We start from the raw sequence: 107,504 nt of genomic DNA, 5'->3' as shown, positions 1-107,504 counted from the left end.
AATTCAGTGGCGATAGCGGCGGGGATCCACCTGTTCCCATGCCGAACACAGTAGTTAAGCCCGCAAACGCCGAAAGTACTTGGATGGAAGCGTCCTGGGAGGATAGGAAGCCGCTGATTTTCATAGGGGTATAGCTCAACTGGTAGAGTAGTGGTCTCCAAAACCATTGGTTGAGGGTTCGATTCCTTCTGCCCCTGCCACATGGAAAGGGAAGCCATGAGCTATTCCCTTTTCGCATGACTCGGTAGCTCAGCTGGATAGAGTGACTGACTACGAATCAGTAGGTCTAGGGTTCGAATCCCTACCGGGTCACCACTTGAAAAACCTGCAGCATTTTGTTGCAGGTTTTTTGTTATACACAAAAGACTTTTTGTCAGACTGGTGACAGGATAAGGCTGGCCGTCATTTACTTTTATAGGGATTTTGATTAAAATAATATAGTTAAGTGGTCTAACTGTATATTTCTATAGGAGACGCGTATGAAAATTTCAGAGATAGGTGAATTCGGTTTCATTGATGAAATAAAAGATAATACATTATTTAATCCGGATCCCGTCGTCATTGGGATCGGCGATGACGGAGCTCTATATAAGACGACACAGGGAATGGAACAGATTGCCGTCATCGACACGATGGTAGAAAACAGTCATTTCATTATTGGCCGGACCGGTGAGTGGTATGACGTAGGCTATAAGGCCGTAGCCTCTAACTTAAGTGATATTGCCGCCATGGGCGGTATACCGACACATATCGTCTTGTCTACGGCGTTCCGCCCTGACATGGATGTAGACGACGTCATTGCTTTATATAAAGGAATTAAAGATATTTGCCGTACCTATAAGGTTAATATTTTAGGCGGCGATACGGTTACGTCCCAAGAAGGGGCCGTCATCACGGTGGCTGCCTTTGGCGAAATCGAAGCAGGAAAAGCGTTGCTCCGTAGTGGTGCCCAGGCGGGAGACGTGGTGGCTGTATCACATACGATTGGCAACTCCGGTGCCGGTCTGGATGTTATGCTGCATGGTGCTGACGGCTACGACGAACTCAAAAAAGCGCATCGCTTTCCGGAACCGCAAATTGCCCTAGGGCGGCTTTTGGTAAAACACCATTGCCACAGTTTGAATGATATTAGTGACGGATTGGCCAGTGAAGCAAACGAAATAGCTAAAGCCAGTGGCGTCCGTTTAGTCCTGCAATACGAGGACCTCCCGATTAGTGAAGAATTACAGCGCTGGGCTGCTGCTTCAGGAACGCAGGCCGGCAAGTTTGTCTTTACCGGCGGCGAAGATTATGAATTGGTATTTACCATGTCGTCTGCCGATTTCGCACAGCTCCAGGCAGAGTTCCCGGCTGTGACCACTATTGGTACGGTAGAAGCCGGCCCTGCTGAGGTTGTTCTTTGTCAGGGCGGGAAACGGGAACTGTTACCGGCAGCAGGCTGGACACATTTTTAAGGAGGATGATTATGGACGTAACCACACATGGGGAAGCAGAAACAATTGCACTGGGTGAAGCCTTGGGCCCTGTTTTAAAGGCCGGTGATGTTTTTGCCCTGCAAGGCGATTTAGGTGCCGGAAAAACACATTTTGTCCAAGGCATTGCCAAGGGCATGGGAATTACGGATACGGTTGTCAGTCCGACCTTTACGATCCTCAATTACTATGAACACGCCCTGCCTTTACAGCATTTTGATTTTTATCGTCTCGAAGAAGAGGCTGAACTGGATAACCTGGGCTTTGATGATTACCTGCCTGGTGGCGTTACGGTCATCGAGTGGTCAGAGAAGTTTCCTGACCGCTTGCCTGCTGATGCTGCGATTATCCGCATCGATAAAGTCAGCGTTACAGACAGAGTGTTTCATTTTGATTTCCAGGGAAGCCGCTGGGCTTCTGTAGAAAAAGAGGTAGAAAATTATGTTACTAGCCATTGAAACGTCGAGTCTCGTATCGAGTGTGGCACTCTTGCATGAACAGACCCTGCGGGCTGAATTAACGATACAGGCACGCCTGACTCACTCGGAACAGCTTATGCCACATATTGCAGATATGCTGGAAAAAGCGTCTGTTCCTAAAACGGCTATCGATGCCGTTGCCGTCTCCATCGGCCCTGGCTCTTTTACGGGCCTGCGTATTGGGATGGCTTCCGCTAAGGGGCTGTCCTTCGGCTGGAATGTACCGCTTATTGGCATTGAAACGCCGACGGCCTTGGCCTGGAATTTTATAGGTGCCAAAGATCCTGTGTGTGTCCTCATCGATGCCCAAAAGGGAAACGTCTATATGACCCTTTATGAATGGCAGGGCATGCACCTGCAGGAACTGGAACCGGTCCAGGTTGCCCCGCTGACAGAGGTGCTGGCACAGCTGGCAACGCTTGGCAAAGCCGTTGTCTTTTGTGGCGACGGCAGCCTCTTAGGGCGCACACAAATTGAAGCTGCGTCGCCGCAGTTCCGCCTGGCCCCGCCGACGATGGTCATCCCGCGGGCCGGCAGTCTGGCCCTGGCAGCAGACGAGCGCTACAGCCGTCAGGACGTCGACGACTGCATGACCCTTACACCGGCCTATAAACGGCGCAGTGAAGCAGAGGTTCTCTGGGAAAAGAGACATGGCAGGGCCTTATGTCTATGATCGTACGGCCGGCTACACCGGAAGATGCCCAGGGCATTTATGAGGTCGAAACGGAATCCTTCTCCGTTCCCTGGCGACGGGAAACGATAGACCGGGAACTGGCCAATACGGAGGTAACCCGCTACTATGTCCTGGTTCGTCCAGATGGGCGGATTGAAGGCTACGCAGGTCTATGGCGGGTCGTCGATGAAGGGCAGGTTACCAATATTGCCTTACGCAAAGAAGTGCGCCGCCAGGGCTATGGCGAATTATTAGTGCGCGTTATGATGGAAGCTGCCTATGAAGAAGGCTGTACCGATATCTTTTTGGAGGTGCGCTTTTCCAACCTGCCGGCTCTGTCGCTATACCGGAAATTAGGCTATGAGGTTTTATCTATACGGAAGAAATATTACTCTGACCCGGAAGAAGATGCCTATGTCATGGACTGTAAAAAAGAAAAGTACCACTGGGTCGTCAAATAATAGGAGAATGATACATGTATACATTAGCATTGGAAACGAGCTGTGATGAAACGTCTGCTGCTGTCATTGAAGACGGCCGTCACATCCTTTCGAATATCATTTCTACACAGGTACCGATACATCGAAAATTTGGTGGTGTCGTACCGGAAATCGCGTCGCGCCAGCATATCGAATATGTTATGCCGGTTATCAAAGAAGCCCTGGATGAAGCCAAGGTCAGCCTGCAGGCGATTGACCATATTGGCGTCACCTATGGACCGGGTCTCGTCGGCGCCCTCCTCGTCGGTGTAGCAGCAGCCAAAGCACTGAGCTTTGCTCTGGATAAACCTCTCGTCGGCGTCAATCATATGGAAGGCCATATTTTTGCCAATTTCCTGAGCAATCCCGGGTTAGAACCGCCCTTTTTGACCCTTGTCGTTTCCGGCGGCCATACGCAGCTGGTCAAAATCAATGGTTACAACTCCTTTGAGCTCCTGGGCCAGACCCGAGACGATGCAGCCGGTGAAGCCTTCGATAAAATTGCCCGCGTCATGGGCTATCCCTATCCGGGCGGTCCCCAGATCGACGCCCTGGCCAAGGAAGGGAACGCCGATGCCATTGTGTTTCCTAAAGCCCTGCACGAAAAACACAACTTCGAATTCAGCTTTAGCGGCCTGAAATCGGCGGTGCTCAACTATCTGCATACGCAGGAACAGCGCCATGAAACGTATGACCCGAAGGATGTTGCTGCGAGCTTCCAAAAGACAGTTGTCGAAACGCTGGTGGAAAAGACTATGGACGCAGCCCAGTGCACGGGTATGAAAAAAATTGCCCTTGCCGGCGGGGTGGCCGCCAATAGCGGTCTCGGTGCCGCCATGGCAGCAGCTTGTGCCAAACGGGGCTATAGCCTTTACAAGCCAAGCAAGATTCTCTGCACAGACAATGGCGCCATGATAGGCTGCCGCGCCTATTATATGGCTCAGGCCGGAATCTTTGCTGACCTGACACTCAATGCCAAGCCGGCCCTGTCTATTATGACCAAGCAGTGAGGTGGAGCTCATGGCTACGATAGAAACGATTTGTCAGACCGGGAGCGCCCTGTCCGATGTGCAAATACGGATTCTGCAAAATAGTGAAGAGCTGCTGCAATTTTCCAGCGACCTATCCCATCGGGAAGTCTTTGTCTACGTTCCGGGAAAACAAGACGATACGATGATTTTAGCGGCACACCGCCAGCCTTTTTCCCGGCGCCGCCAGGGCGAACCGCAAAAGACAACGGCAGGAGCCCAGGTGACGGTCTATGATGAACCCCTGGTGTGGCGTGTCTTTCAGACCGGCAATCCCTTGCGTGGTGCGAAAGAAACGTATTATGGCCGTACAGAGCCAATCCAGTGTTATCCTTTTGTCGATAACGGCGGCCTTACGATCGGTGTCGTATCCTTTGTGGGTAATGTAGAAAAAGGACGGGATCTGCTTACGGAAACGGCTTTTCTAGCCCTGCAGGTGCCACTTACGGAGCATTCCGATCAATTATACAAGAACTTATCCCTGCAAGACGGCATTATTCTCGTCAATGGCAACGGCGTCATTCTCTATGCCGACGAAATGGCCGAAAGTATTATGCGTTTGCGTGGCACCGTCCGGGAGTTGACAGGGGAAACCATTTATAATAGTGAAATCAATCTGTCCGGCGTCAAGCATGCCATTGAAACGCGCCAAGGCTCTGTAGGGGATGTGCGGCACGGCCAGAATATCTTTACGCGGCGCATCATTCCTATCCTGCGCCGTGGCCATATCGATAGGATTATCGCCATTATTACGGAGCGGACCGAGCTGCGGCAAAAAGAAGAAGAGCTCATGGTGAAGACCTCGGTTATCAAGGAAATTCACCATCGCGTAAAAAACAATCTGCAGACCATTGCCGGCCTGCTGCGCATGCAAATGCGGCGTGTCCAGAGCCAGGAAGCCAAAGATGCCCTCAATGAAAGCCTGAACCGCATCGTCAGTATTTCCCTCGTCCATGAAACGCTATCCCGCCATGACGAAGAAATCATCGATGTATCAGAAATTGCCGAACGTCTCCTGTTTCTCGTCCTGCACAGCCTGTCCGGTAGTGAAAGCCGCATTGTGCCGTCCTTTCACGGCGAAAAGATGATGCTGCCTTCTGCTGCAGCTACATCCTTAGCTCTCGTCTTAAATGAATTGATCACCAATGCCGTCCTGCACGGCTTTGCCGGCCGCAGTGAAGGCCATTTACAGGTGACCTTGTCCCGTCAGGGCGAACAGGCCCTGATCGTAGTCCGTGATGACGGCTGCGGCATGGCCGTGCAGCAGGAAAAAGAGGGGAGAAAACATTTGGGATTACAAATTGTCCATACGTTAGTAGAAAAGGATCTGCAGGGAACGGTGGTCTTTGCTCCTAACAATCCGGAAGGGACGGAAGTGACAATTTGTTTTCCGCTAACTAAAGGGGGAAATTGATATGGCATACCGTGTCGTCATTGGTGACGATGAATCGATTATTCGTATGGATCTGGCAGAAATGCTGGAAGATGCAGGCCATCAGGTCGTAGGGGAAGCCGCAGATGGTGTAGAAGCATTGGCGTTAGTACGACGGGAAAATCCGGATATTGTCATTTTAGACATTAAGATGCCTCGTTTAGACGGTATCCACGCGGCCCGCATGATTGCTCACGAACAACTGGCGCCGGTACTGCTCCTGACAGCATACAGCCAGAAGGACATTATTGACAAAGCTACCGATTCAGGTGTACTGGGCTATTTGGTCAAGCCCGTATCACCGACGAATCTCTTTCCGGCTATTGAAGTAGCTATTGCCCAGTTCAAACGGCAACAGGAAATGAATAAGCAACTTGACCAGATGAATGAAGAAATAGAAACGCGCAAGGTCGTCGAACGGGCTAAGGGCCTTCTCATGGAGTTATATCATATTCCGGAAGAAGAGGCATACCGCCGCTTGCAGCAATATAGCATGAAGAAACGAATCTCCCTGAAACGTGTGGCTGAAGCCGTTATTACGAGTGCCATGAAGGGAAAAAACAAATAAGCAGACCCGAACCGGCAGGTATCCTGCCGGTTATTTTTTATCGCCTAATCGGCCAAATTATCCCTTTGGTAAAGGCTGTTCCAAGGGTCTGTCTTTTTTTTGAAAAAAGTATTGACTTTTTTACCTTTGGTGAGTAATATATATATTGTAGTTAGCACTCAGACATAGTGAGTGCTAATAAATTCAAAGACATGTAACACTAAGGGAGGAATATAAAATGTTAAAACCGTTAGGAGACCGAGTAGTCATTCGTGTATTAGAACAGGAAGAAAAAACTGCCAGCGGTATTTTCTTGCCGGATACGGCAAAAGAAAAACCTTGCGAAGGTGAAATCGTTGCTGCAGGCCCGGGCAAACTTCAGGAAGACGGAAGCCGCGTCGCCTTAGACGTAAAAGCAGGCGATAAAGTTATTTTCTCCAAATATGCAGGAACAGAAGTAAAATACGAAGGTGAAAAGCTCCTGATCGTCAGCGAACGGGATATCCTCGCTATTCTCTAATTTTACGCTCATACATAATGGACGAAACAGAATTCTAATCTTATTCATATAGGAGAGTGTGTACAATGGCAAAACAGATTTTGTTCAATGAAGATGCACGCCGTGCCCTCGGCAAAGGCGTTGATGCATTAGCAAACGCAGTTAAAGTTACATTAGGACCTAAAGGCCGTAACGTCGTTCTCGACAAAAAATTCGGCGCTCCGACGATCACCAACGATGGTGTAACCATTGCCCGTGACATCGAATTGGAAGATCCCTTTGAAAACATGGGTGCCCAGCTCGTAAAAGAAGTAGCTACGAAGACCAACGACGTTGCCGGCGACGGCACGACGACAGCTACCCTCTTGGCTCAGGCTATGATCCAGGAAGGCATGCGCAACGTAGCAGCCGGTGCTAACCCGATGATCCTCAAACGCGGCATTGAAAAGGCTGTTGCAAAATTGGTTGATGAAATCAAAAAACGTTCCATTGCCGTATCGGATAAAGCTTCTATCGCCCAGGTAGCTTCCATTTCTGCCGGTGACGAAGAAGTAGGCCGCCTCATTGCTGAAGCCATGGAAAAAGTTGGCAAAGATGGCGTTATTACTGTTGAAGAATCGAAAACCATGGGCACGCAGCTTTCCGTTGTAGAAGGCATGCAGTTCGATCGTGGCTATATTTCCCCGTACATGGCTACAGACGGTGAAAAGATGGAAGCCGTCATGTCTGAACCGTACATCCTCATTACGGACCGCAAGATTGCTTCCATTCAGGAAATGCTGCCGGTTCTGGAAAAAGTCGTTCAGGCTGGTAAAGAACTGCTGATCATTGCTGAAGATGTAGAAGGCGAAGCCCTGGCAACACTCGTAGTCAACAAACTGCGTGGTACCTTTAAAGCTGTAGCAGTTAAAGCACCTGGCTTTGGTGACCGCCGTAAAGCTATGCTCCAGGATATTGCTGTACTCACAGGTGCAAACGTAATCTCCGAAGATGTAGGCCGTAAACTCGACAGCATCACTATGGCTGACCTCGGTTCGGCCCGTCAGGTTCGCGTAACCAAAGACGAAACGACTATCGTAGAAGGCCACGGCGATTCGGCTGCTATCAAAGAACGCGTTGCTCAGATCAAAGCACAGATTGCTGAAACGACGTCTGATTTCGATAAAGAAAAACTCCAGGAACGTCTGGCTAAAATGTCCGGCGGCGTAGCTGTCATCGAAGTCGGTGCTGCTACAGAAGTAGAACTGAAAGATAAGAAGCTTCGCCTGGAAGATGCCCTGAACGCAACACGCGCTGCTGTTGAAGAAGGTATCGTAGCCGGCGGCGGCACAACCTTCATCGATATCCTTCCGGCTCTGGATGAATTCCAGGAAGAAGGCGACGTACAGACAGGTATTAACCTCGTAAAACGCGCCGTTGAAGAACCGGTTCGTCAGATTGCAACGAACGCAGGTCTCGAAGGCTCGGTTATCGTAGCTAAAGTAAAAGCTGCTGATGACGGCGTAGGCTTCAATGCCCTCAAAGAAGAATACGTAGACATGGTTAAAGCCGGTATCGTTGACCCGGCTAAAGTAACCCGTACAGCTCTGCAGAACGCTGCTTCCATTGCAGCCCTCGTTCTGACAACGGAAACCCTCGTAGCTGACAAACCGGAACAGACTCCGGCAGCTCCGGTACCGCCGGCTGGCATGGGCGGCATGCCTGGCATGATGTAAGATCAAAGGCATAACAACCTCTTAGTGTCAATAAGAAGGCCTCTGCGGCAACGCAGGGGCCTTTTCTTGTCGCGCTCTCCTGGAAGAGCGCAGAAGCTCATACAGGGGCATGGCCGCACCAGCAACGTGACGTCACAGACCACGATTGCGCCAACGCCTTCTCATAGTAATTTCTAGTTTGGCTAACATGACTGGAAGTTACCTTGGTAATTTACAAGCCGCAAAAAAAAGAAAAAAAGATGAAAAAAGTACTTGCTTTTTTATCCGAATCCTAGTATAATTGCTATTGTTCGATGGAGAACACATGAGTTATTCCTCAATAGCTCAGTCGGTAGAGCAATCGGCTGTTAACCGATTTGTCGTAGGTTCGAGTCCTACTTGAGGAGCCAAGGCCCCTTGGTCAAGTGGTTAAGACACCGCCCTTTCACGGCGTGAACGTGGGTTCAAATCCCGCAGGGGTCACCATCTTGGGCGATTAGCTCAGCTGGGAGAGCGCCTGCCTTACAAGCAGGATGTCAGCGGTTCAAGCCCGTTATCGCCCACCAAGATAAACTACCTGTTTCTAATGAAAATTAGAAGCAGGTAGTTTTTTTATGTCGAGTCCCGCTGCCGGGGCTTGACATTTTTTTTTGCTATGCTATAGTAATAAACGGTTAAGTAAATTAATTAATTTACTTAATTAATTTACTTAACTAATTAGGAAGGGGGAGATGGTATGAACCCACCGTTTCAGGAATTATCCTATGCTACGCGCAGGATGATTGTCGCAGACACGGAGGCGTTAAAGGAATTTGGCCTGACCTATTCGCAGTGGACGTTTATGGTGTACGTAGCCCACAACCAGCCGACGACACTAGTCGCCATAGCCCGTTATTATATGATCAAAAAACCGGCCATTACGGCCATTAAAAAGAAGTTTCTTGATAAGGGCTATATTACAGAAGTGGTAGGCACGGACCAGCGGGAAAAACGCGTTTCCTTTACCACTGCCGGCCAGGATGTCTACGACCGGATTAACCACAAAATACGGGCCATGGAAAAACGCTTTTTCCACGCCCTGAGCAAGAAAGAGCTGGACCAGCTCCAGGAAATGCTATACCGGATCAATAAGGAGGGTTTTGAACCGTGAAACAATCCATTTGGACACGTGATTTTATCTTAGTTACGTGCATCAATTTTTTTCTCTATGTCATTTATTATCAGCTCATGCTTTGGTCGACAAACTACGCCATGGCCACCTGGCACGTCTCCATCGGTGAAGCCGGCCTGGCTTCCAGTGTCTTTATCATAGGTGCCCTCATAGCCCGCATGCTCACTGGCCACGTCGTCGATATTTTAGGCCGCAAACGAATCCTGGTCTTGGCTGCCGTCATCTATTTGGCTGCCTTGCCCCTCTATTTTGTCGCTTCGGAAATCAGCCTTTTCATACTTGTCCGCATTATCCATGGCTTTGCCTACGGCGCCTCGTCTACAGCAGCCGGCACTATTGTCGGTGCTATCGTGCCCGTAGCCCGGCGCGGCGAAGGCATTGGCTACTTTGCCCTGGGCAATACATTGGCTTCGGCCATTGGTCCCTTCTTGGGCATTATGCTTTGTGCCGGCGGGGAATATTTCAATAATATTTACGAATGCATCGTCATCGCAGCGTTGACACTGGTCATGAGTGTCATCCTGAAAACGCCGGAACACGCTGCTACAGCAGAAGAAAAGGAAGCTCTCAAGGAAATTTCCTTCTCCAGCTTCTTTGCTGTCAAAGCACTGCCTATTTCGGTCATTGGCTTTTTCTCGGGCATTGCCTATTCGTCCATTTTGAGCTACCTTGGCGCCTACGCCCAGTCCCTCAATCTCGTATCGGCAGGCTCCCTCTTCTTTATCGCCTATGCGGCTCTTTCGTTCTTAAGCCGTCTCTTTACAGGCCGTATGCTCGATAACTACGGCGGCAACGTCGTCATGTATCCGGCCCTCCTGTGCCTGATGGCCTGCCTCCTCGTCGTCGGCTTTGCGTCCGGCCCGCTTTACTTTATTATCGGCGGCATTCTCCTGGGCCTGGGCTTTGCGACTATTTCTTCCGTCGGCCAGGCCTTGTCAATCCAGGGCATTCCCGGCAGCCAGATCGGCCTGGCCACGTCGACTTTCTTCGTTATGATCGATCTGGGCATTGGCGTTGGCCCGTATACCCTGGGCGCGGCAGTGCCGGCCTTTGGCTTCTCTGGCGTCTATTTCCTGGCTGCCCTCATCGTATTCCTCTCGGTGCCACTCTATTACGTCCTCATCAGCCGTTACGGCATGTTTTCTGTCCGTTGGATGAAGGTCATTCAGCGTAAGACGGAATGGCAGGAAGAGAAGAAGAAACGCAGAAGCGTATAGACCTGTCTGGTCAGAAGCCATGACCTGTGGCATAATAAAAGAAGTACGTACGTAATAAGCTAAAGGAGGCTGAGGCCATGTCCGCATTACACGAAATCGACGCCTTGCTGGAAGGAAAAAAACAAGAAATCCTGCAGGCCAGTGACACTATTTGGGAATATGCAGAACTCTCACGGGAAGAAATAAAATCTTCGGAACTGCTCATTTCGATTCTGGAAAAAGCAGGTTTTACAATAGAACGCAATATTTGCGGTGTAGAAACAGCGTTTATTGCTTCCTACGGGTCAGGAAAGCCCGTCATGGCCCTTTTGGGTGAATACGATGCCCTGGCCAATTTGAGCCAAGTCGCCGGGGCTACGGAAAAATGTGCCTGCCCGGGCCAAGAACACGGCAGCGGCCATGGCTGTGGCCACAACCTTCTCGGTACAGCCTGCTTGGCGGCAGCGCTGGCCGTAAAGGACTACCTGCAGCAGCATCAGCTGCCTGGTACTATCCGCTACTACGGCTGCGCTGCTGAAGAAGAAGGCGGCGTCAAACCATGGATGGCCCGGGATGGCTATTTTGATGATTGTGACTGCGCCTTTACGTGGCATCCCAGCGATACGACAGGTGTCTTCAATCTGCGGCACTACGCCGACAAGGTCTTTTACGTCGAATTCTTTGGCAAATCTGCCCACGCAGCAGCCAGCCCGGAAATGGGCCGGAGTGCTCTCGATGCGTGTGAGCTCATGAATATCGGCTGCAATTACCTGCGCGAACACGTCGTGCCCAATTCACGTATTCACTACGCCTACGTCGATGCCGGCGGTACGGCTTACAATATCGTCCAGTCCCACTGTGTCATGAAATACGGCGTCCGCTCCATGTACATCAAAGACGCCGAAGAAATTACAGAACGCGTTAAAGACGTAGCCCGCGGGGCTGCCCTCATGACAGGGACGCGCGTTGAATTCAAGCCTCTCATGGGCTATTCCGATTGCTTCCAAAATGCCGCCTGCGCCCAAATCCTGAACGAAGCCATGGAGGAGGCCGGCGGACCGCAATGGGACGACGCGGACTACGCCGCTGCCGCCGCGTATTTGAAAACCTACGATCCGTCTATGCTGGACAAGCTCGCGGACGTAATAAAAGGCCGCTATCCGAAAGACCAGTGGCAGGAAAAGAAAGCCTATCCCTTGGACACGCAGGTTACAGCTTTTGATCCGACACGGCTGCAAGCCGTATCGGCCGGCTCCACTGACGTAGGTGACGTAGGCTATGTTACACCGACGGCCCAATTCGTCATGGCTACGCGCACACTGGCTACACCGGCTCACTCGTGGTACCAAACCTCAGCCGGCGGCAGCACCATTGGCCACAAGGCCGTCCTGGCTGCTGCACGCGTCCTGGCCCTGGCCTGCGTCAAAGCATTGGAACAGCCGGAACAACTGGAAAAAGCCCGGGCTGAATGGCTGGAAACCACAGGCGGCGAATACCATTGCCCTATGTAACGAAAAAGAGAATATAGCAGCGAAAGAGCAGACTGTCACAGGCAGCCTGCTTTTTTTGTGGCAGAAGAAAAATTAAAACAAAATGAGAAAATGGGAGACCAATTAATCTTCCATGAGAATTACATTAAAACACATAAGGAAAGGCAATACCTATGATATGATGAACGGGAAAAAGATGGCAGGAGGTACATGCATGAAGGCAGAGAAGGAACTATTCATTACCAAAGGGACATCTGTACAGCAGCTGGTACAGCAGATTTTAACGGCTGCCGTCAGCCGTCATGCCAGCGATATCCATGTGGAACCGCTGGATACGGTCATCCGCGTCCGCTATCGTATCGATGGTGTCTTGTGTCAGGCCGCTACGCTGCCGTTGGCCAGCCTGGCGAAAATCACAGCCTGCATCAAAGTCATGAGCAAGCTCGATATAGCCAATACGCGTATCCCCATGGATGGCCGGTGCCGCTGGCAAAAAGACGGCCGGCACGTAGACCTGCGGGTGAGCACCATGCCGACTGTGCGCGGTGAAAAAACGGTTATCCGCCTCTTGTATAGCAGTGCCGTTCCACAAGACTTGCAGCATTTGATTCCCTACGCGCCGTCACGGCAGGTCTTGCAACAACTCGTCCAATCCAGTCAGGGCCTGTTTCTGATCAGTGGTCCTACAGGGAGTGGCAAGACGACGACCTTGTATGCGGCCTTGCGGGAAATCGATAGGGAAACTCTCAGCGTAGCTACCTTGGAGGACCCTGTAGAATTACGGGTCAATGGATTTTGCCAGAGCCAGATCAACGAAAAAGGAGGACTGGGATTTCAAAATGGATTGCGGGCTTTGTTGCGGCAGGACCCGGACGTACTGGTCATCGGCGAAATACGTGACCGGGAAACGGCAGAAATAGCTATACGTGCAGCCCTTACAGGGCACCGCGTGTTTAGTACACTCCATACATCACGGGCTGTAGATGTACCTATACGTCTTCTCGATATGGGCATCGAACCGTACCTGGTAGCCGACGCCTTACTGGGCATGGCGTCCCAGCGCCTGGTACGGCAGCGCTGCCCCGCCTGCCGTCAGGGCCACGACGAAAGGTACTCTGCTGCTGCGGAACCCTGTCCTGTCTGCTTTGGTTCCGGCTACAGCGGCCGCTCCTGCCTGTGCGAAGTCGTCCCGGCAGGAATTCATGTACGCCAGGCCATACGCAGGCAAGCAGGCCGGGAAGCCATGGTCGAGGCTGCCCGGAGCGATGGTGCCGTCCTCATGGATGAGTGCATCCGGCAGGCTGTCGAAAGCCGGCTGACAGATATGGCAGAAATCAAACGGGTATATGAGGAGTGAAGGCTATGCAGATGGATGATCTGATTGCCCGTGCCGTGCGTCAGCAGGCTACGGATATTCATCTACAGCCGGGACAGACAGTGAGGCTGCGCCTGAACAGTGAACTGATTGCCCAGAACGATTGCTTTGTGTCACCGGAGGAAGTACAAGCCTGGCTAACACATTTCCCCTTATATAATGAAATAAAAAAGGGAAATTGTTCTTTTTCACTAGACTGGATCGATCGGATACGCTGTCGTGTTACCTTGGCCGAAACGTATGCAGGACCCTATGTCAATATACGGATCCTCTATCCTTTGGACCAGCTGCCGCCGGACGATGATGAAGCGTTGCTGCAGCGGCTGAGTTTACAAACAGAAGGGTTAGTTCTCCTCTGCGGGCCAACGAATAATGGTAAGATGACGGCTCTTTGGCGGATGATTCACTATCTGAATCAAACCCGTCCCTGCCATGTCATTACTTTGGAAGATCCCATTGAAATTGTCTTGCCGGGAGAAAAGGCCTTGATTACGCAACGGGAACTGTATCAGCACTTTCCCAGCTTTGCTGAAGGTGTCCGTCAGGCCCTGCGACAGGATCCCGATGTCATCCTTGTAGGAGAAATGCGGGATGCTGAAACGATGGACGCAGCCCTGACGGCAGCCGAAACGGGGCATCTTGTTCTTTCTACCTTGCATACCTGTTCGGCAGCCCAGGCTGTCACTCGTTTTGTCGGCGCCTACCCGGGCGCTTTGCAGGAAGAAGTCCGTTACCGTCTGGCCATGGTATTGCAGGCCATTCTGTCCCAGCGCAGGCATTGCCTTAATGGCAGTGTGCGCATTATCAGGGAGATACTCTTACAGACGCCGGCTGTAGCCCAGCTCATTCGCAGTGGCAAGGAACACCAGCTGCAGACCATTATTCAGACCAGCGCCTCCCAGGGGATGCGGACTATGGAACAAGCAAGCAGGTATGCCAGGAGGGAAAGAGGATGAAAGAATTTCGCGTGACCGCCCGCCGCCAATCAGGAGAAACGGTGACCCGTGTGTTACGGGCTCCGTCCCAACAAGCTGTGAAGCAACTGTTAGAAAAGCAGGAGTGGCACATCGTAGAAATAGAAGAACAAATAAGGGAAAGCCTGTGGAAAAAACGAATCCGGCGCAACCGGCCCCTTAAGGCGCGTGTGCTAAGCCATCTTTTTCAGCAACTGGCCGAAATGATGCGCTCCGGCATTCCCTTTGTAGAGGCCTGGCGGTTACTGATTCTGGAAGTTTCAAACAAGACGCAGCAAGACAAGCTGCGCCAGATCCTGGCGACGATGGAAGAAGGTGTGGCGCCTTCGGAGGTATTGAACCAATCGGGGCTGTTTCCGCCTTTTGCCTGTCAATTACTGTATGCCGGCGAGTATTCCGGCAGTCTTGAGACGATGCTGGGCCTGTTGGGAGATTTTTACGAAAAGACGGACCGGCAAAAGAAGCTCTTTTTGCAGGCTCTGCTGTATCCGGCCTTCTTGTTGTTTTGTACCCTTTGTATTCTCGTCGGTGCCGTATGCTGGGTATTGCCGGTATTTTCAGAGATGTTTGCACAATTGCACTTGACGCTGCCTCTATTGACGCGCTTGCTGTTACGGATTTCTGCCTTGGTACAGGTCCATGCGGCCGTCATCATCGCCTCGGTACTGCTCTCTATAGTGGGGCTGGTGTATGCCAGCCGCAGGGCTGCGTGCCGTGCCTGGTGTATCGAACAGACGATGCGCATACCGGCTGTACGGCGTCTCTATCTGATTGGGTGCTGGCAGCGCTTTAGCAGTGTCCTGGCCATTCAGCTGGCTGGGGGCATTCCCCTTTTGCAGGCTATGCGGCGGGCCTCGGCTGTTGTCCCCTTAGTCTGGTACCGGCATAAAATGACCCGCTGTATGAACCGGATCGAAGAGGGCGGCTCGTTTTCACAAGCCATAAAAGGCGAACTTATCAGTACACCTTACGTAGAGACGATGCTGACAGTAGGCGAGTCGACGGGCAGCTATGACACGATCTTTTATAAAATTGCCGCGTATTACGAATGGCGCCTGTCGGTCTTTTTTACGACCCTGCGTAGTTTATTGGAACCCCTGCTCATGACGCTTACCGGCCTGATTATCGGCATCGTCGTCATGGCCCTGTTGCTGCCTTTATTTGATGCGGCAGCCGGCATGGGGTAGCAATCACATATTTCATGAGAGGAGTAAGATCAACATGCTGACATTAGGAAAAAAATGGAGAAAACCTGTGAAAAATGGCTTTTCCCTGTTAGAAATGCTCGTTGCCGTTTCTATCATTTTGGCCATTGCGACCGTTGCCGTACCCAAATTCAGTACGGCTGGCGATAAAGCCAACCAGGCAAAAATACAGACTGATCTGCGGACCATCAGTAATGCTGCTGCGCTGTATAAGTTTGATACAGGGGAATATCCGGCAAGCGTACAGGTCCTGGCAGACGATAAGTATTTGGAATTTGTGCCGCAGCCACCTAAAGGTGCAGAGGCCTATAGTATTGCCGACGGTATTGTCAAGGTCACACTGAACGGCACTACCTATAGCTCTGATGATCCCGAAGGCACGGCGGCCACGCCGACGTAAGGGCCCATGATAGCGATGTGGAGCCATAGTGAGGCCCTGACAGTGGCGTACTATGGCTGGCTTTGCGTCATGGCTCTCTGTTCGGCTGTCATTATCTACACGGATGTGCGCTACTATTGGGTGCCCGATGTGGCAGTCGGCCTGCTTCTCCTGGTCAATGGCGCGGCCTGGGCCTTACAGCTCGTAGCCCCCAATGAGGGATTTACTGTTTCCTGCCTGGCCGGCCTGGGCCTGTTGGCCTGGCTGGCCCCGCAGGGGCTGGGTACGGGAGATATCAAACTGCTGGCCGTATTAGCATTGGGCTGTACCGGGTTTACTCTTTACCTGGTGATTTGCTTTTCCTTTTTCATGGGGACACTGCTGGCACTGTTTCTTTGGCTCAAACAGCGCCAGCGCCTGATCCCTTTTGCTCCCTGTATCGTAGGCGGCTGGTGGTTTTCCTTCTTTTTTTCTGAGGAGTGCTGGCAATGGCTGACTTATTTTCTCTAAGAGCGCGTAAGCGAAATGGCTTTATAGCTCTGGAATTGTGCATAGTAACCGTCCTCGTTTTTACCCTGGCGGCTACGGTTATGCTGCCCAGGGCGTGGCAAAATGACCGCCATAAGCTGGATGTCCTGGTCGATGAACTGGCTCTCGATTTAAATGCAGTGCGGCAATATGCCATTGGCAATCATCTGGGAGAAATTGATATTTGGTCCATTGTGGTGCAGGACGGGGAGTACCGGATTATGCATAATTACCGGATTGAAAAGAGAACGTATTTTGGTAACAACCGGATTGTCACAGAATCAAAAGAACGAAAAGACTTTTCCTTTGATGAAGCGGGACGCCCTTCAGGCCCGGATATGCGCATTACCTTCAAGCTGGCTGATGATACGTATAAAAAAACGATTGTCATTGCAGCCCAGACGGGACGAATACGAATTGAAAAAGCGTAAGAATGGCTTCATGCTGACAGACCTGTTGTGTGCTATGACGATAGCCTTGCTTTTATTTGTGCCTTCCTTGGGGCTGTTGCGCCAGTCTGAATTATATTACGAACGAAGCCGCAGGCTGCAGGAACTGGTACTGGCAGGACGTAGTGCGTTGGCCGAAGCAGAAACTACGTGGCCCCATCTGGAAGACACCCAAAACGAACAGGTCTTTCAGCAGCAGTCCTATGGGATACGTACGACGGCACGGCCGCTGGAATCCGGTTTGCTGCACTACGAAGTGGAGGTGACCAATGGGAATGGAGAAAAATACGTACTCCTGCGCGTTTGGAAAATGCCTGAAGCCGAGCCGTAATGGCTTTCTGCTTATGGAAGCTGCCTTGTCGGTCTTATTGGTCAGTATGCTGTTTCTTTCCCTTGTGCCGGCGGCGGCCCTGGCTGTCCGTCATTTTGAAGCCTGCCGCGTACGGACCGAGCTGGCCTTGCAGGGGATCCTGCTGGACCAGACACTGTATACCTCTCTGCGCTATGCCGACACGATCACCTTGTCAAATCATTCGCAGCTGATCATCCTGTCCGAACAAAGGAAGAGCGGCTTTTCCGTACGGGGAGAGGTCGTATATAAAATTCTCTCCAATGGCAGTGAGCAGCCCCTGACAGGAAGCCGTGTAGGCGCGGCGGTAGAGCGGCAGATTGTGGCTAAGCCCTTAGCTGCAGACGGACGGTGTTTTTATTTCGAAGGCCCATACATTGTCGTTTCCCTTTGCCTGCAGAGCAAGGATGGTTTATATAGATGGCCTTGTTATATGAAGGTCAGGCCTTTAGGGAGGATAGATGAGAAAAACACATAATGGCTTTGTAACGCTTTTTGTGACCTGGCTTGGCTTTGTCGTTTTCAGCTTTTCCCTGGCTGTAGCCGTATTGGCAGAACGGCATTGGCAGGAGGTACGGACTTTTTCTCATGCGACACGGGCTGCGTATTTGGCTGAGAGTGCTTTAGAAATAGGCAAAGAACGCTACAGCCAAAAAACATCACGTTTCCTGCTGTTGCGGGAAACACTGGTCCTCAAGGATATCGATGGATTACAGGCCGGCGAAGCCATGCGGGTCCAGTTTAAAGCCAAAAACGAAAAGGGAATATTGCAGGGGACGCTGCGTGGTATCGGCAGCAGCCCTGTAGAGGGAAAAGACGGGCTGGAACAAATGGAGAAGACCTGTGCAGTTCCTTTTACGGCCGTATATGATACGACAGAGCGGAAATGGAATTTTACTTTTGGTGCGTATAAGGTTTGAAGCATATGATAAAACGATTGATAAGAAACGAAGCCGTATTGTGGGTCACGGACCGGGTGGTCCATGTAGTTAAAATAGAAAAAAACTGGTTGGGCCTGACAAAGCATGTCCTCGGCTGTACGTATGAGGATATTAGGGATTTCCACTGGCTGGAAAAACCGGAAAAACTGAAAGCTGTACTGGAAGACATTCTTACGGTGTATGAGCTTTCTACGTATACCCTGACTATTGTCCTCAGTGGTTCCCTGCTGCTTTGGCAGGTGCTGGAGCTGCCCGGACGAACGCGGAAAGAAGCGCGGGAAGCCGCCAGCTGGTCAGATGCCCTGGCCAATACAGCCGATACCTATACGTATGACATATATAAGATACGTAAACAGAGCCGGGAGACGAATTTATGGCTTTTTAGTGCGTATCCGGCGGCCTCTGTTGAGGTAATGCTGCAACTTTTAGAGGCAAGAGACGTATCTGTAGACCGTGTAGACGTGCTGCCTGCCTGGATCAGTAACCGCTATGGCGGAACCGATGGGACCTTATATTTACGGGAAAAAAATAGAACCCATGTGTTACATATGCAGGCTGGGTATGTGTCTGTCTATACCTATGGTGCAGCTGATGAAAGGGACCTGTCTCAGGAAGAACCGTATGCGATGAGCTTTTATCCCCAGGGAGAAGAAGAACCGACAGCCCCCTGCTGGAAGCCGGCGTATGGAAAGCGCGTACAGCAGTGGCATCTGGCAGGTCCCCCGTCGGTACTTTTATGAGGTATGCCATGATACGTATGAATTTAATACCACTAACGAGGCAGCGTCAAAAAGGGACGAAGGCGTACCGGTTTATCCCTATGGCAATCGTAGTTCTCTGTGCCGGCACCCTTTGCCTGGGGCTGGCATCTGCCTTTTTATTGTACGAAATTACACAGCAGGAGCAGTACTACGCAAAAGAATTGTATCCGGTACAGCAGCGGCTGGAACAGCGCAATGACCGGATTGAACGGGCCAAGCTAAAAGCGGACCGTATCCGGGCCGGTCTGACTTCCCGCATTGCCTGGCCGGCCTTGCTCGTCTGCCTGGCAGATACCAAGCCGCCCGATGTAGCCGTACAGGGCCTTACAGCAGATAAGGATAAGCTCTGTCTTCACCTGACCAGTACGAAAATCGCTTCCGTACAGACATGGCTGCGGCAATTAAAAAAAACGGAATATTTTAGCCAAGTACACATCGGTAATGTGCAAAAGAAAGAAAAGGCACGGCTCGAAATGCAGCTTTATTTGGGGTTTGGAAATGCAGATGACACGAATGGAAAAACTGAAACAGCTTCTATACATAAAAAATAATACAACGCGCCGGGCGTTGCTGGCGGGCCTGAGCCTGCTGTTTCTCATTTCAGCGTATCTGACCCATGCGCTATATGAGAGAAAGTGTAACTGGCAGGCTGCGAATGAACGGCTAACAGAACTGCGGCCGGTGTTACAGGAAAAGCTGCCGGCACCGTGGCTGGAACGGTCCCAAGCCCTGACTGCTGACATGTCCCAAGTGATACAGGAAAGCGCTGCCGCCACGGGAATACAGCTGCAATCACTCCAGGCAGATCCGGCCAATCCTGCTGTCTATGAAATCGAACTGCAGGGAACCTATCACGAGCTGATCTATTTCCTTACAGTCTTAGAACAGCAGGTACCACAGAGCCTGCCGGTAGTAGCTGAAGTGAAGCGGGAAGGAGAGCACTTGGCGATTCACCTTTCCCTTACGGTTCTGCCGGAACAAGGAAAAGCAAACGCTTCTGAGCGGAAACGGGGATAAGCTAAGCGACAGCCGTAAAGGATACGCTTTCAAAATAAAATCCAATGTAGTCGTGGGAGTGGGAGATAGAAGTCCGCTAGCGAGATTGGTACCAGTGATTAAGAAAAATGGCCTTCTTTTCCGTGGGCATAACTTCCCTGGCTGGCATTTTCAGATGCCGGACAGGGAAGTTATTTTTTTGCCATACATGAAAGACATACTTCACATACTGACCTGGTACCTCTCCGGTAGGTTATAGCTTTGAAGCCGCACAGAGCCTGTACGCTGACGACAGGGCTGGCTTTTACCCGGCCTTTCCCTAGTCATAGAGCAGGGAATATCGTATAATAATAAAATAGGCTTATTGTGTTTGCACAGTCATCCTTTTTTTGGGAAGGTGAAAATATGATTTTTATTCTGGGTATTCTTTTTGCTGTTCTTATTGGCATCTGGGCGAATCATCGCGGCCGCAATCCTATCGTTTGGGGCATCGTGTCCCTGCTCCTTTCGCCGCTGCTGGCGGCAATCGCCCTGGCCCTCATGAAGGATCTGTCAGAACAGCGGAAAATTGAAGAAAACCGCATTAATACGAGTCTTCTTCGGGACCGTGTCAGTGTTTCTGAAGCAAACCTCCATTCCCGTATGGATCACGTAGAACAGCGCCTGGACCGGCTGGAAAATAACGGGCCTGCTGCCATCGGCAGAGAACAGCGGCCACAGCTGCCAAAGGGCCATGAAAAATATTGTTCTGCCTGCGGGACCCCCGTTGAAGGGGATGCGTTATATTGTCCCCATTGTGGTGCACGGTTGTACTAGGAGGCGCTTATGGATATCATTAAATACCTGCGTCATTACTATGGCGCCTATGGGATTACTGTAGGCGGGGCCATTGCCCTGGCTACGCAGACACCGGGCAGAATCTATACCTTAGCGCCGGAGCAGCGCCGGCAAGTAGAAGATATGCTCGTCATTCTGCGGCAGGAATATCCTTTTTTTAAGACGGAAATCAAAGAAGGGATTATGGAAACAGAAATCACCTTCTTTTCCTATCAAAGCGCCTGTGCAGATGGACAAATTCTTGAACACCTGTGTCAATGGCTCAGCCGTGTGGCGGCTCTTTTTGTGGGTGACGGCCAGACACACGTAACGATTCATTGTCACGGCACGTTTACACAGGATATGGAAGACGCTGAATTTCGTATGCTGAATAAGGCGCAGGATGTAGAATATAAAATCATCAGCCGGAAGCGGCGGAGCCTGACTGATATCCTCTTTCATTCGAACTATACGCGTATTGCCCTGACCATTCTTTTAGTGGCAGTCATTCTTTGGTCCGCCAGCGATGTCGTAACAGAAACGCCTAAAGGCCAGTTGTTTTAGAGAAGGAGTGTCCCATGGAATTAGAAGCATGCCGGCAGGAGATCGACCGGCTCGATCAGCAATTGACGCAGCTCTTGGAGGCACGCATGAAAGTCGTAGCCCAAGTAGCTGAGTATAAAGCCTTGCATCATATGGAGGTCTACGATCCGCGGCGGGAACGGCTGGTTCTCGATAAGATTGCCGCGCTGGCCTCAGATAAAGACTTAGCGCCATATTTGCAGACCATTTACCGGTGTATTATGGACGAAAGCAAGCGCTACGAACGAAAACGGATGGAGACGTAATATGGCAGAAGAAACAACAACCCTGCAAGGGTCTGTAGAACGTATTTTATTTGAAGCAGCCGATTCGGGCTATCTCGTTTTTCGCTTCCGTGAAGAAGTGGATAACACCTTACAGACTGTAACCGGCTATGGACCTAAGCCTCTGGTAGGGGACAGGCTGGAAATACAGGGGCACTGGGTACAGCATAAACGGTACGGAAAGCAGTTTAGTGCCGGAGCGTGGAAACGGCTCCTGCCCGATACGGCCGAAGGGATCGAACGCTTCCTCGCCTCCGGTGCTGTCCAAGGCATCGGTCCGGCGCTGGCGCATCGTATCATCCAGGCATTTGGCACGGATACTATGAAAATTATGGAACAAGAGCCCAAACGCCTTTTGGAAATAGAAGGCATAGGAAAAAAGAAGCTCGATCAGATTACATCTTCCTTCAGGGAAGAAAAGGAAGTCAATGACCTGGCCATCGTCTTGGAAACACATGGCATTTCTAACCGCTTTGCATCGCGTATTTCCCAAACGTACGGCAAGGACGCCGTGTACGTACTGGAAAATGAACCGTACCGGATGATTCAGGAAGTGGAAGGCATCGGCTTTAAGACAGCCGATCAGATTGCCCTGGCCTTTGGTATCGACCCGGCCTCAAGAGACCGCCTCGGCGCCGGCGTGACCTATGTCTTGCAAGAGCTTACCAATAACGGTCACGTTTGTATTCCCATAGACGAGCTCCTGCGCCGGGCTGCCGCTATTTTGCGGGCCGACCGCCTGGTCCTGCATGAGGTCCTGGAAGAAGCGATTTCCATGGGACAGCTCGTCGCGGCTGAATACGCTGGCGAGCGGCTTATTTATGTACCGGATATGTATGACGAAGAGTGCGAAATTGCTGACCGTATCCGTGACATGGTTACGATGAAGCCCTTTAAGGGCCATATGCATGTACAGCTTTTCCTGGACCGCTGGCAAGAGTCCTGCCATTTTACCTTGGCAGATAAACAACGGGAGGCCGTTGAAAAATCGCTCCAGTCGGGCCTCCTGGTCATTACGGGCGGCCCCGGTACAGGCAAGACGACGGTGGTGCAGACGATCATCAGTCTGGCAGAACAGGAACAGCTGCGCATTCTCCTCTGTGCCCCTACAGGCAGGGCAGCGAAGCGGCTGTCTGAAACGACGGACCGCAAGGCCCAGACCATTCACCGCCTTCTCGTGCCGGCAGGCTACGCAGGTATGCACCAGGTTTTTGAATTCAACGAAACGAATTTGCTTAAGGCCGATTTAATTATCGTCGACGAAGTATCCATGCTGGATATGGAACTCATGTATCACTTGCTGCAGGCGGTCAGCCCCATGTGCCGCCTCATCCTCGTAGGCGATGCGGATCAGCTGCCGTCTGTCGGCGCCGGTTCCGTACTGCATGATATTATCCGTTCTGATGTGGTGCCTGTCGTGCGCCTGAATACGATTTTCCGCCAGCGTGAAGGCGGCCGTATCGTGACGAACGCCCACCTCATCAACAGCGGCCGCTTGCCCGTCGTCAATGAAGACCAGGAATTCCGCTTCGTCACCATCGAAAGTGAAAGCCAGGGCGCTGAGATCATCAGCCGGCTCTATGCCGCCGAAGTACAGGAAACGGGCGATAAATTTGCTGTCCAGGTCTTATCGCCTATGTACCGCCAGGAATGCGGCGTAGATCATCTGAATGAACTGATCCAGGCCCAGACCAACGGTCCCGTCAAAGGCAAGTCGGAGCTGAAAAACGGCCACACTATATATCGCGTAGGCGATAAGGTCATGCAGAAACAAAACGACTATGAAAAGGGCGTGTTCAACGGCGATATAGGGGAAGTCTTTGCTGTAGCAGATCAGGCCATTTATGTACGCTATCCCGAACAGGATGTCAAATACGAGGGCATTGAGCTTACAGAAATTACGCTGGCCTATGCGATTACAGTCCACAAGAGCCAGGGCAGTGAATACCAGACGGTCATCCTCGTTCTCGTCAACAGCCACGCCATCATGCTCCAGCGCAATTTACTGTATACGGCTGTAACGCGGGCGAAACGCAAGGTCTTGATCGTCGGCACCGAGCGGGCCCTGGAACGGGCCGTTCAAAACGTGCGCACGAGCCAGCGTAATACCCTTCTGGCAGAACGAATCCGGGAAGAGGAAATTCTTTGATATGGAGTGGCTCACACGTCTTATTTTTCCTGCCCGCTGCCCGGGCTGTGAACAGTCTGTCCCGTCACACGGGGACTGGTGCAGTACCTGCTATGGCAAGGTCTGGCATCCCCGGCTGCTGGATGGCAGCCACGGCACCCTGTCCGGCTGTTATTGCCTTACTGAGTATCGTGGTCCCATGCGCCGCCTGTTGCAGCAGCTCAAGTATCATCGTGCCCTAAAGTATGAAGCGGCGTGCCACTATTTGCTGGCCCGCTTTCCCTGGCCGGACGTACTTCATGCCGATTGGGCTGTGCCCGTACCGCTATCACCGGAACGCTATGAAAAACGTGGCTATAATCAGACGGAAGTGATTTTTCGCCCGTGGATCGAATCGTATGCCGGCTGGTACGATTGCCTGCAGCGCGTCCGGACGACAGAAGCGCAGTGGCATTTATCGCGGTCCGAACGGGCTGCTAATTTACATAAAGCCTTTTCCCTGCAATACGGCAGGCCCGTACGGGGCAAGAAAGTCCTGTTGCTCGACGATATTTATACGACCGGTGCCACCCTGGAAGCCTGTGCCAAAACACTAAAAAAAGCCGGCGCCGTTAAAGTGACCGGACTGGTCATGGCCAGCGGCGGCCGCTAATAAAAAAAACGCTTCTTTCCCTTGCCTTTGGGAAAGAAGCGTTTTGTATTGATCTGATTTTTAACCTAATGTTTCTATGAAAGCTTTGACAATTTCCGGATCGAAGAGTAACCCGGAGGCACTGAATAATTCACGGATTGCCTGGGATTTGGTCTTAGCCCAAAATTCAGTACTCGGATTGATGATCGTATCGTAGTAGTCGGCTACAGCAATGATACGGGCACCGAGGGGGATGTTTACACCCCGCAAATGCTTGGGAAAACCGGAACCATCCCAGCGTTCATGATGATAGACAATGTAAGGGATAATATCCTGGCAACAGGGAATATTTTCCAATAAATTGCCACCGGCTGCGGCATGCCGCTTGTACATCGCTTTTTCACTGCGGTTCAGATAAGGAATTTTACTCAGCAGCATATTAGAAACAAAAAGCAGGCCAACATCGTGAAGCAGTGCGGCATGCTTAATTTGTCCGATTTCGCTTTTGGGAAGCGCCAGTTTAGCGGCTACGCTGACGCTGTAATTCGCTACCTGCAGGGAATGCAAGTACAGCCGTTGATTTTTAAATTGTATAAATTGAAGTAATTCTGCAGTTATCGAATCGAGCGATTCCCGCTCTTCCGAACCGATACCGGCAGATTGCTTAAGTGACATCATGAACATAAGGACAAAACCTTTCCGTAAAACTTATGACTTTCTCTTCTGATACGTCCGGGCGCGCTTGCTGCGTTTGGGATGGCGCAGGATCGTAAACATTTTGGCACTGGTCCGTTTGATGCGGGCCCCGGTATTTTTCATTCTCCGTACGGTCGTGATTTTATTCTTGCGCTTAGGGCGCATATCACGGATAGAGCCAAAATCGCCGCGGCGTATGCTCGTGGCTTTAATCCGGTCAGACTGCAAGCTGAGCTTCAAGGCACTCATGATCTTACTGGCCTGGATATCTGTATTAAAACTGTAAATATCGATGGCTGCGTAGGACAGATCCGGGTATACGTGCATGCACAAATGGGCATTGCCGGAAACGGCAATACAAGTCAGCTCGTTGTCGCGGTGATAGAAACTGGCGCCTTCCAGTGTCGCACCGACGAGCTCTAACGCACGCTCAACAAGAGGCCGAAGGTCTTCCGGACTCGAAAATGCAGCCTTACAATTATAAAAGTCGATCAGTAAGTGTTTCCCTAACATATTATTCATAAAATCCACCTGTCGTTTAGTTACAGTTAATTATATAATTTTTTAGCGTGCTTGTAAACGTGATTTCAAAATACGAAATATGCCTACCTTAGCATACTGATTTAGTATGCAGAAACGGAAGAAAGGAATTGACAACGCCATAGGGTGCCAAATAGTGCCGCTGTCAGGGCACCGGCAGCAGCCTATATGGCAAGGGTATTAGGCCTGATGGCATAATACACTATATATTACAGGATGATTCCCTATCTGTCCAGTGAAATAAAAGAAAATGTGAAAAAAACTGCCATTTGTAATGCAAAACACGCTGCAGTGCGTCGGGCACTGCAGCGTGTCAGTCTCTTTAGAAAGAGAAGAAAGGATTATGCTTCTTGCTGCCGGTAAGGCGTAAAGGTAAACTGGCCGTTTTCGTAGCCAATGGAAACGGTATCGCCTTCGCGGACGGCACCACTGATGATGTCGCGGCTCAGGGCCGTTTCGACCGTATGGACGATGAGGCGGCGCAGGGGACGGGCACCGAACTGCGGGTTGAAGCCCTGGTCGGCCAGCTGCTGCAACGCTTCGTCGGTCCAGGTCAGATGTACCTTGACCTGTTTTTCCAGACGTTCGCTCAGCCGTTTGAGGAGGATAGACGCGATGTTCTGGACCTGTTCCTTGCCGAGGGCCTTGAAGACGACGATGTCATCGACACGGTTCAGGAATTCCGGACGGAAGTACTGTTTGAGCAGCTCCCGTACTTCTTTATCAGCCTGTTCAAAGCTGTCGGCTTCGAGAATCTGGTGCGAGCCCAGGTTGCTGGTCATGATGATGATCGTATTCTTGAAGTTGACGACACGGCCCTTGCCATCGGTCAGACGGCCGTCATCGAGGATTTGCAGGAGGACGTTGAAAATATCCGGATGGGCCTTTTCGATTTCATCGAGGAGGATGACGCTGTACGGGTGACGGCGTACGGCTTCTGTGAGCTGGCCGCCTTCGTCATAGCCGACGTATCCCGGAGGCGCCCCTATGAGACGGGAGACCGTGTGCTTTTCCATGTATTCGCTCATATCGATACGGATAATATTGCGTTCGTCGTCGAAGAGCGTTTCTGCCAGCGTCTTGGCCAGTTCGGTCTTGCCGACACCGGTCGGGCCGAGGAAGATGAACGAGCCGATAGGACGGTTCGGGTCCTTGATCCCGGCGCGGGCACGGATGATGGCATCGCTGACGACGCGGACAGCTTCGTCCTGGCCGACAACGCGTTCGTGGAGCGTATCATCGAGGTGGAGCAGTTTTTCCCGTTCGCCGGTCATCATCTTGGTGACAGGGATGCCGGTCCAGCGGCTGACGACGGAGGCGATATCTTCTTCGCCTACTTCTTCCTTCAGGAGCTGCGAATCTTTATGTTCAGCCAGGAACTGTTCCTGGTCGTCCAGCTGTTTCTGCAGTTCCGGCAGTTTGCCGTATTTCAGTTCCGATGCCTTAGCCAGGTCGTAGTCCCGTTCGGCTTTGGCCATTTCGTTCTTTACGGAATCCATTTCCTTCTTGATGGCCTGCGTGCGCAGGATGGATTGCTTTTCTTTATCCCATTTTTCCTTGAGCTCCGTTTCCTGGGCCTTCAGTTCTTCTTTCTTTTCCGTAATCTTTGCCAGACGTTCCTTGGAGGCATCGTCTGTTTCCTTGTTCAGGGACTGTTCTTCGATTTCCAGCTGCATAATCTTATGGCGGATTTCGTCGAGCGGTGCCGGCATGGATTCGATTTCCGTACGCAGCTTAGCTGCGGCTTCATCGACCAGGTCGATGGCTTTATCCGGCAGGAAGCGGTCGGAAATGTACCGGTCCGAAAGGACGGCAGCGGCGACGAGGGCTTTATCACGGATGCGGACGCCGTGATGGACTTCGTAGCGTTCCTTCAGGCCACGCAGGATGGTGATCGTATCTTCTACAGACGGCTGGTTGACCATGACCGGCTGGAAACGGCGTTCCAGAGCGGCATCCTTTTCGATGTACTTCTGGTATTCGTTCAGCGTCGTGGCGCCGATGCAGCGTAATTCACCACGGGCCAGCATCGGTTTCAAAATGTTGCCGGCATCCATGGAGCCTTCGGAGGCACCGGCCCCGACGACGGTGTGGATTTCATCGATGAAGAGGAGAATCTGGCCTTCCGATTTGGAAATTTCATTGAGTACGGATTTCAGTCGTTCTTCAAATTCACCGCGATACTTGGCACCGGCAATGAGGGAGCCCATGTCGAGGGAGTAGAGGGTTTTGTTCTTCAACGATTCCGGTACGTCGCCGGCGATGATACGCTGGGCCAGGCCTTCGACGATGGCTGTCTTGCCGACGCCCGGTTCACCGATGAGGACCGGGTTGTTCTTCGTCCGGCGCGAGAGGATTTCTACGGTGCGGCGGATTTCATCGTCACGGCCGATGACCGGGTCGAGTTTGCCTTTGCGGGCTGCGGCGGTCAGGTCGCGCCCGTATTTTTCCAGGGCCTTATAGTTGCTTTCCGGATTATCGGAATTGACGTTTTGTTTACGGTTCTTGCGGATGGCCGACATGATCTTATCTTTGACCAGGCCAAATTCACGACAGAGGTTCTGGACGTCACTGTCGCTTTCTTCGGCAATCCCGAGAAGCAGGTGTTCCGTGCTGATGTATTCATCGTGCATGGATTCGGCATACTGCTGTGCCTTGCCGATGACCCGGGCCATTTCGACGGCCATGGACATCTGGCTCTGGCCTTGGACGGACGGAATCTTTTTGAGGAGCTGTTCCAGGCGGGCCTGGAGCATGGGCACATCGGTGCCGCATTCCGTAAAGATGGTAGACAACAAGCCTTCCGGTTCTTTAACCAGGCCCATGAGGACATGGACCGATGTAATTTCCTGATTATAATGAAGTGCTGCTATCTGTTGAGCCGTCTGAAAGGCTTCGATGACTTTTTGTGTGTATTTTTCGTTTCCCATAACTAAGACCTCCTTGCGTATGGTGCAAGTCTGTGCAGTAAGATAGTGAACAACTAAGTTCAAGTATCATTATACTCATAAAAGTCAAAAAGTCAATAGAACAAAAGGAAAAAGACAAAAAATGAAAAAATAAACAAAAAAAGACCCGCTCATTCCGGGTGGAAGGCGGGTGACTCGTAGTAATCAGCATGGCCCGTGCGGGCTGTACGGGACGTAAAGCAGTAGTGCTGTATATCTGTAGCGCGAAGATCCAGCGCCAGCTGCGCCTGGCCTAAGGGGGAGAGGACGGGCCGGCTGTCTTTGACGCGGTTAAGCATGGGGAAATGTGTGGCTGCTTCCTTAATCAGGGCGGCACCGCGGCGGTTTAAGGCGAGGATGCGGCCATACTGAGGCCCTTCGCTGTACGACGCATCCATCAGGGCCTGTGACGGCTGGAGCAGTGTATAGGCTCCCATACGGCACAGACGGCTATAGGCGTAGCGTTTGGTCTTTACGGCCGCTAGGGCAGCTTCATAGGAAAGAGCCTCGCTCATCATGCGGTACCAGCGGTTTTCCAGGCCTTCGCTAAAAGCCGGGAGCGTGGCCAGCTTTTCCGGCGTGAGCAAGCGGTTTTGGAGAAGTACGAAATCGCCGTAGCGGTCATAGTCCGTATATGCGCCGCTGGCCAGGAGTTTTTTTACGGCAGCCTGGCAGTTGGCCGGTAAATAGGCTGCGGCCTGGTCTGTCAGGCCCCGGGCTGTAAGCTCGTGCCGTAAGGCCGAAGCGCTCGTATAGGTGCCGTCTAGACCACTGGTATGATCACTGCCTTGCCGGGGCACGGGAAGGAAGGCAAGTTCCTGGCCTGAAGCGGTAATAGCCTTGGCGTATTCTAACGCCAGAAGCGCATTGGGCTGCTGCAACAGAGAGGCCAAATCCGGGGCCGCTGCTGTTATGGCGTCAGTCAGGGCCTGGCCGGCCGTACGTCCATGCCCGGTTGCGCTGCTTTCTTGGGCTATGCGGGCCAGGCGCAGGAAATCGCCGGCTGTCCCTGTTTCGACGCCGCAGGCCAGGTGTGTGCAGCCCAGCCGTATTGCCAGGCCTGCGCCGCCGGCAGCAAACCCGGCGGCACTTGACAGGGCGTAAACTGCCGGCAGTTCTACGACGCAGTCTGCTCCATTTTCTACAGCCATGGAAGCACGCTGCCATTTAGAGAAGAGGGCCGGTTCACCGCGCTGGACGAAGGACCCGCTCAGGATGACGACGAGCGCTGCATGAGGACCAAAGTGCCGGCGCAGTGTAGCGAGTAAATACGCGTGGCCCGTATGAAAGGGATTGAATTCAGCAATGATGGCAATAGCAGCAGGCATGGCAGACTCCTTAAGAAACTAATATATAATACATAGTATATTATACGGGCAAAAAGGGGTATTTAACAGGGATTTGACGAGACATTTTACAATTTCTCCTTTTTCTCTTTTCTAGAATATGCTATAATTAAACAAGTCTGTTAGAAAGCATAATAGGTGATAGTATGAAGAGAATGAAAAAATTCCTGGTTTCCGCGCTGGCTGCGGCTTCCTTTTTCCTTTTGACTGGTTGCGGTAACGAAACCATCATGGAAGAATACAGCTTCGGCTATACGCAGCTCAAATCCGGCAATTCAGAGGTATATCTGATGACACCTGTCCAATTAGGTGAAATGCATCAAAAAGACGGAACCAATTTTTATGGTGCCAACGATGCCCATTGGATTATTACGGCAGAATCCCGGCCGGCCAGCAGCACATCTGTGCAGGCGTGGGCGGAAGAACCTACGTATATGCTAGCGCAGACGGCAACACTTTCTGATCTGCAGAAAACAGTAACGCAGACCACTGTCCTTGATAAGCCGGCGACGGAAGTTGAAGCGACCTTTAACCTCAACGTCCAGGGCCGTACGGTCAAGATGGCGGGGCGCAGCCTGTTTTTTGAAGATAAAGACCAAGTATGGGATATTACGTATTTGTACTCAGACAACGATGCTGTAGGCAAAGAGGTAATTGATCATGTCTTTGGTCAAATCAAAAATAATTAGAAGAATACACGAAAGAAGGTAAATTGCATGATCGTATTGGTTGTAAACTGCGGCAGTTCGTCCTTGAAATACCAGTTGGTAAACATGGACAATGAAGAAGTCATGGCAAAAGGGTTGGTAGAAAAAATCGGACTTTCCGATTCTCTGCTGACACACAAATGGAATGGCCAGAAAAAAGAAGTACAGCAGTCTATTCCGGATCATCAGGTTGCAGTAAAGATGGTATTGGACATCCTTACTGACGCAGAATGCGGCGTTATCAAATCGATGGACGCTATCGACGCTGTTGGCCACCGTGTTGTCCATGGCGGGGAAGAATTTGCTTCCTCCACAGTTATTAACGACGAAGTCATGAAAGCCCTGGAAAAATGCTCTGCCATGGCTCCGCTGCACAACCCGCCGAACATTATCGGTATCAACGCCTGCAAAGCTATTATGCCGAACGTACCGCAGGTTGCTGTATTTGATACGGCATTCCATCAGACAATGCCGCCGAAAGCTTTTATGTATGGCCTTCCGTATGAATTGTATAAAGAAGACGGCATCCGCCGTTATGGCTTCCACGGCACAAGCCACCGCTATGTAGCCGGCCAGATCGCCAAAGTTATGGGCGTACCGCAGGAAAAACTCCGCGTTATCAACTGCCACTTGGGTAACGGCTCTTCCTTAGCTGCTATCAAATATGGCAAATGCGTAGATACGACGATGGGCTTCACACCGCTCGCCGGCGTCCTCATGGGTACACGCTGCGGCGATATCGACCCGGCCATCGTCCTCAACGTTATGGACAAACACAACCTGTCCACGAAAGAAATGGACACGCTCATGAACAAGAAATCCGGCGTACTCGGTATTTCCGGCGTTTCCAGTGACTTCCGTGATCTCGGCGAGGCTGCCAAAGAAGGTAACGAACGCGCTCAGCTCGCCCTCGATATGTTCCACTATCAGGTACGCAAACTGATCGGTGCCCTGGCTGCTGCTATGGGCGGCGTTGACGTCATCACCTTTACGGCCGGCGTTGGCGAAAACGGTATCGAAGACCGCGCAGCTATCTGCGAAGGCCTCGAATACTTAGGCGCAAAACTTTGCCCGGAACGCAACAACGTACGTGGTAAAGATGCGCTCATCAGCACGGACGACTCTACAGTTAAACTGTATGTTATCCCGACAAACGAAGAAATCATGATTGCCCGCGATACAAAGGAACTCGTTTCCAAATAATTTGCGGCAGTAGTCAGCAGATACCTGGTTGAGGGGCCGGGCATTGGAATGTTGCAGTACATACTGCCTGCTTCTGATGCCCGGCCCTTTTTCCATAGCAGAAAGGAGGGGAATAATGAAGCTCTTATATTGGGATATTGACGGTACCCTCGTCAATACGGGTATGGCCGGTATGAACGCTATCTACGAGGTATTCCATGAACTCAAAGGCGATGACCAGGCCGTGCCGAAGATTTCTGCCGGCGGCCGGACGGACAACTACATTTGCCAGCAGCTCTTATACCAGGCTACAGGCGTCATGCCTGACGACGAAGAAGTCAATGAATTTTGCCGGAACTATGAAAAGCATCTCATGAAATGGCTGCAGAAGATGAACGGTGAAATCATTCCGCCTGTACGGGATCTCCTGCCTTTTTTTGCGCAGCATCCGGATTTTCATCAGTGCCTGCTTACGGGTAACAGCATTCATGGGGCCCGTATGAAACTGGACTTTTTCAACCTTTCACAATACTTTGACTTTGACCATTCCGGTTTTGCCCGCAATTTCTACTATCGCGATGATATGGCTAAATATGCCCATGCTATTGCCGAGAAAACCTGGGGCAGTGAAATCGAAGCCATGTACGTCATCGGTGATACACCCTATGACATACAGTGTGGCAAGGCCATCGGCGCTTATACGGTTTCCGTCGCTACGGGCCATTATACGTATGAGCAGCTGCAGGCCCATTCACCGTGGGTGCTGTTGCACCGCCTGCCGGAACCGGAAGCATTCCTGCAACTTTTATGTCAACCAACGTAACTACGATCATACAGAAACGCCTTGTACCGAAATAACAGCATTGCGTATTTCGGTACAAGGCGTTTTGTTTGTCCTCCCTATTTGGCTGTCAGGGCGTCGATGATTTCATACAGCTCTTTTTTCAGCCGCTCCATTTCTTCAGGCGAAAAGAGCGTACCCTTGCGGTTTAAGAGACAGCCCATTTGGTGGGGAATGTCTGCTGCCTGGTCGCGCAGGGCCAGGCCTTTTTCCGTAAGCGCGGCCATGAGCAGCCGTTCATCTTCCTGCTTGCGGTAGCGGCGGATAAAGCCTTGGGCTTCGAGCTTCTTCAATACCGGCGTCAGCGTACCGGAATCGAGAAGCAGACGCTGGCCCAGGTCATGCATAGAGATTTCTTTTTCTTCCCAAAGGACCATCATCGTAATATATTGGGGGTACGTAATACCCAGCTTCTTGAGCATCGGGTGATAGGCCGCCACAATTTTACGGGCGCTGGCATAGAGGGGAAAACAAAGCTGGTTTTGTAATAATAAAGGATCGTATTTTTTTGTAGTCATAGTGCTGGTCTCCATTACAATAAGATTAACTTTATTGTAATGCTAAAGCACAAACAAGTCAAATTTTATTTTATATAATTTAATTTGACAAAATAGAAAAACCATGTATAATAAATGCATGGAGAGAAAGAAACACTGCAGCCAAACAAGCTGCTGCAGTTTCCTATAAAACTTATTATATATAATCGAACAGGAGGAATGGTTATATATAATCGAACAGGAGGAATGGAACATGAACGTATATGATTTTACTGTAAAAACAAACCGCGGTGTAGAAAAATCGTTAAGTGAATATAAAGGTAAGGTATTATTAATCGTCAATACAGCCAGCCAATGTGGTTTTACGCCGCAGTTTGAAGAATTACAGAAACTGTACGAACAGTATAAAGATAAAGGCTTGGAAATCCTCGGTTTCCCGTGCAATCAGTTTGCCGAACAGGATCCGGGTACAGCTGATGAAATCCAGGATTTCTGCCGCGTCAACTATGGCGTTACTTTCCAGATCTTTGAAAAAGGCGATGTCCGTGGTGAAACGGCACAGCCCCTGTTTAAATATCTGACGGAACAAAAAGGCTTTAAGGGCTTTGACATGAATCACCCCATCGCTCCCGTTCTGGTCGAAGCGCTGAAAGCGAACTTCCCGGAATTCCTCGAAGGCGATGGCATTAAATGGAACTTTACGAAATTCCTCATCGATCGTCAGGGCAACGTAGTAGAACGCTTTGAACCGACGACGGTTCCTTCGGCTATTGCCGGGGATATTGAAAAACTCCTCTAAGAACACTGCAGCAGTACAACAAAAAAGAAGGCGTGGAGAAATCCACAGCCTTCTTTTTTTATCTCTGTCAGTTGCCCAGCTTCCATGTATTTTCTAATACCTGGAAACGCAGGTCATGCCATTTCTTGGTGAGATCCTGTAACGATTCATACGTAGAGTACAAGAGGTTGTTGTGCTTGTCACTGGCCTGCTCGAGCTGTACCAGCCGTATTTCCTGCAAGCGGTTTTGTTCCTGCAGCAGGGAAATCTGATATTGCAGTGCTATGATCCAAATAAATTGGATGACTACGAGGCTACAGGCGCCTATGGCCGTGAGAATCACAGCTTTATGTAAGCCCGGCAGGGCCTTGTACTGCTTTTTGAGTGATTCCTTTTGCAGCCTGTATTCTTCTTCAGGAAGTATCGTATCTCTTTCCGACACGGTCGTGTCCGAAAGAGATACGATGCGTTTTTTCATAAAATGGGGAATCTTCAAGATGCTAAAGCCCTTTCTCCGTTATGGCCTGGACCGGTCTCAGACGTTGGAAATAATGCGCGTCTTGTTGCGGACGAAATCAAGCCAGAGCTGGGCTGCATGGGACAGGTAGTGACCCCGTTTCCAGATGACGTAGAGGACATGCATGATTTCCGGTTCGACGAGGGGACGGACGACGACGGATTCGCAGACCCGCGGGTTCGATTCCTTGTTCGGGCAGATACGGCTCGGCAGGAGTGCTACGCCGAGGTTGGCCACAACAGTCTGGATCATGAGATCACGCTGGCTCGTTTCAAAGACGATTTTCGGCTGGAAACCGATTTTCTTGCAGTCCTGAATGATTTCGTCGTGGAGATTGAAATCATCGCGGTAGAGAACGAGCGATTCGTTGGCCAGCTTTTTGAGAGGAATAGATTTTTCTTTCGACAGGATGTTGTCGCGATGAATGATGACATTCATGGGATCCTGTGTGAGGAAGAACGATTCGAATTCCTTTTCCTTCGGCTGCGTGCAGACGATGCCCAAATCGATGAGACCTTCCTGGACGCTGATTTCAACCTTTTTCGAACCGTGTTCATAGAGGTCCAGCTCGATCTGCGGGTATTCCTGTTTGAAGGCACCCAGCAGGTTGGCAAAGATCGGTGCACCCGTGATCGGGGGCAGGCCGATGAGGACCGTACCTTGTTCCAGCTTGAATTCATTTTCGAAGTCCGTCTTCAAATGTTCAAACATGAAGACGACGCGTTTGGCATGGGACAGGAAAATTGTCCCGGCGTCCGTTAATTCTACGGCTTTGGCATTGCGCATAAACAGAACGACACCGAGTTCCTCTTCTAAGGCTTTGATCGTACGGCTAATAGCCGACTGGGATATATGCAACGTGCGCGCAGCTTTACTGAAGGATTTTTTGTCCGCTACTTCGACGAAATATTTAAGATGATGGAAATCCATAGTGTTACCTCCTGTTAATGAACACCAAAAGAGTATATGTTTACAGATAAGAACAGGTGAATATTAAAAATAGCATAAACGGGAGTATTGAATTATACCAGGTGAAAGCCTATAATTAGTTTGTAAGGACGAACTAATTATGAAGTTCAGCATTCGGAAGCATAATTAAAATGAAACATAGCAGTGGCCTGTTCATTGCAACTATGTAATACTACCTTATATAGTATTACATAAAAAAGATAATAGCAATACTTTTCGCGGAATCTTTATAAGTTTTTTATAAGGTCTGCCTGTTTATGCTGTAAATAAGCATGAAAAGGACGCAAAAAGCAAGCAAATTTTAATAAACGCACAGGCTTATGCGAAAAACGGTATGCAAATAAGGAATGATGAACGGTTTTGTTCTTATGCGATTTTGTTTATCAACGTGAGATATCTTGTTGTTGCTGCTAAAAAAATCAGATATCTTGTGTTGCTTTATAGTTTCTACTTTACAATAAGGAGCGTGTTTTATCTATGAGTAAATTCAAAACCATGGATGGTAACGAAGCTGCTGCATGGGTCTCCTATGCATTTACTGAAGTTGCCGCAATTTATCCTATCACTCCGTCTTCGCCGATGGCTGAACACGTAGATGACTGGGCTGCTGCTGGTATGAAAAACCTCTTCGGTAACACTGTAAAAGTTGTTGAAATGCAGTCTGAAGCTGGTGCTGCCGGTGCATTCCATGGCTCGTTACAGGCTGGTGCTTTGACCACTACATATACGGCTTCCCAGGGCTTCCTGCTCATGATCCCGAACATGTACAAAGTTGCCGGCGAAATGCTCCCGGGTGTATTCCACGTTGCTGCCCGTGCACTGGCTAACCATGCACTGAGTATCTTCGGCGACCACCAGGACGTTATGTCTGCTCGTGCTTCCGGCTGCTGTCTCTTGGCAGAATCCAACGTTCAGGAAGTTATGGACCTGGCTGGTGTTGCTCACCTGGCCGCTCTTAAAGGTTCCCTTCCGTTCATCAACTTCTTCGATGGCTTCCGTACATCCCACGAAATCCAGAAAGTTGAAGTAATGGACTTCGATAACTTCCGCAAACTGATCGATTGGGACGCTGTTAAAGCTTTCCGTAACCGTGCCCTCAATCCGGATGCTCCGGAAATCCGCGGCACTGCAGAAAACCCGGATATTTACTTCCAGCACACAGAATCCCGCAACAGATTCTATGACGCTATGCCGGACATCGTTGCTGACTACATGGCTCAGATTTCTGAAATCACTGGCCGTACATACAAACCTTTCAACTACTATGGCGCTGCCGATGCTGAATACGTTGTCGTATCCATGGGCTCCCTCTCCGACGTAGTTAAAAAGGCTGTTAACTACTTGAACGGCAAAGGCGAAAAAGTTGGTTCCATCAACGTTCACCTCTATCGTCCGTTCTCTGCTAAACACCTCCTCGAAGTATTGCCGAAAACGGTTAAGAAGATCGCCGTTATCGACCGTACAAAAGAACCGGGCTCCCTCGGCGAACCGCTGTACCTCGATATCGTTGACTTCGTAAAAGAACAGGGCCTCAACATCGACGTAATCGGCGGCCGTGCCGGCCTCGGTTCCAAAGACGTTATTCCTGAAGACGTTATTCCGGTATTCGAAGAAGTTAAGAAAGAAAACCCGATCAACGGCTTCACGATTGGTATCGTCGACGACGTTACGAACCTGTCCTTGCCGCGTGCTCCTAAGGTTCCTGACAATGCAGAAGGCCTTACATCCTGCAAATTCTGGGGCTTCGGTTCCGACGGTACTGTTGGCGCTAACAAATCCGCTATCAAGATCATCGGTGACCACACGGATATGTATGCACAGGCATATTTCGCATATGACTCCAAGAAGTCCGGCGGCGTAACGATTTCTCACCTTCGTTTCGGTAAAGACCCGATCGATATGCCGTACCTGATCGACGCTGCTGACTACATCGCATGTCATCGTCAGTCCTATGTAAAACGCTTTGACCTCCTCCGTGGTATCAAAGACGGCGGCACATTCATGCTGAACTGCACCTGGACAGACGAAGAACTCGACAAAGAATTGCCGGCTAAGATCAAACGCGATATCGCTAAGAATCACGTTAAATTCTATACCCTGAACGGCGATGCTATCGGCCAGAAACTCGGCCTCGGCACACGTATCAACATGGTAATGCAGGCTGCCTTCTTCGCACTGGCAAAAGTTATTCCTTTGGATGACGCTGTTAAATACCTGAAAGACTCCATCGTTAAGAGCTACGGCAAAAAAGGCCAGAACGTCGTTGACATGAACTGGGCTGCTGTAGATGCTGGCGTTGGCGAATTCCATGAAGTAAACTATCCGGCTTCCTGGGCAGATGCTACAGATGAAGTAGCAGAAGGCCGCCCGACTCCGAAGTACTTCAGCCAGGTTGCTGCTCCTGTCCTCGGCCAGGTTGGTGATGACCTCAAAGTATCCGACTTCGTTGGTCGTGAAGATGGCACTATGCCTTCCGGCACCTCCCAGTTCGAAAAAGCAGGCCCGGCTCTTCATGTTCCTTCCTGGGACAATGAAAAATGTATCGGCTGCATGCAGTGCTCCTTCGTCTGCCCGCACGCTACGATTCGTCCGGCTCTGACGACAGAAGAAGAACTGAAAGCTGCTCCGGCTGGTTTCAAAGCTGCTACAAAAGCTAAATCCGGTAAAGAATACAATGTAACCATCGTCGTTGACCAGCTCGACTGCCTCGAATGCGGCAGCTGCGTAAACGTCTGCCCGGTTGGCGCCCTCTCCATGGTTCCGAACACAGACGAAGAACGCTCCAAGATGGACCTCTGGTACTATGCACAGGACAAGGTTACACCGAAAGTTAATCCGCAGAACAAGAAGACCGTCATCGGTTCTCAGTTCGAACAGCCGCTCCTCGAATTCTCGGGCGCTTGCGCTGGTTGCGGTGAAACACCGTATGTCAAATTGCTCACACAGCTCTTTGGTGACCGCATGATGATTGCTAACGCTACAGGCTGCTCCTCCATTTGGGGTGCATCTGCTCCGGTAGCTCCGTATACAGTAAACGCTAAAGGCCATGGTCCTTCCTGGGCTAACAGCCTCTTCGAAGATGCTGCAGAATATGGTCTCGGCATGTTCATGGGCGTTGACAAAGTACGTACAGACTTGGCAGGCAAAGTTGAAGCTGCTAAAGCTGTTGCTTCTGAAGAACTCCAGGCTGCTTTGAGCGACTGGGCTGCTAACCTCCATGAAGGCGAAGGTTCCCGTGAACGCGCTGAAAAACTGGTTGCCCTCCTCGAAAAAGAAGCTGCCGGCAAAGCTGCTCTTGAAGAATTCCTCGACAAGAAACAGTTCCTCGTTAAACGTTCCCACTGGATCATCGGTGGTGACGGCTGGTCCTACGATATCGGTTACGGCGGTGTTGACCACGTACTCGCTTCCGACCAGGACGTAAACGTTCTCGTACTCGATACAGAAGTATACTCCAACACAGGCGGCCAGTCCTCCAAAGCTACACCGACTGCTGCTGTTGCACAGTTCGCTGCTTCCGGTAAACGTACGAAGAAAAAGGACCTCGGCATGATGGCCATCTCCTATGGTTATGTATATGTAGCTCAGGTAGCTATGGGCGCTGACAAGAACCAGCTGATCAAAGCTATGACTGAAGCTGAAGCATATCATGGCCCGTCCCTTGTTATCTGCTACGCTCCTTGCATCAACCATGGTATCCGTAAGGGCATGGGCAAGAGCCAGACAGAAGAACAGCTCGCAGTTAAATGCGGTTACTGGGATCTCTTCCGTTACAACCCGGATCTCAAAGAAGCTGGCAAGAATCCGTTCAGCCTCGACTCCAAAGAACCGGATTACAGCAAATTCCAGGAATTCCTCATGGGCGAAGTTCGTTATGCTTCCCTCAAGAAAGGCTTCCCGGAACAGGCCGATGCATTGTATGCTAAGACCGAAGCTGATGCCAAAGCTCGTCGTCAGTCTTATGTACGCTTCCAGAAAGCTTTCGAAGACTAATTACGAACAAGTGCATATTGCATAAAGACACAAGCCCCGCTTCGGCGGGGCTTTGTTTTATTATTTTTAATAACAAAAAGAAATAAAAGGAAGCCCCCGATTTTCTCAATTTTCGTGAACTGAAAAAACGCATTATTTTGCCTCAATTATTAATTTTAGCCTTTATTTTGAGAATATATTGTGATAGAATAGGTGTATGGTTTTGAAAGTGATTATTTTTTGAGAATGCGTTGTGATCTAATGAAGAAAAAATGGCTTGAACCTGCTGTAGAACAGGATATGATTGATACATTTTCACAAAACTTAGGGATTTCGCCCATCTTAGCACGTATCCTGTATAATCGTGGGATTCATGACCTCCACGAGGCTGATCACTTCTTGCATGATACGAGCGACGATTTGTATGATCCTTTTTTGATGAAAGATATGAAAAAAGCTGTCGTACGGATTGCTGCAGCTTTAGAGAGAAAAGAAAAGATTGTCATTTACGGAGATTACGATGTCGATGGCATTACATCGACATCGTTATTATATTCTGTCCTTCGCGACTTAGGCGGTACGCCGGACTACCATATTCCGCGGCGCCATACGGAAGGCTATGGCCTCAATGAAGAGGCTCTCGAGAGCCTGGCAGAAGGGCAGACAGACCTCTTGATTACCGTAGACTGCGGTATTGCATCTCACGATTTGGTCCAGGCCTTTAAGGACCGCATGACGATCATCGTCACGGACCATCACACGCCGCCTGATCCCTTGCCACCGGCCTACGCCATTTTAAATCCCAAACAGCCCGGCTGTCCCTATCCGTTCAAGGATCTGGCCGGCGCCGGCGTAGCCTATAAACTGTGTCAGGCCCTGTGGCAGTACCTACGTCATGATTCCCTGCCGGGCTATACGGAATTGGCAGCCTTAGCGACCATTGCCGATCTCGTTTCCTTAAGCGGTGAAAACCGCATTCTCGTTACGACAGGGCTGCAGCGCATGCAGGAAGGGTATAACACAGGACTGCAGGCCTTATTAAAACAGGCGGGCTTAGAGGACAAACCCCTTTCTGCCGGACGCATCGCCTTTACGGTGGCGCCGCGCCTCAATGCGGCAGGCCGTCTGGAAGATGCCGTTCAAGGAGTAAAACTGCTCCTCGAAACGGATCCGGACAAAGCCCTGGCCAAGGCCAAAAGGTTGAGTGACCTGAATACAGAACGCCAGGAAATTGAACGGCAAATCACGGCTAAGGCGAAAGAGCAGATTCTTGCCGGCGGTCACGAGCACGATGGCGTGCTCATTGCCTGGGGCGGTCCGGAGTGGAACCCCGGCGTCATTGGCATTGCGGCGTCGCGCCTGGTAGAAGCCTTTTACCGGCCGACCCTGGTCATTAGCGTCAAGGACCACGTAGGCAAAGGCTCGTGCCGCAGTATTGCCGGCTTTAACATGTACGAAGCCTTGTCGTCGGCTGCAGATATTTTAATTCAATTTGGCGGTCATCAAATGGCGGCCGGGTTTTCCGTAGCAGAAGATCAGATAGAAGCGCTCAGGACACGGCTGAACGAATACGCAGCGGCCCATATGACGGCAGAGGATTACGAGCCCAAGCTGAAGCTCGACGGCACTTTGCAGGCCTCTGACGTGACCCTGGACCTGATTCAGGAACTAAGCCGCCTGGAACCGTACGGCATGGGAAACAGCCGCCCTGTCTTTGCCCTGCGCCACATGCGCATCAGTGACAAGTGGAAAATGGGCCAGGATAAAAAACATTTACGCCTGACCGTAGCCGACGCTCAGGGCATCACTGTCAAGGGCGTAGGCTGGTCAATGGCAGAAGAATATGACGATCTGGCAGAAGGCGATGAAGCCGATCTTGCCTTTCAGCTGGAACTGAATGAATATCAGGGGAATACAACACCGCAGATGGTTGTACAGGATATCCATGCCGATACAGAACGGCCTGTCTTAGACCGGGAAACCATGGTGACGGTCTACCGGACACTGCGCCAATTCGTACCGGAAAAAGGCCTTTCCGTAGCCATAGCACGGCAAAAGCTGGCAGACCTGCTGGCCGGCACGTATGACGCGCATACCGTGCGGGCAGCGCTGCAGGTATTACTCGAAATAGGCGTACTCGCTGCCTGGAAAACGCCATCCGAATCGGTGTTGTATTTTCCGCAGCTTGCAGGAAAAATGCAACTTGAAACATCGCCGACATACAAAAAGTATGGGCAGGCATAAGGGGGAATTGAAATGGAAATTGCTAAACCGAATGAAGAATTTCAACGGTTACTCGATACCATTCACAGCTACCAGCCACAAGCCAGCTGTGACGATGTAAAAAGAGCCTATCAGATTGCCAGTGAAGCCCATAAGGAACAGTTCCGCGTCAGTGGGGAACCGTACATTCTCCACCCGCTGGCCGTAGCCCAGATCCTGGCGGAAATGAAAATCGACACGACGACCATTACGGCGTCCCTCTTGCACGATGTCGTTGAAGATACGGTCATGTCCCTCGATGATATTAAACAAATCTTCGGCAAAGAAGTGGCCTTCCTCGTCGATGGCGTCACGAAATTGAGCCGCCTCGATTACCGCACGAAAGAAGACCAGCAGCTCAACAGTATGCGTAAAATGTTTCTGGCCATGGCCAAGGACGTGCGCGTCGTCGTCATCAAGCTGGCGGACCGCCTGCACAACATGCGGACCCTCCGCTACATGCGCAGTGATAAACAAAAGCGCATTGCCCAGGAAACGCTGGAAATTTTTGCACCCTTGGCACACCGCTTAGGTATTTTCAATATCAAATGGGAACTGGAAGATTTATCCTTCCGCTATCTCGAACCGGACAAATATTACGATCTCGTCGACCAGATGAAGCAGAAACGCCACGTCCGCGAAGAAATCGTCAATGAAGCCATCGAAGTCCTGCGCAAGGCCCTGGAAAATTCCCACATCAAGTTCGAAATCAACGGCCGGCCCAAGCATTTCTACAGCATTTATAAAAAAATGAAAAAGGATAACCGCGACCTGAGCCAGGTCTATGACCTCTATGCCATCCGCGTCATTGTCGATACGGTCCAGGACTGTTATGGCGTCCTGGGGATCGTGCACAGCCTCTGGAAGCCCTTGCCCTATCGCTTTAAAGACTATATTGCTATGCCGAAGCCCAATAACTACCAGTCCCTTCATACGACGGTTATCGGCACGCGGGGACAGCCTGTCGAAATCCAGATCCGTACGTGGGAAATGCACCACGTAGCCGAATACGGCGTTGCTGCCCATTGGCGCTATAAAGAAGGAACGACGGCCGGTAACGGGAATGAATTCGATGAAAAAATGGGCTGGCTCCGCAACCTCCTGGAATGGCAGGATACGAGCAATCCGAAAGAGTTCGTCAATGCCCTGAAGCTCGACGCCTTTTCGGATGAAGTCTTCGTCTTCTCGCCGCGGGGCGACGTCATCGATTTGCCCCAGGGCTCGATCCCCATCGATTTTGCCTACCGTATCCATACAGAAGTAGGTCACCGCTGCGTCGGCGCCAAAATCAACGGCAAGATTGTACCGCTCGATTATGAATTGAAAAACGGCGACATTGTCGAAATCATTACGTCCAAAACGGGCAAACCGAGCCTGGACTGGCTGAAGATCGTAGGCAGCTCCGAAAGCCGCTCGAAGATCCGCAGCTGGTTCAAGAAGGAAAACAGGGAAGAAAACATCGTCAAAGGGGCAGACGCCCTGGAACGGGAATGCAAACGCCTGGGCCATGACTGGAAAGAAATCAATAAGGCCGGCCGCCTGGCCAAGGTGGCCAAGCAAATGAATGCCGGCTCTGAAGAAGACCTGCTGGCTGCTGTAGGCTATGGCGGCTTTGCCGTCAATACGGTACTCATCAAGCTGCTGGAGCTTCACAAAAAAGAAGTACAGAAGGAAGAAAAGGACAACCTGGCCATCCTCGACAAGCTGAAGACCCGTAAGCCGACCAAGCATAACGGCTCAGGGATCCTCGTCAAGGGCGAAGCGGGCCTCATGGTGCGCCTGGCCAAGTGCTGCAGCCCTGTACCGGGTGACCCGATCATCGGCTTCATTACCCGCGGCCGAGGCGTCTCCGTCCATCGCGCCGATTGCCCTAACGTCAGCCATAATCAAAATGACCTGGACCGGCTCATCGACGTAGAGTGGGATTACGACGGCCAGGAAAACTTCGACGTCCATATTGAAGTAACGGCCTACGACCGGACAGGCGTCATGGCAGAAATCATGGCTGCCCTGGCAGAAATGAAGGTCTCCATTACGAGCATGAACGCCCGTGTAGGGGACACGAAGACCGTTACCATCCACATGGGCCTGAGTATCAAAGATTTGGCGCAGCTGGAATTCATTTCTACCAAAATACGCCGCCTGAAGGATGTTTATTCTGTCCAGCGGTTTACAGGAGGTGCGTCCCAATGAGAGCTGTCGTACAGCGCACGGCCTCGGCTTCCGTTACCTCAGAAGGCATAGAAACGGGCCGTACGGGTCCGGGCCTGACGGTCCTCCTCGGCGTCAGCAAGGACGATACAGAAGCTGACGCAGCCTATTTGGCTGATAAAATTTGCCACCTGCGTATCTTTAAAGACGCAGAAGATAAAATGAACCTGTCCCTCCTGGACAGGCAAGGGGACATGCTCGTCGTTTCCCAATTTACCTTATACGGTGATGCCCGTCACGGCCGGCGCCCGAGCTTTACGGCAGCGGCACCGCCGGAGCAGGCAGAGGCTCTTTATGAAACCTTTGTCCGCGCCGTCAACGCCTACGGCATCCATACGGAAACAGGGCGCTTCCGTACGCACATGGTCGTAAGCCTGGCCAACGATGGCCCTGTAACCATTCTCTTGGATAGCAAGAAAACATTTTAGGAGGCATAGCTATGAGCATGCGATTTATATCACTGACCCTAGGTCCGATCGAGACGAACTGCTACATCGTCTTTGACGATACGACAAAGGAAGCCATGGTCATCGATCCGGCCTGGGATTATAAAGAAATCAACCGCAACCTGGAAGAACATGACCTGCAGTTGAAACTGATTTTCCTTACCCACGGCCATGCAGACCATATCGGCGCCTTACAGGAACTGCGTATTTTAAAAAACGTGCCTGTATACATCGGTGCCGGCGATCAGGCACTCATTGCCAATTCGCATAATAACCTGTCCGTCTTTATGGGTAAAAAGATCGAATGCACGGCGCCGGACTGCATCGCCCACGATGGCGACGTCATTACTGTAGGCAAGCTGCAGTTCCACGTTTTGGAAACGCCGGGCCATACGCCGGGCGGTCTGAGCTTATACGGCGAAAGCGTTGTCTTTTCCGGTGACACACTGTTTCTCTATTCCGTCGGCCGGACCGACCTCTATGGCGGCTCTATGGCGACACTTCTCGACAGCATCAACAACAAGCTGCTTACCCTGCCTGACGAAACGGTCGTCCTCCCGGGCCACGGTCCGGCGACACAGATCGGCCGGGAACGCCAGAATAATCCGTACCTTGACGGAGGATGGTGACAGGTATGTCCATGTATAAGCAATCGCAGTTTTGGCTGCGTATTGTACTGGCTGTTTTGGCAACGATACTGTTTTTTTCCGTACACAACGTGTACTGGCCGGTTATCGTATCGCTGATCATCACGTTTATCCTCATTCCCGTCCGCGATCTGATCCAAAAAGGGCTCGTCCGCCTGACCCGGCGGAATGTGCCCATTGATATTTCCATTCTCCTTTCTTTTCTCTTGCTCATCGTCGTCCTGACGGCTCTGACAAATATCATCTTAAAGCCTCTCGTCATGCAGGCGAATTTGCTGGCTGTCAACTTCAACAGCCTTTGGGAAAAGACAGTGACCATCTTTACACAGCTCGAAAATGAGCAGACCCAGCTCTACATACCGGATCAGGTAAAGAGCGTCATCAACGATGCCTTCACGCGTATAGGCAACTACGGCGTCGAAGGCGTCAGCAATTTCCTCAAATCCATTTTTGCCATTGCCGGTACGGTCATTCAGTTTTTTGTCGTACCCATCATTACCTTCTACTTCATGAAGGACGGCGGCAAAATGGTGCGTTCCTTTATCTGCCTCTATCCCGTAGAATACCGGCTGCAGCTCGACGTCCTGTTTAGTGAAATCCAGCACGTCCTCAGCTCGTATATCCGCGGCCAGCTGACCATGAGCTGTATCATTGCCTCCCTTACCTTTTTAGGCATGTGGCTCATGGGTGTACCTTATCCGCTGGTCATCGGCCTCTTAGCGGCAGTAACGGAATGGATTCCCATTATCGGCCCGATTGTCGGTGCCGTGCCGGCTATCCTCCTCGGTGCCACTGTAGATTTGGCGCTGGCCGTCAAGGTCCTCATTTTCTACATTGTCATTCAGCAGCTGGACAGTCACATTATTATGCCGAAAGTTATGGGAGCCGTTATTAGTCTGCATCCCGTAGTGATTATTATTGCTCTCCTCATTGGCGGCACGCTCTTTGGCGTAGCCGGCATGATTCTGACCGTTCCGGTCACAGCAGTACTGCAGATTTTGTGCAGACATTTGTGGTTCTATAATACGTATAAAACAAAGGCGATGAATACCTATGGAAAGAACTAAAGACCAAGTCATGGATCTCATGATGAACCGAATGAAAGAACAAATCAAAACCAAGAAATACAAGATGACCTCCCAGCGCCAAGTCGTGCTGCGGGCCTTTGTAGAAAGCGATGCCCGCCATTTAAGTGCAGAAGACGTTTTCGAAATCGTCAAGAAGCAGGCACCGGAAATCGGCCTGGCTACGGTCTACCGTACGCTCGATCTCTTTACGGAAATGGATCTTTTGAAAAAGCTCGACTTCGACGATGGCTGCAGCCGCTATGAATTAAACGACCGGGAAGACGATGGCCACTACCATCATCACCTGATCTGCCTGGGCTGCGGCAAAGTCTGGGAATGCCAGGACGACCTCCTGGAAACACTGGAAACGATCCTACAAAAACGCTTCCACTTCCAGACCGTAGACCATCAGCTCAAGGTCTATGGCTATTGTGAAGACTGCCAGAAAAAACGGCAAGAAGAAGCAGAAAAGATCGCCCAGTAATGAACACGAACGAACAACAGGAACTGGCCTATGCCTATGAAGGGCCGCCGGCACTGCATGCCCATATCGGTCAGGTCATGGCCTATCTGGGCTATAGCGGCGGCCATGAACCGCGTCCCTTAGGCGCCGCTGTTACGTTACAGGCCGCAGGGACGCAGCAGCGCCTGGACGTCACCTTTTATCAGCAGGGACAAGAGTGGCATACGCACGCCTATATTCTGGCCGGAGCCGACCTCAAGCAGACCAGTAAAGAGCTGCTCCTGCACTGGTATGACCGCTGCTTTGGCCAGGGACAGCGAAATCCCTGGGGCACTCTCATGGGTGTACGGCCGACAAAGCTCGTCCATCACCTGCGTGATCAGGGCCTGTCTGCGCCGGCAATAGAGGAGACGCTCGTCCGTCACTATCACGTAACGCCGGCCATTGCGCAGGAACTCCTGGCCATGACCGCCTTGCAGCGCCCCTTTATCGAACGGCCCCGCCGGGAAGCGGCCCTCTATATCGGCATTCCCTACTGTCCCAGCCACTGTCTGTACTGCTCCTTTCCGTCCCGCCTGTGCCAGACGGAAACGGCAGCCGGACTTTTGGCCTTTGCAGCCGCAGTCGAAGAGGATATACGGGACATTGACAGCCTCTGCCGCCAGTACGGGCTGCGCGTTACGTCGGCTTACATCGGCGGTGGTACGCCTACGTGCCTGCCCAAGGACGCACTGGCCCGTATCCTGCAGGCTGTGGCAGTATCCTTTCCGGATCTCAGCGAATGGACCGTCGAAGCCGGCCGGCCCGACACAGCCGATGTGGCTACACTGGCCCTTTTGCGCGAGTACGGCGTCGACCGTATCAGCGTCAATCCCCAGACCATGCAGCAGCGCCTGCTCGATCTCTTAGGCCGCCGTCACAGCGTAGCCGACGTGTACACCATGTATGAAAACTGCCGCCGTTTGGGCTTTTCCGTCGTCAATATGGACTTTATTGCCGGCCTGCCCGGCCAGACAGCGGCAGATATGCAGGAAAATATGGAAATAGTTTGCCAACTACACCCGGAAAATGTTACAATTCATACGTTGGCATTAAAAAAGAAGGCCCCGTTATTCCATCATCCCCTGCGGCAGGCAATACCGCCAGCCGGCGAAGTGGCAGCTAGCCTGAGCCGGAGCCGGCAGCTCCTTGCGCAGGCAGGCTATATTCCGTATTATATGTACAGGCAAAAGTATATGGCAGCCAGCTTTGCCAATATAGGCTACGCTTTGCCACAGACAGAAAGCCAGTACAACATACAGATGATGGAAGAGCGGCAAACCATCCTGGCAGCAGGTCCCGGCAGTACGACGAAGTTTCTCGCCTCTGACGGCCACAGCCTGGAAAAAGTATATATGCCCAAAGATCCTGATACGTACAGGCAGCTGCTGGCCCAGCGCATGGCCCAGCGGCGCCGGATATGTGCGATGATATACGGAGGAGACGATACGTAATGGCAATCACTGCACCGCGAGGTACACAGGATTTCCTGCCGGAACAAACGGCAGACTGGCAGATTCTTGAAGCAAAAATCAGAGAAATCTGCTCGCTCTACGGTTTTGGCGAAATCCGTACCCCTATGTTTGAAAGTACGGAGTTGTTTTTACGCGGTATTGGTGAAACAACTGACGTAGTAACAAAAGAAATGTATACCTTTAATGACCGTGGCGGACGGAGCATGACACTGCGTCCGGAAAATACGGCATCTGTCGTACGGGCATTTTTGGAACATAAACTCTATGGTGAACAGAAAGTTCACAAACTGTATTATATGGGACCCATGTTCCGTCATGACCGTCCCCAGGCCGGCCGGTACCGCCAGTTCACCCAGTTTGGCGTCGAAGAAATCGGCTCCAAGGACCCGGCAGTCGATTCCGAAATCATTGCCATGGCCTTCCAGCTTTTCCGCGAATTAGGCCTGAATGACCTCATTTTGCACCTCAATTCCGTAGGCTGCCCCAAGTGCCGTCCTGTATACCGGCAAAAACTGCTCGATTTCTTTGCCGACAAAAAGGACCAGCTCTGCGACGATTGCAACGAACGGCTCGAAAAGAACCCGCTCCGCGTCCTCGACTGCAAGGAAGACGGCGAAAAGATGATGAAAATGGGCGTGCCCCTCATTACGGACAACCTCTGTGATGACTGCCGCGAACATTTCGATAAAGTACAAGCCTATTTGACGAGCATCGGCATCCCCTTTGAACTGGATCCGCGCCTCGTCCGCGGCCTCGATTACTATACGAACACGGCCTTTGAAATCATGTACGCCCCCTTAGGTGCCCAGAGCACCGTCTGCGGCGGCGGACGCTACGACGGCCTCATCGAAGAAATCGGCGGCCCGTCTACACCGGGTATCGGCTTTGCCATCGGTATGGAACGGCTCCTCCTCACCCTGAAGGAACAGGGCCTCCTGCCGCCGGTCAACGCCAAAAAGCCGGTCTTCATCGTCGCCCTCGGCGATGCCGCCCGGGCTAAAGCCTTCGTCCTCCAGCAGGACCTGCGCGCCCGCGGCTTCTATGCGGAAATCGATCTCCTGGGCCGCAGCATGAAAGGCCAGATGAAATCGGCCAATAAGCTCGACGCAGAATACACCGTCATCATCGGTGAAGATGAACTGGCCAAGGGCGAAGCTCAGGTTCGCAATATGGCCACGAAAGAACAGATCAGCGTTCCCCTCGATGGGATTGTTGCATATATGGAAACACAGAAGAAGGGATGAGTTACTAATGGATACAATGGAAGGGTTACATCGGTCGCAATACTGCGCCGAAGTGTCAGAAGCAGACAAGGACAAAGAGGTCGTTCTTTGTGGCTGGGTTGAACGCCGCCGCGACCACGGCGGACTGATCTTCATCGATCTCCGCGACCGCACCGGTATCGTCCAGGTCGTCGCTTCGCCGGATTATGAAAAAGAATCCTTTGAAAAAGCAGAACAGGTCCGTACGGAATATGTTCTCGTCGTCCGTGGTATCGTCCGCATGCGTGACGCTGATACGGTCAACGACAAGATGAAAACCGGTACGATCGAAGTACGCTGCGAAGAACTGCGCATCTTGAATTCCTCTAAGACACCGCCGTTCTACATCGAAGACAACATCGACGTCGACGAAAAGATCCGCCTCAAATACCGCTACCTGGACCTGCGCCGTCCGGAAATGCAGAACAACCTGATCATGCGCCACAAGGTAAAGCACGCTATGCGTACGTTCCTCAACCAGCATGGTTTTATCGATATTGAAACACCGGAACTGTGCAAGAGCACGCCGGAAGGTGCCCGTGACTACCTCGTACCGAGCCGTGTCAACGATGGCAAATTCTACGCCCTGCCCCAGTCGCCGCAGATTTTCAAACAGCTCCTCATGATCTCCGGTATGGACCGCTACTACCAGATCGCCCGCTGCTTCCGCGACGAAGACCTGCGTGCCGACCGTCAGCCAGAATTTACCCAGCTCGATATGGAAATGAGCTTCATGAGCCAGGAAGAAATCCTGACCCTCGTGGAAAACATGGTTCACTACATCTTTGAAGAAACCCTGGGCCACGACGTCAAGCTGCCGATTCACCGTATGACCTGGGACTATGCCATGGAAAACTACGGCTCCGATAAACCGGACCTGCGCTTCGACATGAAGTTTACTGATGTCACAGACCTCGTCAAAGACACGGACTTCAAGGTATTCCGTTCGGTCATCGAAAACGGCGGTCAGGTCAAAGCCATCAACGTCAAAGGCGACGCCGGCATTCCCCGTCGTGAACTGGACGGCCTCGTAGAATACGTCAGCCATTACGGTGCTAAGGGCCTTGCCTGGATCGGCTTCCTCGAAGACGGCACTTTAAAGACACAGATCAAGAAATTCTTTACAGAAGACCAGCTCCGTGCCATCGGTGCCAAATGCGGCGCTGAAACGGGTGACCTCGTGCTCATGATCGCCGACAAACCGGCTGTCGTAGCCGCTGCCTTAGGCGAACTGCGTAAAGAAATGGGCCGTCGCATGGGCCTCATCAACGAAGACGAATTTGCCTTCACGTGGGTTGTTGATTTCCCCATGTTCGAATACAGCGAAGAAGAAAAACGCTATGTCGCTATGCACCATCCGTTCACGGCTATGCGCGACGAAGACCTGGACAAACTGGAAACGGATCCGGCTCACGTCTATGCCAAAGCCTATGACCTCGTCTTAAACGGCGTCGAACTGGGCGGCGGCTCCCTGCGTATTTACCAGCCGGACGTTCAGAAACGTGTATTCAAAGCCATTGGCCTGACACCGGAAGATGCCGAACAGAAATTTGGCTTCCTCCTGCGTGCCTTCGAATACGGTGCACCACCCCATGGTGGCCTGGCCTTCGGTTTGGACCGCATGATCATGCTCATGCTCAAACGCAAATCTATCCGCGACGTCATCGCCTTCCCGAAGACGCAGAATGCCATCGATCCCATGAGCGAATCGCCGTCGGAAGTAACGAAGAAACAGCTTCACGAACTGCACATCCAGCTCGAAGAAGAAATCGTCAAGAAATAAAAAGAAGAATCATACAAAAAGAAACCTGGCCCGGTGTCAGGTTTCTTTTTGTATAACCGGACAAAAAACGCCACACCCTGCGGCGTGCAAGGTGTGGCGTTACTCGAAAAGGAGACCGGTCAGATAATCGTATAGCGTCCGTCTTTACGGCGCGGCGCTGCCGGTGCCTGGTCCGGGTGGCCCAAGGTTACCATGGCGACGAGCTCGCCCTTATCCGGCGCAAACGCTGCGTGTATCTGATCGTCGACACCGCCCGAAAGGGGCGCCGTCAGCCAGCAGCTGCCCAGGTTCATATCCGTCGCCGTAAGGAGCATGTTTTCGATGGCAGCGGCGACGCTTTGAATGGCCGAAAGGCGCAGGGTATAGTCATCCTTTAGCAGGAAGGCGAGAATGCATACAGGTGCGCCGCCTAAGAGACGGACGAAGGCTGACGTATCGGCAATCACCTGGGGGTGCTTGGCAAAGCGGGATTTAAAATAGGGCATCAGGTTATTCGTCGCAATGGCCATAATATCCTTCAGGCGCTCCATATTTTCCTTGCTTTCGATGACCACAAAATACCAGGGCTGCAGATTGCTCGACGACGGGGCCATCATGCCGGCCGTCAGGATTTTTTCAATTTCTTCCCGCGTCAGCGGTTCGGGTGTATATTTGCGGATACTGCGTCGTTCATTGATTGCGGTTGCTACTTCCATAGTAAGGCTCCTTTCTAAGCGTATACTTTATCTCATCGTAATACACGACGACGGCGCCTGTCAATGGGGCGCCTGTCCTGTCAGACGCCGGGTGGCGGCCTGGTGGCAGAGAATCTGATTTATTTTCTCCATAAGACTGAATATGTGGGCCGAATATGCTATAATAGATACCATGTAAGCCGCCTGGCCGTTTTTCGTGGAGCCAGATGCGGAAATGATCCTATTTGAGGTGCAGAAATGATACAGGAAATCCATTATGTAAAAGCTGACCCTAGTGGCAACACGACCATTCTCGTACTGGATGAAATCCCTCCGTCGGAACACGCAGCCATTGCAGAACGGCTGTTGCAGCCTGATTGTGTCGGCGCAGAACAGGTTGCCTTTTTATCCCCGTCCAACCAGGGCGCCCAGATCCGGCTCGATATGATGGGTGGTGAATTTTGCGGCAACGCGTCCCGTTCGGCCGCAGCCTATCTCTTGTCCCAGTCGGGAGCAGAGGCAGGAGAGTACATGATTTCCTGTTCCGGCTGTAGTGCTCCCTTGCAGGCCCGCGTACAGCGTGGCGAAGAAGACCAGGTCTACGATGCGTCCATTGACATGCCGCTGCCCAAAAAGATGGACACGGTCAGCCTCGACGTAGGCAGTACGGCCTTTCGGTTTTACCGCGTAGCGTTGCCGGGAATCGTCCATTTTGTTCATTTTACGACAGCCCTCAAAAATCTGGATCGCGACCAGATCTGGAAAGCCGTGTACAATTTTGCTTCGACCTTCCATTACGAAGCCTTTGGCCTCGACCTCGTCGACCGCAAGACACTGACCATGATTCCGGCTGTGTACGTAACGGCCACGAAGACCCTCTATTGGGAACAAAGCTGTGGTTCCGGCTCAGCCGCTACGGCAGCGGCCCTGTCCCAGCTGTGCGGCCATGAAATCGCCTGTGAAATCCGTCAGCCTGGCGGCATGATTACCATTGAAGCAGCCGTCAGCGATGGAGAAATAAAGAAAATCCACATCGGCGGCCCTGTGCGCCTGGAAAAGGAACAATGTGTACAGCTCTAGGCCGCTATGCAAAAGAAATACTCATATTGACAAGGCCAGGCCTGGCCTTGTATAATAACACCATAGTCATGTGACTGACGGAAGTGGACTAACCACATGGGAGCATGATATCGAAAAGCCGACCGTCTGGGCAATAGTCCGGAGGGCCGGCTATTTTTCTTTACATTTATGGAACAGGAGCTGATTTCCAATATGACTAAAGTATTGAGCGACATTGAAATTGCGCAGCAGACGACATTGGAACCGATTGTAAAGATTGCAGAAAAAGTAGGTTTGACAGAAGACGATTTGGAACTGTACGGTAAATATAAGGCCAAGGTCTCCTTCGACGCCATTAAACGCCTGTCAAAAAATGAAGACGGCAAGCTCGTCCTGGTCACGGCCATTACGCCGACTCCAGCCGGTGAAGGCAAAACCTTAACGACTATCGGCCTGGCACAGGCACTCAATAAACTGGGTCATAAAACCATGACGGCCCTGCGTGAACCGTCCTTGGGACCTGTCTTTGGCATCAAAGGCGGCGCTGCCGGCGGCGGCTATTCCCAGGTTCTCCCCATGGAAGATATCAACCTCCATTTTACAGGCGATATGCACGCTATTACGGCGGCCAACAACCTCTTGGCTGCAGCCATCGATAACCACGTCCACCAGGGCAATGCCCTGCGCATTGACGTGCGCCGCATCGTCTGGAAACGCGTCATGGATATGAATGACCGGGCCCTGCGCGACATCGTCGTCGGTCTGGGCGGCAAAGTCAACGGCTTCCCCCGGGAAGATCATTTCATGATTACCGTCGCTTCGGAAATCATGGCCGTTCTCTGCCTGGCCAGCGACCTCATGGATCTCAAAAAACGCATGGGTGACATCATCGTTGCCTACGACTTGGACGGCCAGCCTGTTACGGCACGGCAGCTCAACGTCGACGGCGCCATGGCTATTCTCATGAAGGATGCCATCAAACCAAACCTCGTCCAGACGACAGAAAATACGCCGGCCCTCGTACACGGCGGTCCCTTTGCCAATATTGCCCACGGCTGTAACTCCGTCGTTGCCACCAAGCTGGCCCTCAAGATGGGGGAAATCACTGTTACGGAAGCCGGCTTCGGTGCCGACCTGGGCGCAGAAAAATTCATGGATATCAAATGCCGCTTTGCCGGCATCAAACCGAACGCAGTCGTCATCGTAGCCACTATCCGAGCTCTCAAGATGCACGGCGGCGTCGATAAGAAGAATCTCCAGACGGAAAATCTGGCAGCCCTCGAAAAAGGCTTTGCCAACCTGGCTAAGCACATTGAAAACATGCGCAAATACGACGTGCCCGTCCTCGTAGGCATCAACCGCTTCCTCTCCGATACAGATGCAGAAATCGCCCTCCTGACGAAGCTCTGCGAAGACTACGGCGTCGACGTAGCCCTCAACAACTGCTGGGCTGAAGGCGGCCAGGGCGGTCTCGACATGGGCCGCAAGGTCTTACAGCTCCTCGCGCAGCCTAAGACACCGTACAAACCGCTCTACGACGTGAACGACACGATTCTCCACAAGCTGGAAATCCTGACCAGGGAAATCTACGGCGGCGACGGCGTCATCCTCGAAGGTAATGCACCGAAGCAGATTGCCGAACTGGAAAAGCTGGGCCTCGACAAGATGCCGATCTGCGTCGCTAAGACCCAGTACTCCCTGTCGGATAATCCGGCCCTCCTCGGTGCACCGAAGAACTTCAAAATCACCGTCAAAGATGTACGCGTTTGCACCGGTGCCGGCTTTATCGTCTGCCAGACGAGCAACATCATGGTTATGCCGGGCCTGCCGAAGGTTCCTGCAGCCAACCGCATGGACATCGACGAAAACGGCGTTATTACAGGCTTGTTCTAAGTCTGCAGCAGGTGTAAAATAGACCTATCACAAATTCATCCGGCAAGGCCAGGCACAGCCTGCTTTGCCGGATTTCTTGTATAGTCTGCAAGAAAATACAGGACGAAAGGTGCGAATCACAGTGACAGAGTTACAATTTTCCCATATGCCCATCGATGATTTTTTGGCCGCAGCTGCGTCTAAGGAACCTGTTCCCGGTGGCGGCGGTATCGCGGCCCTGACCGCTGCGTCGGCGGCTGCCCTGGTAGAAATGGTAGCCAATCTGACAATCGGCAAAAAAGGCTATGAAGATGTAGAACGGATTATGGTACAGATCAGGGACCAGGCCGCGGCCCTGCGGCAGCGCTACCTGCGGGGCATTGCTGAAGATGCCGCCGCTTTTGATGCGGTCATTCAGGCTGTACGCCTGCCGAAAACCACAGAGAAGCGGAGCGAACACGTACAGGCAGCCTTCAAACGGGCTGCGTCCATTCCCTTTTCCTTAGGCCAGGACATTTTCCAGCTCCTGCAGCTCTCCGAGCAGGCCGTCCAGTTCGGTAACGAATGGGTCATTACCGACGGCGCTATTGCGGCCATGAACGCACGGGCTGCCATGCGCTCGGCCTTTTACAGCGTCCGCGTCAATCTCCATTCCATCCGTGACGAGGCCTTCGTGACGGAGATGATGAAGGCCATTACGGCGACGGAAGAAAAAGCCGTCCTCATCGAACAGTCTGTAGAACGAAAATATCACGAACGCTGCGGTTCGTAAGACACGAAAAAAGCCTATGCTGCCGGTTTTGATAGGCTTCCCTCCAGGTAGACATGAGACATAATAAAATCTCACGCTGCTTGGAAGGGAGCCTGTCAGTTGGTGCAGTCATAGGCTTTTTTTGACCTTCTTATAATTCCACCGTATCTTCGACCTGGATGACCTGTGCGGGAATGTCGTATTTCTGCTTGAGCAGTTCTGCAAAGCCATAGGGATCGGACTCGATAATGGGCCACGTGTTGTAATGGATCGGAATGACCAGCTTAGGCTGAATCCAGCTGGCCGCCAAGGCTGCGTCTTCCGGCCCCATCGTAAAGTTATCGCCAATGGGCAGGAAGGCCACATCGATAGGACCAAAGCGGCTGTGCAGCTTCATATCCGAATAGAGGCCCGTATCGCCGGCATAATAAATGCGCTTGCCGCCGATTTCCATAATACAGCCGCAGGCCAGGCCGCCGGGCACACCGGCACCGTGCAGGGCCGGCGTCAGACAGACCGAACCGAAGGGAAACCGCGCCGTGCCGCCGATATGCATCGTATGGGCCTTGCAGCCGGCTGCCATGGCCTTGCGGGATACTTCGGCCGTGCTGATGACCAGGGCATCGTTGTGTTTGGCGATGAGATCGGCGTCGCCATAATGGTCGTCGTGGCCGTGCGAAAGGAAAATGTACTGGCACTGTACCGTTGCCGGATCGACATGGGTCCAGCGGTTATCTGTGAAAAAGGGATCGAACTGAACGGTCGTCGTGCCGTCAGACAGGCTGAAGCAGGAATGGCCGTAATAGGTACACTTCATGAAACCACCTCATTTGCTGAATTTTTCAAACCAATCGTTCAAGGCTTCCTTCGGATAAGGCGCAGCCATGACCTGACGGATACGCTGCTGCATGGCTTCGTAGTCAGCCAGGGGATAGACATCCTTGTATTCGTCGTAGAGCACGCCAAAGTCGCGCATGTGCAGGTTGGCATAGGTTTCCCCGTAAATGGAAAAGCACGTCGGACAGATGGTGATAAAGACGGCTTCCTCGTCGTGCGTACGGGCGTCGTCAAAGACGCAGCAGCGCGTGTAGAGCTGAATCTTGCCAAAGAGCTGGTGCAGGTAATCATAGAGCTGAGACGTCAAAACCGGTTCGAGCTGAAGCATCTTGCAGCCGGGAGCAAAGTAAATCGGGTATTGGGCAATGTTGTCCATTTCATCCATAAAGAGCACCTCACTTTTTTTACATTAAGACTCCTATTAAATTGTACACAATGAAGATACAGCGTACGTCTGTATCACTTACATTATATAGAAAAGAAGGGAAAAGGAAAAGGTTTCCACCAGAATACGTCTTGTGCTTACAAGGGAAATCCTGTACAATATGCCATGGAAGGTGATTAACAATGCATATTGTAATGGTAGAACCGGAAATACCAGGAAATACAGGAAATATTGCCCGCCTTTGCGCGGCCAATCATATTACACTGCATCTCGTAAAGCCCCTGGGCTTTTCCATTGATGATAAACATCTGAAGCGGGCCGGCCTCGATTACTGGCCACTCGTAGATGTGCAGGTACATGAAAATTTTGCCGAAGTACAGGAACAATACAAGGGCCATCATTTCTACTACCTGACGACGAAGTCGGAACAGTGTTATACGGATATTCAGTTTACGAACGATGACCTCCTTGTCTTTGGCAAGGAAACAAAAGGGCTGCCGGAAGACCTCTTGAAGCAGTATCCCGAAAGCTGCTTCCGTATCCCTATGGTGGATAAGGCGAGAAGCTTGAACCTCTCCAATTCCGTCGCCATCGTCTCGTATGAAGCCCTGCGCCAGCTCGATTTCCCCGGCATGGCAAAAAGCGGCATTGGCATTAAAAATCTGAAATAAGAACAGGAGCATCAACCATGAGTGTATATGACAAAGCGCAGGAATTAGCCCAGGCTATTCAGGCAGACGAAGATTATCAGGCCCTGCTCGCAGCAGGCAAGAAACTGGCAGAAGATGAAAAGACCATGAAGCACGTCCAGGAATTCCTTTCCCTCCAGGCACAGCTGGCATACGCCCAGGCTGCCGGCGACAAACCGGTACGCAAAAAGCTGGAACAGCTCCAGCGGGCCCAGGAAATCGTCCAGAGCCGTCCCCTGGCCGTTGAATATTTGGAAAAATACGTCAAATGGAACCAGGTAGGCGGCCAGATTCTGGCAACGATCCAGCAGGCCATGGCAGAAGGACTGAGCATCCTTGACAAATGATATGATGAAAGCGGTAACGGAACTCATTGCCCATATCCCGAGAGAACGGGTCCTCCTGGCAGAGCCCATGTCACAGCACACGACCTTTGCCGTAGGCGGTCCGGCAGACGTGTTGGTCCTGCCCCATACGGTAAAGGAAATGTCCCTGGCCGTGCGCGTCGCCCGCAGCTATGACATTCCCGTAACCGTCCTCGGTGGCGGCTCTAACGTCCTCGTCCTTGACGGCGGCATTCGCGGCATGGTCATTCAGCTCAACGAAATGAACCGTTTCCTCTCGTGTCACGCAACGAAGATCCTGGCCAGCTCAGGCTTTATGCTCAAGGACGTTTGCCAGTACGCCCAGGAAAACGGCCTGGCCGGTATGGAATTTGCCTGTGGCATTCCCGGCACCTTAGGCGGTGCCGTATTCATGAATGCCGGAGCCTACGGCGGCGAAATGAGCCATATCGTTTCGCGCGTCCGTACGGTCAACCGCAGCGGCGGCGTCCGCACGTATGAAACGGCGGAATTCGGCTTTGGCTACCGCCAGAGCGCTTTCCAGAAGCTGCAGGAATACGTCGTTGAAGTAGAACTCCAGCTCCAGTACGGCGACAAAAAAGAAATCCAGGCCATGATGGACGACCTCATGGACCGGCGGCGCAGCAAGCAGCCATTGGAAATGCACAGCGCCGGTAGCACCTTTAAACGGCCGCCCGGCTATTTTGCCGGTACCCTCATCGACCAGACAGGCCTCAAAGGCCTTGCCCACGGCGATGCCCAGGTATCGACGAAGCACGCCGGCTTTGTCGTTAATACAGGCCACGCTACGGCAGCGGATGTACTGGCCGTCATCCACGAAGTACAGCGCCGCGTCGAAGCCGCCCACGGCGTCCGCCTGGAACCGGAAGTACGGATTTTGGGAGAAGAAAAAAAGTAGCCGGATTGACTATGGTCAATCCGGCCATTTTGTGCTATACTTACAAAGTTACAACTGAAGTTGTAGCTCATGAATTAGTTTTATATTGCTCACAAGTAGGAGAGGACAGTAGATGGAACGTAAGGATATCCGTAATATTGCTATTATTGCTCATGTTGACCATGGTAAAACAACCCTGGTTGACGCTATGCTCAAACAGAGCCACGTATTCCGCACGAATGAAAAAGTAGCGGAACGCGTCATGGACTCTGGTGATATCGAACGGGAACGTGGTATCACGATTTTATCCAAAAATACTTCTGTCATGCACGATGGCGTTAAAATCAACATTGTCGATACTCCGGGGCATGCTGATTTCGGCGGCGAAGTAGAACGAGTCCTCAACATGGTTGACGGCGTACTGCTCTTGGTAGATGCGTTTGAAGGTCCGATGCCGCAGACGAAATACGTATTGCGCAAGGCTCTCGAACAGAAGCTCAAACCGATCGTCGTCATTAATAAAATTGATAAACCCGATGCCCGTGTGGCTGAAGTAGAAGATGAAGTCCTGGAACTGTTCATGGAACTCGAAGCCGATGACGACCAGCTGGAATTCCCGGTTATTTACGCCAATGGCCGCGATGGCATTGCCAAAGCTTCCATGGATGACGACAGCGACAACCTCGAACCGCTCTTTAAATGTATTATCGAAAACTGCCCGTGCCCGAAGGGCGACGTCGATGGCCCGCTGCAGTTCATGGTCACGACCCTCGACTACGATGACTATGTCGGCAAAATCGCTATCGGCCGTATTGTCCGCGGCAAGATGCGCCCGAACCAGCAGGTTATCGTAACCGATGGCGAAACACAGCGCCGTGCCAAGATCAGCCGCGTCTATACTTATGAAGGCCTGAAACGTGCAGAAGTAGAAGAAGCCTCCATGGGTGACATTGCCTGCATCGTCGGCATTGCTGACCTGAAAATCGGCGAAACCGTAACGGACCCGGAAAATCCGGAAGCCCTGCCGAAAATCAACATCGATGAACCGACACTGTCCATGATTTTCTACGTCAACGACAGCCCCTTTGCCGGCCAGGATGGCGAATTCGTTACCAGCCGTCACCTGCGTGACCGCCTCTTCCGCGAAGTACAGACCAACGTCTCCCTGCGCGTCGAAGAAACGGACAGCGCCGATGCCTTCAAAGTATCCGGCCGTGGCGAATTGCACATTGCCGTCCTCATTGAAGAAATGCGCCGTGAAGGCTATGAAATGCAGGTAGGCAAACCGGCCGTTATTACCAAAGAAATCAACGGCAAGAAATGCGAACCTCTCGAAGCCCTGACCATCGACGTACCCCAGGAATTTATGGGGGCAGTCATGGAAAAACTGGGAACGCGTAAAGCTGAAATGCTCAACATGATCGACCTGGCCGGCTACACCCGCCTGGAATTCATCATTCCTGCCCGCGGCCTCATCGGCTTCCGCAGCGAATTCCTGACAGCTACCAAGGGCAACGGTATCATGTACCACGTCTTCCACGGCTATGCACCTTGGAAAGGCGAAATCCCGGGCCGTACACGTGGCAGCCTCGTAGCCTTTGAATCGGGCACGACCACCGGCTACGGTATCTTCAACCTCCAGGACCGCGGCGTCATGTTCATCGAACCGGCACAGGAAATCTACCTCGGCCAGGTCGTTGGCGAAAGCAACCGCGATGTCGATATCGATGTCAACCCGTGCAAGAAGAAACACCTGACCAATACGCGTTCTTCGTCCTCAGATGAAGCACTCCGCCTCATTCCGCCCCGCCAGATGGGCCTGGAAAAATCCCTCGAATGGATCAACGACGACGAACTCGTAGAAGTTACGCCACATAACATCCGGATCCGCAAGGCGATCCTCGACAAACACGACAGAAAGAAAGCCATGCGCAAGGCACAATAAGCAGAAATGCTATAAAACTTGTATACTTTCTTTCACGTTCTACCATAGAGTAAACCGATTGGTGACGCAGCTTTTTTCGAAATTTGAAATGAGCTGCGTCATTTTTATTGCGATTTTCTTGTGAAAAGGACTGGAAATTATTCTAAAATTGTGGTACATTATGGTTAATGCATATGCAAATGCGAATCGAAACGTATATGCGTATACACGTAGTACGGTACTGGTTGTGAAAATCGGTACTTGTAAACCTTCACTTGTGATGTTATTATTTTAATATCTCAATATCAAAAGAAAGGGACGAAAGTGATTATGAAAAAAAATTATGTAGTAATGGATGGTAACACTGCCGCTGCATATGCTTCCTATGCATTTACAGAAGTAGCTGCTATCTTCCCGATCACGCCTTCCTCTGTTATGGCAGAAAAGGTTGACGAATGGGCTGCAAAAGGTAAGAAAAACATTTTCGGCAACACCGTTGATGTCATTCAGATGCAGTCTGAAGCCGGTGCTGCAGGTACTTGCCACGGCTCTCTGCAGGCTGGTGCTTTGACCACTACCTATACAGCTGCCCAGGGCTTGCTGTTGATGATTCCGCCGATGTTCAAAATTGCCGGTGAATTCCTGCCTGGCGTATTCCACATCGCTGCCCGTACCATCAGCGCTCATGCACTTTCTATCTTTGGCGATCATTCGGACGTTATGGCTTGCCGTTCGACTGGTTTCGGCATGATCATGTCTTCCTCGCCGCAGGAAGCTATGGATCTCGGCTGCGTAGCTCACTTAGCTGCTATCGGTGGCCGTTATGCCTTCATGCACGTATTTGATGGTTTCCGTACGTCTCACGAAATGCAGCGTATCGAAGCCCTCGACTACAACGATCTGGCTAAACTGGTTGACTACAAACAGCTCGAAGCTTTCCGTAAAAACAGCCTGAACCCTGAACATCCGTACACTCGTGGTACGACTGTTAACCCGGATATCTTCTTCCAGACAAAAGAAGGCGCTAACGAAAAAGTTGCTACCATCCCTGACGTAGTACAGCACTACATGGATGAAATCAACAAACTGACTGGTCGGGACTACAAACTGTTCAACTACTATGGTCCTGAAGATGCAGAAGAATTGATCGTTATCATGTGCTCCGCTGCTGAAACAGTTCGTGATACGGTTGATTACCTCAACGCACACGGCAAAAAAGTCGGCATGATTCAGGTTCACCTCTATCGTCCGTTCTCTGTTAAACATTTCGTTGACGCTATTCCGGCAACTGTTAAGAAAATTGCCGTTATGGACCGCACGAAAGAATCCGGCTGCGTAGCAGAACCTCTGTACTTGGACGTTCAGATGGCTCTCGTACAGTCCGGCCGTGGTGATATCACTGTCGTAGGCGGCCGTTATGGTCTCTCCTCGAAAGATACCACACCTGGTCAGATCGCAGCTGTATACAAAAACCTCGAACAGGATACACCGAAGAACAACTTCACTATCGGTATCGTTGATGATGTTACCTTCACTTCCTTGCCGACAGAAAACTTCCACATCGAATATCCTGGCCAGATTTCCGCTAAAATCTGGGGCCTCGGCGGCGACGGCACGGTTGGCGCTAACAAGAACGCCATCACCATCATCGGCCTCGATGCTGACAAATATGCACAGGCTTACTTCTCCTATGACTCCATGAAGACAGGCGGCCTGACACAGTCCCACTTACGTTTCGGTGACAAACCGATCCATGCTACGTACCTCGTAGGTTCCGCTGACTTCGTTGGTTGCCATGCACCTACATACGTAAAGAAATATGATACGACGACGGACCTCAAAGACGGCGGTGTATACCTCCTGAACTGTCCGTGGAGCGTAGAAGAACTGGACAAAGAACTCCCGGCACAGATGAAGAAAGATCTGTTCAATAAACACGCTCAGTTCTACATCATCGACGCTACGAAGCTCGCTGGTGAAATCGGCCTTGGTAACCGCGTTAACTCCATCCTCCAGGCTGCATTCTTCAAACTGACGAACGTTATTCCTATCGACGAAGCTGTCGAAGCCATGAAGAGAGGCAACTACAACTCCTACTTCAAGAAGGGCGGCCAGGAAATCGTTGACAAGAACAACAAAGCTGTCGACGCTGGTATCGAAGGCCTGACGAAAGTCGAAATCCCGGCTTCCTGGGCTGACGCTGTCGATGCTCCGGCACCGAAAGTTGATATGCCTGATTTCGTTCGTGACCTCGTTATCCCTGTTGACCGTCAGCACGGCGACGAACTGCCTCTGTCCATCTTCAAGAAATACGGCGTATTCGATGGCACCTGGCAGAACGGCACGACAGAATACCTCAAACGTGGCGTAGCTATCGAAGTTCCTCACTGGAACGCCGACGTTTGCGCACAGTGCAACAGCTGCGCAATGGCTTGCCCCCATGCAGCAATCCGCCCGGTTCTCGTAACGGACGCTGAAAAAGCTGATGCTCCGGCTAACTTCGTAACCGTACCGGCTAAAGGCAAAGGCTTGGAAAACTACAGCTATCGTATGCAGCTTTCCCCGTATGACTGCCTCGGCTGCGGCGTTTGCACGACTGTTTGCCCGATGAAAGAAAAAGGCGCTCTGGTTATGGTTCCGATGCAGGACGAAGTAGACCAGCAGGACAACTTCAACGAATATGCAATGAAAGAAAAATATTTGAAGAAAGAAGTTGTCAGCGACTCCAACGTCAAAGCTGCTCAGTTTGCTAAACCGTACTTCCAGTTCTCGCCTGCTTGCGGCGGCTGCGCTGAAACAACCTACATCAAGACGGTTACACAGCTCTTCGGCTCCCGCATGTACATTGCCAATGCTTCCGGTTGCTCCTCTGCATACGGCGGTTCTCTCCCGATGACTCCGTACTGCAAAGACGAACGCGGCTTTGGTCCTTGCTGGGAGCAGTCCCTGTTCGAAGACAATGCTGAATTCGCTTATGGCTACTTCCATGCACAGGATGCTATCCAGAAGGAAATCATCATCCGTCTGAACACCCTGAAAGAACAGAACATCTGCACAGCAGAAATCGAAGCATACCTCGCTGCTTACCAGGATGGCAAGAAATCCCGTGAAGTATCGGATGCTCTCCTCGCTGCTCTCGAAAAAGCAGAACAGACAGAAGAAGTTAAATTCGTCCTCCAGAACCGTGAATTCGTTGCTAAGAAGTCCGTATGGGCTATCGGCGGCGACGGCTGGGCTTACGATATCGGCTTCGGCGGTATTGACCATGTAATTGCTCAGAACCGCGATGTCAACATCCTCGTTGTTGATACAGAAGTATACTCCAACACAGGCGGCCAGGCTTCCAAAGCTACCCAGACTTCGGCTGTTGCCAAGTTCGCTGCCGGCGGTAAAGTAATCAAGAAGAAAGACCTCGGCGCTATTGCCATGACCTACGGCTATGTATATGTAGCTCAGGTTGCTATGGGTTACAGCCAGGCTCAGACTCTCCGCGCTATCCGCGAAGCTGAAGCATATGATGGTCCTTCCATCGTCATCTGCTACTGCCCGTGCCTCGAACATGGTATCCGTGCTGGTATGGGATCCACACAGCTCGAAATGAAGAAAGCTGTTGAATGCGGTTACTGGCATCTCTATCGCTTCGATCCGCGTCTGGCTGAACAGGGCAAGAACCCGTTCCAGCTCGATTCTCCGGAACCGGATGCAGAAAAGATCATGGATTACCTCAACGGCGAAAACCGTTACAGAAGACTCAAGATCAACTTCCCGGAACGTGCCGATGCATTGTACAAGAAAGAAATTCAGGATGCAAAAGACCGTTACCACAAATATGCAAAACTGGCTGGCAGAGAATAATCGCTCCGCTTGCTATGCAAAGAGCCCAGACTTCGGTCTGGGCTTTTTTGCTGGACAAGAACCGTTTAGGACCGTATGATATAGATAATAACCTATAGGAGGTGTCATACAATGATTGTTATGGTTGCCCTGGATGACCATCAGGGTCTCTGTTTTAACCACCGCCGCCAGAGCCGCGACCGCGTCCTGCGCGATTACATGCTGGACCTGGCAGGGGATTCGGGTATTTGGCTCAATGCCTATTCTGCGTCCATGTTTACGGAAGACACGCATACCTTACATATTGCCGAAGATTTTCTCGACCAGGCCGGTCCCGGTGAGTACGCCCTCGTAGAAGATAAGGCCGTACGGCCCTACGCCGGCAAGATCGAAAAGCTTATCGTCTTCCGCTGGAACCGGTCTTATCCGGCCGACATGTATTTCGACCTTACGCCGGACGACGGCTGGCAGCTCCAATCAAGCCGCGATTTCGCCGGTTCGTCGCACGACAAGATAACCGAGGAGGTGTATAGCCGGTGAAAAAACTGACGACACTGCTTGCCGTTCTCGTAACGGCACTCTGCCTCTTCCTGGCCGGCTGCGGCACTTCCGGCCAGGCACCGGACCAGGGCACGAAAAAGCCTGCGCAAACGCAGACGACACAAGCCCAGAAGGCAGACAAAACGGCCCAGGCCCAGCCATCCTTTGACCTCGACAGTATTCCTGACTTCGATGGCCATCCCTATGTGGTCATCAATGACAACGTACCGTCCTTTGCGGCAGCCGACAGGACGACCCAGTCCTTCGAGCACTACAGCAATCTCGATTCCCTAGGGCGCTGCGGCCCGGCCTATGCCAACATCGGCCGCGACCTCATGCCGACGAAAAAACGCGGTGCCATTGGCAGCGTCAAGCCCAGCGGCTGGCATACGACAAAGTATGACAACGTCGACGGCAAGTACCTGTACAACCGCTGCCACCTCATTGGCTATCAGCTGACGGCAGAAAACGCCAACCCGAAGAACCTCATTACAGGCACGCGCTATTTGAACGTAGAAGGCATGCTGCCCTTTGAAAATATGGTAGCCGACTACGTCAAAGAAACAAATAACCACGTCCTGTACCGTGTCACGCCTATTTTCTCAGGCGATAACCTTGTCGCCAACGGTGTAGAAATGGAAGGCTATTCCGTGGAAGACCAGGGCGCAGGCATTCAGTTCCACGTCTTCGTCTACAATAACCAGCCCGGCATTGTCATCAATTATAAGACCGGCACGAGCAAGGCTCTCTAAGCAGGGGAGAAGCCCTGCCTTTTGACTAAAAATGTGTACGACAACAGAAAATGACTGGACAATTTTTGCCAGAGGCTTATAATGTCATATGTATAACGTCATTTTTTTGTTTAGCTAAACTAATGGAGGGTGAGCCACCATGGCTTTTTTAGCATCAATCCAGGGAGTAATCCCTATACTGCTGATTATCTTGTTAGGGTATGAAATGCAGGACCGGCACTTCGTCAGCGATGATTTTACAGACAACGTGTCTAAGATCATCATGAACATCGCCTTGCCGGCAGCCGTCTTTGCGTCGATGGTCAAGTACATGTCCCTCGATATGCTGGGCTCCCTTTCAGAAGGCATAACCCTCGTCGGCATCAGCGTGCTCCTGTGGTACGGCCTGGGCTGGGTTTGGGCCAAAATCACGCACGTACCGGCCGGCCGTAACGGCAGCTTCGTCGCCGCCGTAGCCAATACGAACACGCTCTTTATTGGCTGGCCCCTCAACCTGGCTCTCTTTGGGGAACAGGCTATGCCGTACTTCCTGGCCTATTTCTTTTTCTGTAATATCTCCTGCTGGACCATTGGCGCCTTCCTCGTCGCCGAAGATCCCGTGCTCAGTTACCGCCAGAAAGTAAGGCGCCACTTCGACCTTAAGAAGCTCGTACCGCCACCGCTCGTCAGCTGCGTCGTGGCCTTTGCCTTTCTCCTGACCGGTATCACCCTGCCGGACGCGCTCCTCAATACGTTTAATTACGTCGGCAGCCTGGTCACGCCTTTGTCGCTTCTCTATATCGGCATGACACTGCAAAAGGCAGGTATCCGCAATATTTCCCTGGACCGCGATACCGTTGCCGGCTTCACGGGCCGCCTCATCCTGGCGCCGGCCGTCATGGCCGCCGTCCTCATTGTAGGCCAGCGCTTCTTAGGCCCCATGTCGGCCCTCGAATTCGATACGTACATCGTCCAGTCGTCCCTGCCGATCATGGCTGTCCTGCCGATTATGGCAAACGAAGCCCACGGCGACGTACGCTACGCTACGAGTATGGTCACGGCCAGTACGGTTCTCTTTGCCGCCGTCATTCCCTTGGTCGTCCTGGTCCTCGGCGTCTGACACCGCTTTCACTTACGGATTTCCCTTTGCCCCTGTGGCAAGGCGGAAATCCGTTTTTTCTTTTTGCAGGTCTGCAAAGGCCAAGCCATACGGCACGACGCCATCCATAAGGAAAAAAGAAAAAACTTGCACAGTTTTTACAGGCAAACCATAGCTTTTTCCTTGACTTAGAGTAAACTTCATATGATAAGATAGTACCGTTGTTGTACATAATGAAACAACACGCATGCATTTAGTAAGGGGAGGAAACAACCATGGAAAAATCTAAAGTGTATTTTACTGATTTTCGTTGCAAAATCGGTACGAATGGGTTAACGAAATTACAGAAACTGTGCCGCCGTGCCGGTATCGATCAGATCGACATGGATGGCAAGTTCGTGGCCATCAAAATGCACTTCGGCGAATTGGGCAGCTTGGCCTCGATCCGCCCGCAGTACGTCAAAGCCGTAGCCGACCTGGTGAAGGAATTGGGCGGCAAACCGTTCCTGACGGACTGTAATACCCTCTATCCGGGCAGCCGCAAGCATGCCCTGGAACATCTGGACTGTGCCAACCTGAACGGCTACAACACGGTCACGACGGGCTGTCAGATCATCATCGGCGACGGCCTGCGCGGTACCGATGAAGTAGAAGTACCCGTTAAAAATGGGGAATACGTAGAAAAAGCAAAGATTGGCCGGGCCATTATGGACGCCGACGTCTTCATCAGCCTGGCTCACTTTAAAGGCCACGAAATGACCGGCTTTGGCGGCGCAATCAAAAATATCGGCATGGGCTGCGGCAGCCGTGCCGGCAAGATGGAACAGCATTCTTCGGGCAAACCGGCTGTAGACGAAAGCCTCTGCCGTGGCTGCCGCCGTTGCGCTACGGAATGCGGCTCCGACGCCATTACCTATGAAAACAACAAAGCCCATATCGACGAAGAACTGTGCAAAGGCTGCGGCCGCTGCATCGGCGCCTGCGCCTTTGACGCCATCCAGACCATCGACTGGGATGCCAGCGACAAACTGGACCGCAAAATGGCCGAATACGCCCAGGTAGTCTGTCAGGACCGTCCGTGCTTCCATATCAACATGGTCATGGACGTATCGCCGAACTGCGACTGTCATGCGGAAAGCGACGCACCGATCCTGCCGAACCTCGGCATGTTTGCGTCCTTCGACCCGGTGGCCCTCGACCAGGCCTGTGTTGATGCCTGCCAGAAAGCACAGCCCCTGCCAAACAGCCAGCTCGCCGATAACCTGGCCAACCCGGAACTGGAATGTCACCACGATCACTTCATCGACAACAACCCTCACGTCAACTGGGAAGAAACCCTCGTTCATGCACAGAAAATCGGCATGGGCACACGGGAATACGAACTCGTTGTCGTAAAATAAGGATATTTCTTGCAGTAAAAGCCACGGATCGCTGTCCGTGGCTTTTTTGTACCTGGATAACCATTCTCAAATATGCTAAAATGTATAAGATACGAAAAAGATACCAATTAGGAGGTCTTTCATGTACAACTATGTATTATTCGATTTGGACGGTACCCTGACCGATTCCAAGGAAGGCATCATCAAGTCCGTCGCCTACGCCCTGGAAAAAATGGGGGAAACGACGGCAGGCCGCCTGGATCAGCACACGGTCATCGGGCCGCCTATGATGACCACGTTCACCCAGGTCTATGGCTTTTCCGAAGCCAAGGCACGCCACTTGTACAGCCTCTTCCAGGAACGCTATGGTACAGTAGGCCGTTTTGAAAATAAACCCTTCCCGGGCATTTTGGACCTCTTGCAGGCCCTGCGGGACCATGGTGTAGCCAGCTATGTGGCTACGTCAAAGCCGACGGTTCACGCCCAGGCTATTTGTGATAAATTTGGCATTACCCCTTACGTAGAGGCTGTCTGTGGCAGCACTCTGGGCGGCTCGGAAACGAAAGCCGACGTCATGCAGGCCGTCCTCGACCGCATCGGCCCTGACGGCGTGCCGTCGAGCCTCATGGTAGGGGACCGCAAATACGACGTTATTGGCGCCAGAGAAACGCACGTACCCGTAGCCATCGTAGGCTTCGGCTATGGCACAGAGGCAGAACGGCAGGCCTTCCCGCCGGATTACTTCGCCCCCGACGTGCCGGCACTACAGCAGATTATCCTTGGCGATACAAACAGATAGGAGAGATAGTATGACCTTAGATGTACACAGCACGTTACACGGTTTCCGTGTCGATCGCGCAGTTTTTGTCAAAGAATTAGGCAGCCAGGCGTATGAAATGACACACGTCCAGTCCGGCGCCCGCCTGCTCTACATCAAAAACGACGACGACAACAAAGTATTTTCCATTTCCTTCCGCACGACACCGTCGGACAGCACAGGCGTACCGCACATTTGCGAACACTCGACGCTGTGCGGCTCGCGCAAGTTCCCCTTGAAGGAACCCTTCGTCGAACTGGTCAAAGGCTCGCTCAATACGTTCCTCAACGCCATGACCTTCCCGGACAAGACCATGTATCCCGTAGCCAGCCGCAACGCCATCGACTTCAAAAACCTCGTCGACGTCTACCTTGATGCGGTCTTCTTCCCAAACATGCTCAAGGACCCGGAAGTCCTCATGCAGGAAGGCTGGCACTATGAAATGGAAACACCTGACGCGCCCCTTTCCTACAGCGGCGTCGTCTACAATGAAATGAAAGGCGTCTTCTCGTCACCGGACGCCCAGCTCGAACGGCACGTTATGGAAAACCTCTTCCCGGACACGACGTACGGCGTCGAATCGGGCGGCGATCCAGACGACATTCCGAACCTCACGCAGGCAGACTTTACGGCCTTCCACGCCAAATACTACCACCCGTCGAACAGCTACATCTTCCTCTATGGTGATCTCGATATCGACGCCATGCTGGCATTCATCGACGGCGAATACCTGAGCAAATTCACGGCCACGCACATTGCCTCGGAAATCGGCCGCCAGGCCTGCCCGGGGAGCATCGTAAAAACCTACCCGTACGGCGTAGCCAACGGCGAAAAGACAGAGCAGAAGACACTGCACAGCCTGACCTACGTCGTCGACGACGCCCTCGACACGACGCTGGCCCTGGCCTTTAAGACCCTCACCTACGCCCTCTTGCTCTCACCGGCAGCACCGCTCAAAAAAGCCCTCGTCGACGCCGGCCTGGGCCAGGACATTTCCGGTGACTTCCAAAACGGCCTGCTCCAGCCCCTGTGGGGCATTTCCATCAACGGCTCGGACCCGGACAAGCAGGCACAGATTCTGCCCGTCGTACGTAAAGCCCTGACAGACCTCGTCACGAAGGGCATCGACCGGACCCTCCTCACAGGCGCCCTGAACCGCATTGAATTTTCCCTGCGCGAAGCCGACTTTGCCGGCCGTCCGAAGGGACTCATCTACGGCATCCAGTGCATGGATACGTGGCTCTACGACGAAGACCCGCTCCTTTCCCTGACCTATGAAGATGCCCTCCAGACACTGCGCCAGGGCCTGACGACGTCGTACTACGAAGACATCCTGAAGAAATACATCCTTGACAATCCCTACTACGCCCTGGTGTCCCTCGTACCGGAACCGGGCCTCACGGAACAGCACGACCAGGCCGTAGCTGAAAAGCTCGCTGCCTACAAGGCCACCCTGTCGGCGCAGGACATTGACGCCATCATCGCCGCTACGCAGGCCCTCAAAAAACGCCAGGCAACGCCCGATTCGCCGGAAGCCCTGCAGACCATTCCGACCCTCTCCCGGGCTGACCTCGAAGCCAAGGCCGAAGACGTGGAAATGCATGAAGAAGCCGTAGCCGGCGTGCCCCTGTGCTACGTACCGGACTTTACCAATGGCATTACTTACATCAATGCCTACTTTGATTTGCACGGCTTTACGACGGAAGAAATGTCCTACGTCTACCTCCTGAGCGATCTCCTGGGTGATCTCGATACGCAGGACCACACCTATGCAGACCTTTCGGGCCTCATCGACCTCTATACCGGCGGCATTGACTACAGCGTTTCAGCCTACGCCGACCAGATCGACAACAGCAAGTACACGCCGGTCTTTAAAATAAAGACCAAGGCCCTCAGCAAAAACCTGGATAAGGCCATTGCCCTCTTAAAGGAAATTACGCTCCAGACGCTCTTTACCAACAAGGAACGCCTCATCGAGCTCGTAGAAGAAACGAAGGCCGGCTGGGATATGGACGCCTTCCGCCGCGGCCAGACCCTGGTCATGCACCGCGTCCTGTCCTATACGTCGCCGGTAGAGCAGTTCTGCGATGCCGGGGAACTCTCGTATTATGATTTCGTCGCCTCCGTAGCGGCAACGATCCGGACGGAACCGGAAAAAACGGCCAGCCGGTTTCAGGCAGTCCTGGAAAAAATCTTTGTCCGCGCCGGCCTGACGCTCGCCGTGACCGGCAGCGAAGAAGACAAGCAGACTGCCGTCAGCCTCCTGCCCCAGTGGCTCCAGGCTATGCCCACCGGCGAAACACAGACCAGCCTCTGCCAGTTCCCGCTGGCACCGAAGAACGAAGGCATCATGACCAGCGGCAAGGTCCAGTACGTCGCCAAGGGCGGCAACTTCCGCCGTCACGGCTATGACTACACGGGCAGCATGATGGTCCTCAATACGATTCTCCAGTACGGCTACTTGTGGACGAAGATCCGCGTCCAAGGCGGTGCCTACGGCGCCTTTACACGCTTTTATGCCAACGGCGACATGGTCTTTTGCTCGTACCGCGATCCGAACCTGCGCCGTAGCATCGAAGCCTACGACGACCTGGCAGACTATTTGGCACACTTCGACATTTCCGACCGGGAAATGACCAAGTACGTCATCGGCACGCTGAGCCGCATTGACGTACCGCTTACGCCATCCCTGCGGGGCGACAAGGCCATGAACCGCTACTTTACAGGCCTGACCCAGGCAGAAGCACAGCGCCGCCGCGATCAGCTCCTGGCTACGACTGTAGACGACATCCGCGCCCTGGCACCGCTCGTACGGGACGTCATGGGCGATAACCAGATCTGCGTCATGGGCGGCGAAGGAAAGCTCCGCGAAGACAGCGACCTCTTCGGCACGCTCATTTCCCTGCCGGGCTAAGGAGGGACGCGCGTGCGAGGACGATTTGCGCCCAGTCCGACGGGCTATATCCACGTGGGCAACGTCTGGTCGGCTTTCCTGGCGTGGCTGCAAGTGCGCCAGGCCGGCGGCACGCTGGTCCTGCGTATAGAAGACATTGATGAACAGCGGTCGAAAGGGGAGTTTGTCACGGCCCTCCTGGAGGACCTCACCTGGCTGGGCCTTACGTGGGATGAAGGCCCGGATACAGGCGGCCCCTGCGGCCCCTACGTACAGCAAGAGCGCTACGACCGCTATGCTGCGGCCCTGGCACAGCTGGCGGCACAAGGCCTGCTCTACCCGTGCTACTGCAGCCGCGCCAGGCTCCAGGCTGTAGGCGCGCCCCACGCCGGGGAACACGTCGTTTACGACGGCCACTGCTATGGCCTCTCCAAAGAAGAGCAGGCCCGGCAGACGAAGAAGCCGTCGTGGCGCGTACACGTACCGGCCCGGACCGTGACCTTTACGGACGGCGTCTACGGAAGGCAGGACGAATTTTTACCATGCTGCTGCGGTGATTTCGTCGTTCGCCGCGCCGATGACCTGTATGCCTACCAGCTCGCCGTATCCGTCGATGACGCTGCCATGGCCATTACCCACGTCCTGCGCGGCCGCGATCTCCTGTCGTCGACGGCCCAGCAGATCTGGCTCATAGAAACGCTGGGCGGCACGGCGCCGGCCTACACGCACGTACCCATGCTCATGGACGCCGGCGGCCACCGCCTGTCCAAACGGCAGCAGGGCATTACCGTGCGCAGCCTGCGCGGCCGGGGTGTCACAGCCCGGGCCCTCTTATCCTACCTGGCCTGGCTCGGCGGTCTCCTGCCGGAACGGCGCTGCCTCTCCCTGGCAGACCTGGTCAGGCAGTGCCGGTTTGAAGCGCTGCGGCACGACGACATCGTCCTCCCGGACGACTGGTTGTCCCAGGTAAGTGACATTTCAAAAAGTTTTTGAAAATAACGTATATCCATTAATTTTTATTACCATAAGACGTAGACTGCAAGGCAAAGGGAAGGAAAAACCTTCAAATTTTGCCTTGCAGTTTTTTTATATCTTTGTGTATACACTATTAATTACTTAACCTTGTTGTCATGCAGTGTGAAAATGTGGTAAAATGTGGTGAAAAGTGATAAAAAGTACAGAAAGGAGGGTCCTGCCATGTTCATGGGAGAATATTCACACGCCATCGACGCCAAAGGCCGGGTGATCATGCCGGCTAAGTTCCGCGAAGAACTGGGCGCTTCTTGTGTTGTTACCCGTGGCCTGGAGGGCTGTCTTTCTGTGTACACGTCCGAGGCCTGGCAGGCCTTGGCGGATAAAATGAAAAAGCTGCATACGAGCAAGGAAAAAGTACGCGCTTTTAAACGCTTTCTCTTCGGCAGCGCGGCGGAATTGGAATTTGACCGGACAGGACGTATCCTCATTCCCGCAACGCTCCGTGATTACGCAGGCTTGAGCCGGGAAGTAACGGTACTCGGTACAGGCGACACCATTGAAATCTGGGATAAAGAAGCCTATGAAGCCTACGCTGCCAAAACCGTTCCGGCTATGGAAGAAATAGCCGAAGAACTGGAAGATCTGGATTTCGATTTATAGGAGCATTCATGGAATTTCATCATATAAGCGTATTGCGCAATGAAACTATCGAGCACCTCTTGGGCGATCCCCATGGCATCTACGTAGATTGCACCCTCGGCGGTGGCGGCCATTCCCATTACCTGGCGGAACACCTGGCCGACGATGGCACGATCATCGGTCTCGACCAGGACCAGACGGCTATAAACGCTGCCTCAGCCCGCATGGCCGACGTAGGCTGCCGCTTCATTCCCGTACAAAAGAACTTCCGCTACATCGGCGACGTACTGGACGAGCTGCAGATCGATTACGTAGACGGCGTCATGTTTGACCTGGGCGTTTCCAGCTACCAGCTCGATACACCGGAACGGGGCTTTTCGTACATGCAGGACGGCCCCCTCGACATGCGCATGGACCGGTCCCAGGGCAAAAGTGCCTACGACGTGGTCAATACGTACAGTGAAGGCGAGCTCTACCGGATCATCAAGGACTACGGCGAAGAACGCTGGGCCAAGCGCATTGCCGCGTTCATCGTGGCAGCCCGCAAGGACGCACCGCTGACGACGACAGCCGAGCTGGTATCGGTCATCAAGAAGGCCATTCCCGCCGGCGCCCGCAAGGACGGTCCCCATCCGGCAAAACGGACCTTTCAGGCCATCCGCATCGAAGTAAACGATGAACTGGGGATTCTGCGGCAGGCTGTAGAAACGGCAGCCGGGCGGTTAAAGCCGGGCGGCCATATTTGCGTCATTACCTTCCACTCCCTGGAAGACCGCATTGTCAAGCAGACCTTAAAGCTCTTGGCGACGGACTGCATCTGTCCGCCGGACCTGCCGGTCTGCGTCTGCCACCACCACGCCAGCCTGCGCGTACAGCGTCATGCTATTGAGCCGTCGGCGGCAGAAATCGAAGCAAATCCACGGGCCCGCAGCGCAAAATTGCGGGTTGGTATACATAAATAAAATTGATAAAATAAACGAGATTTATTGTTTTTATTGTTGATGGGATGTGTTATAATATGCTGGCCAGAAAAGCTGGATATACTCACTATGAGGGACTGCAGGAACACGGGCAGTCCGGCACAACATCATACGCGGGCATGGAAGAACGACGGTTTGGCCGGCTCTTACGACAGACCATCGTCATCGTGGGTATCATTGGCGTCTTTATGCTGGCCTGTGTTGCCTTATCGGCAATCAAAGCCAACAACAGCTACGTCCTCATGCAGCACAAGCTGCATGCGCGCCAGCTGCAGCATGAAAACGAAATGCTCCGCGTGGATATTGCCAAATTAGGGACTCCTGACAGAATTTACAAGGAGGCCAAAAAGTTGGGTATGGTAATGCCAGTTACTGTCTTGTATGGTCAGTCTCATGAAACGTCCGGAACAGCCAATACCAGCCATTAGTGCGGCAGCATGAGCAGCCTTGTTTTAAGGCTGCTATTGTTGTTTTTCTGTTCTGTACGCATAGCTTGCAATACAAAAAAAGGGGGGAACACCTACACATGAAATCAATCGCTGAACTTTGTAAACAAATCAAGGGAATATATAACATAGATGGCAATGCCAACACACAGATTACGGGGATCTCGTCAGATTCCCGCGATATTGAACCGGGCTATCTCTTCGTCTGCTTTGCCGGCGTTCACACAGACGGCTCGAAATACGCTGCCCAGGCAGTCGAAAAGGGCGCCGTTGCCATCCTCACGACGAAGCACCTGCCGCTGCCGCAAAAGGCCGTCCAGATCATGGTACCGGACGTACACCACGCCGTAGAAGACATGGTGCCCTATTTCTATGACTATCCCGGCAAGAAAATGCGCATGATCGGCGTCACCGGCACGAACGGCAAGACGACGACGAGCCATATCATTGCCCACATCCTGCGCGCCGCAGGCCATCACGTCGGCGTCCTCGGCACGATTCACGCCCTCATCGACGACGAAGAACTGCCGATCCACAATACGACACCGGACGTCATCGAACTGCAGCGCTTCCTGGCCCTCATGTACGACCGCGGCATGACCCACGTCGTCATGGAAGTATCGAGCCATGCCCTGGCCTTAAACCGCGTTGCCGGCATCGAATACGATACAGCCGTCTTCACGAACCTCACGCAGGACCACCTCGATTTCCATAAAACCTTTGAAAACTACCTGGCCGCCAAAGCCAAGCTCTTCCAGAGCCTGAGCCGGGAAGAACACGTCAAGGATAACAAAACGGCCATCGTCAACATCGACGACGCCTACGCCGACGGCATCCTCAAGGCCTGCCACTGCCGGGTCCTCACGTATGGCGTAGAAAAGAAAGCCGACCTCCAGGGCGCCAACCTGTCGGTCGAACTGAAACACTCGGCCTTCGACGTCACCGGCCCCTTCGGCACGGTCCATCTGAAAATGAATATTACCGGCCTCTTCAACGTCTATAACACGCTGGCCGCCATTGGCGCCGCCCATGCAGAAGGCGTAGACCTGGCAACTATAGAAAAAGCACTGCAGGATTTCCATTCTGTACCGGGCCGCTTTGAACTCGTCGAAGCCGGCCAGGATTTTGCCATTGTCGTCGACTATTCCCACACGCCGGACAGCCTGGAAAAGGCCCTCGAAACGGCACGCGATATGAAGCCAAAGCGCATCCTCGCCGTCTTTGGCTGCGGCGGTGACCGGGACCGTACGAAACGGCCGATCATGGGCCGCATTGCCGCCGAAAAGGCAGACATTCCCATCGTTACGTCAGACAATCCCCGTTCGGAAAACCCCGACGCCATTGTCGCTGAAGTAGAAGCCGGTGTCAAAGAAGGCCTGCATCCGGGCCAGCAGCACGAAGTCATTGTCGACCGCCGTCAGGCCATTTACCGGGCTGTCGAACTGGCCCAGCCGGGAGATATCGTCCTCATTGCCGGCAAAGGCCATGAAGATTATCAGATCCTCAACACGGGGACTATCCATTTCGACGATCGCGAAGTAGCCAGAGACGCCGTCCTGGCTTTAAAGGGGAGATAAGAAATGGCACGATTCACACTGGATGAAGTGGTACAGGCCACAGGCGGCCGCCTCGTATATGACGTACCGGACCGGACCTTTAGCCAGGCCGAAACGGATACGCGGGCGATCAGCCAGGGAGCGCTCTTCGTCGCCCTCAAGGGCGAACGCTTCAACGGCCACGATTACGTCCTCAGGGCACGCGAACAAGGCGCCTTAGGGGCCGTCGTGTCCGAAGACCGGCCGGAATACAACGTACCCGGTTTTGCCGTCTTTCTCGTAGCCAATACGGAAACGGCCTATCAGGACCTGGCCCGTTTTCACCGGCGCCGCTTTGCCATTCCCATCGTCGCCGTTACGGGCTCTGTCGGCAAGACGTCGACACGCAGCATCATTGCCGCTGTATTGTCCCAGCGCTACCACGTCCTGCAGACAGAAAAGAATTTCAACAACGAAATCGGCTTGCCCCGTACGCTCCTGCAGCTTACGCCGGAACATGAAGTGTGTGTCGTAGAAATGGGCATGCGCGGCCTCGGCCAGATTGCCGAGCTGGCCGCCATTGCCGAACCGACCATCGGCGTCGTCACAAACGTCGGCAAAAGCCATATCGAACTCCTGGGCTCCCAGGAAAATATAGCCAAGGCCAAAAGCGAGCTCGTAGAAGCCCTGCCCGAAAACGGCGCAGCCATCCTCAACCAGGATGATCCCTACGTCGCTGCCATGGCCGATCTCTGCCGCGGCAAAGTCGTAGGCTATGGCGTAACCAGCAACGCCGCCATCCGGGCCAGCCGTATTACGTGCAACGAAAAGGGTATCCGCTTTGCCTGCCGCTGCTTTGACCAGGTACTCGATATCCACATGCCTGTCATTGGCCGGCATAACGTATACAACGCCCTGGCGGCCATTGCCGTAGGACGCCTCCTGGGCCTTTCGGAGCATCAGCTCGCCAAGGGCTTGGCCGAATACCGCGGCATGCCTATGCGCCAGGAACTCGTGCGCTGTGGCGACTATACGTTTATTAACGACGCCTACAATGCCAACCCGGCTTCCATGAGCGAAGCCCTGCGTTCGCTGACGCTGCTCACCAAAGGACGCAAAATCGCCGTCCTCGGCGGCATGCTCGAACTGGGCGAGTGGGCCCAAAAAGAACATGCAGCCATCGGCGCCGAAGCCGCTGACCTGGGTATTGACATTCTCATTACCCTCGGTGACCTGGCAGCCGGCATTGCCAGCGCAGCCCGCGCTAAGGGCCTTACCGCCGTGTACACGACAGCTACCCATGCCGAAGCGGCAGCGCGCCTGCAGGAACTCCTGCAGCCCGGTGACACTATCTTATTAAAAGGATCCCGTGGCTTTGCCATGGAAAAAATATTGCCTTATTTTGAAAGGAAGTAATGTTGATGTTAAATACGCTGCTCTTTGGTTTTGCCGTAAGCCTTATCGTGGCTTTGGCTCTGGGTCCCCTGGTAATCCGGGAATTGAAACATTTTCACGCCCGCCAGTCGGAACGCGAAGAAGGTCCTCAGAGTCATAAGTATAAAGCCGGCACGCCAACCATGGGTGGCGTGTTGATACTGGCGGCCCTCATCGTGTCGTGCCTTATCTTTAATCCCCTCGACTTGCGCAAGGGCCTGGCCTTGTTCCTGACCTTTGGTCACGGCGTCATCGGCTTTCTCGACGACTCCATCAAGGCCATCAAGCACCGCAACCTGGGCCTGACAGCCAAACAAAAACTGGCAGCCCAGTTCGTCATGGCCGCAATCTTTTGCTTCATCCTGAAAGAATACCTGAATTTCCCGACAACCCTGTGGATTCCTTTTACCACCTGGAATATTGATTTAGGGCTGTTTTATTATCTCTTTGTCTTCGTCATGATCGTCGGCACGAGCAACGCCGTCAACCTGACCGACGGCCTGGACGGCCTGGCAGCAGGCTCCTGCGCCATTACGTCCGTCGCCTACGTAGTCATCGCCGTAGCCCTGGGCTACGTGCACTTCGCCGTCTTCTGTGCGGCCCTGACCGGCGCCTGCCTGGGCTTCCTCTTTTACAACCAGCACCCGGCCAAGATGTTCATGGGTGACACAGGCTCCCTGGCCTTGGGCGGTGCCCTGGCTGCCATGGCTATCCTGACGAAAACAGAACTGCTCCTCATCATCGCCGGCGGCCTCTACGTCATTGAAGCCCTCTCCGTCATCATCCAGGTCATTTCCTTCAAGACGACGGGCAAACGGGTCTTCAAGATGAGCCCCATTCATCACCACTTTGAATTATCCGGCTGGAGCGAAGTAAAAGTAGTAACCGTATTTTGGAGCTTTTCGGCCCTCATGGCCATTCTTTCGATTTTTATCGTTTTGGCGTGGAAATAAAAACCAACCGTCTGATTTCGTCTAAAAGCAGGTGTGAATATGAGCATAATGGATTTTTCTGGAAAACGTGTGTTAGTCATCGGTGCCGGTATCAGTGGCCGGTCTGCGTCGGAGGCCCTGGCCTGTCACGGCGCTTCGGTCATATTAAATGATGTCAAGAATGTCGACGCCCAAGGGGAACCGTGGAATGAATTGAAGGCCGACGGCGTACAGCTCGTCTTTGGCCATCAGGAAGCAGCCCTTCTCGACAACATCGATATCGTCGTCCCTTCGCCCGTCGTTTCTCCGGAAATTCCGATTATGAAGGAAGCGGCAGCCCGCAAGCTGCCCATTTGGAGTGAAGTCGAAGTAGCCTGCCGCGTCACCGATGCGGACATCCTGGCCATTACCGGCACGAACGGCAAGACGACGACGACCACCCTCTTAGGCGAAATCATGAAGGCCGCCGGCCGGGAAACGGTCATTGGCGGCAATATCGGCTACGGCCTGTCCCTGCAGGCAGAAGACCTGCCCAAGGAAGACGTCGTCGTAGCAGAACTGTCCAGCTTCCAGCTGGAATTTACGCGTACCCTGAAAGCCAAGGCCGCCGTCATCCTGAACATTACGCCGGACCACCTCGATCGTCACCACACGATGGAAGCCTACGTAGCAGCGAAAAAACGCATTTTTCTCAACCAGGACAAGAGCGATTTCGCCCTGCTCAACTATGACGACGCCCTTGTCCGTCCGATGGAACCGGACATGACCGGTACGGTCCTCTGGTTTTCCACAGAAGGCGAAGTGCCGGTTGGCGCTTTTGCCAAAGACGGCAACCTGGTCCTGCGTATGGACGGCAAGGATACGCTCATTTGCAAAGAAACAGAGCTGAAGCTATTCGGCAAACACAATATTCAAAACTGTCTGGCAGCTGCACTTATGGCCTACGTAGCCGGTGCACCTTTGCCGGTCATTCGCACGGTACTGCAACACTTCAAGGGTGTCGAACACCGGATCGAACCGGTACGCACCCTGAATGGCGTAACGTATTATAACGATTCTAAAGGCACGAATACAGACGCTTCCATAAAAGCACTGGCTGCCTTCCCGGGCCACCTGATCCTCATCGCCGGGGGCTATGACAAGCTCACGCCTCTCGACGAATTCATGGCCTTAGCGGCAGAAAAGGTCGATACGCTCATCCTCATCGGCGCAGCGACAGAACGCTTTGCTGCCGCCGCCGAAAAGGCAGGCGTAAAAGATATTCGTAAAGCCGGCAACAGCATGGAACAAGCTGTCATGCTGGCACGCAAGCTGGCCAAGCCGCCACAGAACGTGCTCTTATCACCGGCTTGTTCGAGTTATGATATGTATGACAATTATGAGCAGCGTGGACGTGTGTTCAAAGGTATAGTTAACGCGATTTAATCAATAGGAAAACACTAGTATAGGGAGGAAAGGAACATGCGCCGAGTTATTATTTCCGGAGGCGGAACAGGGGGGCATATCTATCCTGCTATTACCATCGCCCGGGCAATAGCAGACATTGAACCCACAGAATTTCTTTATGTTGGATCCAAGATTGGCCTGGAAAATACGCTGATTCCTAATGAGGGATTCCCTTTCGTTACGCTCGATGTACGTGGACTGGAACGTAAGATTTCATTTCGGAATTTCATCACCTTAGGCAAGACTGCCGGCAGTGTGCTTAAGGCAGAACGGATTATTCATAAATTTAAGCCCGACGTGGCCATCGGTACAGGCGGCTTCGTCTGCGGCCCCGTCCTTTTGGCAGCCAGCCTCAGCGGCGTGCCGACGATGGTACAGGAACAAAACGTCATTCCCGGCGTTACCAATACGATCCTGAGCCGCTTCGTCCGCTGCGTGGCCTTAGGCTACGAAGAAGCAGCAGAACGCTTCAAAAACAAGAAAAACCTGGTCTATACGGGCAACCCTGTCCGTAAGGACATCCTCACCGGTACGCGTGAACACGGCCGGGCCCTCCTCGGTCTCGACCCGGATAAATTCACGCTCCTCGTCGCCGGCGGCAGCCGTGGCGCCCGCACCATCAACAACGCCATGATCGAAGTGCACCGCTATTTCCGTGACAGCGAAGACATTCAAATCCTGCACGTCACAGGCGATCACGAATACGACCGCGTCGTTTCCCAGCTCGAAGGCATTGACGGCAAAGGCCGCTACGGTGCAGGCAGCCATATCATTCCCTACCTGCATCACATGCCGGAAGCCCTGGCAGCAGCCGACCTGGCCGTCTACCGGGCCGGTGCCGTGGGCCTGGCCGAACTGACCGTACGCGGTTTGCCGGCCATCCTCATTCCGTATCCGTATGCAGCAGAAGATCACCAGCGCTACAACGCACAGGCCCTGGTCATGTGCGGCGCCGCCAAGATGATCCTCGACAAGATGCTCAACGGACACGAGCTGTTAGACGAAATCATTCATCTCAAAAACGATCCGGCTGCTTTGGCCCGCATGGCTAAAGCCAGCAAATCCAAAGGCCGTCCGCAGGCCGCCCACGACATTGCCGAACTGGCACTGTCCATTGCCCGCGGTTCTGAAAAACGCCAATAAGGGCAGAAAGATGGGAAAAATTATGGTTGATCTCAACAAGGTACAGCGCGTTCACTTCATCGGCATCGCCGGTGCCGGCATGCGCGCCATTGCCAATATATTTATAGAAAAAGGCTATGCTGTCTCCGGCTCCGACTTGCGCCCGTCAGCGACGACAGAACGCTTCGAACAGATGGGAGCCCGCATCTTCATCGGCCAGCAGGCAGAAAACGTAGCCGGTGCCGAAGTCGTCATCATTTCCTCGGCCATTCGCGACAACAACGTCGAACTCGTCGAAGCCCGCCGCCTGGGCATCCCTGTCATCCATCGCTCCGATGCGCTGATCCACATCATGAGCTGGGGCAAGGGCATTGCCGTAGCCGGTGCCCACGGCAAGACGACGACCTCGTCCATGCTGGGCCAGGTCTTTTATGAAAGCGATACAGACCCGACACTGGTCATCGGCGGGGAAGTCGATTACCTCCATTGCAACTCCGTCCTCGGCAAAGGGGACTACGTCATCGTCGAAGCCGACGAAAGCGACGGCTCCTTCCTCAAGGAACGGCCCTACATGGCTGTCGTCACCAACATCGACGCAGACCACATGGACCACTACGGCTCTCTCGAAAACATCGTCAAGGCCTTCCACGAATTCCTGGACCGCTTAGACCCGCAAGAAGGCTTGGCCGTCCTTTGCTTTGAAAATGAAAAAATCCGCGCCCTGGCCAAGAACCTGGACCGCCGTTATATTTCCTACGCCCTCGAAGAAGAAGCGGACTACAACGGCCGCAATATCTACTACGATCAGGGCCGTCTCTATTACGAAGTATGGCACGACGGACAAAACCTGGGTACCATCAGCCTCTGCGTACCCGGCCGGCACAACGTGCTCAATTCCCTGGCAGCCGTAGCCGTAGCCCTGACGTGCGGCATTCCCTTCGGCAAAATTGCCAAGGCCCTGGCCCACTTCCATGGCGCAAAACGCCGCTTCCAGACCAAAGGCCACGTCGGTGGCGTCTGGGTCGTCGACGACTACGCTCACCATCCGACGGAAATCAACGCCACCCTTACGGCGGCCCGTGATATGGGAACGCACCGCGTAGTCTGTCTCTTCCAGCCTCACCGCTATACGCGGACGAAGCTGCTCCTCAATGACTTCGGCGGTGCCTTTGCCAATGCGGACAAGCTCATCATTACCGACGTCTACAGCGCCGGTGAAGATCCCATTCCCGGCATCAACGGGGAACTCATCGCCCAAAAGGTCAAAGAAACGACCGGCCAGGACGTGACCTATATTGCCGATAAGCGCGAGCTCGTAGGCTATCTCAAAGAAAACGCCCGCCCGCAGGACCTGATCATTACCATGGGGGCCGGCGATATCTACCAGATCGGTGAACAGTACGTACAGGAAATGGAGAAGAAATAAATGGACATGAAAGATAAAAAGATCGCCGTCGTCGTAGGCGGTCCGTCGACCGAAGCCGACGTATCACGCCGTACCGGTGCAGCCATTGCCGGCGCACTGCAGCAAAAAGGCTACACGGCACAGGTACTGGAACTCGTACCGAAACACTTTGCCGAAGACCTCAAGGCAGGCGGCTACGACGTCGTCTTCAACGCCCTCCACGGCCGTTACGGTGAAGACGGTGTCCTCCAGGGGCTGTGCGAAATGATGAATATTCCCTATACGGGTCCGGGCGTCATGGCCAGCGCCGTCGGCCTCAATAAGGTACTCAGCAAATGTGCCTTCCAGGGTGCCGGCATTGCTACGGCTCCCTTTGCCTACTACTTTGACAGCCAGACCCAGGACGCCATTGCTGCCGACATTATGCAGCGCTTTTCCTTCCCCGTGGTCATCAAGTCGTCGACCCAGGGCTCGAGCATCGGTACAGTCATCGTCACGAGCGAACAGGAAATGCACGACGCCCTGGCGGAAGCCTTCAAGTACAGCAATTCCATCGTCGCCGAAGCCTTCATCGACGGCGATGAATTCACCGTCGCCGTTATGGACGACATGGCCTTCCCGGTCATTCAGATCGTTTCCAGCACGGGCAAATACGACTACTATTCCAAATACGCGCCAGGCGTAGCCAAACACCTCTGCCCGGCACCTATTTCCGAAGAGCTGACGAAAAAAATGCAGTCCCTGGCCATGGATGTATTCCATCTGTGCCACTGCAACGGCATTTCCCGTGTCGACATCATGACCGATAAGGAAGGCAATCCCTTCGTTCTCGAAATCAATACCGTACCGGGCATGACGGCTACGAGCCTCGTTCCCGATGCCGCCCGGGCTGCAGGCATTGCATTTCCGGAATTATGCGAACGGATTTTACAGGAAGCTGCTATTGGTAAATTCTGATTGGTGCAGGGTTGAATTATGAGTATACATACAAAGAATAAGACATCCGGTGCAGGTAAAAATGCATATATGACCTACAATGATACCTACGAAATACGCCGGCGGACACAGGAAGTCTTTATTCCGCCCCAGGTTGATGCGGATACGTCGTATGTACCCAATCAAGAAGCAAACGAAGCCAAGGGGCCGACGCAAAAGCGCATCGCCCGCCGCCGTGCCCGCAGAAGCCGTAAGGAGCTCATCCGCCAGCGCCGCCAGCGTCGCCGCCAGCGCCGCCAGCGTCGCCGCCAGCGCCGTCTCCTGGCCCTCATTACGGTCCTCCTCGTCTTTCTTTTCTGGCTCTTCCTGTGGCTGGCGCCGGTGCCCTTCGGCACGGTCATTGTCGACGGCAATGACAAGATGTCCTTCGGCGACGTCTACAAAGCCAGCGGTATCAAGAACAACCTCATCAACGTCGTCCAGCTTTCACCGGATACGATGGCCAGTGAGCTGAAAAAAGACCTGCGTGTCGCCGATGCAGACATTACGCGGGAATTTCCGGCCACCATCCATATCCGCATGAAAGAACGGCAGGTCGTCGCCGTCGTAACGACCATGTACGGCTTTGCCTATATCGACCAGACCGGCACGGTTATCCAGAACGGTTCGCAAATCAAAGGCGTATCGGTACCGCTCATTACGGGCAAACGCGTAGACACGCTGCTCCTGGGCGATACGATCCAAGACCAGGCCATCCTGTCGTCCCTCGAATATTTGCAGGACCTTTCACCGGATATCCGTAAGACCGTAACGGAAATCAACGTAGGAAATCCCAATGAAGTCGTAGCCTATACGTCGGACTCCGTGCCCATCCACCTGGGCAGCGTCAACGAACCGGGTACGCGGGCGACACTGACAGAAGAGCTGTTAAACGAAGTGAAGAGCAAACGCCTTATGGTACAGTACATCGATACGGATCCACAGTCACCACTCGTCAAGAGCAACTAGGCGTCATGTGGAAGAAAAAGCCAGGCGGGGCAAAACCTGTTTGGCTTTTTTTGTGAAAAGGGGGGAGAAGCGTGCAGATCGCCATCATCACCGGCGCCTCGAGCGGCCTGGGCCGGCAATGTACGGCCTACGCAGACCGTCAGGGCTTAGACGAAATCTGGCTTTTGGCCCGGCGCCGCGACCGTCTGGAAGAAGTAGCAGCCGGCCTTACGACGCAGGCCCGCGTCATCGCCCTCGACCTTACGGAAGAAGCGAGCTGGAACGAGCTGGACGAACTCATACAGGCAGCCCGGCCGGATATTGCCTGTGTCATCCACGCCGCCGGCTTTGGCCGCATCGGCCCGACGGCAGACCTCACTACACAGGGACAGCTCGCTATGATCCGCATCCACTGCGAAGCCTCCCTGGCCCTGACGAAGAGCGTCGTGCCTTACATGCAACGCGGCGCCCGCCTGGTCTTTATCTCGTCCGTCGCCGCCTTTTTGCCCATCCCGTATTTCAACGTCTATGCCGCCGCCAAGGCCTTTCTCCTGCGTTACAGCCGGGCCCTGCGGCAGGAGCTGCAGCCCCGGGGCATCAGCGTGACCGCCGTCTGTCCCTACTGGGTAGGCGATACGGAATTTGTCTCTGCAGCGCGGCAGGAAGGGGGCAGCCGGTACTTTCCCCGCTTGTTTCTCCCCAGCAAGAGCGCTGCCGTCATGCAAGAAGTCTGGCGCGATATCGAAGCCCGGCGGGAACTGTCCGTACCGGGCTGGCAAGCCAAACTGATCCGTCTGGCGTCGGGCCTTTTGCCCCAGCGCGTCATGCTTTGGTTTTGCCGTCTTTTTGCCTGAAAAAAGCCTGTAAAAGGCCAAAACTATGTGAAAGAATTTTAAAAAGCCTGTAGATTAATTTCTCAATATAGTGTAAAATAATAAAGAAATCCTATCAGTACAGGAGTGTAGACCTTTTTTAAAGGAGGAAGTAGTAACATGGCAGACAATGCGAATATAAAAGTAATAGGTGTCGGCGGCGGTGGTAACAACGCTGTGAACCGTATGATAGAAGCAGGACTTCAGGGTGTACAGTTTATTTCCGTCAATACGGAAGACCAGGTGTTGGAAGTTTCCAAAGCCGACGTGAAAATTCAGATCGGTGAAAAACTGACCCGTGGTCTCGGCGCCGGTGCCAATCCGCAGGTTGGCGAACAGGCAGCCCTCGAAAGCAAAGAAGACATCATCAAAGCCCTCCAGGGTGCCGACATGGTCTTCGTCACAGCCGGCATGGGTGGCGGTACCGGTACCGGTGCAGCACCGATCGTAGCCGAATGTGCCAAGGATCTGGGCGCACTGACCGTTGCTGTCGTAACCAAGCCTTTCTCCTTTGAAGGCAAACGCCGTAAAGAACAGGCTGAAAAAGGTACGGCCTACTTAAAAGAAAAGGTCGACACGATCATTACGATCCCGAACGATAAACTGCTGCAGATGATCGACAAGAAGACACCACTCAAGGATGCCTTCCTCAAAGCCGACGACGTACTGCGCCAGGGCGTACAGGGCATTTCCGACCTGATCACGACGACAGGCCTCATCAACCTCGACTTCGCTGACGTCAAGACCGTCATGTCTGACCAGGGCGAAGCCATCATGGGTATCGGCCTCGGCACAGGCGAAAACCGCGCCCTCGATGCTGTCGATGCAGCTATTCACAGCCCCTTGCTGGAAACCGGTATCGACGGTGCCCAGAGCATCCTGCTCAACGTCACAGGCGGCCCCGATGTCAGCTTGTACGAAATCAACGAAGCAGCAGAAAAAATCGCAGAAGCTGTTGACCCCGATGCAAACATCATCTTCGGCCAGGTCATCGATCCGGATATGGAAGAAGATTCCATCCGCATTACTGTGGTTGCTACCGGTTTTGGCAAAGAACCGTCCACCATTCCTTCCTTCGGACAGGAAGGCGGCAAAGCCGATAAGAGCGATGTCGGCGGTGTAGAAATCCCGTCGTGGATGAAATAATAAAGCAAATCAAAAAGCGGATCCTGGGGGACCCGCTTTTTTTTCGATGGATGAAATTCCCAGGAGGAAATTAACATGAGATGTCCATTCTGCAAAAACGATGACACGAAAGTGACAGACACGCGCGCCACCGATGACGGCCGTGCCATTCGTCGCCGCCGGGAATGCCTGCAATGTGGCCGCCGCTTTACGACCTACGAAATGGTAGAAGAAGAACCACTGACAGTCATAAAAAAAGACGGCAGCCGGGAACTGTTCGACCGCAATAAAATACTCAACGGCCTCATCCGGGCGTGCAACAAGCGCGTCGTCACACGGCCGCAGATCGAAGCCATCGTCACGCGCGTCGAACGCAACATACGCAACTCCCTCGTCCAGGAAGTACCGAGCGTAAAAATAGGTGAAATGGTACTGGAAGAACTGAAAAACGTCGACGAAGTCGCTTATATCCGTTTCGCCTCTGTATACCGGCAGTTTGCTGATTTGGACAGCTTCATGGCTGAACTGAAGCACCTTATGGGACACGATACAGAAAAAAATAAATGAAACAGGTGATCAAATGACGGACCGATATATTGACAACTTCTTGAACAACGTACTGCCCAAGCTGCGCATCGCTGTCATTGGCGACATTATGGTAGACCGCTATGTCTTCGGCAAGGTAGAACGGATTTCGCCGGAAGCACCTGTTCCGGTAAACCGCGTAGAACACGTCAAATCCGTACTCGGCGGCGCTGCCAACGTCGCCTCCAACCTGGCCAACCTGGACTGCAACGTCTACCTGGCCGGCCTCATTGGCGACGACGATAACGCCCGCCTCCTGCGCCGTCTCCTCGAAGAGGAAGGCATCAACGGCTACGGCATGGTAGCCCGGACGGGCCACGCGACGACGACCAAAATGCGCATCCTCGGCGCACGCCAGCAAATGGTGCGCCTGGACTTTGAAGAAGTCACGCCCCTTAATGACGAAGAAACGGCAGAGCTGGCTACGTGGCTCGACGGCTGCATCAGCGCCGGCTTAGACGGCATTATCCTGTCGGACTACAAAAAAGGCGTTCTCACGGAAAAAGTGGCCAGCCAGATCATTGAAACGGCAAAGGCCGCCCATATTCCCGTCCTCGTCGACCCGAAAGGGAAGGACTGGACGAAATACGAAGGCGCCGATTTCGTTACGCCCAATATGAAGGAATTGTCCGAATGCATTGGCCGCGACGTAGCCAACGAAGGCGACGCCGTCGTCGCTGCCGCTACAGAGCTGCTCAGCCAGTATGACTTCAAAAACCTCATGGTCACGCGCTCGGAAAAGGGCATTACAGTCATCAACAAAGACGGCAAGGTCTGGAACAATCCCGCTACGGCCCAGGAAGTCTTCGACGTCTCCGGCGCCGGCGACACCGTTGCCGCCGCCTTTTTGTCGGCCATTGCCGGCCATTTGTCCATCCGTACGGGCCTGCAGATTGCCAACGCCGCCGCCGGTATTGTCGTCCGCAAGGTCGGCACCTATCCCATTCACCGCAGCGAAATGATCAAGCTCTGGTCTGAATGGCAGCCGCCGCGCTGGGCACCGTACCGGCCCCTCGACTGGGACCAGACAGCGGCCAAAATCCGCCAGTGGCAGGAAAAAGGCGAAACCGTCGTCTTCACGAACGGCTGCTTCGACATCCTGCACCGCGGTCACGTCCTCTATCTCCAGCAGGCCGCCATGCTCGGCGACCATCTCATCGTCGGCCTCAACTCCGACGCCTCCGTCAAGCGCCTCAAGGGGGAAACACGGCCCCTCGTGCGCCAGGAAGACCGGGCCGTCATCATGAGCGCTTTAGGCTGTGTCGATGAAGTCGTCATTTTTGACGAAGACACACCGCACGAGCTCCTGTCCGTTCTCAAGCCGGACATCCTCGTCAAGGGCGGCGACTACAAGGCAGACGAAGTAGTCGGCCGGGAATTCGTCAAGCGCGTAGAAATTATCTCCTTTGAAGAAGGCTATTCGACAACAGGACTTGTAAATAAAATCGCACAATTAGTAAAGGAAGGAAAGCTATGAAAATTGTAACAGGTGGTGCCGGTTTTATCGGCAGCAATATTGTAAAACAGCTCAATAACCGCGGCATCGACGACATCCTCATCGTCGACGACCTCACAGACGGCCGCAAGTGCCGCAATCTCCAAGGCCTGCAGTTCTACGATTACATGGACTACGAAGACTTTGCCCAGCAGATGGAAGACGATACCTTCGACTACGGCTATATCGACGTCGTTTTCCACGAAGGCGCCTGCTCCGATACGATGAACTACGACGGCCGGTACATGATGAAAAATAACTACGAAGGCAGCAAGAACCTCCTGCGCTACTGCATGCAGCGCAAGATTCCCTTCCTCTATGCCTCGTCGGCTTCTACCTACGGCAGCGGCCGCAACGGCTTCCGCGAAGACCCGGCGTGCGAACAGGCCCTCAATCCCTATGCCTACTCGAAGCTCCAGTTCGACCGCTACGTACGGCGCATGCTGCCTCTTTCCAAAGGACAAATCGTGGGCTTCCGCTATTTCAACGTTTTCGGTCCCCAGGAAAACCACAAGGACCGCATGGCATCCCTCATTTACCAGAAATACCACGAACTGCAGAAGACCGGCAAGATTACCCTTTTTGAAGGGACCGGCGGCTTTGAAAACGGCGGCCAGATCCGCGACTTCATCTACGTCAACGACGTAGTCAACGTCATTTTCTATTTCTGGGAACACCCGGAACTGTCGGGTATCTACAACTGCGGTACCGGTACAGGCCACACGTTCAACGATTTCGTCCACGGCATTATCGACTACTGCGGCAAGGGCACTATCGAATACGTACCCTTCCCGGAAATCCTCAAGGGCAAATACCAGAGCTACACCCAGGCCGACACGACGAAGCTCATGGAAGCCGGCTATGACCGGGGCTTTACGCTCCTGCACGAAGCCGTCAAGGAATACTGCAGTATCCTCGAAAAAAGCGACGGGTACTTCGAATGATCAAGGCCGTCTTTTTTGACCGCGACGGTGTCCTCAACGTAGACACGCATTACCTGCACCGGGCAGCAGACCTGATCTGGGTAGACGGGGCCAAAGAAGCCGTAGCCACGCTGACCCGGCTGGGCTATGCCATCTTCATCGTCACCAACCAGAGCGGCGTCGCCCGGGGCTACTATACGGAAGACGACGTACACGTCCTGCACGACTACATGAAGGCAGAATTTGCCAAAGCCGGCGGTACCATTACGGCCGTCTATTACTGCCCCTACCTGGAAGGCGCAGCCCTTCCCCAATACGACAAAAAAAGCGACTGGCGCAAGCCCGCTCCGGGCATGGTCCTCCAGGCAGCGCAGGATTTCGATGTCGACCTGAGCCAATCCTTTATGATCGGCGATAACCCAAAGGACGTCGCCTGTGCCCACGCTGCCGGTATGGACGGCTACCTCTTTACGGGCGGCCGCCTGGACGACTTCGTTAGCCGCGTCCTCAAAGAGAGAGAACATGAAACAGTATAAGAACATTCTAATCATCAAAATGAGCTCCCTCGGCGACGTCCTGCACGCCTTGCCAACGCTCTACACCATGCGGCAAAATTGCCCGCACGCCCGTATCGTCTGGGCCGTGCACGAGAATTTCTCTGCCGTCCTGCCGGGAAAGCCCTATATTGATGATCTGATTTACATTGACAAAAAGAAATTAAAAAGCCTGTCCTATATAAAAGACCTGCGTAAACGTCTGCACGCTTACGGCTTTGACCTCTGCCTGGACCTGCAGGGCCTGGCTAAGAGCGCCATCGTCGCCTGGTGCAGCGGCGCCAAGGAAAAATACGGCTACTGGGAAATGCGCGAAGGCAGCTTCCTCGTCAGCAAAGGCCTCGCAGGGCCGCACAAGCAGGATCACGTCATCGAACGCTACCTCGATACAGTGCGCGTCCTCGGCGGCACCGTAGACCGGGTGGAATTTCCTTTGCCCTCCATTGCGGCAGAAAAGGAAACCATGCGCCAGCGCTTTGCTGCAGCCGGCCTTACGGGACCGTACATTGCTGTCGTACCGGGTGCCCGCTGGGACGTCAAGGAATGGCCCCTTGCGCAGTGGAGTGAATTTCTGCGCCGCGTCACGGCGACGGGCATGGCAGCTGTCCTCCTGGGCAGTCCTGCCGAAGCCGGCAAGGGAAGAACCATCTGTGACAGCGTCGGCTCGCCCTTGGTCTACGACTTTACCGGCCAGACCAATCTGCGCGAGCTCATGGCAGCCATTGCCATGTCCCAGGTGTACCTGAGCGCCGACACGGGCCCCCTGCACATTGCCAATGCCCTGAAAAAGGAACTCGTCGCCCTCTTTGGACCGACGAGCCCGGACCGCACCGGCCCGTACGGCGGCAAGGACGGCTCGTACATCCATCTCGTCATTTCCCCGACGTCCCAGGCAACGCCGGAGCATCCGCTCATCGATGACCCGGCGTGCATGGCCCAGATTACGACAGACAAGGTCTGGCAGGCTTATGAAACGGCATTAAGGAGGGTTACGGATGATCAATCTGCGTCATAAGAAAATTATCGTCACCTTTCTCATGCATTTAGGCGACCTGGTCCTCATTACTCCCTTTCTGCAGGTCCTGCGCCGTCACGCCACGGGCTCGGACATCACCCTCGTCGTCGATGAAAAGCTCGCTGACGTCGTGCGCTACAACCCCAACATCGACCATTTGGTTACCGTCGACAAGAAAGGGAAGGACAATTCCATCAAGGCCCTGTGGCACATTGGCCGCAGCCTGCATCACAATCACTACGACATTCTCATCAACCTGCACCCTAATGAACGGACGAGCTTTCTCGCCTGGACCATTGGTGCCAAGGAATTTGACGGCATGAGCCACTTCCTCTTCCGTCCCTTTATGGACCGCTATACCCATCTCGACCGCATTCACTTGCACGCAGCCGACATGTATATTAACGTCCTCGAACAGATGGGCATTACAGACCGCCGCAACGACGGCCTCCAATTCGAGACCTGCCCGGCCTGGGAAGATACGGCCCGCGCCTTTTATGAAGCAAACGGCGTCCGCCAGGAAGAAAAGCTCATCGGCTTTAATATCGGCAGTGCTGTCGCGCAAAAACGCTGGCCGCCCCGCCGCTTTGCAGCCGTCGCCGATTATTTCAGTGAACAAGGCTACCGCTGCGTCTTCTTCGGCGGCCCTATGGACCTCGACATGGTCAAGGATGCCACAGGCTACACGCAGCACCCGTGCATCATCGCTACGGGGCAGTTTGCCTTAGGCGAGCTGGCTGCAGCCATTCACCGCTGCTCCCTCTTCATTACCAACGACAGCGGCCCCATGCACGTCGCCGTCAGCCAGCACGTGCCCGTCGTCGCCCTCTACGGGCCGAGCAACCCCTTCTTTTACGGCCCCTATACGGATAAGGCCATCGTCCTCGAATCGACGGACCACTACGAAGTGGGCAAGAGCATGAAAAAAATCATCAAAGAAGGCAAGTACGAAGGGATTTCCGTCATTACGGCTGCCCAGGTCATCGAAGCGGCGGAAGAACTCCTGGCGCGCTACGGCATAGCCCCGGCTAAGGCCTAGAATTCTCTCATAAGCAACGGAAATTTGAAAACATTCCGTTACTAGCGTATAATAGATACTATACTGAGAAAGGCAGAGTCTTTGGAGGTGCTTATTAGATGAAGAAAAACGTATTGCTCGGCATGCTCGTCGTGGCCGTATCTGTCAGCTCCCTGGCCATGGCAGCACCGAATAAAAATCCCCAGACAGGGGACCTGAAAGCCAACGTCAACTATGGCTTCGACCAAAAAGAAGGCGACCGCGGCGCCGACAGCCGCTTCACCGGCGGCGACGTGTCCTACACGATCAACCCCCGCGTTGACCTGCAGTACATGAACAACTACACCAAGGGCGATAACGACAACAAGCTGAACGAACACTATCTCCTCGGCGTCTATCGCTTCAATCCCTATGTATCCGCTTACGGCGGCATGAGCTACATCAAAGCCGATACGTACCGCAACGACCATTACTATGGCTACCAGGTCGGCCTGCGCGGCCAGATCCCCTTGGCAGCCCGTTGGCAGGGCTTTGCCTCTGTCGGCGTTGGCGATGATGCCAATACGTATTCCGTCGGTGTCGGCTACGACATTACGGATAACTGGGATGCCCACATCATGTACCGCCGCTCCGATATTGACGTAGACAACTACGACGATACCGTCAAAGGCTGGCAGGTCGGTATGGGCTACAAATTCTAAACCGATAAAAAAAGAGTTTCCTCAGGGAAGCTCTTTTTTTGTACCTCCCCCGGGCTGTATTGACAGGGCTGCCCTTTCTCCCGTATAATACCAAAGTAGCATGTGCTGTGGTTGAAAGTCGATGTCAGTCGCAGACGAAGCGATCCACGTAAGGAGCCAAAATGGCTCTGATCATAGTGCGGCCTAGAAGTAAGACCTGCCGCAAAAAGCGAGAGGGCTAGTAGTGGGGGATGCAGATCATCTATGAGCGAACGTCCCAGCAGGCGAGTGTGGGGGTAAAAACCAGGTCAGGCATGTTGCGAAAGACTTCCGAAGGGAAGTCTTTTTTAATGTCCCCCAAAAAAAGAAAAGGTCCCTGCCGTGCCGCTTCAAATAATGTTCGTAAAAGGCATAGGTATGCGAAAAATGCGTTTGACGTTTGGGGCCTGGTATTGTACAATATAAAAGTATTTATTTTCAACAGTATGGGGGAGTGGATGTAGCGTGAAGAAGGTAAGCATCGAGCAGATGGAACGGGAATTGCAATACAATCCCTACGACCGCTTTATGGATTTTCATGTTCTCAAAGCTGATGAAGATGATACGGAACTTGTATTTCACAATGTAGGTACCAAATGGGGCAACCCGAACGGGACACTCTACGGCGGCGTCCTCTATTCCATGGCCGATTCGGCAATGGAAACAGCCTGTGCTGTCGCCGGCAAAGCCGTCCTCACGCTGGACCTGGCCATGAACTACTTGCGCCCGGCCCTGGCGGACACGGTAATCCGCGGGAAGACCCATATACTGCACAATGGACGGACAACCATGGTCGTAACGTGCGACTTCTACGACGACGGCGACCGGTATCTGGCCCATGGCAAGGGTACATACTTTGTTACAGGTGCCTATGAAATGCAGACAGAAGGAGCCGATGGGAATGAGTGAACGTAAAGATAATGAGGCGTCAGAAGTCCTGAAACGCCGCGTCTTTAATATCCGCCAGGGTGTTTCGCAAATTCCCTATTTCCAGAATCTGCCCTGTAAGATTGACGATGTAGATGAAGGCTGGGTGCGTGTCACCTTCGACATAGAGGAGCACCTGTGCAACTACCGCGGCATTGCAGCCGGCGGGGTACTGGCGGCCTTTTGTGATACCCTCATGGGTATGGCCAGCCGCTCCCTGGGCTACCAGGTCACGACATTGGAAATCAACATGAACTATATCCGTCCTGTACACCCGGGACAGAAAATCGTAGGCGTCGGCCAGGTCGTCCACCACGGCGGCCGGACCATCGTAGCAGAGTGTGAATTGATGGATGAAGAGAACAAGGTGGTTGTCAAGGGGCGTTCTTCCTTTTATATTTTACGCAAATATGATGACTAGAACGCATTCCCCAGGGCGTACTTATTTGACAATGGAAGGTTGGTATCAACATGGATTTTGCTTTTAATGACGAACAGCAGGAGCTGATTAAAGTCGTTCGTGATTTGGTGCAGAAGGAAATCGTACCGTATGCGTCCGAAATGGATGAAACAGGCAAGCTGCACGAAGGCCTGCTCGACAAACTGGCAGCCCAGGGACTCCTGAGCATTGCCATTCCGGAAGAATTTGGCGGAGCCGGACTCGATGCCGTTACGATCGCTGCCCTTTATGAAGAACTGGCTAAAGGCTGCGCCGGTGTAGCTACCTCTGTAGCCGCCAACGCACTGGCTTCGTATCCCGTTATCATCGCCGGGAATGATGAACAGAAACAGCGCTATTTCGATATTATTAATGAAGATCATCTGGCTGCTTTTGCTCTCACCGAACCGGGCACAGGCTCTGACGCCGGCTCCGTTTCGACACGGGCTGCCAAAACCGAAGACGGCAGCGGCTATGTCCTCAATGGGACCAAATGCTTTATCACCAACGGCGCCTTAGCTGAAGTATTCGTCGTCTTTGCTAATACCCGCAAGACCCCGAGCGTACGCGGCCTGACGGCCTTCATCGTGCGCAAAGGTACACCGGGCTTCACCATCGGCAAAGCTGAAAACAAAATGGGTATCCGTGCTTCCAACACGACAGAACTGATTTTCCAGGACTGCTTCGTACCCGTAGAAGACCGTCTCGGCCGCGAAGGCCATGGTTTCCGCATTGCCATGGAAACCCTCGACGCAGCCCGTCCCTTCGTAGGCTCTATTTCCGTCGGCATCGCCGAAGCTGCTTTCCGCGCCTGCAGCGAATACGCTAAGGTCCGCGTACAGTTCGGCAAACCGATTGCCTCCTTCGAAATGGTCCAGGCCATGATCGCCGATATGGCCATGAAGGTAGAAGGTGCCCGTCTCCTCGTACAGCGCGCCTGCTGGATGAAAGACCAGGGTATGGAATTCTCCCGCGAAGCAGCCATTGCCAAATGCAATGCCTCGGATATTGCCATGCAGGTTACGACCGACGCTGTCCAGGTCATGGGCGGCTATGGCTATATCAAAGAATACCCCGTCGAAAAATACATGCGTGACGCCAAAATCATGCAGATCTACGAAGGTACAAACCAGATTCAGCGTCTGGTTATTGCCAACAAGACACTTTACTGATACAATAGCGTTAGACAAGGCTATGAAAAAGAGAGCATACGCGTAAGGCCCATACAGGAAACGGATGCCGTGACTGAGAGCACCGCGCCGGCCGGCATATGCGTTCACTTTGGAGCTTCCTGCTGAACGGAGTAGGCAGGACGGGAATTCCCGTTACAGAATAGAGAGTACAAATTAGGGTGGTACCGCGAAATCAGACTTTCGCCCCTTTCGGGGCGGGAGTCTATTTTTTTTACTAGAGGAGGAAACACCAAATGATGAAGGAAAAAATTGACGCCATCAAAGCGGCTGTCAGCGAACAGCTCGACAAGAGCGAAGCCCTGCAGGATATCCGGGATATCCGGGTCAAATACTTGGGCAAAAAAGGTGAACTCACAGCCCTCATGAAAGAACTGGGCAAACTGTCCAAAGAAGAACGCCCGCAAGTCGGCCAAATGGTCAACACGGCCCGTTCCCTCATTGAAGACGCCTTGCAGCAGCGCATGGCCGAACTCAAACAGCAGGCTCTGCAGAAAAAAATCGAATCGGAAAAGATCGACATCACCCTGCCGGGCAGAAAGCCCCTCATGGGCCACGAACACATCCTGCACCAGACCGCACGGGAAATGGAAGAAGCCTTCATGCGCATGGGCTTTTCCATCGTTGAAGGTCCGGACATCGAATCGGACTACTACAACTTCCAGTGCCTCAACTTCCCTGATGACCATCCGGCCCGGGATATGCAGGACTCCATGTACATTACAGACAAAATCCTCCTGCGCACCCATACATCGCCGCTCGAATCGCGGACCCTCCAGGCCCACAAGCCGAACGAACCCTTCAAGATCATCGCTCCGGGCAAGGTATACCGCTGGGACTACGACGCCACCCATTCGCCGGTCTTCCACCAGATGGAAGGCATGATCGTCGACAAGGACATCCGCTTCTCCGACCTAAAGGGCATGCTCGAAGACTTCCTGCGCGAAATCTTCGGGCCCAAGACAAAGGTACGCTTCCGCGCCAGCTTCTTCCCCTTCACGGAACCGAGCGCCGAAGTCGACATTTCCTGCGTCATGTGCGGCGGCAAGGGCTGCCGTGTATGCTCGCACACGGGCTGGCTGGAAATCCTGGGCTGCGGCATGACCCATCCCAACGTGCTGCGCCAGAACGGCTATGATCCGGAAAAAGTCACGGCCTTTGCCTTCGGCATGGGCATAGAACGTATTGCCATGCTCAAATACGGCGTAGACGACCTGCGTCTGTTCTATGAAGATGACATGCGGTTCTTAAAACAGTTCTAGGAGGTAGCAGACATGAAAAGTTCTTTAACCTGGATGCAGGACTATGTAAATGTAGATATGACAAAGGACCCGCAGCTCTTTGCGGACGTCCTCACCATTGCCGGCGTACCGGTCGAACAGGTCGTTCGCTGGGGCGATGAAATCAAAGGCGTCTATACGGGCCAGATCACGAAAATCGAAAAACACCCCGACGCCGACCACCTGGTCATTTGCCAGCTCAACATGGGCAGCGAAATGGAACCCTTGCAGATCGTCACGGGCGCACCGAACGTCCACGAAGGCGACATCGTTCCCGTTGCCACCCACGGCTCCCATCTGCCCGGCGGCGTAAAGATTAAGAAATCGAAGCTCCGCGGCGTACCGTCCAACGGCATGCTCTGCTCGGCCCACGAACTCGGCCTCGACGACAGCCTCCTCCTGCCGGAAGAACGCAGCGGCATTTGGCTCCTGCCTAAGGATACGCCCCTCGGCGTCGACGCCGTCGACTACCTGGACCTGCGCGACACGGTCTACGAATACGAACTGACACCGAACCGCGCCGACTGCTTCAGCATGATCGGCCTGTCCCGTGAATTCGCCGTCCTGAGCGGCCAGAAAGCCACCTTCCCGGACATTACCGTCGACGAATGCGACACGACCATTGCCGGCAAGGTCACCGTCGACATTGAAGACCCGGAACTGTGCAACCGCTATGCAGCCCGCCTCCTGGTCAACGTCAAAGTCGGCCCCTCGCCCCTGTGGATGCAGCAGCGCCTGCGCAAATCCGGCGTCCGCCCCATCAACAACATCGTCGACGTAACCAACTACGTCATGATGGAACTGGGCATTCCGATGCACGCCTATGACTACGATAAAGTAAAAGACCATCACCTCATTGCCCGCCGGGCTAAAGCAGGCGAAGTCATCAAAACCCTCGACGACGTCGACCGCAGCCTGACCGACCAGATGCTGGTCATTGCCGACCCGGAAAAAGCCTGCTGCATTGGCGGCATTATGGGCGGCCTCAATTCGGAAGTAACCAACGAAACGACATCGGTCATCCTCGAATGCGCCTCCTTCAAGGGCTCGAGCATCCGTAAGACCGGCCGTGCCCTGGGCCTGCGCTCCGAAGCGTCGGCTCACTTCGAACGCGGCCTCGACGCCGAAGGCTGCGTCCAGTCCCTCGACCGGGCAGCCCAGCTCCTCAAACAAATCGGTGCCGGCGATGTCGCCCAAGGCGTCGTCGACGTCTATCCGGTCAAACAGGCCGTCACCAAGATTCCCTTTACCGCCGCCCAGGTCAGCCACTTCCTCGGCATCGACATTTCCGAAGAAAAGATGATCTCCATCCTGGAAACGCTGGAATTCGGCATTGAAAAAGATGGTGACCAGCTCACAGCCATCGTACCGTCCTTCCGCGGCGACTGCACGGAAATGCCCGATATTGCCGAAGAAGTAGCCCGTATCTACGGCTATGCTAATATCCCGTCCACCCGGCCAATGAGCCGCACGGACCAGGCCACGGTCAGCTTCGAATTCAGCATGCGTGAAAAGATTTCCCAAATCCTCGCCGCCTGCGGCCTCTGCGAAACGGTTACCTTCAGCTTCATGAATACGGACTCCCTGAAAAAGCTGCGCTTCCCCGAAACGGACCCGCTCTACACGGCTGTACCGATTCTCAACCCGATTACTGAAGAATTCCCGCTCATGCGCACGAGCCTCCTGCCGTCCCTCATGGACGTCCTCGTCCGCAACCAGGCCGTCAAGAACCAGTCCGTCGCCATTTATGAAGTCGCTCCGGTCTACCTGCCGAAAGCCCTGCCCATTACGGAACTGCCCGACCAGGAATACCACGTTACGGGCCTTCTCTACGGCCAGCGCCAGACAGCCGAATGGCCGAACAAAGCCGAACGCTACGATTTCTATGACGTCAAGGGCATCGTCGAAACGCTCTTTGCCAAACTCGGCATCCACGCCGACCTGGAAGCGTCGGACTTTACACCCCTCCATCCGGGCGTAGCCGCCCAGTACGTCAAAGACGGCAAGGTCCTGGCCCGCTTCGGTGAAGTCCATCCGGAAACCATCGACAGCTACGACATCAACGGCCCGGTCTACATCTTTGAAATTCACCTGAACGACATCCTGCCGCTCATCAATCTCATTCCGGACTACCACAAGGTCGCCAAGTTCCCGGCCATCAGCCGTGACCTGGCCTTCCTGGCACCGGTCGATACAGCCGACGCAGCCATCATCTCCGTCCTCAAGGACAAAGGCGGCGCCTTCCTCGAAGGCGTACACCTCTTTGACCTCTACCAGGGCAAACAGGTACCGCGCGGCTACAAGAGCATGGCTTACTCCCTGGTCTTCCGTTCTGCCGAAGGCACCCTGACCGATCAGGACATCCAGGCTCCTATCGACGCCATCCTGAAAGAATTGAAAGAAAAACTGAACTGCGAACTGCGCTAAAAACGACGCCGTCGTAAAGGAGGAGCTTCCTGCCGGAGGCTCCTTTTTACGCCAGAGGCCTGAAAAGGGCATGGGTATGCCTTTTGTTGTTGTCAATCACGATAAACTGTGGTATGATGAAGAGCGTAGTATGGATTTTTATAGATAACAAAAGGGGATTAAACCCCATAAGGAGGACATACGAATAATGAACGTAACTGTAAATGAAGTAGATCAGCACCAAGTAACCCTGCACATCGAACTGCCTGCAGCCGAAGCCAAAAAAGGCGCCGCTGCTGCCGTAAAAAACCTTGCTAACAAAGTAAATATCCCGGGCTTCCGTAAAGGCAAAGCACCGCGTATGATACTCGAAAGCTACCTCGGCAAAGACGCTGTCAAAGAAGAAATCAACGACGTCCTGATCAACAAAGCCTACAACGACGCCCTGAACGAAAAGGACATTACGCCTGTATCCGATCCGGAAGTCAAGATCATCTCCGAAGAAAAAGGCCAGGATTTCGTTTTTGAAATCACGGTTACAAAGAAACCGGAAGTAAAACTCGGCGAATATAAAGGCATCCAGGCTGCCAAAGAAGAAGCAGAAGTAACAGACGAACAGGTAGCTGAAGAACTCGCTAAAATGCAGAAATCCCACTCCAAACTGGTCGTAGCACCGGAAGGCACGGAAATCGCAGACGAAGACTTCGCTATCATCGACTTCAAAGGCACCGTAGACGGCGAAGCATTCGAAGGCGGCGAAGGCAAATCCTATCCCCTCCAGATCGGCTCCGGCAGCTTCATTCCGGGCTTTGAAGATCAGCTCAAAGGCCTCAAAGCAGGCGACCAGAAGGACGTAAAAATAACCTTCCCGGAAGATTACTTCGAAGCCAAACTGGCCGGCAAAGAAGCCGTATTTGCAGTTACGATCAACGACGTAAAACGCAGCGAAGTACCGGCTATTGACGACGAATTCGCCAAAGAAGTAGGCAAATTCGACTCCCTCGATGCCCTCAAAGAAGACATCAAAAAACGTCTCGCTTCGCAGGCTCACTTCCAGGCTGTTGAAAAATTCAACAACGACGTCCTGAAAACAGTTGTCGACAACGCCGAAGTAGACATCCCCGCTGTTATGGTAGATACCAAAGTAGACCAGATGGTAGACGAAATGTCCATGCGTCTGGAAACACAGAACCTGTCCCTCGAAGACTACCTCAAATACACGAACTCCGACATGGACAAGCTCAAAGAACAGTATCGCCAGCCTGCTACAGATAACGTAAAAATGGATCTCGTCCTCGAAGCCATTGCCAAAGCTGAAAACATTCAGGTACAGGACATGGACCTCCAGGCCGAAATCTTCACGATGGCACAGAACTTCGGTGCCGATCCGAAAGAAGTATATAATATCATTGTAAAAGAAAGACGCGTTCCCATGCTCATTCAGTCTGTAGGCCGCAAAAAAGCAGCCAGCTTCGTTCTTCAGAACGCCGTAGACACGAACGCCAAAGCAGAAGAAACAGCAGAACCTCAGGTAGAAGAAGTAAAGGCTGAAGAACCGGAAGCGTAAGAAACGCGAGGTGGAATAACTATGAAGATGCAATATGTACCGATGGTTGTCGAACAGTCCAACCAGGGGGAACGGAGCTACGATATCTATTCCCGCCTGTTAAAAGACCGCATCATTTTCCTGGGCGGCCCCATTGAAGACGTAACGGCGAATATCGTCATTGCGCAGCTTCTTTTCCTGGAAGCCGACAATCCTGACAAGGACATTCATTTGTATATCAATAGCCCCGGCGGTGTCGTCACTGCCGGCATGGCTATTTATGATACCATGCAGTATATCAAACCGGACGTATCGACCATTTGCGTCGGCTCCGCTGCCAGCATGGCATCCGTTCTCCTTACCGCCGGTGCCAAGGGCAAACGCTTTGCCCTGCCGCACTCGCAGATCATGATTCACCAGCCTTTGGGCGGCGTCCAGGGCCAGGCGACGGAAATCGAAATCCACGCCCGGGAAATCCTGCGCATGCGCAAAGAATTGAACGGTTTATTAGCAGCCCATACAGGTCAGCCTATTGACGTGATCCAAAAAGATACGGAACGGGATAATTTCATGACGGCAGAAGAAGCGAAAGCATACGGCCTGATTGACGAAATTCTCATTCGTACGCCTGAAAAGAGCGAAACGAAGTAATACGGACATAGGAGGACTACGTGGCTAGAGATAAAATAGACGAACCAACCTGTAGCTTTTGCGGCCGTTCACAGCACGAAGTAAACAAACTGATCTCCGGTCCCGGCGTATACATTTGTGACCAGTGCATCAGCGTTGCCCAGGAAATCCTGGACGAAGAAACACAGGACGAACAGCCTGAATTCTCGCTGAAAAAACTGCCGACGCCAAAGGAAATCAAGGAACACCTCGATGCTTATGTAATAGGCCAGGAAGCTGCTAAAAAAACGTTATCCGTCGCTGTCTACAACCACTACAAACGGTTGCAGTCCAACAGCGTCGACGACGACGTAGAATTACAGAAATCTAATATCATCATGGTCGGCCCTACGGGCAGCGGTAAAACTCTGCTCGCCCAGACCCTGGCACGCATGCTGGAAGTACCCTTTGCCATTGCCGATGCGACCAGCCTGACCGAAGCCGGCTATGTAGGGGAAGACGTCGAAAACTGCCTGCTCAAACTGATCCAGGCAGCCGACTTCGACATTGCCAGAGCCGAACGGGGCATTATCTACATCGACGAAATCGATAAGATCGCCCGCAAATCGGAAAACCCGTCCATTACCCGCGACGTATCTGGCGAAGGCGTACAGCAGGCGCTCCTCAAGATCCTCGAAGGCACCGTTGCCGGCGTACCGCCCCAGGGCGGCCGTAAGCACCCGCACCAGGAAATGCTCCAGATCGATACGACGAACATTCTCTTCATCTGCGGCGGCGCATTCGATGGCATCGACAAGACCATCCGCAACCGTACGTCTGACAAAAACATGGGCTTCGGCGCAGAAATCCACTCGAAGGATGAAAAATCCATGGAAGACCTGCTCCAGGAAATCCAGCCGGCTGACCTGCAGAAATTCGGTCTCATTCCGGAACTCGTAGGCCGTCTGCCCATCCTGGTTACGCTGAACCCCTTAGACGAAGACGCCATGGTTCACATCCTGACCGAACCGAAAAACGCCCTCGTCAAACAGTACCAGCGCATGCTGGCCCTGGACCACGTGAAGCTGACCTTCGAAGACAGCGCCCTCCAGGCAATCGCCAAGGAAGCCCTGCGCCGCAGTACCGGCGCCCGTGGCCTGCGCTCCATCATCGAACGGATCATGCTCAACGTCATGTTCGAAGTACCAAGCCGCGACGATGTCAGTGAGTGCATCGTAACGGAAGACTGCATAACCAAAGGCGCGGAACCGACACTTATAGAAGGTCCGGCCCAGAAATAAACGAAAATAAAACTCATTTCTTCACCGCAGGAAATGAGTTTTATTTTACACTATAAGCATACCGATTCAGTAAATATTCGTTTCGGTTTATACTTGTGTTACCAGTAAGAAGGTGAGTTGTATGGATGAAAATTCTATTTTGAAATTGCCCTTTATCCCCTTACGGGGAATCGTCGTTTTTCCAAAACTGCTCAGCAACATCGACATAGGCCGGGAAAAATCCCTGGCTGCCGTCGATTACGCCATGGAGCACGACCGGATGCTGCTCGTCTCGGCCCAGCTCGATGACGAAGTAGAAGAAGCGACCCTCCAGGACGTTTATCACATCGGTACGCTCGTCAAAATACAGCAGCTCCTGCGCCTGCCCGGCGGCATTGTCCGCATTCTCGTAGACGGCATCGCCCGTGTGCAGATCCAGGGCGGCAGCATGAAAGAAGGCTACACCGAAGCCGCCGCTGTCGAGCTCCCGGAAGAATTTCTCGATGAAAATGAAGACGAAGCCCTGAACCGCATTATGTCCAAGCGGTTCAATGACTGGCTTGATAAGATAAAAGGCCACGAAGACCTGCAGGCCAAAGCCAACGCCATTCACCAGCCCGGTGTACTGGCCGACTTTATCGCCGCCCAGCTGCCCATCCGCCTGGCAGCCCAGCAGGCCATCCTGGAACTGACAGACGTGCGCGAACGCATGAAACGCGTCTGCACCTACCTCGATACAGAAGAAGACATTGCCAGCCTGGAAACGCGCCTCAACATGCAGGTGCGCAGCAAGATGGATGAACAGCAGAAGGAATACTACCTGCGGGAAAAACTCAAAGCCATCCATCAGGAACTGGGCGACAAATACGATAAAGATACAGAAGTAGAAGAGCTGCGCGAAAAAATCGACAAGCTCGACGTACCGGACAACGTGCGCGAAGTCATGCTGAAGGAAGTCAACCGCCTGGACGCAATGCCGCCCATGATGGCAGAATCGGCCGTCATCCGCACCTACCTGGACCACCTCATGGCCCTGCCCTGGTCGACAGAAACAGAAGACCGCCTGGACCTCAAGATTGCCCAGGACATCCTCGACGAAGACCACTACGGCCTGGAAAAGATCAAGGACCGGATCATCGAATACCTGGCCGTACGGCAGCTGACCAACAGCCTCAAAGGCCCGATCCTTTGCTTCGTCGGCCCTCCCGGCACAGGCAAGACGAGTATTGCCCGTTCCATCGCCCGCGCCATGAACCGCAAATACGTGCGCATTTCCTTAGGCGGCGTCCGCGATGAAGCAGAAATCCGCGGCCATCGCCGTACGTACATCGGCGCCATGCCGGGCCGGATCATCGCTGGCATCCAGCAGGCAGGCACGAAAAACCCGGTCTTCCTCCTCGACGAAATCGACAAGATGACGTCGGACATGCGCGGCGACCCGTCGTCGGCCCTCCTCGAAGTCCTCGACCCGGAACAGAACAATACCTTTAGCGATCACTTCATCGAAGTGCCCTTCGACCTTTCCAAGGTCCTCTGGATCACGACGGCCAACAACATCGGCCAGATTCCGGGACCCTTGCGGGACCGCATGGAAATCATCGAGTTCACGAGCTATACAGAAGAAGAAAAGCTGCAAATCGCCAAGCGCTACCTCGTGCCCAAGCAGCTCAAGGAAAACGGCGTCCTCGCCAGCCAGGCGAAGTTCTCCGATGCCGTCCTGCGTCACATCATCCAGGACTACACGCGCGAATCCGGCGTCCGTACCCTGGAAAAGACCATCGGCTCTGTCATCCGCAAGGTCGGCAAGTCCATTCTCATGCAAGACGACAAGCCCCTGACCGTCTCGGTGAAGAACCTGGAAAAAATCTTAGGCCCCATGAAATTCCTGCCTACGCAGGTCAATAAAGAAGACGAAGTCGGCCTCGTAACGGGCATGGCCTGGACCCAGGTCGGCGGCGAAGTCCTGGAAACAGAAGTGGCCGTCGTCAAAGGCAAAGGCGCCCTGCATCTGACGGGCCAGCTCGGCGACGTCATGAAGGAATCGGCCGAAGCCGGCCTGACCTATATCCGCAGCCGCGCTGCTTCCCTGGGCCTGGAAGACGATTTCTACGCCAAGACGGATATTCACATCCATCTCCCCGAAGGGGCTGTACCCAAGGACGGCCCGTCTGCCGGCATTACCATGGCGACAGCCATTGCCTCGGCCCTGACGGGACGCAAGGTCCATCACGACCTGGCTATGACCGGTGAAATTACGCTGCGCGGCACGGTACTCCCTGTCGGCGGCATTAAGGAAAAGGTCATTGCCGCCCATCGCGCCGGCATCAAGAAGATTCTCTTGCCGGAAGAAAACAAGCGCGACATGGTCGACGTACCGGACGTGGTGAAGAAAGACGTGAAATTCGTCTTCGTCCACCACATGGATGAAGTGCTCGAACAGGCACTGGTGAGTGCAGAATGAGTGATATGACGCACGGCAAGCTGCAGATCATCCAGGCCAAATACACGGCGTCTGCCGTCCGCAAGGACCAGTACCCTACAGAGGGACTGCCGGAAATCGCCTTTCTCGGCCGTTCCAACGTCGGCAAATCGAGCCTCATCAACTCCCTCTGCGGCCAGCGCGGCCTGGCCCGCGTCAGCGGCGCACCGGGAAAGACCCAGACCATCAACTACTTTAACGTAACCCTCCAGGAAAAAACCGACGCCGAAGAGCAGCGCACGCCCCTCTTTTTCGTCGACCTGCCGGGCTACGGCTTTGCCAAAACGGGCGGCAAAAACCGCCAGCTTTGGAGCCATTTCATTGGCGAATACATTACGGGCTCGCCCAACCTGTCCCTGCTCTTTCTTCTCGTCGACCTGCGCCATCCCGGCCTCGATATCGACCTGCAAGCCTACCGCTGGCTCGCCGATAACGAAGTGCCCCTGCAGATCATCGGCACGAAAGCAGACAAGCTCGGCCGCAACGACCGGAGCCGCAACCTGGCAGCAGTAAAACGCCTCTTTCCGGCTGCTTTTCCGCCCATTGCCTATTCGTCCCTCAAACAGGACGGAAAAAACGAACTGCTCCACATGGTCTATGAAGCCCTATACGAATGATGCGAAGCTGCCTGTCCCGGCCTATGCTGCGGACAGGCAGCCTCTTTATCTTTTACGGTCTTTTTGCCCAGAAGAAAGAATACTGGAAACATAATAGGACATTTGCTATAATAGGAGTAGTATGGTAAAGCATCCTAAAGAGGGGGTACACGCAATGGCTGTAGAAACACTGGATACAGAAGCGGCATTTACGCCCCATGTGCTGCACAAGAAAGGCCTGGTTATCGTCGACTTCTGGGCTCCCTGGTGCGAAGGAGGCGGCGCAATCGTCCAAGAAATAGAAGGCGCTGCTGCTGCTTGTACGCCACCGGCTGCGGTCCTCCGCGTCAACGTCGACCAGTTCCCCGGTCTGGCGGCTGCCTATGACATTACTGCCGTGCCGACACTGCTCTTTTTCAAAGACGGACACCCTTTGAAACGGATCATCGGCTATACGACACAAGGTGAGCTGGAAAAGTTCCTCTCCACGCTGGAGTAGGAACGCGTTCGTTTTTTGACTGTAAAATTGTTGGGATGGTATAATAAAGAGTGAGTCTATTTAATTTAGAAGCAAAGAAGCTGCTGTCCATTGTCGTCCCTGTATACAATGAACAGCTAAACATTGAAAAATTTTATGAAGAAGCGACAAAAGCCGTAGCCGGCCTCGATATGGACTATGAAATCATTTTCGTCGACGATGGCTCCAAGGACACGACGCCGCTTATCCTGAGCCGCCTGACCCAGCAGGACGCCCACGTACGGGCCCTGATCCTGGCACGCAACTTCGGCCACCAGCTGGCCATTACGTGCGGCATGGACCACGCCAAGGGCGACGCCATCATCACCATGGATGGCGACCTGCAGCACCCGCCGGCCATGATACCCGATTTGGTGCAGAAATGGCGCGAAGGCTACGACGTCGTCCAGACCGTGCGCAAGGCGACAGATGATGCGGGCTTTTTAAAACGCCTGACGTCCAAATGGTACTACATCATTTTGAACGCCATGTCACCCGTGCACATTACACCGGGCGGCTCCGACTTCCGCCTCATCGACAAGCGCGTCCTCGAGACCTTCATGCGCTTTCGCGAACACGACCGCTTCATCCGCGGCATGATCGGCGACATCGGCTACAAGCAGACAACGCTCAGCTTCATCGCCCCCCGCCGCTATGCAGGGAAATCCAAATTCTCCGGCCGCAAAATGCTCCATTTTGCGCTGGACGGCATAACAGCCTTCTCCAAGACACCCCTGCGTATCTCCTTTTACGTAGGCCTCCTAAGCGGCCTTTTAAGCGTGTTAATGATCATTCACGTCCTATATTGCCACATAACCGGCCAGGCAGCCCCCGGCTGGACCACCACCATGATCGTAGTCTGCCTAATGGGCGGCCTGCAACTCATCTTCATGGGCATCATAGGCGAATACATAGGACGCATCTTCGAAGAAGTAAAACAACGCCCCCTATACTGGCTAAGAGCCGAACTAGGCCAAAAGAAAGACTAGCCTTCCCTGCACGTGGTATGCTAAAGTTGGACATGGAGGGGGTAGAAATTGGATACTAAATGTAGTAATCTTGGATAAAAGATTTTCTAATTAGTATCCGATGCCCTCAATTGTTAGATGGGAGGTTGCCACGTGAAATTAACGAAAGAACAACGATTAGAAATAGGTCGC

The 107,504-nt window shown here is 53.0% G+C and carries 100 protein-coding genes, 5 tRNA genes, 1 rRNA gene and 1 riboswitch; of the genes, 96 read left to right on the top strand and 10 right to left on the bottom strand.

The window, feature by feature from the left end; genetic code table 11:
• Positions 1-2 precede the first annotated feature (2 nt).
• From rrf to H8J70_RS02720, 35 genes are all read left to right on the top strand, one after another.
• Positions 3-119, top strand: a 5S ribosomal RNA gene (rrf, locus tag H8J70_RS02890).
• A gap of 5 nt (positions 120-124) precedes the next feature.
• Positions 125-200 (top strand) — tRNA-Trp (locus H8J70_RS02885).
• 38 nt (positions 201-238) lie between these two features.
• Positions 239-315, top strand: a tRNA-Arg gene (locus tag H8J70_RS02880).
• Between the two features lie 164 nt (positions 316-479).
• Positions 480-1,454, top strand: coding sequence for a thiamine-phosphate kinase (thiL, locus tag H8J70_RS02875; RefSeq protein ID WP_186502358.1), 975 nt, complete (start codon positions 480-482; stop codon positions 1,452-1,454).
• Between the two features lie 5 nt (positions 1,455-1,459).
• On the top strand, positions 1,460-1,930 hold the full coding sequence (gene tsaE, locus H8J70_RS02870; protein WP_186502357.1) for a tRNA (adenosine(37)-N6)-threonylcarbamoyltransferase complex ATPase subunit type 1 TsaE: 471 nt from the start codon (positions 1,460-1,462) through the stop codon (positions 1,928-1,930).
• Positions 1,914-2,624: a tRNA (adenosine(37)-N6)-threonylcarbamoyltransferase complex dimerization subunit type 1 TsaB gene (gene tsaB, locus H8J70_RS02865; protein ID WP_186502356.1), complete on the top strand. Its 711-nt coding sequence runs from the start codon at positions 1,914-1,916 to the stop codon at positions 2,622-2,624. The genes tsaE and tsaB overlap by 17 nt, the downstream gene beginning before the upstream one ends.
• Positions 2,621-3,085, top strand: coding sequence for a ribosomal protein S18-alanine N-acetyltransferase (rimI, locus tag H8J70_RS02860; RefSeq protein ID WP_186502366.1), 465 nt, complete (start codon positions 2,621-2,623; stop codon positions 3,083-3,085). The genes tsaB and rimI overlap by 4 nt, the downstream gene beginning before the upstream one ends.
• A 14-nt stretch (positions 3,086-3,099) precedes the next feature.
• Entirely contained in the window at positions 3,100-4,113 is a 1,014-nt protein-coding gene (gene tsaD / locus H8J70_RS02855; RefSeq protein WP_186502355.1) for a tRNA (adenosine(37)-N6)-threonylcarbamoyltransferase complex transferase subunit TsaD, read from the top strand.
• A 10-nt stretch (positions 4,114-4,123) separates the two neighbouring features.
• Positions 4,124-5,545 carry a histidine kinase N-terminal domain-containing protein gene (locus tag H8J70_RS02850; protein WP_186502354.1) on the top strand — a complete coding sequence of 474 codons (1,422 nt, stop codon included), beginning with the start codon at positions 4,124-4,126 and terminating at the stop codon, positions 5,543-5,545.
• 1 nt (position 5,546) lies between these two features.
• Positions 5,547-6,131, top strand: a complete 585-nt coding sequence (locus H8J70_RS02845) for an ANTAR domain-containing response regulator (RefSeq protein ID WP_186502353.1) — start codon at positions 5,547-5,549, stop codon at positions 6,129-6,131.
• 217 nt (positions 6,132-6,348) lie between these two features.
• Positions 6,349-6,630, top strand: coding sequence for a co-chaperone GroES (gene groES, locus H8J70_RS02840; protein WP_186502352.1), 282 nt, complete (start codon positions 6,349-6,351; stop codon positions 6,628-6,630).
• Between the two features lie 65 nt (positions 6,631-6,695).
• Positions 6,696-8,324, top strand: a complete 1,629-nt coding sequence (gene groL, locus H8J70_RS02835) for a chaperonin GroEL (RefSeq protein WP_186502351.1) — start codon at positions 6,696-6,698, stop codon at positions 8,322-8,324.
• Positions 8,325-8,637: 313 nt separating this feature from the next.
• Positions 8,638-8,713 (top strand) — tRNA-Asn (locus tag H8J70_RS02830).
• Position 8,714: 1 nt separating this feature from the next.
• Positions 8,715-8,789: transfer RNA gene (locus H8J70_RS02825), tRNA-Glu, on the top strand.
• 4 nt (positions 8,790-8,793) lie between these two features.
• Positions 8,794-8,869: transfer RNA gene (locus H8J70_RS02820), tRNA-Val, on the top strand.
• Positions 8,870-9,039: 170 nt separating this feature from the next.
• The gene (locus tag H8J70_RS02815; RefSeq protein ID WP_186502350.1) at positions 9,040-9,453 is read left to right on the top strand and encodes a MarR family winged helix-turn-helix transcriptional regulator; all 414 of its coding nucleotides are present in this window, start codon (positions 9,040-9,042) and stop codon (positions 9,451-9,453) included.
• Positions 9,450-10,691, top strand: coding sequence for an MFS transporter (locus H8J70_RS02810; RefSeq protein ID WP_186502349.1), 1,242 nt, complete (start codon positions 9,450-9,452; stop codon positions 10,689-10,691). The genes H8J70_RS02815 and H8J70_RS02810 overlap by 4 nt, the downstream gene beginning before the upstream one ends.
• Before the next feature lie 77 nt (positions 10,692-10,768).
• Positions 10,769-12,181, top strand: coding sequence for an amidohydrolase (locus H8J70_RS02805; RefSeq protein ID WP_186502348.1), 1,413 nt, complete (start codon positions 10,769-10,771; stop codon positions 12,179-12,181).
• Positions 12,182-12,374: 193 nt separating this feature from the next.
• Positions 12,375-13,517, top strand: coding sequence for a GspE/PulE family protein (locus tag H8J70_RS02800; protein WP_186502347.1), 1,143 nt, complete (start codon positions 12,375-12,377; stop codon positions 13,515-13,517).
• Positions 13,518-13,522: 5 nt separating this feature from the next.
• Entirely contained in the window at positions 13,523-14,491 is a 969-nt protein-coding gene (locus H8J70_RS02795) for a type IV pilus twitching motility protein PilT (protein ID WP_186502346.1), read from the top strand.
• Positions 14,488-15,696: a type II secretion system F family protein gene (locus H8J70_RS02790; RefSeq protein ID WP_186502345.1), complete on the top strand. Its 1,209-nt coding sequence runs from the start codon at positions 14,488-14,490 to the stop codon at positions 15,694-15,696. Before H8J70_RS02795 ends, H8J70_RS02790 begins: the two co-directional genes overlap by 4 nt.
• 34 nt (positions 15,697-15,730) lie before the next feature.
• Complete coding sequence (locus tag H8J70_RS02785; RefSeq protein WP_186502344.1) at positions 15,731-16,114, top strand: competence type IV pilus major pilin ComGC; 384 nt, start codon at positions 15,731-15,733, stop codon at positions 16,112-16,114.
• Between the two features lie 6 nt (positions 16,115-16,120).
• Positions 16,121-16,603, top strand: coding sequence for a prepilin peptidase (locus H8J70_RS02780; RefSeq protein ID WP_186502343.1), 483 nt, complete (start codon positions 16,121-16,123; stop codon positions 16,601-16,603).
• Positions 16,582-17,052 carry a pilus assembly FimT family protein gene (locus tag H8J70_RS02775; protein ID WP_186502342.1) on the top strand — a complete coding sequence of 157 codons (471 nt, stop codon included), beginning with the start codon at positions 16,582-16,584 and terminating at the stop codon, positions 17,050-17,052. The genes H8J70_RS02780 and H8J70_RS02775 overlap by 22 nt, the downstream gene beginning before the upstream one ends.
• Entirely contained in the window at positions 17,039-17,401 is a 363-nt protein-coding gene (locus H8J70_RS02770; protein WP_186502341.1) for a hypothetical protein, read from the top strand. The genes H8J70_RS02775 and H8J70_RS02770 overlap by 14 nt, the downstream gene beginning before the upstream one ends.
• Positions 17,340-17,897, top strand: a complete 558-nt coding sequence (locus H8J70_RS02765) for a hypothetical protein (protein WP_186502340.1) — start codon at positions 17,340-17,342, stop codon at positions 17,895-17,897. Before H8J70_RS02770 ends, H8J70_RS02765 begins: the two co-directional genes overlap by 62 nt.
• Positions 17,881-18,339: a hypothetical protein gene (locus H8J70_RS02760; RefSeq protein ID WP_186502339.1), complete on the top strand. Its 459-nt coding sequence runs from the start codon at positions 17,881-17,883 to the stop codon at positions 18,337-18,339. The genes H8J70_RS02765 and H8J70_RS02760 overlap by 17 nt, the downstream gene beginning before the upstream one ends.
• A 5-nt stretch (positions 18,340-18,344) precedes the next feature.
• Entirely contained in the window at positions 18,345-19,100 is a 756-nt protein-coding gene (locus H8J70_RS02755; RefSeq protein ID WP_186502338.1) for a hypothetical protein, read from the top strand.
• A gap of 80 nt (positions 19,101-19,180) precedes the next feature.
• Positions 19,181-19,672, top strand: a complete 492-nt coding sequence (locus tag H8J70_RS02750) for a PilN domain-containing protein (RefSeq protein WP_186502337.1) — start codon at positions 19,181-19,183, stop codon at positions 19,670-19,672.
• Entirely contained in the window at positions 19,635-20,138 is a 504-nt protein-coding gene (locus tag H8J70_RS02745) for a hypothetical protein (RefSeq protein ID WP_186502336.1), read from the top strand. Before H8J70_RS02750 ends, H8J70_RS02745 begins: the two co-directional genes overlap by 38 nt.
• A 384-nt stretch (positions 20,139-20,522) precedes the next feature.
• Positions 20,523-20,933, top strand: coding sequence for a zinc ribbon domain-containing protein (locus H8J70_RS02740; RefSeq protein ID WP_186502335.1), 411 nt, complete (start codon positions 20,523-20,525; stop codon positions 20,931-20,933).
• A 9-nt stretch (positions 20,934-20,942) separates the two neighbouring features.
• Positions 20,943-21,497: a hypothetical protein gene (locus tag H8J70_RS02735; RefSeq protein ID WP_186502334.1), complete on the top strand. Its 555-nt coding sequence runs from the start codon at positions 20,943-20,945 to the stop codon at positions 21,495-21,497.
• Positions 21,498-21,511: 14 nt separating this feature from the next.
• Entirely contained in the window at positions 21,512-21,781 is a 270-nt protein-coding gene (locus tag H8J70_RS02730; protein WP_186502333.1) for a chorismate mutase, read from the top strand.
• Position 21,782: 1 nt separating this feature from the next.
• A complete protein-coding gene (recD2, locus tag H8J70_RS02725; RefSeq protein WP_186502332.1) occupies positions 21,783-23,948 on the top strand; it encodes an SF1B family DNA helicase RecD2 in 2,166 nt (721 codons plus the stop codon).
• 1 nt (position 23,949) lies between these two features.
• Positions 23,950-24,579 carry a ComF family protein gene (locus tag H8J70_RS02720; RefSeq protein ID WP_186502331.1) on the top strand — a complete coding sequence of 210 codons (630 nt, stop codon included), beginning with the start codon at positions 23,950-23,952 and terminating at the stop codon, positions 24,577-24,579.
• 60 nt (positions 24,580-24,639) lie between these two features.
• On the opposite strand, the gene H8J70_RS02715 is transcribed toward H8J70_RS02720, so the two are convergent.
• The 4 genes from H8J70_RS02715 to H8J70_RS02700 all read right to left on the bottom strand — a co-directional run bounded on the left by H8J70_RS02715 (position 24,640) and on the right by H8J70_RS02700 (position 30,070).
• On the bottom strand, positions 24,640-25,242 hold the full coding sequence (locus H8J70_RS02715) for an HD-GYP domain-containing protein (RefSeq protein ID WP_186502330.1): 603 nt from the start codon (positions 25,240-25,242) through the stop codon (positions 24,640-24,642).
• A gap of 24 nt (positions 25,243-25,266) precedes the next feature.
• The gene (locus tag H8J70_RS02710) at positions 25,267-25,776 is read right to left on the bottom strand and encodes an S-adenosylmethionine decarboxylase family protein (RefSeq protein WP_186502329.1); all 510 of its coding nucleotides are present in this window, start codon (positions 25,774-25,776) and stop codon (positions 25,267-25,269) included.
• Positions 25,777-26,135: 359 nt separating this feature from the next.
• Positions 26,136-28,724 carry an ATP-dependent chaperone ClpB gene (gene clpB / locus H8J70_RS02705; RefSeq protein WP_186502328.1) on the bottom strand — a complete coding sequence of 863 codons (2,589 nt, stop codon included), beginning with the start codon at positions 28,722-28,724 and terminating at the stop codon, positions 26,136-26,138.
• A gap of 149 nt (positions 28,725-28,873) precedes the next feature.
• Positions 28,874-30,070, bottom strand: coding sequence for a tRNA(Met) cytidine acetate ligase (locus H8J70_RS02700; protein WP_186502327.1), 1,197 nt, complete (start codon positions 30,068-30,070; stop codon positions 28,874-28,876).
• A 164-nt stretch (positions 30,071-30,234) separates the two neighbouring features.
• On the opposite strand from H8J70_RS02700, the gene H8J70_RS02695 reads away from it, so the two are divergent.
• The 3 genes from H8J70_RS02695 to H8J70_RS02685 all read left to right on the top strand — a co-directional run bounded on the left by H8J70_RS02695 (position 30,235) and on the right by H8J70_RS02685 (position 32,800).
• Positions 30,235-30,777 (top strand): hypothetical protein, encoded by a 543-nt coding sequence (locus tag H8J70_RS02695; RefSeq protein WP_186502326.1) that lies wholly within the window; start codon positions 30,235-30,237, stop codon positions 30,775-30,777.
• A gap of 27 nt (positions 30,778-30,804) precedes the next feature.
• Complete coding sequence (locus H8J70_RS02690) at positions 30,805-31,998, top strand: acetate/propionate family kinase (RefSeq protein ID WP_186502325.1); 1,194 nt, start codon at positions 30,805-30,807, stop codon at positions 31,996-31,998.
• Between the two features lie 115 nt (positions 31,999-32,113).
• Entirely contained in the window at positions 32,114-32,800 is a 687-nt protein-coding gene (locus H8J70_RS02685; RefSeq protein WP_186502324.1) for an HAD family hydrolase, read from the top strand.
• 77 nt (positions 32,801-32,877) lie between these two features.
• On the opposite strand, the gene H8J70_RS02680 is transcribed toward H8J70_RS02685, so the two are convergent.
• Positions 32,878-33,336, bottom strand: coding sequence for a MarR family winged helix-turn-helix transcriptional regulator (locus H8J70_RS02680; protein ID WP_186502323.1), 459 nt, complete (start codon positions 33,334-33,336; stop codon positions 32,878-32,880).
• Between the two features lie 232 nt (positions 33,337-33,568).
• Between H8J70_RS02680 and H8J70_RS02675 the strand changes: the two genes are divergently transcribed.
• Positions 33,569-34,114 (top strand): glutathione peroxidase, encoded by a 546-nt coding sequence (locus H8J70_RS02675; protein ID WP_186502322.1) that lies wholly within the window; start codon positions 33,569-33,571, stop codon positions 34,112-34,114.
• Positions 34,115-34,181: 67 nt separating this feature from the next.
• Here H8J70_RS02675 and H8J70_RS02670 read toward each other — a convergent pair whose 3' ends face one another.
• Together H8J70_RS02670 and H8J70_RS02665 are read right to left on the bottom strand one after the other, a co-directional pair.
• Positions 34,182-34,571: a hypothetical protein gene (locus tag H8J70_RS02670; RefSeq protein ID WP_186502321.1), complete on the bottom strand. Its 390-nt coding sequence runs from the start codon at positions 34,569-34,571 to the stop codon at positions 34,182-34,184.
• Positions 34,572-34,628: 57 nt separating this feature from the next.
• The gene (locus tag H8J70_RS02665) at positions 34,629-35,540 is read right to left on the bottom strand and encodes a LysR family transcriptional regulator (RefSeq protein WP_186502320.1); all 912 of its coding nucleotides are present in this window, start codon (positions 35,538-35,540) and stop codon (positions 34,629-34,631) included.
• A gap of 516 nt (positions 35,541-36,056) precedes the next feature.
• Here H8J70_RS02665 and nifJ (H8J70_RS02660) point away from each other — a divergent pair.
• The 10 genes from nifJ (H8J70_RS02660) to aspS all read left to right on the top strand — a co-directional run bounded on the left by nifJ (H8J70_RS02660) (position 36,057) and on the right by aspS (position 51,206).
• Positions 36,057-39,572, top strand: a complete 3,516-nt coding sequence (gene nifJ, locus H8J70_RS02660) for a pyruvate:ferredoxin (flavodoxin) oxidoreductase (RefSeq protein WP_186502319.1) — start codon at positions 36,057-36,059, stop codon at positions 39,570-39,572.
• Positions 39,573-39,812: 240 nt separating this feature from the next.
• The gene (gene recJ / locus H8J70_RS02655; RefSeq protein WP_186502318.1) at positions 39,813-41,795 is read left to right on the top strand and encodes a single-stranded-DNA-specific exonuclease RecJ; all 1,983 of its coding nucleotides are present in this window, start codon (positions 39,813-39,815) and stop codon (positions 41,793-41,795) included.
• A gap of 12 nt (positions 41,796-41,807) precedes the next feature.
• The gene (locus H8J70_RS02650; RefSeq protein WP_186502317.1) at positions 41,808-44,006 is read left to right on the top strand and encodes a RelA/SpoT family protein; all 2,199 of its coding nucleotides are present in this window, start codon (positions 41,808-41,810) and stop codon (positions 44,004-44,006) included.
• On the top strand, positions 44,003-44,452 hold the full coding sequence (gene dtd / locus H8J70_RS02645) for a D-aminoacyl-tRNA deacylase (RefSeq protein ID WP_186502316.1): 450 nt from the start codon (positions 44,003-44,005) through the stop codon (positions 44,450-44,452). Before H8J70_RS02650 ends, dtd begins: the two co-directional genes overlap by 4 nt.
• Before the next feature lie 11 nt (positions 44,453-44,463).
• Positions 44,464-45,099: an MBL fold metallo-hydrolase gene (locus tag H8J70_RS02640; protein WP_186502315.1), complete on the top strand. Its 636-nt coding sequence runs from the start codon at positions 44,464-44,466 to the stop codon at positions 45,097-45,099.
• Between the two features lie 5 nt (positions 45,100-45,104).
• Entirely contained in the window at positions 45,105-46,184 is a 1,080-nt protein-coding gene (locus tag H8J70_RS02635; RefSeq protein ID WP_186502314.1) for an AI-2E family transporter, read from the top strand.
• Positions 46,171-46,668, top strand: coding sequence for a Fur family transcriptional regulator (locus tag H8J70_RS02630; protein ID WP_186502313.1), 498 nt, complete (start codon positions 46,171-46,173; stop codon positions 46,666-46,668). The genes H8J70_RS02635 and H8J70_RS02630 overlap by 14 nt, the downstream gene beginning before the upstream one ends.
• Complete coding sequence (hemZ, locus tag H8J70_RS02625) at positions 46,668-48,140, top strand: coproporphyrinogen dehydrogenase HemZ (protein ID WP_186502312.1); 1,473 nt, start codon at positions 46,668-46,670, stop codon at positions 48,138-48,140. Before H8J70_RS02630 ends, hemZ begins: the two co-directional genes overlap by 1 nt.
• Positions 48,140-49,405: a histidine--tRNA ligase gene (gene hisS / locus H8J70_RS02620; RefSeq protein WP_186502311.1), complete on the top strand. Its 1,266-nt coding sequence runs from the start codon at positions 48,140-48,142 to the stop codon at positions 49,403-49,405. Before hemZ ends, hisS begins: the two co-directional genes overlap by 1 nt.
• Positions 49,406-49,412: 7 nt before the next feature.
• Positions 49,413-51,206 (top strand): aspartate--tRNA ligase, encoded by a 1,794-nt coding sequence (gene aspS, locus H8J70_RS02615; RefSeq protein ID WP_186502310.1) that lies wholly within the window; start codon positions 49,413-49,415, stop codon positions 51,204-51,206.
• Positions 51,207-51,325: 119 nt separating this feature from the next.
• Here aspS and H8J70_RS02610 read toward each other — a convergent pair whose 3' ends face one another.
• Positions 51,326-51,901 (bottom strand): nitroreductase family protein, encoded by a 576-nt coding sequence (locus tag H8J70_RS02610; RefSeq protein WP_186502309.1) that lies wholly within the window; start codon positions 51,899-51,901, stop codon positions 51,326-51,328.
• Positions 51,902-52,138: 237 nt separating this feature from the next.
• On the opposite strand from H8J70_RS02610, the gene H8J70_RS02605 reads away from it, so the two are divergent.
• From H8J70_RS02605 to H8J70_RS02595, 3 genes are all read left to right on the top strand, one after another.
• On the top strand, positions 52,139-52,960 hold the full coding sequence (locus H8J70_RS02605; protein WP_186502308.1) for a histidine racemase CntK family protein: 822 nt from the start codon (positions 52,139-52,141) through the stop codon (positions 52,958-52,960).
• A gap of 60 nt (positions 52,961-53,020) precedes the next feature.
• Positions 53,021-53,099, top strand: a riboswitch (ZMP/ZTP riboswitch).
• Positions 53,100-53,152: 53 nt separating this feature from the next.
• On the top strand, positions 53,153-54,832 hold the full coding sequence (locus H8J70_RS02600; RefSeq protein ID WP_186502307.1) for a formate--tetrahydrofolate ligase: 1,680 nt from the start codon (positions 53,153-53,155) through the stop codon (positions 54,830-54,832).
• 145 nt (positions 54,833-54,977) lie between these two features.
• The gene (locus H8J70_RS02595) at positions 54,978-55,583 is read left to right on the top strand and encodes a cyclodeaminase/cyclohydrolase family protein (protein WP_186502365.1); all 606 of its coding nucleotides are present in this window, start codon (positions 54,978-54,980) and stop codon (positions 55,581-55,583) included.
• Between the two features lie 130 nt (positions 55,584-55,713).
• On the opposite strand, the gene H8J70_RS02590 is transcribed toward H8J70_RS02595, so the two are convergent.
• Positions 55,714-56,379 carry a metal-dependent hydrolase gene (locus tag H8J70_RS02590; protein WP_186502306.1) on the bottom strand — a complete coding sequence of 222 codons (666 nt, stop codon included), beginning with the start codon at positions 56,377-56,379 and terminating at the stop codon, positions 55,714-55,716.
• A gap of 9 nt (positions 56,380-56,388) precedes the next feature.
• Positions 56,389-56,784 carry a hypothetical protein gene (locus tag H8J70_RS02585; RefSeq protein WP_186502305.1) on the bottom strand — a complete coding sequence of 132 codons (396 nt, stop codon included), beginning with the start codon at positions 56,782-56,784 and terminating at the stop codon, positions 56,389-56,391.
• A 182-nt stretch (positions 56,785-56,966) separates the two neighbouring features.
• On the opposite strand from H8J70_RS02585, the gene trmL reads away from it, so the two are divergent.
• From trmL to H8J70_RS02365, 44 genes are all read left to right on the top strand, one after another.
• Entirely contained in the window at positions 56,967-57,455 is a 489-nt protein-coding gene (gene trmL / locus H8J70_RS02580) for a tRNA (uridine(34)/cytosine(34)/5-carboxymethylaminomethyluridine(34)-2'-O)-methyltransferase TrmL (RefSeq protein WP_186502304.1), read from the top strand.
• 17 nt (positions 57,456-57,472) lie between these two features.
• On the top strand, positions 57,473-57,820 hold the full coding sequence (locus H8J70_RS02575) for a YlbF/YmcA family competence regulator (RefSeq protein WP_186502303.1): 348 nt from the start codon (positions 57,473-57,475) through the stop codon (positions 57,818-57,820).
• Between the two features lies 1 nt (position 57,821).
• Positions 57,822-58,736 (top strand): UDP-N-acetylmuramate dehydrogenase, encoded by a 915-nt coding sequence (murB, locus tag H8J70_RS02570; protein ID WP_186502302.1) that lies wholly within the window; start codon positions 57,822-57,824, stop codon positions 58,734-58,736.
• 112 nt (positions 58,737-58,848) lie between these two features.
• The gene (gene typA / locus H8J70_RS02565; RefSeq protein WP_186502301.1) at positions 58,849-60,660 is read left to right on the top strand and encodes a translational GTPase TypA; all 1,812 of its coding nucleotides are present in this window, start codon (positions 58,849-58,851) and stop codon (positions 60,658-60,660) included.
• Positions 60,661-60,969: 309 nt separating this feature from the next.
• Positions 60,970-64,494, top strand: coding sequence for a pyruvate:ferredoxin (flavodoxin) oxidoreductase (gene nifJ, locus H8J70_RS02560; protein WP_186502300.1), 3,525 nt, complete (start codon positions 60,970-60,972; stop codon positions 64,492-64,494).
• A gap of 111 nt (positions 64,495-64,605) precedes the next feature.
• Positions 64,606-65,013 (top strand): ribonuclease Z, encoded by a 408-nt coding sequence (locus tag H8J70_RS02555; RefSeq protein WP_186502299.1) that lies wholly within the window; start codon positions 64,606-64,608, stop codon positions 65,011-65,013.
• The gene (locus H8J70_RS02550; RefSeq protein WP_186502298.1) at positions 65,010-65,765 is read left to right on the top strand and encodes a DNA/RNA non-specific endonuclease; all 756 of its coding nucleotides are present in this window, start codon (positions 65,010-65,012) and stop codon (positions 65,763-65,765) included. Before H8J70_RS02555 ends, H8J70_RS02550 begins: the two co-directional genes overlap by 4 nt.
• A gap of 139 nt (positions 65,766-65,904) precedes the next feature.
• On the top strand, positions 65,905-66,864 hold the full coding sequence (locus tag H8J70_RS02545; RefSeq protein WP_186502297.1) for an AEC family transporter: 960 nt from the start codon (positions 65,905-65,907) through the stop codon (positions 66,862-66,864).
• Between the two features lie 254 nt (positions 66,865-67,118).
• Positions 67,119-68,243 carry a DUF362 domain-containing protein gene (locus tag H8J70_RS02540; RefSeq protein ID WP_186502296.1) on the top strand — a complete coding sequence of 375 codons (1,125 nt, stop codon included), beginning with the start codon at positions 67,119-67,121 and terminating at the stop codon, positions 68,241-68,243.
• A 121-nt stretch (positions 68,244-68,364) separates the two neighbouring features.
• Positions 68,365-69,021, top strand: a complete 657-nt coding sequence (locus tag H8J70_RS02535) for an HAD hydrolase-like protein (protein ID WP_186502295.1) — start codon at positions 68,365-68,367, stop codon at positions 69,019-69,021.
• Positions 69,022-69,031: 10 nt separating this feature from the next.
• Positions 69,032-71,953, top strand: coding sequence for an insulinase family protein (locus tag H8J70_RS02530; RefSeq protein ID WP_186502294.1), 2,922 nt, complete (start codon positions 69,032-69,034; stop codon positions 71,951-71,953).
• A 12-nt stretch (positions 71,954-71,965) separates the two neighbouring features.
• Positions 71,966-72,925, top strand: coding sequence for a tRNA glutamyl-Q(34) synthetase GluQRS (gene gluQRS / locus H8J70_RS02525; RefSeq protein WP_186502293.1), 960 nt, complete (start codon positions 71,966-71,968; stop codon positions 72,923-72,925).
• 204 nt (positions 72,926-73,129) lie between these two features.
• Complete coding sequence (gene mraZ / locus H8J70_RS02520) at positions 73,130-73,567, top strand: division/cell wall cluster transcriptional repressor MraZ (RefSeq protein ID WP_186502292.1); 438 nt, start codon at positions 73,130-73,132, stop codon at positions 73,565-73,567.
• Between the two features lie 8 nt (positions 73,568-73,575).
• The gene (gene rsmH / locus H8J70_RS02515; protein WP_186502291.1) at positions 73,576-74,508 is read left to right on the top strand and encodes a 16S rRNA (cytosine(1402)-N(4))-methyltransferase RsmH; all 933 of its coding nucleotides are present in this window, start codon (positions 73,576-73,578) and stop codon (positions 74,506-74,508) included.
• A 56-nt stretch (positions 74,509-74,564) separates the two neighbouring features.
• On the top strand, positions 74,565-74,954 hold the full coding sequence (locus tag H8J70_RS02510; RefSeq protein WP_186502290.1) for an FtsB/FtsL family cell division protein: 390 nt from the start codon (positions 74,565-74,567) through the stop codon (positions 74,952-74,954).
• Between the two features lie 98 nt (positions 74,955-75,052).
• On the top strand, positions 75,053-76,549 hold the full coding sequence (locus tag H8J70_RS02505; protein WP_186502289.1) for a UDP-N-acetylmuramoyl-L-alanyl-D-glutamate--2,6-diaminopimelate ligase: 1,497 nt from the start codon (positions 75,053-75,055) through the stop codon (positions 76,547-76,549).
• 3 nt (positions 76,550-76,552) lie between these two features.
• Positions 76,553-77,923: a UDP-N-acetylmuramoyl-tripeptide--D-alanyl-D-alanine ligase gene (locus H8J70_RS02500; RefSeq protein ID WP_186502288.1), complete on the top strand. Its 1,371-nt coding sequence runs from the start codon at positions 76,553-76,555 to the stop codon at positions 77,921-77,923.
• Positions 77,924-77,928: 5 nt separating this feature from the next.
• The gene (mraY, locus tag H8J70_RS02495) at positions 77,929-78,894 is read left to right on the top strand and encodes a phospho-N-acetylmuramoyl-pentapeptide-transferase (RefSeq protein ID WP_186502286.1); all 966 of its coding nucleotides are present in this window, start codon (positions 77,929-77,931) and stop codon (positions 78,892-78,894) included.
• Between the two features lie 39 nt (positions 78,895-78,933).
• Positions 78,934-80,298 carry a UDP-N-acetylmuramoyl-L-alanine--D-glutamate ligase gene (gene murD / locus H8J70_RS02490; RefSeq protein ID WP_186502284.1) on the top strand — a complete coding sequence of 455 codons (1,365 nt, stop codon included), beginning with the start codon at positions 78,934-78,936 and terminating at the stop codon, positions 80,296-80,298.
• A gap of 36 nt (positions 80,299-80,334) precedes the next feature.
• On the top strand, positions 80,335-81,462 hold the full coding sequence (gene murG, locus H8J70_RS02485) for an undecaprenyldiphospho-muramoylpentapeptide beta-N-acetylglucosaminyltransferase (protein WP_186502282.1): 1,128 nt from the start codon (positions 80,335-80,337) through the stop codon (positions 81,460-81,462).
• 22 nt (positions 81,463-81,484) lie between these two features.
• Positions 81,485-82,867: a UDP-N-acetylmuramate--L-alanine ligase gene (murC, locus tag H8J70_RS02480; protein WP_186502364.1), complete on the top strand. Its 1,383-nt coding sequence runs from the start codon at positions 81,485-81,487 to the stop codon at positions 82,865-82,867.
• A gap of 6 nt (positions 82,868-82,873) precedes the next feature.
• The gene (locus tag H8J70_RS02475) at positions 82,874-83,803 is read left to right on the top strand and encodes a D-alanine--D-alanine ligase family protein (protein ID WP_186502363.1); all 930 of its coding nucleotides are present in this window, start codon (positions 82,874-82,876) and stop codon (positions 83,801-83,803) included.
• Between the two features lie 18 nt (positions 83,804-83,821).
• Positions 83,822-84,790, top strand: a complete 969-nt coding sequence (locus tag H8J70_RS02470) for a cell division protein FtsQ/DivIB (protein ID WP_246415241.1) — start codon at positions 83,822-83,824, stop codon at positions 84,788-84,790.
• Between the two features lie 71 nt (positions 84,791-84,861).
• Positions 84,862-85,623, top strand: coding sequence for an SDR family NAD(P)-dependent oxidoreductase (locus tag H8J70_RS02465; protein WP_186502278.1), 762 nt, complete (start codon positions 84,862-84,864; stop codon positions 85,621-85,623).
• A 138-nt stretch (positions 85,624-85,761) separates the two neighbouring features.
• Entirely contained in the window at positions 85,762-86,787 is a 1,026-nt protein-coding gene (gene ftsZ, locus H8J70_RS02460; RefSeq protein ID WP_186502276.1) for a cell division protein FtsZ, read from the top strand.
• A gap of 75 nt (positions 86,788-86,862) precedes the next feature.
• A complete protein-coding gene (nrdR, locus tag H8J70_RS02455) occupies positions 86,863-87,333 on the top strand; it encodes a transcriptional regulator NrdR (RefSeq protein ID WP_186502274.1) in 471 nt (156 codons plus the stop codon).
• A 13-nt stretch (positions 87,334-87,346) separates the two neighbouring features.
• Complete coding sequence (gene rfaE1, locus H8J70_RS02450; RefSeq protein WP_186502272.1) at positions 87,347-88,828, top strand: D-glycero-beta-D-manno-heptose-7-phosphate kinase; 1,482 nt, start codon at positions 87,347-87,349, stop codon at positions 88,826-88,828.
• On the top strand, positions 88,825-89,790 hold the full coding sequence (gene rfaD, locus H8J70_RS02445; protein WP_186502271.1) for an ADP-glyceromanno-heptose 6-epimerase: 966 nt from the start codon (positions 88,825-88,827) through the stop codon (positions 89,788-89,790). The genes rfaE1 and rfaD overlap by 4 nt, the downstream gene beginning before the upstream one ends.
• Positions 89,787-90,305: a D-glycero-alpha-D-manno-heptose-1,7-bisphosphate 7-phosphatase gene (locus H8J70_RS02440; RefSeq protein WP_186502270.1), complete on the top strand. Its 519-nt coding sequence runs from the start codon at positions 89,787-89,789 to the stop codon at positions 90,303-90,305. The genes rfaD and H8J70_RS02440 overlap by 4 nt, the downstream gene beginning before the upstream one ends.
• Positions 90,292-91,338 carry a glycosyltransferase family 9 protein gene (locus H8J70_RS02435; protein WP_186502269.1) on the top strand — a complete coding sequence of 349 codons (1,047 nt, stop codon included), beginning with the start codon at positions 90,292-90,294 and terminating at the stop codon, positions 91,336-91,338. Before H8J70_RS02440 ends, H8J70_RS02435 begins: the two co-directional genes overlap by 14 nt.
• Positions 91,319-92,377, top strand: a complete 1,059-nt coding sequence (locus H8J70_RS02430) for a glycosyltransferase family 9 protein (protein WP_186502268.1) — start codon at positions 91,319-91,321, stop codon at positions 92,375-92,377. Before H8J70_RS02435 ends, H8J70_RS02430 begins: the two co-directional genes overlap by 20 nt.
• Before the next feature lie 98 nt (positions 92,378-92,475).
• Complete coding sequence (locus H8J70_RS02425) at positions 92,476-93,057, top strand: porin (RefSeq protein WP_186502267.1); 582 nt, start codon at positions 92,476-92,478, stop codon at positions 93,055-93,057.
• Positions 93,058-93,540: 483 nt separating this feature from the next.
• The gene (locus tag H8J70_RS02420) at positions 93,541-93,984 is read left to right on the top strand and encodes a PaaI family thioesterase (RefSeq protein ID WP_288201344.1); all 444 of its coding nucleotides are present in this window, start codon (positions 93,541-93,543) and stop codon (positions 93,982-93,984) included.
• Positions 93,977-94,423, top strand: coding sequence for a PaaI family thioesterase (locus H8J70_RS02415; protein WP_186502266.1), 447 nt, complete (start codon positions 93,977-93,979; stop codon positions 94,421-94,423). Before H8J70_RS02420 ends, H8J70_RS02415 begins: the two co-directional genes overlap by 8 nt.
• A gap of 50 nt (positions 94,424-94,473) precedes the next feature.
• Positions 94,474-95,613, top strand: a complete 1,140-nt coding sequence (locus H8J70_RS02410; protein WP_186502265.1) for an acyl-CoA dehydrogenase family protein — start codon at positions 94,474-94,476, stop codon at positions 95,611-95,613.
• Between the two features lie 254 nt (positions 95,614-95,867).
• A complete protein-coding gene (gene pheS, locus H8J70_RS02405; protein ID WP_425489117.1) occupies positions 95,868-96,893 on the top strand; it encodes a phenylalanine--tRNA ligase subunit alpha in 1,026 nt (341 codons plus the stop codon).
• 12 nt (positions 96,894-96,905) lie between these two features.
• Complete coding sequence (gene pheT, locus H8J70_RS02400; RefSeq protein WP_186502264.1) at positions 96,906-99,338, top strand: phenylalanine--tRNA ligase subunit beta; 2,433 nt, start codon at positions 96,906-96,908, stop codon at positions 99,336-99,338.
• Between the two features lie 187 nt (positions 99,339-99,525).
• Positions 99,526-100,884 carry a trigger factor gene (tig, locus tag H8J70_RS02395; RefSeq protein WP_186502262.1) on the top strand — a complete coding sequence of 453 codons (1,359 nt, stop codon included), beginning with the start codon at positions 99,526-99,528 and terminating at the stop codon, positions 100,882-100,884.
• A gap of 21 nt (positions 100,885-100,905) precedes the next feature.
• Entirely contained in the window at positions 100,906-101,514 is a 609-nt protein-coding gene (clpP, locus tag H8J70_RS02390) for an ATP-dependent Clp endopeptidase proteolytic subunit ClpP (RefSeq protein ID WP_186502260.1), read from the top strand.
• A gap of 20 nt (positions 101,515-101,534) precedes the next feature.
• Positions 101,535-102,773, top strand: coding sequence for an ATP-dependent Clp protease ATP-binding subunit ClpX (clpX, locus tag H8J70_RS02385; protein ID WP_186502258.1), 1,239 nt, complete (start codon positions 101,535-101,537; stop codon positions 102,771-102,773).
• Between the two features lie 121 nt (positions 102,774-102,894).
• On the top strand, positions 102,895-105,213 hold the full coding sequence (gene lon, locus H8J70_RS02380; RefSeq protein WP_186502256.1) for an endopeptidase La: 2,319 nt from the start codon (positions 102,895-102,897) through the stop codon (positions 105,211-105,213).
• A gap of 5 nt (positions 105,214-105,218) precedes the next feature.
• The gene (gene yihA, locus H8J70_RS02375) at positions 105,219-105,848 is read left to right on the top strand and encodes a ribosome biogenesis GTP-binding protein YihA/YsxC (protein WP_186502360.1); all 630 of its coding nucleotides are present in this window, start codon (positions 105,219-105,221) and stop codon (positions 105,846-105,848) included.
• Positions 105,849-106,002: 154 nt separating this feature from the next.
• The gene (locus tag H8J70_RS02370; RefSeq protein ID WP_186502254.1) at positions 106,003-106,326 is read left to right on the top strand and encodes a thioredoxin family protein; all 324 of its coding nucleotides are present in this window, start codon (positions 106,003-106,005) and stop codon (positions 106,324-106,326) included.
• 83 nt (positions 106,327-106,409) lie between these two features.
• The gene (locus H8J70_RS02365; RefSeq protein ID WP_186502359.1) at positions 106,410-107,333 is read left to right on the top strand and encodes a glycosyltransferase family 2 protein; all 924 of its coding nucleotides are present in this window, start codon (positions 106,410-106,412) and stop codon (positions 107,331-107,333) included.
• The last annotated feature ends 171 nt before the right edge of the window (positions 107,334-107,504 follow it).

Origin of the sequence: Megasphaera hominis (genome assembly GCF_014269395.1) — a bacterium.
Classification (GTDB): domain Bacteria; phylum Bacillota; class Negativicutes; order Veillonellales; family Megasphaeraceae; genus Megasphaera; species Megasphaera hominis.
The sequence above is the reverse complement of the archived record's forward strand: the minus strand, read 5'-3'. Positions and strand labels throughout refer to the sequence as shown.

What these genes read in the sequence shown, in the direction of transcription:
- thiL (WP_186502358.1), top strand. Translation starts at nt 480, where the DNA reads ATGAAAATTTCAGAGATAGGTGAATTCGGTTTCATTGATGAAATAAAA.
- tsaE (WP_186502357.1), top strand. Translation starts at nt 1,460, where the DNA reads ATGATTATGGACGTAACCACACATGGGGAAGCAGAAACAATTGCACTG.
- tsaB (WP_186502356.1), top strand. Translation starts at nt 1,914, where the DNA reads ATGTTACTAGCCATTGAAACGTCGAGTCTCGTATCGAGTGTGGCACTC.
- rimI (WP_186502366.1), top strand. Translation starts at nt 2,621, where the DNA reads ATGATCGTACGGCCGGCTACACCGGAAGATGCCCAGGGCATTTATGAG.
- tsaD (WP_186502355.1), top strand. Translation starts at nt 3,100, where the DNA reads ATGTATACATTAGCATTGGAAACGAGCTGTGATGAAACGTCTGCTGCT.
- H8J70_RS02850 (WP_186502354.1), top strand. Translation starts at nt 4,124, where the DNA reads ATGGCTACGATAGAAACGATTTGTCAGACCGGGAGCGCCCTGTCCGAT.
- H8J70_RS02845 (WP_186502353.1), top strand. Translation starts at nt 5,547, where the DNA reads ATGGCATACCGTGTCGTCATTGGTGACGATGAATCGATTATTCGTATG.
- groES (WP_186502352.1), top strand. Translation starts at nt 6,349, where the DNA reads ATGTTAAAACCGTTAGGAGACCGAGTAGTCATTCGTGTATTAGAACAG.
- groL (WP_186502351.1), top strand. Translation starts at nt 6,696, where the DNA reads ATGGCAAAACAGATTTTGTTCAATGAAGATGCACGCCGTGCCCTCGGC.
- H8J70_RS02815 (WP_186502350.1), top strand. Translation starts at nt 9,040, where the DNA reads ATGAACCCACCGTTTCAGGAATTATCCTATGCTACGCGCAGGATGATT.
- H8J70_RS02805 (WP_186502348.1), top strand. Translation starts at nt 10,769, where the DNA reads ATGTCCGCATTACACGAAATCGACGCCTTGCTGGAAGGAAAAAAACAA.
- H8J70_RS02800 (WP_186502347.1), top strand. Translation starts at nt 12,375, where the DNA reads ATGAAGGCAGAGAAGGAACTATTCATTACCAAAGGGACATCTGTACAG.
- H8J70_RS02795 (WP_186502346.1), top strand. Translation starts at nt 13,523, where the DNA reads ATGCAGATGGATGATCTGATTGCCCGTGCCGTGCGTCAGCAGGCTACG.
- H8J70_RS02790 (WP_186502345.1), top strand. Translation starts at nt 14,488, where the DNA reads ATGAAAGAATTTCGCGTGACCGCCCGCCGCCAATCAGGAGAAACGGTG.
- H8J70_RS02785 (WP_186502344.1), top strand. Translation starts at nt 15,731, where the DNA reads ATGCTGACATTAGGAAAAAAATGGAGAAAACCTGTGAAAAATGGCTTT.
- H8J70_RS02780 (WP_186502343.1), top strand. Translation starts at nt 16,121, where the DNA reads ATGATAGCGATGTGGAGCCATAGTGAGGCCCTGACAGTGGCGTACTAT.
- H8J70_RS02775 (WP_186502342.1), top strand. Translation starts at nt 16,582, where the DNA reads ATGGCTGACTTATTTTCTCTAAGAGCGCGTAAGCGAAATGGCTTTATA.
- H8J70_RS02765 (WP_186502340.1), top strand. Translation starts at nt 17,340, where the DNA reads ATGGGAATGGAGAAAAATACGTACTCCTGCGCGTTTGGAAAATGCCTG.
- H8J70_RS02760 (WP_186502339.1), top strand. Translation starts at nt 17,881, where the DNA reads ATGAGAAAAACACATAATGGCTTTGTAACGCTTTTTGTGACCTGGCTT.
- H8J70_RS02755 (WP_186502338.1), top strand. Translation starts at nt 18,345, where the DNA reads ATGATAAAACGATTGATAAGAAACGAAGCCGTATTGTGGGTCACGGAC.
- H8J70_RS02750 (WP_186502337.1), top strand. Translation starts at nt 19,181, where the DNA reads ATGGCAATCGTAGTTCTCTGTGCCGGCACCCTTTGCCTGGGGCTGGCA.
- H8J70_RS02745 (WP_186502336.1), top strand. Translation starts at nt 19,635, where the DNA reads ATGGAAAAACTGAAACAGCTTCTATACATAAAAAATAATACAACGCGC.
- H8J70_RS02740 (WP_186502335.1), top strand. Translation starts at nt 20,523, where the DNA reads ATGATTTTTATTCTGGGTATTCTTTTTGCTGTTCTTATTGGCATCTGG.
- H8J70_RS02735 (WP_186502334.1), top strand. Translation starts at nt 20,943, where the DNA reads ATGGATATCATTAAATACCTGCGTCATTACTATGGCGCCTATGGGATT.
- H8J70_RS02730 (WP_186502333.1), top strand. Translation starts at nt 21,512, where the DNA reads ATGGAATTAGAAGCATGCCGGCAGGAGATCGACCGGCTCGATCAGCAA.
- recD2 (WP_186502332.1), top strand. Translation starts at nt 21,783, where the DNA reads ATGGCAGAAGAAACAACAACCCTGCAAGGGTCTGTAGAACGTATTTTA.
- H8J70_RS02720 (WP_186502331.1), top strand. Translation starts at nt 23,950, where the DNA reads ATGGAGTGGCTCACACGTCTTATTTTTCCTGCCCGCTGCCCGGGCTGT.
- H8J70_RS02715 (WP_186502330.1), bottom strand. Translation starts at nt 25,242, where the DNA reads ATGTTCATGATGTCACTTAAGCAATCTGCCGGTATCGGTTCGGAAGAG.
- H8J70_RS02710 (WP_186502329.1), bottom strand. Translation starts at nt 25,776, where the DNA reads ATGAATAATATGTTAGGGAAACACTTACTGATCGACTTTTATAATTGT.
- clpB (WP_186502328.1), bottom strand. Translation starts at nt 28,724, where the DNA reads ATGGGAAACGAAAAATACACACAAAAAGTCATCGAAGCCTTTCAGACG.
- H8J70_RS02700 (WP_186502327.1), bottom strand. Translation starts at nt 30,070, where the DNA reads ATGCCTGCTGCTATTGCCATCATTGCTGAATTCAATCCCTTTCATACG.
- H8J70_RS02695 (WP_186502326.1), top strand. Translation starts at nt 30,235, where the DNA reads ATGAAGAGAATGAAAAAATTCCTGGTTTCCGCGCTGGCTGCGGCTTCC.
- H8J70_RS02690 (WP_186502325.1), top strand. Translation starts at nt 30,805, where the DNA reads ATGATCGTATTGGTTGTAAACTGCGGCAGTTCGTCCTTGAAATACCAG.
- H8J70_RS02685 (WP_186502324.1), top strand. Translation starts at nt 32,114, where the DNA reads ATGAAGCTCTTATATTGGGATATTGACGGTACCCTCGTCAATACGGGT.
- H8J70_RS02680 (WP_186502323.1), bottom strand. Translation starts at nt 33,336, where the DNA reads ATGACTACAAAAAAATACGATCCTTTATTATTACAAAACCAGCTTTGT.
- H8J70_RS02675 (WP_186502322.1), top strand. Translation starts at nt 33,569, where the DNA reads ATGAACGTATATGATTTTACTGTAAAAACAAACCGCGGTGTAGAAAAA.
- H8J70_RS02670 (WP_186502321.1), bottom strand. Translation starts at nt 34,571, where the DNA reads ATGAAAAAACGCATCGTATCTCTTTCGGACACGACCGTGTCGGAAAGA.
- H8J70_RS02665 (WP_186502320.1), bottom strand. Translation starts at nt 35,540, where the DNA reads ATGGATTTCCATCATCTTAAATATTTCGTCGAAGTAGCGGACAAAAAA.
- nifJ (WP_186502319.1), top strand. Translation starts at nt 36,057, where the DNA reads ATGAGTAAATTCAAAACCATGGATGGTAACGAAGCTGCTGCATGGGTC.
- recJ (WP_186502318.1), top strand. Translation starts at nt 39,813, where the DNA reads ATGAAGAAAAAATGGCTTGAACCTGCTGTAGAACAGGATATGATTGAT.
- H8J70_RS02650 (WP_186502317.1), top strand. Translation starts at nt 41,808, where the DNA reads ATGGAAATTGCTAAACCGAATGAAGAATTTCAACGGTTACTCGATACC.
- dtd (WP_186502316.1), top strand. Translation starts at nt 44,003, where the DNA reads ATGAGAGCTGTCGTACAGCGCACGGCCTCGGCTTCCGTTACCTCAGAA.
- H8J70_RS02640 (WP_186502315.1), top strand. Translation starts at nt 44,464, where the DNA reads ATGAGCATGCGATTTATATCACTGACCCTAGGTCCGATCGAGACGAAC.
- H8J70_RS02635 (WP_186502314.1), top strand. Translation starts at nt 45,105, where the DNA reads ATGTCCATGTATAAGCAATCGCAGTTTTGGCTGCGTATTGTACTGGCT.
- H8J70_RS02630 (WP_186502313.1), top strand. Translation starts at nt 46,171, where the DNA reads ATGGAAAGAACTAAAGACCAAGTCATGGATCTCATGATGAACCGAATG.
- hemZ (WP_186502312.1), top strand. Translation starts at nt 46,668, where the DNA reads ATGAACACGAACGAACAACAGGAACTGGCCTATGCCTATGAAGGGCCG.
- hisS (WP_186502311.1), top strand. Translation starts at nt 48,140, where the DNA reads ATGGCAATCACTGCACCGCGAGGTACACAGGATTTCCTGCCGGAACAA.
- aspS (WP_186502310.1), top strand. Translation starts at nt 49,413, where the DNA reads ATGGATACAATGGAAGGGTTACATCGGTCGCAATACTGCGCCGAAGTG.
- H8J70_RS02610 (WP_186502309.1), bottom strand. Translation starts at nt 51,901, where the DNA reads ATGGAAGTAGCAACCGCAATCAATGAACGACGCAGTATCCGCAAATAT.
- H8J70_RS02605 (WP_186502308.1), top strand. Translation starts at nt 52,139, where the DNA reads ATGATACAGGAAATCCATTATGTAAAAGCTGACCCTAGTGGCAACACG.
- H8J70_RS02600 (WP_186502307.1), top strand. Translation starts at nt 53,153, where the DNA reads ATGACTAAAGTATTGAGCGACATTGAAATTGCGCAGCAGACGACATTG.
- H8J70_RS02595 (WP_186502365.1), top strand. Translation starts at nt 54,978, where the DNA reads ATGCCCATCGATGATTTTTTGGCCGCAGCTGCGTCTAAGGAACCTGTT.
- H8J70_RS02590 (WP_186502306.1), bottom strand. Translation starts at nt 56,379, where the DNA reads ATGAAGTGTACCTATTACGGCCATTCCTGCTTCAGCCTGTCTGACGGC.
- H8J70_RS02585 (WP_186502305.1), bottom strand. Translation starts at nt 56,784, where the DNA reads ATGGATGAAATGGACAACATTGCCCAATACCCGATTTACTTTGCTCCC.
- trmL (WP_186502304.1), top strand. Translation starts at nt 56,967, where the DNA reads ATGCATATTGTAATGGTAGAACCGGAAATACCAGGAAATACAGGAAAT.
- H8J70_RS02575 (WP_186502303.1), top strand. Translation starts at nt 57,473, where the DNA reads ATGAGTGTATATGACAAAGCGCAGGAATTAGCCCAGGCTATTCAGGCA.
- murB (WP_186502302.1), top strand. Translation starts at nt 57,822, where the DNA reads ATGATGAAAGCGGTAACGGAACTCATTGCCCATATCCCGAGAGAACGG.
- typA (WP_186502301.1), top strand. Translation starts at nt 58,849, where the DNA reads ATGGAACGTAAGGATATCCGTAATATTGCTATTATTGCTCATGTTGAC.
- nifJ (WP_186502300.1), top strand. Translation starts at nt 60,970, where the DNA reads ATGAAAAAAAATTATGTAGTAATGGATGGTAACACTGCCGCTGCATAT.
- H8J70_RS02555 (WP_186502299.1), top strand. Translation starts at nt 64,606, where the DNA reads ATGATTGTTATGGTTGCCCTGGATGACCATCAGGGTCTCTGTTTTAAC.
- H8J70_RS02545 (WP_186502297.1), top strand. Translation starts at nt 65,905, where the DNA reads ATGGCTTTTTTAGCATCAATCCAGGGAGTAATCCCTATACTGCTGATT.
- H8J70_RS02540 (WP_186502296.1), top strand. Translation starts at nt 67,119, where the DNA reads ATGGAAAAATCTAAAGTGTATTTTACTGATTTTCGTTGCAAAATCGGT.
- H8J70_RS02535 (WP_186502295.1), top strand. Translation starts at nt 68,365, where the DNA reads ATGTACAACTATGTATTATTCGATTTGGACGGTACCCTGACCGATTCC.
- H8J70_RS02530 (WP_186502294.1), top strand. Translation starts at nt 69,032, where the DNA reads ATGACCTTAGATGTACACAGCACGTTACACGGTTTCCGTGTCGATCGC.
- mraZ (WP_186502292.1), top strand. Translation starts at nt 73,130, where the DNA reads ATGTTCATGGGAGAATATTCACACGCCATCGACGCCAAAGGCCGGGTG.
- rsmH (WP_186502291.1), top strand. Translation starts at nt 73,576, where the DNA reads ATGGAATTTCATCATATAAGCGTATTGCGCAATGAAACTATCGAGCAC.
- H8J70_RS02510 (WP_186502290.1), top strand. Translation starts at nt 74,565, where the DNA reads ATGCTGGCCAGAAAAGCTGGATATACTCACTATGAGGGACTGCAGGAA.
- H8J70_RS02505 (WP_186502289.1), top strand. Translation starts at nt 75,053, where the DNA reads ATGAAATCAATCGCTGAACTTTGTAAACAAATCAAGGGAATATATAAC.
- H8J70_RS02500 (WP_186502288.1), top strand. Translation starts at nt 76,553, where the DNA reads ATGGCACGATTCACACTGGATGAAGTGGTACAGGCCACAGGCGGCCGC.
- mraY (WP_186502286.1), top strand. Translation starts at nt 77,929, where the DNA reads ATGTTAAATACGCTGCTCTTTGGTTTTGCCGTAAGCCTTATCGTGGCT.
- murD (WP_186502284.1), top strand. Translation starts at nt 78,934, where the DNA reads ATGAGCATAATGGATTTTTCTGGAAAACGTGTGTTAGTCATCGGTGCC.
- murG (WP_186502282.1), top strand. Translation starts at nt 80,335, where the DNA reads ATGCGCCGAGTTATTATTTCCGGAGGCGGAACAGGGGGGCATATCTAT.
- murC (WP_186502364.1), top strand. Translation starts at nt 81,485, where the DNA reads ATGGTTGATCTCAACAAGGTACAGCGCGTTCACTTCATCGGCATCGCC.
- H8J70_RS02475 (WP_186502363.1), top strand. Translation starts at nt 82,874, where the DNA reads ATGAAAGATAAAAAGATCGCCGTCGTCGTAGGCGGTCCGTCGACCGAA.
- H8J70_RS02470 (WP_246415241.1), top strand. Translation starts at nt 83,822, where the DNA reads ATGAGTATACATACAAAGAATAAGACATCCGGTGCAGGTAAAAATGCA.
- ftsZ (WP_186502276.1), top strand. Translation starts at nt 85,762, where the DNA reads ATGGCAGACAATGCGAATATAAAAGTAATAGGTGTCGGCGGCGGTGGT.
- nrdR (WP_186502274.1), top strand. Translation starts at nt 86,863, where the DNA reads ATGAGATGTCCATTCTGCAAAAACGATGACACGAAAGTGACAGACACG.
- rfaE1 (WP_186502272.1), top strand. Translation starts at nt 87,347, where the DNA reads ATGACGGACCGATATATTGACAACTTCTTGAACAACGTACTGCCCAAG.
- rfaD (WP_186502271.1), top strand. Translation starts at nt 88,825, where the DNA reads ATGAAAATTGTAACAGGTGGTGCCGGTTTTATCGGCAGCAATATTGTA.
- H8J70_RS02440 (WP_186502270.1), top strand. Translation starts at nt 89,787, where the DNA reads ATGATCAAGGCCGTCTTTTTTGACCGCGACGGTGTCCTCAACGTAGAC.
- H8J70_RS02435 (WP_186502269.1), top strand. Translation starts at nt 90,292, where the DNA reads ATGAAACAGTATAAGAACATTCTAATCATCAAAATGAGCTCCCTCGGC.
- H8J70_RS02430 (WP_186502268.1), top strand. Translation starts at nt 91,319, where the DNA reads ATGATCAATCTGCGTCATAAGAAAATTATCGTCACCTTTCTCATGCAT.
- H8J70_RS02425 (WP_186502267.1), top strand. Translation starts at nt 92,476, where the DNA reads ATGAAGAAAAACGTATTGCTCGGCATGCTCGTCGTGGCCGTATCTGTC.
- H8J70_RS02415 (WP_186502266.1), top strand. Translation starts at nt 93,977, where the DNA reads ATGAGTGAACGTAAAGATAATGAGGCGTCAGAAGTCCTGAAACGCCGC.
- H8J70_RS02410 (WP_186502265.1), top strand. Translation starts at nt 94,474, where the DNA reads ATGGATTTTGCTTTTAATGACGAACAGCAGGAGCTGATTAAAGTCGTT.
- pheS (WP_425489117.1), top strand. Translation starts at nt 95,868, where the DNA reads ATGATGAAGGAAAAAATTGACGCCATCAAAGCGGCTGTCAGCGAACAG.
- pheT (WP_186502264.1), top strand. Translation starts at nt 96,906, where the DNA reads ATGAAAAGTTCTTTAACCTGGATGCAGGACTATGTAAATGTAGATATG.
- tig (WP_186502262.1), top strand. Translation starts at nt 99,526, where the DNA reads ATGAACGTAACTGTAAATGAAGTAGATCAGCACCAAGTAACCCTGCAC.
- clpP (WP_186502260.1), top strand. Translation starts at nt 100,906, where the DNA reads ATGAAGATGCAATATGTACCGATGGTTGTCGAACAGTCCAACCAGGGG.
- lon (WP_186502256.1), top strand. Translation starts at nt 102,895, where the DNA reads ATGGATGAAAATTCTATTTTGAAATTGCCCTTTATCCCCTTACGGGGA.
- yihA (WP_186502360.1), top strand. Translation starts at nt 105,219, where the DNA reads ATGACGCACGGCAAGCTGCAGATCATCCAGGCCAAATACACGGCGTCT.
- H8J70_RS02370 (WP_186502254.1), top strand. Translation starts at nt 106,003, where the DNA reads ATGGCTGTAGAAACACTGGATACAGAAGCGGCATTTACGCCCCATGTG.